The organism is Pseudomonas sp. PONIH3 (assembly GCF_002934345.1).
In the GTDB taxonomy this organism is placed as follows: Bacteria; Pseudomonadota; Gammaproteobacteria; order Pseudomonadales; family Pseudomonadaceae; genus Aquipseudomonas; species Aquipseudomonas soli.
On sequence record NZ_CP026386.1, the window covers coordinates 1,766,973 to 1,878,799 of the forward strand.

General features: G+C 62.5%; 102 protein-coding genes, 5 tRNA genes and 2 pseudogenes (2 of these 109 cut by a window edge). 55 read left to right on the forward strand and 54 right to left on the reverse strand.

Going from position 1 to position 111,827, the window contains the following annotated elements:
- The 4 genes from C3F42_RS07980 to C3F42_RS07995 all read right to left on the reverse strand — a co-directional run.
- On the reverse strand, nt 1-95 hold the beginning of the coding sequence (locus C3F42_RS07980; protein ID WP_070414144.1) for an HlyD family secretion protein. 985 nt of this gene lie to the left of the window's left edge; 95 of the gene's 1,080 nt are visible here — the first part of the coding sequence; it begins with the start codon at nt 93-95; its stop codon lies off the left edge, out of view.
- Between the two features lie 9 nt (nt 96-104).
- Entirely contained in the window at nt 105-1,505 is a 1,401-nt protein-coding gene (locus tag C3F42_RS07985) for an efflux transporter outer membrane subunit (RefSeq protein WP_234452784.1), read from the reverse strand.
- 128 nt (nt 1,506-1,633) lie between these two features.
- Nucleotides 1,634-2,206, reverse strand: coding sequence for a TetR/AcrR family transcriptional regulator (locus tag C3F42_RS07990; protein WP_103272849.1), 573 nt, complete (start codon nt 2,204-2,206; stop codon nt 1,634-1,636).
- A 15-nt stretch (nt 2,207-2,221) separates the two neighbouring features.
- Nucleotides 2,222-3,733: an MFS transporter gene (locus C3F42_RS07995; RefSeq protein WP_233772731.1), complete on the reverse strand. Its 1,512-nt coding sequence runs from the start codon at nt 3,731-3,733 to the stop codon at nt 2,222-2,224.
- 299 nt (nt 3,734-4,032) lie between these two features.
- Between C3F42_RS07995 and C3F42_RS08000 the strand changes: the two genes are divergently transcribed.
- Nucleotides 4,033-4,938 carry a LysR family transcriptional regulator gene (locus C3F42_RS08000; protein WP_103272850.1) on the forward strand — a complete coding sequence of 302 codons (906 nt, stop codon included), beginning with the start codon at nt 4,033-4,035 and terminating at the stop codon, nt 4,936-4,938.
- 300 nt (nt 4,939-5,238) lie between these two features.
- Here the strand turns inward: C3F42_RS08000 and istB are convergent, their stop codons facing one another.
- The 3 genes from istB to C3F42_RS08015 all read right to left on the reverse strand — a co-directional run bounded on the left by istB (nt 5,239) and on the right by C3F42_RS08015 (nt 8,721).
- A complete protein-coding gene (istB, locus tag C3F42_RS08005) occupies nt 5,239-5,979 on the reverse strand; it encodes an IS21-like element helper ATPase IstB (RefSeq protein ID WP_064491510.1) in 741 nt (246 codons plus the stop codon).
- A complete protein-coding gene (gene istA, locus C3F42_RS08010) occupies nt 5,976-7,496 on the reverse strand; it encodes an IS21 family transposase (protein ID WP_081273177.1) in 1,521 nt (506 codons plus the stop codon). The genes istB and istA overlap by 4 nt, the downstream gene beginning before the upstream one ends.
- A 115-nt stretch (nt 7,497-7,611) precedes the next feature.
- Entirely contained in the window at nt 7,612-8,721 is a 1,110-nt protein-coding gene (locus C3F42_RS08015) for an RES family NAD+ phosphorylase (protein ID WP_158659547.1), read from the reverse strand.
- Between the two features lie 227 nt (nt 8,722-8,948).
- On the opposite strand from C3F42_RS08015, the gene C3F42_RS08020 reads away from it, so the two are divergent.
- Complete coding sequence (locus C3F42_RS08020) at nt 8,949-11,333, forward strand: type I restriction enzyme HsdR N-terminal domain-containing protein (protein WP_158659548.1); 2,385 nt, start codon at nt 8,949-8,951, stop codon at nt 11,331-11,333.
- Nucleotides 11,334-11,452: 119 nt separating this feature from the next.
- On the opposite strand, the gene C3F42_RS08025 is transcribed toward C3F42_RS08020, so the two are convergent.
- From C3F42_RS08025 to C3F42_RS08045, 5 genes are all read right to left on the reverse strand, one after another.
- A complete protein-coding gene (locus C3F42_RS08025; RefSeq protein ID WP_175441885.1) occupies nt 11,453-13,384 on the reverse strand; it encodes an integrase arm-type DNA-binding domain-containing protein in 1,932 nt (643 codons plus the stop codon).
- A 226-nt stretch (nt 13,385-13,610) separates the two neighbouring features.
- Nucleotides 13,611-13,686: transfer RNA gene (locus C3F42_RS08030), tRNA-Gly, on the reverse strand.
- Between the two features lie 5 nt (nt 13,687-13,691).
- Nucleotides 13,692-13,767, reverse strand: a tRNA-Glu gene (locus C3F42_RS08035).
- Nucleotides 13,768-13,859: 92 nt separating this feature from the next.
- Nucleotides 13,860-13,935: transfer RNA gene (locus C3F42_RS08040), tRNA-Gly, on the reverse strand.
- A 4-nt stretch (nt 13,936-13,939) separates the two neighbouring features.
- A tRNA-Glu gene (locus tag C3F42_RS08045) sits at nt 13,940-14,015 on the reverse strand.
- A gap of 433 nt (nt 14,016-14,448) precedes the next feature.
- On the opposite strand from C3F42_RS08045, the gene C3F42_RS08050 reads away from it, so the two are divergent.
- A complete protein-coding gene (locus C3F42_RS08050; RefSeq protein ID WP_023628839.1) occupies nt 14,449-15,216 on the forward strand; it encodes a hypothetical protein in 768 nt (255 codons plus the stop codon).
- A gap of 79 nt (nt 15,217-15,295) precedes the next feature.
- On the opposite strand, the gene C3F42_RS08055 is transcribed toward C3F42_RS08050, so the two are convergent.
- Both C3F42_RS08055 and C3F42_RS08060 read right to left on the reverse strand, forming a co-directional pair.
- Nucleotides 15,296-15,778: a GAF domain-containing protein gene (locus C3F42_RS08055; RefSeq protein ID WP_023628840.1), complete on the reverse strand. Its 483-nt coding sequence runs from the start codon at nt 15,776-15,778 to the stop codon at nt 15,296-15,298.
- Nucleotides 15,779-16,666 carry an ATP-binding protein gene (locus tag C3F42_RS08060; protein ID WP_094010661.1) on the reverse strand — a complete coding sequence of 296 codons (888 nt, stop codon included), beginning with the start codon at nt 16,664-16,666 and terminating at the stop codon, nt 15,779-15,781.
- A 103-nt stretch (nt 16,667-16,769) separates the two neighbouring features.
- Between C3F42_RS08060 and C3F42_RS08065 the strand changes: the two genes are divergently transcribed.
- A complete protein-coding gene (locus C3F42_RS08065; protein ID WP_104444260.1) occupies nt 16,770-19,124 on the forward strand; it encodes a response regulator in 2,355 nt (784 codons plus the stop codon).
- On the opposite strand, the gene C3F42_RS08070 is transcribed toward C3F42_RS08065, so the two are convergent.
- Complete coding sequence (locus C3F42_RS08070) at nt 19,114-19,602, reverse strand: glutathione peroxidase (RefSeq protein WP_094010662.1); 489 nt, start codon at nt 19,600-19,602, stop codon at nt 19,114-19,116. The genes C3F42_RS08065 and C3F42_RS08070 overlap by 11 nt on opposite strands.
- A 12-nt stretch (nt 19,603-19,614) precedes the next feature.
- Nucleotides 19,615-20,010, reverse strand: coding sequence for a peptide-methionine (R)-S-oxide reductase MsrB (gene msrB / locus C3F42_RS08075; RefSeq protein ID WP_023631702.1), 396 nt, complete (start codon nt 20,008-20,010; stop codon nt 19,615-19,617).
- 167 nt (nt 20,011-20,177) lie between these two features.
- On the opposite strand from msrB, the gene C3F42_RS08080 reads away from it, so the two are divergent.
- Nucleotides 20,178-21,389, forward strand: a complete 1,212-nt coding sequence (locus C3F42_RS08080; protein WP_038705667.1) for a pyridoxal phosphate-dependent aminotransferase — start codon at nt 20,178-20,180, stop codon at nt 21,387-21,389.
- 228 nt (nt 21,390-21,617) lie between these two features.
- On the forward strand, nt 21,618-22,505 hold the full coding sequence (gene htpX, locus C3F42_RS08085; RefSeq protein WP_038705666.1) for a protease HtpX: 888 nt from the start codon (nt 21,618-21,620) through the stop codon (nt 22,503-22,505).
- Nucleotides 22,506-22,564: 59 nt separating this feature from the next.
- Here htpX and C3F42_RS08090 read toward each other — a convergent pair whose 3' ends face one another.
- Nucleotides 22,565-23,215 carry a thiopurine S-methyltransferase gene (locus C3F42_RS08090; RefSeq protein ID WP_038705665.1) on the reverse strand — a complete coding sequence of 217 codons (651 nt, stop codon included), beginning with the start codon at nt 23,213-23,215 and terminating at the stop codon, nt 22,565-22,567.
- Nucleotides 23,216-23,316: 101 nt separating this feature from the next.
- Between C3F42_RS08090 and C3F42_RS08095 the strand changes: the two genes are divergently transcribed.
- The 3 genes from C3F42_RS08095 to C3F42_RS08105 all read left to right on the forward strand — a co-directional run bounded on the left by C3F42_RS08095 (nt 23,317) and on the right by C3F42_RS08105 (nt 26,582).
- Nucleotides 23,317-24,069, forward strand: a complete 753-nt coding sequence (locus C3F42_RS08095) for a class III extradiol ring-cleavage dioxygenase (protein WP_104444261.1) — start codon at nt 23,317-23,319, stop codon at nt 24,067-24,069.
- Between the two features lie 249 nt (nt 24,070-24,318).
- Nucleotides 24,319-25,518 carry a site-specific integrase gene (locus tag C3F42_RS08100; RefSeq protein WP_004883034.1) on the forward strand — a complete coding sequence of 400 codons (1,200 nt, stop codon included), beginning with the start codon at nt 24,319-24,321 and terminating at the stop codon, nt 25,516-25,518.
- The gene (locus C3F42_RS08105) at nt 25,515-26,582 is read left to right on the forward strand and encodes a YhcG family protein (RefSeq protein ID WP_004883035.1); all 1,068 of its coding nucleotides are present in this window, start codon (nt 25,515-25,517) and stop codon (nt 26,580-26,582) included. Before C3F42_RS08100 ends, C3F42_RS08105 begins: the two co-directional genes overlap by 4 nt.
- Nucleotides 26,583-26,821: 239 nt before the next feature.
- Here C3F42_RS08105 and C3F42_RS08110 read toward each other — a convergent pair whose 3' ends face one another.
- The 5 genes from C3F42_RS08110 to C3F42_RS08130 form a co-directional block, all read right to left on the reverse strand.
- Nucleotides 26,822-28,069: a hypothetical protein gene (locus tag C3F42_RS08110; RefSeq protein ID WP_004883036.1), complete on the reverse strand. Its 1,248-nt coding sequence runs from the start codon at nt 28,067-28,069 to the stop codon at nt 26,822-26,824.
- Between the two features lie 288 nt (nt 28,070-28,357).
- Nucleotides 28,358-30,157, reverse strand: coding sequence for a UvrD-helicase domain-containing protein (locus C3F42_RS08115; protein ID WP_004883039.1), 1,800 nt, complete (start codon nt 30,155-30,157; stop codon nt 28,358-28,360).
- Between the two features lie 2 nt (nt 30,158-30,159).
- On the reverse strand, nt 30,160-32,298 hold the full coding sequence (locus C3F42_RS08120) for an AAA family ATPase (RefSeq protein ID WP_004883041.1): 2,139 nt from the start codon (nt 32,296-32,298) through the stop codon (nt 30,160-30,162).
- Between the two features lie 105 nt (nt 32,299-32,403).
- Nucleotides 32,404-33,813: a Shedu immune nuclease family protein gene (locus C3F42_RS08125; protein ID WP_004883043.1), complete on the reverse strand. Its 1,410-nt coding sequence runs from the start codon at nt 33,811-33,813 to the stop codon at nt 32,404-32,406.
- A gap of 61 nt (nt 33,814-33,874) precedes the next feature.
- Complete coding sequence (locus tag C3F42_RS08130) at nt 33,875-34,066, reverse strand: type II toxin-antitoxin system RelB/DinJ family antitoxin (protein ID WP_004883046.1); 192 nt, start codon at nt 34,064-34,066, stop codon at nt 33,875-33,877.
- A gap of 679 nt (nt 34,067-34,745) precedes the next feature.
- Here C3F42_RS08130 and C3F42_RS08140 point away from each other — a divergent pair.
- The 3 genes from C3F42_RS08140 to C3F42_RS08160 all read left to right on the forward strand — a co-directional run bounded on the left by C3F42_RS08140 (nt 34,746) and on the right by C3F42_RS08160 (nt 38,848).
- On the forward strand, nt 34,746-35,576 hold the full coding sequence (locus tag C3F42_RS08140) for a DUF932 domain-containing protein (protein ID WP_004883049.1): 831 nt from the start codon (nt 34,746-34,748) through the stop codon (nt 35,574-35,576).
- Nucleotides 35,577-35,656: 80 nt separating this feature from the next.
- Complete coding sequence (locus tag C3F42_RS08145; protein WP_004883050.1) at nt 35,657-37,723, forward strand: ParB/RepB/Spo0J family partition protein; 2,067 nt, start codon at nt 35,657-35,659, stop codon at nt 37,721-37,723.
- A gap of 810 nt (nt 37,724-38,533) precedes the next feature.
- Nucleotides 38,534-38,848, forward strand: coding sequence for a DUF736 domain-containing protein (locus C3F42_RS08160; RefSeq protein ID WP_004883051.1), 315 nt, complete (start codon nt 38,534-38,536; stop codon nt 38,846-38,848).
- Between the two features lie 302 nt (nt 38,849-39,150).
- On the opposite strand, the gene C3F42_RS08165 is transcribed toward C3F42_RS08160, so the two are convergent.
- On the reverse strand, nt 39,151-39,444 hold the full coding sequence (locus C3F42_RS08165) for a helix-turn-helix domain-containing protein (protein ID WP_064717570.1): 294 nt from the start codon (nt 39,442-39,444) through the stop codon (nt 39,151-39,153).
- A 319-nt stretch (nt 39,445-39,763) separates the two neighbouring features.
- Between C3F42_RS08165 and C3F42_RS08170 the strand changes: the two genes are divergently transcribed.
- From C3F42_RS08170 to C3F42_RS08220, 9 genes are all read left to right on the forward strand, one after another.
- Complete coding sequence (locus C3F42_RS08170) at nt 39,764-40,114, forward strand: DUF2958 domain-containing protein (RefSeq protein WP_028699139.1); 351 nt, start codon at nt 39,764-39,766, stop codon at nt 40,112-40,114.
- 343 nt (nt 40,115-40,457) lie between these two features.
- A complete protein-coding gene (locus C3F42_RS08175; protein WP_004883055.1) occupies nt 40,458-41,225 on the forward strand; it encodes a DUF2285 domain-containing protein in 768 nt (255 codons plus the stop codon).
- 112 nt (nt 41,226-41,337) lie between these two features.
- Nucleotides 41,338-41,622 (forward strand): AlpA family transcriptional regulator, encoded by a 285-nt coding sequence (locus C3F42_RS08180; RefSeq protein WP_004883058.1) that lies wholly within the window; start codon nt 41,338-41,340, stop codon nt 41,620-41,622.
- A 26-nt stretch (nt 41,623-41,648) separates the two neighbouring features.
- The gene (locus C3F42_RS08185; protein WP_004883059.1) at nt 41,649-42,491 is read left to right on the forward strand and encodes a replication initiator protein A; all 843 of its coding nucleotides are present in this window, start codon (nt 41,649-41,651) and stop codon (nt 42,489-42,491) included.
- A 265-nt stretch (nt 42,492-42,756) separates the two neighbouring features.
- The gene (gene parA, locus C3F42_RS08195; protein ID WP_004883061.1) at nt 42,757-43,395 is read left to right on the forward strand and encodes a ParA family partition ATPase; all 639 of its coding nucleotides are present in this window, start codon (nt 42,757-42,759) and stop codon (nt 43,393-43,395) included.
- Complete coding sequence (locus tag C3F42_RS08200) at nt 43,392-43,667, forward strand: hypothetical protein (protein ID WP_004883063.1); 276 nt, start codon at nt 43,392-43,394, stop codon at nt 43,665-43,667. Before parA ends, C3F42_RS08200 begins: the two co-directional genes overlap by 4 nt.
- Nucleotides 43,664-44,209, forward strand: coding sequence for a DUF2840 domain-containing protein (locus C3F42_RS08205; RefSeq protein ID WP_004883064.1), 546 nt, complete (start codon nt 43,664-43,666; stop codon nt 44,207-44,209). Before C3F42_RS08200 ends, C3F42_RS08205 begins: the two co-directional genes overlap by 4 nt.
- The gene (locus C3F42_RS08210; protein WP_004883067.1) at nt 44,206-44,805 is read left to right on the forward strand and encodes a S26 family signal peptidase; all 600 of its coding nucleotides are present in this window, start codon (nt 44,206-44,208) and stop codon (nt 44,803-44,805) included. Before C3F42_RS08205 ends, C3F42_RS08210 begins: the two co-directional genes overlap by 4 nt.
- Before the next feature lie 436 nt (nt 44,806-45,241).
- A complete protein-coding gene (locus tag C3F42_RS08220; RefSeq protein WP_004883068.1) occupies nt 45,242-47,224 on the forward strand; it encodes a relaxase/mobilization nuclease and DUF3363 domain-containing protein in 1,983 nt (660 codons plus the stop codon).
- Here the strand turns inward: C3F42_RS08220 and C3F42_RS08225 are convergent.
- From C3F42_RS08225 to C3F42_RS08250, 6 genes are all read right to left on the reverse strand, one after another.
- Nucleotides 47,217-48,527: a patatin-like phospholipase family protein gene (locus C3F42_RS08225; protein ID WP_256586280.1), complete on the reverse strand. Its 1,311-nt coding sequence runs from the start codon at nt 48,525-48,527 to the stop codon at nt 47,217-47,219. The two genes, C3F42_RS08220 and C3F42_RS08225, sit on opposite strands and share 8 nt — an antisense overlap.
- Nucleotides 48,528-48,835: 308 nt before the next feature.
- Nucleotides 48,836-49,453, reverse strand: coding sequence for a DUF3313 family protein (locus C3F42_RS08230; RefSeq protein WP_104444262.1), 618 nt, complete (start codon nt 49,451-49,453; stop codon nt 48,836-48,838).
- A gap of 12 nt (nt 49,454-49,465) precedes the next feature.
- Nucleotides 49,466-49,801 (reverse strand): multidrug efflux SMR transporter, encoded by a 336-nt coding sequence (locus tag C3F42_RS08235; protein WP_069455576.1) that lies wholly within the window; start codon nt 49,799-49,801, stop codon nt 49,466-49,468.
- Nucleotides 49,802-49,991: 190 nt separating this feature from the next.
- Nucleotides 49,992-53,108: an efflux RND transporter permease subunit gene (locus C3F42_RS08240; protein WP_004883075.1), complete on the reverse strand. Its 3,117-nt coding sequence runs from the start codon at nt 53,106-53,108 to the stop codon at nt 49,992-49,994.
- Between the two features lie 22 nt (nt 53,109-53,130).
- Nucleotides 53,131-54,297: an efflux RND transporter periplasmic adaptor subunit gene (locus C3F42_RS08245; protein ID WP_023123862.1), complete on the reverse strand. Its 1,167-nt coding sequence runs from the start codon at nt 54,295-54,297 to the stop codon at nt 53,131-53,133.
- Nucleotides 54,297-54,932: a TetR/AcrR family transcriptional regulator gene (locus C3F42_RS08250; protein WP_104444263.1), complete on the reverse strand. Its 636-nt coding sequence runs from the start codon at nt 54,930-54,932 to the stop codon at nt 54,297-54,299. Before C3F42_RS08250 ends, C3F42_RS08245 begins: the two co-directional genes overlap by 1 nt.
- A 109-nt stretch (nt 54,933-55,041) precedes the next feature.
- Between C3F42_RS08250 and C3F42_RS08255 the strand changes: the two genes are divergently transcribed.
- From C3F42_RS08255 to C3F42_RS08330, 16 genes are all read left to right on the forward strand, one after another.
- Entirely contained in the window at nt 55,042-56,466 is a 1,425-nt protein-coding gene (locus C3F42_RS08255; protein ID WP_028699135.1) for an efflux transporter outer membrane subunit, read from the forward strand.
- A gap of 74 nt (nt 56,467-56,540) precedes the next feature.
- Complete coding sequence (locus tag C3F42_RS08260) at nt 56,541-57,485, forward strand: LysR family transcriptional regulator (RefSeq protein WP_004883081.1); 945 nt, start codon at nt 56,541-56,543, stop codon at nt 57,483-57,485.
- Nucleotides 57,482-57,757 carry an EexN family lipoprotein gene (locus tag C3F42_RS08265; RefSeq protein ID WP_004883082.1) on the forward strand — a complete coding sequence of 92 codons (276 nt, stop codon included), beginning with the start codon at nt 57,482-57,484 and terminating at the stop codon, nt 57,755-57,757. Before C3F42_RS08260 ends, C3F42_RS08265 begins: the two co-directional genes overlap by 4 nt.
- A 290-nt stretch (nt 57,758-58,047) precedes the next feature.
- Complete coding sequence (locus tag C3F42_RS08270; RefSeq protein ID WP_004883083.1) at nt 58,048-60,063, forward strand: conjugal transfer protein TraG; 2,016 nt, start codon at nt 58,048-58,050, stop codon at nt 60,061-60,063.
- Nucleotides 60,060-60,524, forward strand: a complete 465-nt coding sequence (locus tag C3F42_RS08275; protein WP_004883086.1) for a ribbon-helix-helix protein, CopG family — start codon at nt 60,060-60,062, stop codon at nt 60,522-60,524. The genes C3F42_RS08270 and C3F42_RS08275 overlap by 4 nt, the downstream gene beginning before the upstream one ends.
- Nucleotides 60,521-61,588: a P-type conjugative transfer ATPase TrbB gene (gene trbB / locus C3F42_RS08280; RefSeq protein WP_004883088.1), complete on the forward strand. Its 1,068-nt coding sequence runs from the start codon at nt 60,521-60,523 to the stop codon at nt 61,586-61,588. The genes C3F42_RS08275 and trbB overlap by 4 nt, the downstream gene beginning before the upstream one ends.
- Entirely contained in the window at nt 61,585-61,968 is a 384-nt protein-coding gene (locus C3F42_RS08285) for a TrbC/VirB2 family protein (RefSeq protein ID WP_004883090.1), read from the forward strand. Before trbB ends, C3F42_RS08285 begins: the two co-directional genes overlap by 4 nt.
- A complete protein-coding gene (locus C3F42_RS08290; RefSeq protein ID WP_004883097.1) occupies nt 61,965-62,237 on the forward strand; it encodes a VirB3 family type IV secretion system protein in 273 nt (90 codons plus the stop codon). The genes C3F42_RS08285 and C3F42_RS08290 overlap by 4 nt, the downstream gene beginning before the upstream one ends.
- An 11-nt stretch (nt 62,238-62,248) precedes the next feature.
- Nucleotides 62,249-64,699 carry a conjugal transfer protein TrbE gene (gene trbE, locus C3F42_RS08295; RefSeq protein ID WP_004883099.1) on the forward strand — a complete coding sequence of 817 codons (2,451 nt, stop codon included), beginning with the start codon at nt 62,249-62,251 and terminating at the stop codon, nt 64,697-64,699.
- Nucleotides 64,696-65,433, forward strand: a complete 738-nt coding sequence (gene trbJ / locus C3F42_RS08300; protein WP_004883101.1) for a P-type conjugative transfer protein TrbJ — start codon at nt 64,696-64,698, stop codon at nt 65,431-65,433. The genes trbE and trbJ overlap by 4 nt, the downstream gene beginning before the upstream one ends.
- Nucleotides 65,434-65,445: 12 nt before the next feature.
- Complete coding sequence (locus C3F42_RS08305) at nt 65,446-65,772, forward strand: hypothetical protein (RefSeq protein ID WP_004883103.1); 327 nt, start codon at nt 65,446-65,448, stop codon at nt 65,770-65,772.
- A complete protein-coding gene (gene trbL, locus C3F42_RS08310) occupies nt 65,769-67,133 on the forward strand; it encodes a P-type conjugative transfer protein TrbL (RefSeq protein ID WP_004883106.1) in 1,365 nt (454 codons plus the stop codon). Before C3F42_RS08305 ends, trbL begins: the two co-directional genes overlap by 4 nt.
- Nucleotides 67,134-67,162: 29 nt before the next feature.
- The gene (gene trbF, locus C3F42_RS08315) at nt 67,163-67,867 is read left to right on the forward strand and encodes a conjugal transfer protein TrbF (protein ID WP_004883108.1); all 705 of its coding nucleotides are present in this window, start codon (nt 67,163-67,165) and stop codon (nt 67,865-67,867) included.
- On the forward strand, nt 67,864-68,856 hold the full coding sequence (trbG, locus tag C3F42_RS08320; RefSeq protein ID WP_004883112.1) for a P-type conjugative transfer protein TrbG: 993 nt from the start codon (nt 67,864-67,866) through the stop codon (nt 68,854-68,856). The genes trbF and trbG overlap by 4 nt, the downstream gene beginning before the upstream one ends.
- Nucleotides 68,857-68,858: 2 nt before the next feature.
- The gene (locus C3F42_RS08325; RefSeq protein ID WP_004883119.1) at nt 68,859-70,139 is read left to right on the forward strand and encodes a TrbI/VirB10 family protein; all 1,281 of its coding nucleotides are present in this window, start codon (nt 68,859-68,861) and stop codon (nt 70,137-70,139) included.
- On the forward strand, nt 70,136-70,378 hold the full coding sequence (locus C3F42_RS08330) for a DUF2274 domain-containing protein (protein ID WP_004883121.1): 243 nt from the start codon (nt 70,136-70,138) through the stop codon (nt 70,376-70,378). Before C3F42_RS08325 ends, C3F42_RS08330 begins: the two co-directional genes overlap by 4 nt.
- 309 nt (nt 70,379-70,687) lie before the next feature.
- Here the strand turns inward: C3F42_RS08330 and C3F42_RS08335 are convergent.
- Nucleotides 70,688-72,404 (reverse strand): annotated as a pseudogene (locus C3F42_RS08335) (DEAD/DEAH box helicase).
- 291 nt (nt 72,405-72,695) lie between these two features.
- Nucleotides 72,696-73,451 carry a spermidine synthase gene (locus C3F42_RS08340; RefSeq protein WP_104444264.1) on the reverse strand — a complete coding sequence of 252 codons (756 nt, stop codon included), beginning with the start codon at nt 73,449-73,451 and terminating at the stop codon, nt 72,696-72,698.
- Between the two features lie 116 nt (nt 73,452-73,567).
- On the opposite strand from C3F42_RS08340, the gene C3F42_RS08345 reads away from it, so the two are divergent.
- Nucleotides 73,568-74,914 carry a class II 3-deoxy-7-phosphoheptulonate synthase gene (locus C3F42_RS08345; RefSeq protein WP_038705662.1) on the forward strand — a complete coding sequence of 449 codons (1,347 nt, stop codon included), beginning with the start codon at nt 73,568-73,570 and terminating at the stop codon, nt 74,912-74,914.
- On the opposite strand, the gene C3F42_RS08350 is transcribed toward C3F42_RS08345, so the two are convergent.
- Together C3F42_RS08350 and C3F42_RS08355 are read right to left on the reverse strand one after the other, a co-directional pair.
- Complete coding sequence (locus C3F42_RS08350; RefSeq protein ID WP_094010665.1) at nt 74,895-76,115, reverse strand: winged helix-turn-helix domain-containing protein; 1,221 nt, start codon at nt 76,113-76,115, stop codon at nt 74,895-74,897. The two genes, C3F42_RS08345 and C3F42_RS08350, sit on opposite strands and share 20 nt — an antisense overlap.
- A 71-nt stretch (nt 76,116-76,186) precedes the next feature.
- Nucleotides 76,187-76,405 carry a DUF1127 domain-containing protein gene (locus C3F42_RS08355; RefSeq protein ID WP_031316004.1) on the reverse strand — a complete coding sequence of 73 codons (219 nt, stop codon included), beginning with the start codon at nt 76,403-76,405 and terminating at the stop codon, nt 76,187-76,189.
- A gap of 96 nt (nt 76,406-76,501) precedes the next feature.
- On the opposite strand from C3F42_RS08355, the gene C3F42_RS08360 reads away from it, so the two are divergent.
- Entirely contained in the window at nt 76,502-77,353 is an 852-nt protein-coding gene (locus tag C3F42_RS08360) for a LysR substrate-binding domain-containing protein (protein WP_031316005.1), read from the forward strand.
- Between the two features lie 76 nt (nt 77,354-77,429).
- Here C3F42_RS08360 and C3F42_RS08365 read toward each other — a convergent pair whose 3' ends face one another.
- Nucleotides 77,430-78,179 carry a sulfite exporter TauE/SafE family protein gene (locus C3F42_RS08365; protein ID WP_094010666.1) on the reverse strand — a complete coding sequence of 250 codons (750 nt, stop codon included), beginning with the start codon at nt 78,177-78,179 and terminating at the stop codon, nt 77,430-77,432.
- 115 nt (nt 78,180-78,294) lie between these two features.
- On the opposite strand from C3F42_RS08365, the gene C3F42_RS08370 reads away from it, so the two are divergent.
- The 3 genes from C3F42_RS08370 (at nt 78,295) to C3F42_RS08380 (ending at nt 80,321) form a co-directional block, all read left to right on the forward strand.
- A complete protein-coding gene (locus C3F42_RS08370) occupies nt 78,295-79,251 on the forward strand; it encodes a LysR family transcriptional regulator (protein ID WP_094010667.1) in 957 nt (318 codons plus the stop codon).
- Nucleotides 79,252-79,306: 55 nt separating this feature from the next.
- On the forward strand, nt 79,307-79,762 hold the full coding sequence (locus tag C3F42_RS08375; protein ID WP_023632624.1) for a MarR family winged helix-turn-helix transcriptional regulator: 456 nt from the start codon (nt 79,307-79,309) through the stop codon (nt 79,760-79,762).
- Between the two features lie 130 nt (nt 79,763-79,892).
- Complete coding sequence (locus C3F42_RS08380; protein ID WP_023632623.1) at nt 79,893-80,321, forward strand: organic hydroperoxide resistance protein; 429 nt, start codon at nt 79,893-79,895, stop codon at nt 80,319-80,321.
- Nucleotides 80,322-80,429: 108 nt separating this feature from the next.
- On the opposite strand, the gene efp is transcribed toward C3F42_RS08380, so the two are convergent.
- On the reverse strand, nt 80,430-80,999 hold the full coding sequence (gene efp / locus C3F42_RS08385) for an elongation factor P (RefSeq protein WP_011532839.1): 570 nt from the start codon (nt 80,997-80,999) through the stop codon (nt 80,430-80,432).
- 48 nt (nt 81,000-81,047) lie between these two features.
- Complete coding sequence (gene earP, locus C3F42_RS08390) at nt 81,048-82,181, reverse strand: elongation factor P maturation arginine rhamnosyltransferase EarP (protein ID WP_104444265.1); 1,134 nt, start codon at nt 82,179-82,181, stop codon at nt 81,048-81,050.
- A gap of 135 nt (nt 82,182-82,316) precedes the next feature.
- Between earP and C3F42_RS08395 the strand changes: the two genes are divergently transcribed.
- Both C3F42_RS08395 and C3F42_RS08400 read left to right on the forward strand, forming a co-directional pair.
- Nucleotides 82,317-82,715, forward strand: a complete 399-nt coding sequence (locus tag C3F42_RS08395; protein WP_094010669.1) for a hypothetical protein — start codon at nt 82,317-82,319, stop codon at nt 82,713-82,715.
- A 2-nt stretch (nt 82,716-82,717) separates the two neighbouring features.
- Entirely contained in the window at nt 82,718-83,200 is a 483-nt protein-coding gene (locus C3F42_RS08400) for a GreA/GreB family elongation factor (protein WP_094010670.1), read from the forward strand.
- A gap of 7 nt (nt 83,201-83,207) precedes the next feature.
- Here C3F42_RS08400 and C3F42_RS08405 read toward each other — a convergent pair whose 3' ends face one another.
- Nucleotides 83,208-84,143 carry a LysR family transcriptional regulator gene (locus C3F42_RS08405; protein WP_094010671.1) on the reverse strand — a complete coding sequence of 312 codons (936 nt, stop codon included), beginning with the start codon at nt 84,141-84,143 and terminating at the stop codon, nt 83,208-83,210.
- Nucleotides 84,144-84,261: 118 nt separating this feature from the next.
- Here C3F42_RS08405 and C3F42_RS08410 point away from each other — a divergent pair, with 118 nt between their 5' ends.
- Nucleotides 84,262-85,011, forward strand: coding sequence for a 3-oxoacyl-ACP reductase family protein (locus C3F42_RS08410; protein WP_094010672.1), 750 nt, complete (start codon nt 84,262-84,264; stop codon nt 85,009-85,011).
- 104 nt (nt 85,012-85,115) lie between these two features.
- On the opposite strand, the gene C3F42_RS08415 is transcribed toward C3F42_RS08410, so the two are convergent.
- Nucleotides 85,116-86,000: a LysR family transcriptional regulator gene (locus C3F42_RS08415; protein ID WP_104444266.1), complete on the reverse strand. Its 885-nt coding sequence runs from the start codon at nt 85,998-86,000 to the stop codon at nt 85,116-85,118.
- Nucleotides 86,001-86,108: 108 nt separating this feature from the next.
- Here C3F42_RS08415 and C3F42_RS08420 point away from each other — a divergent pair, with 108 nt between their 5' ends.
- Nucleotides 86,109-87,296 (forward strand): MFS transporter, encoded by a 1,188-nt coding sequence (locus tag C3F42_RS08420; protein ID WP_104444267.1) that lies wholly within the window; start codon nt 86,109-86,111, stop codon nt 87,294-87,296.
- Nucleotides 87,297-87,370: 74 nt separating this feature from the next.
- Here the strand turns inward: C3F42_RS08420 and C3F42_RS08425 are convergent, their stop codons facing one another.
- From C3F42_RS08425 to C3F42_RS08445, 5 genes are all read right to left on the reverse strand, one after another.
- Entirely contained in the window at nt 87,371-88,723 is a 1,353-nt protein-coding gene (locus C3F42_RS08425; protein WP_038705654.1) for a TolC family outer membrane protein, read from the reverse strand.
- Nucleotides 88,724-88,732: 9 nt separating this feature from the next.
- Complete coding sequence (locus C3F42_RS08430) at nt 88,733-90,025, reverse strand: HlyD family type I secretion periplasmic adaptor subunit (RefSeq protein WP_094010674.1); 1,293 nt, start codon at nt 90,023-90,025, stop codon at nt 88,733-88,735.
- Nucleotides 90,022-91,743, reverse strand: a complete 1,722-nt coding sequence (locus C3F42_RS08435; protein ID WP_038705652.1) for a type I secretion system permease/ATPase — start codon at nt 91,741-91,743, stop codon at nt 90,022-90,024. The genes C3F42_RS08430 and C3F42_RS08435 overlap by 4 nt, the downstream gene beginning before the upstream one ends.
- Before the next feature lie 44 nt (nt 91,744-91,787).
- A complete protein-coding gene (locus C3F42_RS08440; protein ID WP_232888244.1) occupies nt 91,788-92,153 on the reverse strand; it encodes an AprI/Inh family metalloprotease inhibitor in 366 nt (121 codons plus the stop codon).
- A gap of 64 nt (nt 92,154-92,217) precedes the next feature.
- Entirely contained in the window at nt 92,218-93,675 is a 1,458-nt protein-coding gene (locus tag C3F42_RS08445; protein ID WP_023630981.1) for a serralysin family metalloprotease, read from the reverse strand.
- A gap of 439 nt (nt 93,676-94,114) precedes the next feature.
- Here C3F42_RS08445 and C3F42_RS08450 point away from each other — a divergent pair, with 439 nt between their 5' ends.
- A complete protein-coding gene (locus tag C3F42_RS08450) occupies nt 94,115-94,492 on the forward strand; it encodes a hypothetical protein (protein ID WP_038705650.1) in 378 nt (125 codons plus the stop codon).
- Between the two features lie 229 nt (nt 94,493-94,721).
- Nucleotides 94,722-96,851, forward strand: a pseudogene (locus C3F42_RS08455) (TonB-dependent siderophore receptor).
- 159 nt (nt 96,852-97,010) lie between these two features.
- Here C3F42_RS08455 and C3F42_RS08460 read toward each other — a convergent pair.
- Nucleotides 97,011-97,100 (reverse strand) — tRNA-Ser (locus tag C3F42_RS08460).
- Between the two features lie 290 nt (nt 97,101-97,390).
- Between C3F42_RS08460 and C3F42_RS08465 the strand changes: the two genes are divergently transcribed.
- The 3 genes from C3F42_RS08465 to C3F42_RS08475 all read left to right on the forward strand — a co-directional run bounded on the left by C3F42_RS08465 (nt 97,391) and on the right by C3F42_RS08475 (nt 100,037).
- The gene (locus C3F42_RS08465; RefSeq protein WP_038705649.1) at nt 97,391-98,080 is read left to right on the forward strand and encodes a crotonase/enoyl-CoA hydratase family protein; all 690 of its coding nucleotides are present in this window, start codon (nt 97,391-97,393) and stop codon (nt 98,078-98,080) included.
- Nucleotides 98,081-98,263: 183 nt separating this feature from the next.
- Nucleotides 98,264-98,983 carry a 1-acyl-sn-glycerol-3-phosphate acyltransferase gene (locus C3F42_RS08470; protein ID WP_038705648.1) on the forward strand — a complete coding sequence of 240 codons (720 nt, stop codon included), beginning with the start codon at nt 98,264-98,266 and terminating at the stop codon, nt 98,981-98,983.
- Between the two features lie 82 nt (nt 98,984-99,065).
- Complete coding sequence (locus tag C3F42_RS08475; RefSeq protein ID WP_023629727.1) at nt 99,066-100,037, forward strand: magnesium and cobalt transport protein CorA; 972 nt, start codon at nt 99,066-99,068, stop codon at nt 100,035-100,037.
- A 99-nt stretch (nt 100,038-100,136) separates the two neighbouring features.
- On the opposite strand, the gene C3F42_RS08480 is transcribed toward C3F42_RS08475, so the two are convergent.
- Complete coding sequence (locus tag C3F42_RS08480) at nt 100,137-100,862, reverse strand: amidotransferase (RefSeq protein WP_094010677.1); 726 nt, start codon at nt 100,860-100,862, stop codon at nt 100,137-100,139.
- A 527-nt stretch (nt 100,863-101,389) separates the two neighbouring features.
- Between C3F42_RS08480 and C3F42_RS08485 the strand changes: the two genes are divergently transcribed.
- The gene (locus C3F42_RS08485) at nt 101,390-102,193 is read left to right on the forward strand and encodes a cytochrome c (RefSeq protein ID WP_104444268.1); all 804 of its coding nucleotides are present in this window, start codon (nt 101,390-101,392) and stop codon (nt 102,191-102,193) included.
- A gap of 20 nt (nt 102,194-102,213) precedes the next feature.
- Here the strand turns inward: C3F42_RS08485 and C3F42_RS08490 are convergent, their stop codons facing one another.
- The 4 genes from C3F42_RS08490 to C3F42_RS08505 form a co-directional block, all read right to left on the reverse strand.
- Complete coding sequence (locus tag C3F42_RS08490) at nt 102,214-102,546, reverse strand: ribonuclease E inhibitor RraB (protein ID WP_038705647.1); 333 nt, start codon at nt 102,544-102,546, stop codon at nt 102,214-102,216.
- A gap of 185 nt (nt 102,547-102,731) precedes the next feature.
- Nucleotides 102,732-102,968: a hypothetical protein gene (locus C3F42_RS08495; protein WP_023629732.1), complete on the reverse strand. Its 237-nt coding sequence runs from the start codon at nt 102,966-102,968 to the stop codon at nt 102,732-102,734.
- 146 nt (nt 102,969-103,114) lie between these two features.
- Nucleotides 103,115-105,190: an LTA synthase family protein gene (locus C3F42_RS08500; RefSeq protein ID WP_094010679.1), complete on the reverse strand. Its 2,076-nt coding sequence runs from the start codon at nt 105,188-105,190 to the stop codon at nt 103,115-103,117.
- A 186-nt stretch (nt 105,191-105,376) separates the two neighbouring features.
- Nucleotides 105,377-105,568 carry a PLDc N-terminal domain-containing protein gene (locus tag C3F42_RS08505; RefSeq protein WP_023629733.1) on the reverse strand — a complete coding sequence of 64 codons (192 nt, stop codon included), beginning with the start codon at nt 105,566-105,568 and terminating at the stop codon, nt 105,377-105,379.
- A gap of 127 nt (nt 105,569-105,695) precedes the next feature.
- On the opposite strand from C3F42_RS08505, the gene C3F42_RS08510 reads away from it, so the two are divergent.
- Nucleotides 105,696-106,634 (forward strand): ZIP family metal transporter, encoded by a 939-nt coding sequence (locus C3F42_RS08510; RefSeq protein WP_094010680.1) that lies wholly within the window; start codon nt 105,696-105,698, stop codon nt 106,632-106,634.
- A 48-nt stretch (nt 106,635-106,682) separates the two neighbouring features.
- On the opposite strand, the gene C3F42_RS08515 is transcribed toward C3F42_RS08510, so the two are convergent.
- The gene (locus C3F42_RS08515) at nt 106,683-107,213 is read right to left on the reverse strand and encodes a hypothetical protein (protein WP_094010681.1); all 531 of its coding nucleotides are present in this window, start codon (nt 107,211-107,213) and stop codon (nt 106,683-106,685) included.
- 59 nt (nt 107,214-107,272) lie between these two features.
- Nucleotides 107,273-107,794, reverse strand: a complete 522-nt coding sequence (locus C3F42_RS08520) for an ankyrin repeat domain-containing protein (protein ID WP_023632147.1) — start codon at nt 107,792-107,794, stop codon at nt 107,273-107,275.
- 269 nt (nt 107,795-108,063) lie between these two features.
- Here C3F42_RS08520 and C3F42_RS08525 point away from each other — a divergent pair, with 269 nt between their 5' ends.
- Nucleotides 108,064-108,336, forward strand: coding sequence for a DUF3509 domain-containing protein (locus C3F42_RS08525; protein ID WP_023632146.1), 273 nt, complete (start codon nt 108,064-108,066; stop codon nt 108,334-108,336).
- 74 nt (nt 108,337-108,410) lie between these two features.
- Here C3F42_RS08525 and C3F42_RS08530 read toward each other — a convergent pair whose 3' ends face one another.
- From C3F42_RS08530 to aroC, 3 genes are all read right to left on the reverse strand, one after another.
- Nucleotides 108,411-108,947: an oxidase gene (locus C3F42_RS08530; RefSeq protein WP_104444269.1), complete on the reverse strand. Its 537-nt coding sequence runs from the start codon at nt 108,945-108,947 to the stop codon at nt 108,411-108,413.
- Nucleotides 108,947-110,101, reverse strand: coding sequence for an MFS transporter (locus C3F42_RS08535; RefSeq protein WP_104444270.1), 1,155 nt, complete (start codon nt 110,099-110,101; stop codon nt 108,947-108,949). The genes C3F42_RS08530 and C3F42_RS08535 overlap by 1 nt, the downstream gene beginning before the upstream one ends.
- A 133-nt stretch (nt 110,102-110,234) precedes the next feature.
- A complete protein-coding gene (gene aroC, locus C3F42_RS08540; RefSeq protein WP_104444271.1) occupies nt 110,235-111,326 on the reverse strand; it encodes a chorismate synthase in 1,092 nt (363 codons plus the stop codon).
- A gap of 143 nt (nt 111,327-111,469) precedes the next feature.
- Between aroC and C3F42_RS08545 the strand changes: the two genes are divergently transcribed.
- On the forward strand, nt 111,470-111,827 hold the start of the coding sequence (locus tag C3F42_RS08545) for an alpha/beta hydrolase (protein WP_104444272.1). The gene runs 602 nt beyond the window's last position; only the first 358 of its 960 coding nucleotides appear in the window; its start codon is at nt 111,470-111,472; the stop codon falls past the right edge of the window.

Sequence of the window (111,827 nt, forward strand, 5' to 3'; positions counted from 1 at the left end):
GACTGCGATGACCAGTACCACCAGCCAGCTAGAAGCGCGCCTGCTATCAGCACGGCAGGTAAAACTTTGTTTTTCATGGAAATAGACATATTCATGTGCGTTATTCACCGAATGGAGGAAGGTGTCTCTGCCCGTGCGGGATGTACGGGCATGGAGCGAGATTCAAGATCTGCTCCACCACCAAGCGCGGCGTACAACGCCACCTGACTGGATAGGAACGAGCGACGTACCTGGATGAGTGACTGCTGGGAGTCAAGTAGGTCGCGCTGTGCGTCCAACACTTCCAGATAGGCTGCAGAGCCGTTGTCGTAGAGCAGTTGTGCAAGGCGCGCACGTTCCTGCTGAACATCCAAAGAGGTGCGCGCAACACTCAGCTCCTCGGCGAGCCATAGTTGATCGGATAGCGCATCAGCCACTTCTCGGAACGCTGTCTGAACAGTCTGCTCATAGCTGGTGATCGCCATGTCACGCCGGACTTCGGACAACTCGAGACTGGCCCGCCTTTGTCCACCGTCGAAGATGGGCAGGGAAACTGTGGGTACGAATGTCCACGCTCGACTACCTGACTCGAACAGGTCGTTGAGCTGCGAGCTTGCAGTGCCCCAGGTGCCGGTCAAGGCAATACGAGGAAAGAAGGCGGCACGCGCTGCACCGATGTTGGCATTCGCCGCACGCAAGCGATGTTCGGCTGAAAGAACATCCGGGCGGCTCACCAGCAACTCCGACGGAAGCCCGGGCGTCAACTCAACGAAGTCCGCAGGCTCAGGCATTTGTTTTGCCGACCACTGGAGGTCGGTACCGCTGCCAAGCAGTTGCGCCAGGGCGTGGTATTGATTCGCCCGCTGCTTGGCGAGCTGCACCTGCAGAGATTTGGCCTGGTTCAGAAGCGTCTGAACTTGGGTAAGAGCGAGTTTGGAGGTCGATCCAACCTGATATCGGCGTTCGAAAATGCGATAGGACTCTTGGCGACTGGCGACTGTTTGCTGGGCGATCGCGACGCGATCGTCCAGTTCTCGCAGCCCTAGATAGCCATCTGCGACTTGCGTGATCAAGGCGATCCGTACAGCTTGATGCGCAGCATCCGTGGCCAACCAGCTTTCCAGCGCTGACCGATTAAGGCTACGGATTCGCCCCCAGAGATCAAGCTCCCAACTGCTGAGGCCCACCTCAGCTCGGTACTCCCCGCCCACCTGAGGCACACCTGGTGGGTTGAGGTCTGCCGGGACTCTTGACCGTGCTGCTTTCCCTCCAACACCTACCCCTGGGAAACTCTCGGAGCGCTGGATGCGGAAAGCTGCACGAGCTTCTTCGACACGTAGCACCGCGGAGCGCAGATCCTTGTTGTTTTCCAGCGCTGTTGCAATAAGTTGGCGCAGAAGTGGGTCGGCAAAATACTGCTCCCAAGCAAGCTCAGTTGCTTGTCGGCCTTCGCTACCTGTTCGCGTGCTGACGTCCAGCCACGCATTGGGAACAGGCAACGGCGGAGTCGCATCCGGCGGGGCCATCGAGGTGCAGCCGGCAAGCAAACTGATCAAAACCCCAGCGGCAACACTGCCGAGAGGCGTTGCGCCTGGAGACCTCCGAGAGGCGCATAGGCGTGGCGTACTAGCGCCTTGATCGCCAGGCTTGTAAGTCATACGGAGCCCTTCTCGTCTTTGTCGGCGACGGACGCTCCAGGGAGCATGCTCAACAGCTGCGTGCTGATACGTTCACGCAACTCCGCAGGGATGGTTTGGTTCGTGATTGACTCATATGCCCAAAGACCGTCGGCGGCTAAGCGAACAATCCAGTGCATCGCATCATGATCCGGTGTCTCGCCGACAAAGCCTGGTGCCCACCGAGAAATGACGCCCGTCCAAGGGGCCGCCAGCTCAGGACTGGTGGAGCCTTCAAGCATGAACTGCAGCTCTACGCGAGTGGCACTCATTTGGGTGGCCACCTTCACATATGCAGCGAAACGCTCCTGCGCCGTCGCCTCCTCTGCAGTTTTTCCGGCCGCGGCCTCCAGAGCGCTTTCCCATTGCTGGGAAACATATTCGTGAAGCCCCAACAGCAATGCTTCACGCGAAGGGAAGTGATACAACATTCCACCGTGGGTCAGACCGGCTTCGACGGAGATTGACTCATAGGTGAGAGCAGTGATTCCTTCTCGACTGACGACACGAATTGCCGCGTCGAGGATCTTTGTACGATTGCTTGAGCGCATATACCGAAAACTCCATTAATGAATTGAGGACGCAGATGAGCCCGGCCCATACGTACGCAGCATGTGGCGTGCGACGACTGCGCCAATACCCAGTATTGCCCCAACAACCCAGAGCACCACGACGTAGGCATTTGCAAATGCCGATGAAGCGGCTTCAATAATCGTTTGATCCGTGTGCCCCCCTTGCGTGGCGAGCTCAAAAGCCTGCGCGACGCCCGAAGCAGCGATGTCAGGCGTACCTGGCGGAAGCTCCACGCCCGTGGAGTACAGCATTCCCAATAGGCTACCGAGCAGCGCCACAGCGATGAGACCGCCGAACTCGTACGAAACCTCTTCGACTGACGAGGCCATGCCAGCTCGCTCGGGAGGGGCGTTGCCGACGATAGCGGCGGACGCCACGGCCATCACGAGACCGAGCCCAGCACCATTCAAAACCATGCCGGCCACAAGCCAACCGATTCCATAGTGAAGACCTGCAGATGTGGCGACCGCCCCTAGGGCCGCAATGGCCAAGCCGCCGGAAATCAGCATTCGCAAGCCAAGTTTGTGCAGAAATGCTCCGCCCATCAGCGCTGTCGGAATTGTGCCGAGCACGACTACAGACACAAGCAAGCCAGCCTGCAAAGGGGTAAAGCCGGCGACCAACTGGAAATACTGGGTGGTGGCCAACTGGGTACCTCCCACCGAGAACATAGTCATCGCCGCAGCGATGACCCCCGCGGAGAACGCTGGATTGCGGAAGATTGAGAAGTCGAGCAGCGGATGAGGCAATTGAGCTTGCCGACGAACGAAAACGAACCCTGCGGCAACTGCAACCAGCCAAGCAAGGCCACCCCAAAGCCAATCAGGATGCGCCTGCGCAAGATGCTTGATCCCTAGGGTCAGCGCCGACAGGGCGACTAGCGCGAGAACCGAGGAAAACAGATCCCAAGGCTTGCCTCTCTCAATCGAGCCTGACGGCGCAAAGATCACCGTTCCGATGATGGCCAGTACAACCACCGGGACATTGATGAGGAAGACCGACCCCCACCAAAACCGCGCCAGAAGGAGCCCACCAATGATCGGACCTAGTGCAGCACCGACGATGGCAATGCAGCCCCAGATGGAAATCGCAATGTTGCGCTCTCGCTCGTCGGCAAAGGTGATACGGATCAGCGCCAGCGTGGCCGGCATCATTGCCGCCGCACCTACAGCCAAGACAGCGCGGGCACCGATCAAGACGGTAGAGCTTGGGGCGAAGGCGGCAGCTATCGACGCGATGCCAAAAATGACCAGCCCCACAAGGAACATCCGCCGATGGCCAAGCCGATCACCAAGGGTTCCGGCCCCCAACAGCAACCCTGCCATGACCAACGGATAGGCATTGATGATCCACAAGCCCTCCGTCGGCGATGCATGCAGCTCACGCGTGAGGATCGGCAGCGCGGTGTACAGCACCGAATAGTCGACCGTGACCAGCAGCAGGCCCGTCGCAACTGTGACCAGTAGGAGCCATCGTTTTGATGCTGAGAGGGTTGCCATTTCCATTTATCTGTATTCCGGATTGAGCCGACGCAGCACCCTTTTCGAGGCATCTACGGTCCATGCAGGTTGAGACTGTACATTACATCCTGTATAGTTGCAAGCATAAATCATGTGCCGAGTGCTGCTTGTTGCTCCACCACTCGTGGAGCCCCCTGACTGTGCGGCGCCTGACACATGTTTGGTTGCGAAGGGGGCAGCGCAAGTACACAGGCCTGACACGGAGCGACCCTGCAGACGGCGAGCCCCGCCTAGCGGGAAGCACGGTCATGCTCATCAAGCCCAAAAGGGCTCAATGGAGACGAATGGAACTACGACATTTGCGTTGCTTCATGGCATTGGCCGAAGAACTGCACTTTTGCAGGGCTGCAGCGAGGCTTCACATCGAGCAGTCCCCGCTGTCCAGAACCATCAAGGAGCTTGAGGAGCACGTTGGTGCACGCTTGTTTGAACGCAACCGGCGAGGGACGCATCTGACGCCAGCTGGAGAGGCATTCCAGCGAGAAGCGAGGCGGGTCTTCCTCGCGCTGGAAAATGCGATTGAAGAGGCAAAAGCTGCCGCGGCAGGGCAGGCTAACTCTTATCACCTTGCGATTTGCGACGGACTTACCCAGCCGAGACTTGCAGCATTTCTTGCAAATCTAAGAGAGGAGCAACCTGAGATTTCGGTGCGAATATCAGAGGTGACGCTAGCGGAGCAATTGCGTGGACTTCGTGATGGCACCTTTGATATTGGTTTTTCTCGCATGAGCAGCGCCGTGGACGACATCGTTTCAGTGCCTCTATGGCAAGAAAGGCTCGTGCTGGCCATACCTAGACGACATCCATTACTTGCGTACGCAAGAGTGCCACTTGAGGAACTACTTCGATACCCATTAGTAGGGTGCCACCCGGAGGTGTGTGAAGGCTATTTCCATAGCATCGAAAACTTACTGCGTGGATCCAGCGTTCAGCCCACTTTTGTAGAGCAAGCAACATCCTTGAGTATGCTCATGACATTGGTAGCTGCCGGATATGGTGTTGGGTTTGTGACTACCCCTCAATCGGACGCTTGCAAATGCTCCGACGTCGTCACACGCCCAATATCCATGCAAAGCCCAATGCTGACAACATTCCTACTTCGAAAGATGCGTAAGGACACGCCAGAGAGCCTGACGGGATTCGTCGACCGCGCACTTAGGGAGTTGGGCGATGATCTTAGCGACTGCTAAAACAGTTCGATTTGCCAAAACCCTATCATCCATAATGTCGGTCATTGAGTGAAGTGACACTTTCCACGGGATGCGGCTTGCTGTAGTAACGCACGGCAGAAATGTCATGAATAACAATCGAATCCCGCCTCAACGATAGCGCCGGATGTACCGCATGGTGCCCATGCCACGATGCGTTCCGGTCCATGAAATGGATCGAGGGACGAAACCAGCGTCCGGGCCCTTCCTCCTCGTACTCCTGTCAATGGCCATTAATTTTGACCCACTTTTGGCCAATAGAATTGACCCACTTGCTCACCGCTAACCGCCGGTTTTCTGCTTCAAACGATAGCTCTCACCTCCCAGCATAAAGATGTGTGAATGGTGGATCACGCGGTCGATGATGGGCACGGCCACGTTGTCGTCATGGAAGAACTCGCCCCAGCTGGTGAAGTCCTTGTTGGTGGTCAGGATGACCGAGCGGTACTCGTACAGGTTGTTGATTAACTGGAACAGGTTGTACCGGGCTTGGCGCGTCATCGGCAGGTAGCCCAGCTCATCGATGATCAGCACGTCGTATTTGCTCAGCTGATTAAGGCGCTTCTTCAGCTCGCCCTTCATTTCCGCCAGCTCCAGATCCTCGACCAACGCCAGAGCCGTGCGGAACAGCACCTTGTAGCCCGCCTGAACCGCCTTGTGGCCAATCCCAATGGCCAAGTGGGTCTTGCCCACACCCGGTGGTCCGATGAACACCAGGTTGTCGCGGTTGTCGATAAAGCTGAAGTCCAGCAAGGTGCTGACCTGGCGCTTGGTGATGGTGGTCTGGTGCCGGTAATCGAAGGCCTCCAGATGCTTCTCCGAGGGGAACTGCGCCTGCTTGAGGTTGCGGCTTACGCGGCTACTGGAGCGGGCGTTAAGCTCATGCTCGACCAGTGACTGGGCGAAGCTCAGGTAGGACAGTTCATTGGCTTCGGCTCTGGCCAGCAGGGTGGCCAGCTCACCCGCGGTCGCGCTGAGGCGCAGGCTTCGGTACTGCGCGATAGTGCTGTCGAGCAGGCTCATTGGGTCACCCCGTGGCCAGTCGACTGGCCAATGCGGGCATAAGCGTTCAGGTCGGCGTGACTAACCTGGCTACCGGCCTCTGGCGCATAGTCATGGTCGCCGATGATCCGGCCCCGCGCCTTGGCTTGCTGCCATGCTTCGAGGTAGCGCTTGAGCCCGGTGGCGGTCAGTTCACTGCGCTCGCACAACTCGCCGAGCAACGCCGTATCAACCGGCGCATGGGCCATGAGCAGGTCGCGTGCAGCAACCAGCTGATCCTTGTAGATACGCGGCGAAGTACGCTTGAGCAGTTGGCACAGGGTTGCCCCAAGGGCATCGGGCAGGATCGAGTCGATGCCGCGCTCCAGGTCGGTAATGCGCTGGGCATGGTCTCGGTAATGGTTGTTGTTCTTGATCATCCGGCCCTTGGCCTTGCACAGGTCATGGGTGGCTATGAGTTCACCGCTCTCCAGGTCATGGATCAGCAACTGGTTGTCCTGTGCGCTGACACCGACACGGGCTTGCTGCCAGGCCATGGGTACCGAGTACTTGTTGGCCTGCCATGAGATCAAGCCGGTCTTGTCGACCTTGCGGGTCTCCCTTGTCGGCGCCACGTGCAGCAGGTTCTGCGGGACGAGATAGGGCTTGAGCTGACTACGCTCCAGTGCCTCGAAATGCGCTCTTGGATGCTGCCCCGTCGTGCCGTGCACGCGTGCGTTGGCGACAGTCTCGAGCCAATCATTCAGGTGCTGTCGGACGGCGGCCTCGTCCTGGAAGTGCTCGCCGTAGAAGCAGTCACGCTTGACGTACTTGACCCCGGCCTCCACCTTGCCCTTGCTCTCCGGGTCATAGCCCTCGCAGGCATGGATGCGGTACCCGACGGTAGTCGCATACTGGTGGAAGCGCTGGTTCAGCGTCAGCTCACGGTACTGCTCGTTGATCACCACCATCTTGGTCTGATCGTAGATGCACTCCTCGGTGACGCCGCCGAAGTAGCGGAAGGCCTCGTCGTGCATCTGGATAAACCGTTCGGTATCCAGCGGCCGGAAGTTCAGACCGACATACATCAGCCGTGAACAGGACAGCACAAACACCACAAAATGAACGACACGCTCCAGGCCGCCAATCATGACGCCTCGCAGCTCACCGGGGTCGACCTGACACTGCACGCCAGGCACTGACTCAACGACCGGCTCGTAATAGCGCAACTGGCCACTGGCAACCTGCTGCTTGAGCGCTTGCACATAGCGGCGAATGCTCCGGTCTGACACCGCCAGCTCGGTGGTGCGCTCCCTCAGGCGACGGGCCAGCTTGACTGCGCTCAGGGCTGGAAACTGACCCAACTGATTAATCAGATAATCGCGGTGCTCGTCGAGCACCTTGGTGCGTGAAGGGTCAGCAATGGTAGCGCTGATCTGCATCTCATCCAGGTGGAGATACTTGCGTACGGTGTTCCGGGAAATCCCCAGCTCACGACTGATGGCACGGACCGACAGGCCTCGGCCCTGGTCATACAACCCCTTGATCTTGTGAATCACAACCCACTCCTTCAATGATCTGTCCCCGGCCTGTGCATAAGGCGGGTGACGCTACATGGTCGGTGGCCAATGCCACTATGGGTGGGTCAAAATTGTTGGCCAGAGGTGGGTCAGTTTAATTGGCCATTAACAACTCCCATAGCGCGACTTGGGCCGTCGCGCCCTCGCCATCAGAGAGGGTCACATCGCAAGCTTTGCGGAACAACACGACGTTATCGCCTGCCGGCGGCTCATCCGGCTGACGGCTTTGTGCCGATGGATAGATGATGCCGTCGACAGCCAAGTTGCGATGGGCAGCAAGATAGTCAGCAACGGCTTGCGTCACGAGATAGTCTCGATCTTGCTGTTCGGGGACCACAGGCGCCGACAGGCGCTCGCCCAACGTTCTCAGAAAGTCGCGTCTCTGCGCTGCAGCAAGTGTTGCCGGATCGAAGAGGCTTGTACCGGGTGGCAGCTCAACGTTAGCCAGTCGCCGAAGATCCAATAGGCGCAACGGGCGAATCACCTCGAATGCCGCCATAGCAATCCGGCTACCGACTGGCGGGCGTACCTCGGCAATGCAAATATCAGGATCCGTGGCGCCGTAGAACGCAGGCTGGCCCTGCCCGTTCATTCGGCCAGCAGCGCCAAGGCCTGCTGCAGGTGACCCCAGAAAGCGCTCAGGCCAACGAAGCGCGGCCACAAGCGCATCGTCAGTTTGGAACACTCGCCCCCTGTAGAGCGTCTTCAATGATGTATCTGGTCCCGCATCGATAACGACCGGCTGGCCCTCTTTGTCTCGATCATTGATGAGCTCGCCGAAGATCGTGCCGAGCAACGTCAGCGCCTTAGGATTGAAGTAGCGTACGTCAGAGCGCAGACTGTCTTCCATCTCGCGCCAGGCGTGCCCGAGCGGCTCCGCCATCGAAGACCTGAGGACAAACCAGGGGTCATCATCGCCGTAGCGAGACTCTCCCGAGTTAGCGTCGTACCATAGAGTGCCGAGATGTTCGACGACCACCTCGACTGCCTCCTGAGGAATGCCGGTCAGCTCCGAAACCGTGGTCTGCAGGTCATTCCCGGCCGGCGTTCGGCCGAAGTGGATAACCGCCATGGTGTGGCTGGATTCCTCAAAAAACGTATCGATGACTTCCCCGCAGAGTTGAGCCATCTCCCAAAGGTCTGCTGCAGGCGCATCACCATCGCAGTACTCGCAAGAATTCTCAGATGTCGCGGAGTCCAGCACCAGTCGCTGCAGATAAGTCTCGCCAACACAATCAGCACATATAAAACCCATACGGAAGCCCCAAAGCAGTTTGTCAATTCCATCAATTAACAGAACTATGACATGCGCTCGCCAACCTCGGAGAACTTCGACACTTGCCAGGTAGCGATGCGGCGGCGGCGGCCAGCCTCTGGAGTTGGTTGAACGGGCTAATATGGGAAATGAATCCGCGCGCACAAGGGAGCAATATGCCAAGCAAACGAGCGACAACTGAAGAGACGGAAGCCGATCTGGAGGCACGCGTCCGCGCGGCGATCAAAGTGGCATTTCCCTGGATGCCCGACGGCGCCATCAAGCATCAGATCAAATTCACTTTCAAATTCGGACGGCAGACCCTGGAGGTCGATGCAGCGAAGTCTCGCGCCGAGGCTCGGCTCGACATCCTGCTGGAGAAAGACGACAAGCCCCTGGCCATCATAGAGTTGAAGAGACCCGGCATCAAGCTGACTGATGACGATGGCGCGCAAGGGCTGTCATATGCCCGACTGGTCCAGCCTCCGGCACCACTGGTGGTCGTCACGAATGGCGTTGACGTCAGAATCTTGGAAACCTTCACGGGGAATCCTTGGCACCCAGCAACTGCGACAGAAGACGCGTTCCATGATCTCGTCACACAGGCAAGCCGCGTCGCCGGTGCCGATATCCGACATGCCATTGAGACCCTGATGGGGACCACACCGAATGTGTGGATGCAGGCAGTCCGCCTCGTGTCAGCCGAGACGATCACAGAGCTCACGGCGTCCTTGGACGAACCCGCGCTGCCGTTCGCCGCTGACTTCCTTGCTCCACGTGCTGCCACCCATCAGCTGTGGCGACACCTGGTCGCGGGCGAGAAGCTGCTTGTACTGGAGGGGCCTCCTCTCGCCGGCAAGAGCAACGTGCTTCGCGAGCTCTGTGCGCGAACAGAGCGAAGCGAGACCCTCGCCACTCTGTACGTCGAGGCCGGTGTTGGCGGTGGTGCGCTCCAAACGCTGGCCGACGCCATCTCACGATCGCTGAGCTGGCCCGTGTCGCCTCAAGAAGCGCGTGACTGGCTGATTCGTGTGTCACACCACGATGGCGTGCGACTGGTCCTGGCGTTTGATGGTTTGGGTGCCGTCGACGCGGCATCTGTGCGCGAGCTCGAAGACCTCACTTCCAGCGCGTTCGGCCCCTCCCTCTCGGTGGTGGTAGCGATGGACGATGCAGTCGCGCAGAGCGTGTTCAAGGCGCCAAACCATCGTTCTCTTTCCCCATTGGGACGCCGATCCAAGGTGGTAAGCGTGGGACACCTGCGCGACACCGAATTCAAGCTTGCTCGGTCCTTGCTGGGACAGCGCCGTCTGTACCTGATGACAGGCGCCGACATGGCCCCTGAGTATCGAGAGCCGTGGGTGCTGCGAGCGATCAGTGGCTCTGGTCATGCAGCGCTCAAAGGCAAGCCCGAAACGCAAGCGCTTTCACTGCCCTCGTTGCTCGGGCCGCGGTTGCTGGAGCTCGTTCGCAAGCGTTTCGCGCACGACCACGAGCTACGTCGCATGTTCAGGGGCCTGGCGCGCTCGATGATTGCCGATGCGCAGGACCAATCGCGGCCACCCGAGATCGTGCTCCAGCAACTTGAATTGGGAATCATCCGCCGCGATGCGCTCAAGACAGACCTTGAGCCCAACGACCTGCAATGGCTGATCGACCATGGATTCGTGCGTCCTGGCATGCATGACATCGCGGGTGCGACGATCCTGGTCCGGCTGCCGGAGCTACTGGCCAGCGAGATGGCATACGCGCTGGCTGATGAGATCGTGAAGCGCTTAAATGAGGATCTGCATGAAACTGCTGCCTGGATCGCCGGCGCTGCAAGCAATCTTCCTCTTGGCGAGGTGGTGGCAGCGCAGGCCATTGTCGATGCCGCCAAGCGTCTAAATGGGCTGCCTGTCGGCCTCATCAGTGCCCTGGTGGAGATTCCTCCCGAACGCGAGGTACTCGACGCGGGCGGCCACTACGCGATGGTGCTACCCAACGGCACCATGGTAGACATCAAGTTCCAGCCCGATGGCAAGGGCTTCGTGATCATCGATGGGGAGCAGCACGAGATAGACCTCGGTGACGAGGAACAGGTCACCTACAAGAACATTCACCCCTGGCTGATCCTGTCGCATGTGGCGTGCACGCCTTTCGAGGTAATGGGCGAGCATGGGGCAAGAAGAGAAGCCCCGAACCTGCTACTGCAGATCGGGACCTGTCCTGTGCCTCTGCGCGGCAATCGGGGGCCGCAAACGCTGCGGATGCTCCCAACCATGGACATGGCCGGCGGGGTATCGATCGTGCATCCGGAGGCGGGTGTCATAGAGCCAGTCACCCTTGGCATCCTCGACTATCTCTCCGCTGCCGAGGACCAGGCGGATGCCTGGCTAGCGACAGCGGCCGGCTCGGGCTCAGTGGCCTTGCTCTCCCGGGTGCATACGGCACTCGGGGTACTGGCGGCTTTCGAGACGCACACCAGAAGCGAATGGGCGAAGTCCCAACTCAGCGCCGTGATTCTTCCCAAACTAGGTGAAGCCCTTGATGATGCCGGAGAACCATGGCAGCAAAACTGACCCCGCTTGGTCAACTTTCGCAAAGGCGCATAGCCCAGCAGATTGAGAAGATGGCTTACGTATTGAAGATTGCTGGGCGAGGGGCAACGCTGCGTTTTCGCCCCTCGCTCACCACAACCCTACACAGTCTCGAGCACGGCTGCACTGCCCACGAGACGCCTCACGCTTTCGCGAACCGGATCCGGGAACTCAGGCGAGTCATTGAGACCCTCCGGTGCCGGTTGTGCTGCAATCAGCAACGCCTGCACGACCTTGTCCAGGTTGGCCGGCGTCACCACGTCGATGGCTGCGCGATCGTCCAGCCCGGGCTGAGGTTTCGTCAGCAGGTGATACAGCGCCCATGATTCATCGTGAGAGGCGTGCTTCAGCATCACCTGCGCAAGCTTGAGCTTGAGCGGCACCAACTGCCAGTCGGGCACGCGCTGTCCGCGGTTGCCAATGCTGATGGACAACAGCTTGCCCGCCTTCAATTCGCGGTTGACCTGATCCTTGGACTTGCCCGCCAGCTTGGCGAACAGCGGCACGGGCAAACTGCTCGGCGCCTCGTAGATCGCCAACATCTCCTCTCGCTCGCGCTGGATCTCCGACACCTCCGGCTCCTGCGCCACCGGGGCCGGCACGATGGGCACAGGAGATAGGCGCTGGAATGCAACGCCCTGACTCCCCGAGCTGACAACGATGGGCACGCCACCTGCGGATGGCACACCGCCCATTGCCGCAGCAATCGCTGCCTCGGCCAGTTTCTCGTCGTCAGCCATTGCCGGCACGCCTTCGATATGGATCGTCAGGTGCGCACTCGCAGCCTCCACTTGCCCCTGCTCCAGGAGATCCAGGCGGTCGGCCCAGTCCTGCATCATCCGACGCCGTGGCTCCACGTACTTGGCATGGTTGTATGCAGAGCTGACCTTGTTCGGATCGGAATGGGACAACTGGGCGTCCACCCAAATCTTGGGATAACCGACCTCGTTGAGCGCCGTCGACAACGTGCCACGGATGCCATGGCCGGTCAGTTGGTCTTCATAACCCATCCGGCGCAGCGCGCTGTTGAGCGTGTTTTCGCTGATGCGCTTCTTCAGCTCACTGCGATGCGCAAGGAGATGGCGCTGGGCCGGCTTCATTTCGCCAAGGAGATAGCGCACCACCTCAATGGCCTGCAGGGACAGCGGAACGACATAGGGCGGGACGTCCTGGGGCCGCTTGCCAGCCTTGCGCATCTCGTCCTGCAATTGCTTGACGAACTCGGGTGGGATGATCCACAGGCCACGATCCAGGTCGAACTGGTCGGGAGTCGCCAGGCGCAGCTCGCCGGTGCGCACGCCTGTCAGAAACAGAAGGCGGATGCCCAACTGCGTCTGCAGGCCCCGCCGACGGTAGTCGCGCAGCTTCAGGAGCATCTCGGGCAGTTCATGCAGACGCAGGTAGGGGTTATGGGCCGTCGGGGGCTTGGGGGCCGCAACCACGTCAAGATCCGAGGCCGGATTGACCTCCATTCCTTCGGCGATCACCAAGGCATAGCGGAACATCTGCCGGAACCACGTCCGAACCTTCTCCGCTGTAGTGAAAGCCTTGCGTTCCTCGATCTTTGCCAAGACCCCCAGAAGCTGAGGCCGCCGGATGTCAAAGATCGACATCTTGCCAAGGCTGGGCAGCACATCGCGATCAAAGATACGCAGGATCTGCGAAAGCGTGCTCTGACGACCTTCCTTCAGTTCCTTGCGGCGATGCTCCACCCAGGCGTCGAAAACTGCCTTGAAGGTGTGCTCCGCGGCGAGCTGGATGGCGTGCCGCTTTTGCTTGCGATCGGTGTGAGGGTTGATGCCCTTGGCCAGCAGGGCCCTGGCTTCGTCGCGCAGGATGCGGGCATCGCGCAAGCCGATCTCGGGATAGTTCCCCAGTGAGATGCGCTTTTGCTTGCCGAGCCAGTAGTAGCGGAAGTGCCACGACTTGCCGCCGACCGGTGAGACCACCAGGCCGAGGCCATCAAGATCGGGGAGGTTGTAGAGTTTGCCAGCGGTCTTGGCCTGGCGGACGATCAGATCAGAGAGTGCCATCATCGAGCTCCTAAGTTGAGACTTAGGCTCAATGCTCGTCACGGCTCCACTCCTGGCCCAGCAACAATCCGGTTCCGGATCCACCCGCATTCTTTGGCCTCAATTCTGGCCTTAAAAACGCTGGCTGTCGGTGGATTTCGGTGGACGGCCCTGGAATGAAAAAAGGGGCCGAAGCCCCTGTTTTCAACAACTTACAGACGTCAGTGGATGTCTGTAGATCGTAAATTGGAGCGGGAAACGAGACTCGAACTCGCGACCCCGACCTTGGCAAGGTCGTGCTCTACCAACTGAGCTATTCCCGCAAATATGGCGTCCCCTAGGGGACTCGAACCCCTGTTACCGCCGTGAAAGGGCGGTGTCCTAGGCCACTAGACGAAGGGGACTAAGCCGACGCTTTTCAGCGCACCAGAACATGAACCTCACGATTCAGCCTGGATTTTCTTTTCCTGCCCTGCCGAAGCAGTGCCGGAGAAACTGGAGCGGGAAACGAGACTCGAACTCGCGACCCCGACCTTGGCAAGGTCGTGCTCTACCAACTGAGCTATTCCCGCAATGTGGCGTCCCCTAGGGGACTCGAACCCCTGTTACCGCCGTGAAAGGGCGGTGTCCTAGGCCACTAGACGAAGGGGACACGCTGCTCGCATTACCTATTAAAGTACTGCTTGCTTTCACTCCCTGCCGCGTTTCGCTGTGTGCTTTACGCTGCAAGTGGCGCGCATTCTATGGATGCCTCGCAGGGTCGTCAACCCCTTTGTAGAAATTTATTTAAATCAATGACTTCCCGTCGTCATGGGCAGTGATGCAGGATGTGTCCGGGGATTGGCGTTGCTTTTCTGACGCCGGCTCGGCAAGCTCGTAGCGATGTGCCAGCATCTGTAGGTTTTGGATTACGGGCCGATACATATAGGCAAGGCTTGAGGGCCTGATCGCGGGGCAAGCCGGCTCCCATGAATCCGCCACAGATTCAATGGAGCGCAGGCTGTTCCGCCGGGCTGCACTGTTCGCTTTCGGGCGGACTCACTACACTCTCGATAGATGCAAAACTTCTTCATGAGGCGTTAACGGTGACACCACTTCTGATCACCCTGCTTATCGTTGCAGGTATCGCGCTGCTGATCGTGATCGGCTACCTGAACAATGTGGTCGAGAACGGCAAGCTCGAGCGTGCACGGCTCAAGGTCGAGCTGGCCGACCGCCTGCGCCGTTGCGGCGAGATCACCGAGACCTTCCCCGGGCAATTCATGACGCCCGCGCTCAAACTGCTGCTGACCCGCCTCGAACTGAACCTCAACCAGCGCCAGCTGGCCCTGGACAAGCACAGTGGCGACCTCAAGGCGCGCATCGCCGAGCTGGAAGGGCTGATCGCCCAAGGCGAGAGGATACCGGTCAGTAACCCGCCCTCGCCCATCCAGACCGAGGTAAAGGCCAAGGACGTGCGCTTTTTGCTGGAACTGCTGCACAACCAGATCGTGCGTGCCACTCAGGAAGGCTTCCTGGCGACCAACGAAGGCAAGTATTGGGTCAAGGAGATCCGCCATATCCTGGTGCTGCTGCATATCGAGTTCTTCAACAACCTCGGCCAGCAGGCCCTGCAGCAGAACCAGCCGGGCCAGGCGCGCCTGGCCTTCGAGCGCGGCGTGCAGTACCTGCGCAAGCAGCCGGAGCCCAAGCAGTATGAAGAGCAGCTGACCTACATGGAGAAATTGCTGAACCGGGCCAACGCCCAGGTGCTGGACCAGATGGAGCCGGCAGAGAACGACCAGAACGCGCTGACCCAGGGGCTCAAAACCGATGAGGACGAGACCTGGAAGAAGAAGGTGATCTACGACTGACAGTACCGGCCCTGTCGCGGGCAAGCCCGTTTCCACGCCGTAACAAGAACAAGGGGCCTTCGCAGGCCCCTTGTTCATTTCAGCAGTCGGTCAACTCGAGGAACACCTCGACCAGGCGCTCCAGCCCCGCCTGGTCAGCCGCGCTGAAGCGCGCCAGCTTCGGGCTGTCCAGGTCGAGCACGCCGATCAGCCTGCCCGCCTTGACCAGCGGAATCACCAGCTCGCTGTTCGAGGCACTGTCGCAGGCGATATGCCCGGGGAAGGCATGCACGTCCTCCACTCGCTGGGTGCTGCGGGTGGCAGCGGCGGCGCCGCATACACCCCGGCTGAACGGAATGCGCACGCAGGCTACCTGGCCCTGGAACGGGCCGAGCACCAGCTCTTCGTTGCGGTTGATATAGAAGCCCGCCCAATTCAGGTCGTCCATCTGGTTGTACAAAAAGGCCGAGAACTGCGCGGCGTTGGCGATGAAGTCGCGCTCGTCGGCGAACAGCGCCTGCACTTGCGCGGCCAGCAGGTCGTAGCCGTCGAGGCCTTGGCCACTGGCGTTGAGGTCGATCATTTATTTCTGCTCCAGCAATTGCAGCCCGACCCAGTAGCGGGCGAACTGATAGGCACAACGGCCATTACGGTTGCCGCGGCCGGTGGCCCAGCGCACGGCGAGGATGTCGAGCGCTTCGCTGCGCTGCCACTGCAGCCCGGCCGGGCGCGCCAGCTGGCCGATCCAGTGCTCGACCACGTTGAGGAAATGCTCCTGGCTGAACGGGTAGAACGACAGCCACAGGCCGAAGCGGTCGGACAGGGCGATCTTGTCCTCCACCGCTTCGTTGGGGTGCAGCTCGCCGTCGACCATCTTCCAGTTTTCGTTGTCGCTCTGCTTCTCCGGCACCAGGTGGCGGCGGTTGGAGGTGGCGTACAGCAGCACGTTGTCCGGGGCCTGCTCCAGCGAGCCGTCGAGCACGCTCTTGAGTACCCGGTAGTCGCCCTCTCCGGCCTCGAACGAGAGGTCGTCGCAGAACAGGATGAAGCGCTGCTTGAGCTTGTGCAGTTGCTCGACCACCCGCGGCAGGTCGGCCAGGTGGTCGCGCTCGATCTCAATCAGGCGCAGGCCCTGGCCTGCGTGCTCGGCCAACAGCGCGCGCACCAGCGACGACTTGCCAGTGCCGCGCGAGCCCCACAGCAGGGCGTGGTTGGCCGGCAGGCCGTTGATGAACTGGTGGGTGTTGCGGCCCAACTGCTCGCGCTGCTGGTCGACGCCAATCAGGTCGGACAGGCGGATATCGAGGCTGACCTCCAGCGGCATCAGGTAGCCGCTGCGGCCATCGCGCTGCCAGCGGGCGGCGAGGGTGCGGGTCCAGTCGATGTCCGGGCGCGGGGCCGGCAGCAGGGGTTCGAGGCGGGCGAGGACTAATTCGGCGCGGTCGAGAAAAGCGGTAAGGCGGGCGTCCATGGCGACTCCTATTGATTTCAGTTTTTGGGGCGCGCAGCGGCCCTTAATCGACGCTCAACTGAAATGAACAGACAGACCCGCCAGCAGCCAGGGCTGATCGGCTATGCTTGCGCAGCGCACGGAGCAAGTAACCGGCTTGGGACCCATGGATATCAAGTTCACCAATCGCCTGTCATACAAGCAAGCCCGGTTGACAGTCCTGGTCGGCTTCATCCTGGGAACATTGCTCAGTCTCATCCAGATCGGCATCGATTATGCCAGCGAAGACGCGTCCATCAACCGTGAAATTCAGGCGCTGCTGAAGATCAGCCACGACACGGCCTCGCGCATCGCCTACAACATCGACACCGAGCTTGCCCAGGAGCTGACCGGCGGGCTGTTGAAATCCCCGGCGCTGATCCGTGCGCGGTTGATCGACAACAACGACACGGTGCTGGCCGACGTGCAGCGACCGCGCATGGAAAGCCGCTACCGGCCGTTGTCGGACTTCCTGTTCGGCGAGCAGCGGGTGTTTCAGGACCGGCTGTTCCTCGCCCATATGCCCGAGGAATACCTCGGCACCCTGTACCTGGACGTCGACACCTACGCCTTCGGCGGGCGCTTCCTCGACCGCGCCGGGGTCACCTTGGTCAACGGCTTTGCCCGCAGCCTGGTGCTCACCGGTATTCTCCTGGCGCTGTTCTACCTGATGCTGACCAAACCGCTGGTGACGGTAATCGGCGCGCTCAGCGGCAACGATGCGCGCACGCCCAGGCAGAACCGCGTGGACTGCCCCAAGGGCCACGAGAACGACGAGATCGGCGTGCTGGTACGGGTCGCCAACCAGCAGTTCGTCAGCATGGCCACCGAGATCCAGCAGCGGCGCACCGCCGAGAACCGCCTGACCCAGTACCTCAACGAGCTGGAAGATATCGTCTCGGCTCGCACCAACGAGCTCAAGGCCAGCAACAGCCGCCTGAGCCTGTCCAACCAGGAGCTGGACGAAGCGCGCCAGCGCGCCCTGGACATGGCCCAGGCCCGCGCCGCCTTCCTGGCCAACATGAGCCACGAGATCCGCACGCCGCTCAACGGCATGCTGGGCATGATCGCGCTGGCGCTGGACAGCGGCCTGGCCGCCGAGCAGCGCCAGCAACTGTCGATTGCCCACGACTCAGGCAAGGTGCTGGTGGAGCTGCTCAACGATATCCTCGACCTGTCGAAGTTCGACGCCGGCCAGCTGGAGCTCGAGCGCATCCCGTTCGACCTCGGTGCGATGGTCGAGGACACCGCCAACCTGCTGTCGCAGAATGCCGCGCCCAGTGTCGAACTTACCTGCCTGATCGCTCCGGATTTTCCCAGCACGGTGCTGGGCGACCCGACGCGAGTACGGCAAATCGTCAGCAACCTGTTGTCCAACGCGCTCAAGTTCACCCGCTTCGGGCGTGTCGATGTGCGCCTGAGCAGCATCGTCGGCGGCGTGCGACTGGAAGTCAGCGACACCGGCATCGGCATCCCCGAGGAGGCCCAGGCACGGATCTTCCAGCCGTTTACCCAGGCCGGCGCGGGTATCACCCGCCAATACGGCGGCACCGGGCTGGGCCTGGCCCTGACCCGCAACCTGTGCAAGGCCATGCAGGGACATCTGCATATTCATTCCGAGACCGGTTTCGGCAGCCGTTTCAGCGCCGACCTGCCACTACCGGCGCACACCGAGGCTATCCCGCCAGCGGCAATAAGCGGACGCGTGGTGGCCCTGGGCAACCCCGGCAGCGGCCTGGCCGAGCTGCTGCAAGGGCTGCTGCCGCGTTGGGGGCTGGATTACACGCGCCATGAAGACGCCAGCGCACTGGCTGGCCTGCCGGTCGACCTGCTGATCACCGACGACCTGGAACACGTGCTCGACCTGCGCCCGGCCATCGCGGCGCCGATCCTGCTGGTGACCGCCTACGGCAACTTCCTGCCTGCCGAACAGGCCGAGCAACTGCAACCCTTGCAGCAGTTGGCCCGGCCCCTGGCGCGCAATGCCCTGTACCAGACGCTGCGCCGCACCCTGCATGGGGAACCCAACGCGCCGCTGCCCCACGAAGTGCCGGCAATGCGGGAGCTCAGGGCACGCATCCTGCTGGTGGAGGACAACCCAGTGAACCAGCTGGTCGCCAAGGGCATGCTGGGTAAACTCGGCTGCCAGGTGCAGGTGGCTGCCCATGGTCAGGAGGCTCTGGACTGCCTTGAACGAGATACCTTCGACCTGGTGCTGATGGACTGCAACATGCCGGTGATGGACGGCTACGAGGCCAGCCGACGCATCCGCCAGAGCAGCCGCTGGCCAGAGCTGCCAATCGTCGCACTGACCGCCAACGCCATGCCCGAGGAGCGCGAACGCTGCCGCGCCGCGGGCATGAACGACTACCTGGCCAAGCCGTTCCGGCGCGAGGAACTGCTGGCGCTTATCGAGCACTGGGTGCCGGTCAGCGGTTGAGCAGCGGCTCTATCGCCGTTTTCAGCGCCTCGGGCTTGGTGGTCGGGGCAAAGCGGGTGACCTTGCCGCTGCGCGGGTCGACCAGGAACTTGGTGAAGTTCCACTTGATCTTCTGCGAGCCCAGCAGGCCCGGGGCGCGGCGCTTGAGCTCGGCGAACAGCGGGTGGGCGCCGGGGCCGTTGACTTCGATCTTGCGAAACAGCGGGAAGCTCACGCCGAAGTTGAGCTCGCAGAACTGCGCGATCTCCCGGGCGTCGCCCGGCTCTTGCTTGCCGAACTGGTTGCAGGGGAAGCCCAGCACCACCAGGCCCTGGTCGCGGTAGTCCTGCCACAGGCGCTCAAGGCCCTTGTACTGCGGGGTGAAACCGCACTGGCTGGCGGTGTTGACCACCAGCAGCGCCTTGCCGGCGAAGTCGCCCAGCACTTTCTGTTCGCCACCGAGGGTGACGCAGGGGATGTCCAGCAGCGCATCGGCCATGTTCGCTCTCCGTCAATCGCGTGGCTTGAGGTCCAGGCACACCGAGTTGATGCAGTAGCGTAGCCCGGTCGGCGGCGGGCCGTCGGGAAATACATGGCCCAGGTGGGCGTCGCACTGGGCGCAGGTGACTTCGGTGCGGATCATGCCGTGGGAGGTGTCGCGGATCTCGATCATCGCGGCCTCCTCGATCGGCGCGTAGAAGCTCGGCCAGCCGCAGCCGGAATCGAACTTGGTCTTGGCGTCGAACAGCGGCAGGTCACAGCAGATGCAGTGGTAGACGCCGTCGCGGCGCTCGCTGTTGTACTTGCCGCTGAACGGCCGCTCGGTGCCTTTCAGGCGGCACACCTGGTACTGGGCCGGATCGAGCATGGCGCGCCATTCGTCCAGGGTTTTGTCGATCTTTTGCATGGTGGGACCTCGGCAGGCTGAATTTCACCTCGCACCGGCTTTTCCCTGGCGCGGGTGGCACGTATATTAGTTGGCTTCGTGTGCAAGGCAGTCAGTCTGGCACCCGGTTCCCGCCCTTTCAAACCTTTCGAAAGCAGGCGGCGCGTATTCTCACTCGGGATCTCATCATGCAGTTCAGCAAATCGAACAAGCTCGCCAATGTCTGCTACGACATTCGCGGCCCAGTGCTCAAGCACGCCAAACGCCTGGAAGAGGAAGGCCATCGCATCCTCAAGCTGAACATCGGCAACCCGGCGCCGTTTGGTTTCGAGGCGCCGGACGAGATCCTCCAGGACGTCATCCGCAACCTGCCCACCGCCCAGGGCTACAGCGACTCCAAGGGCCTGTTCAGCGCGCGCAAGGCGGTGATGCAGTACTGCCAGCAAAAGGAAATCGAAGGCGTCACCATCGAGGACATCTACCTCGGCAACGGCGTGTCCGAGCTGATCGTCATGTCCATGCAGGCGCTGCTCAACAACGGCGACGAAGTGCTGATCCCGGCGCCCGACTACCCGCTGTGGACCGCCGCGGTGAGCCTGGCCGGCGGCAAGCCGGTGCACTACCTGTGCGACGAGCAGGCCGACTGGTTCCCGGACCTTGACGACATCAAGGCCAAGATCACCCCGAACACCAAGGCATTGGTGATCATCAACCCGAACAACCCGACCGGCGCGGTGTACTCCAAGGAGCTGCTGCTGGGCATGCTGGAGCTGGCGCGCCAGCACAACCTGGTGGTGTTCTCCGACGAGATCTACGACAAGATCCTCTACGACGAGGCCGTGCACATCAGCACCGCGTCGCTGGCCCCGGACCTGCTGTGCCTGACCTTCAACGGCCTGTCCAAGTCGTACCGGGTGGCGGGCTTCCGCTCCGGCTGGCTGATCATCTCCGGGCCCAAGCATCACGCCACGAGCTACATCGAAGGCATCGACATGCTGGCCAACATGCGCCTGTGCGCCAACGTGCCGGCCCAGCACGCCATCCAGACCGCCCTGGGCGGCTACCAGAGCATCAACGACCTGGTGCTGCCACCGGGCCGCCTGCTGGAGCAGCGCAACCGCACCTACGAGCTGCTCAACGACATCCCCGGGGTCAGTTGCGTCAAGCCGATGGGCGCGCTGTACGCCTTCCCACGCATCGATCCGAAGGTCTGCCCGATCCTCAACGACGAGAAATTCGCCCTCGACCTGCTGCTGTCGGAGAAGCTGCTGATCGTCCAGGGCACGGCGTTCAACTGGCCGTGGCCGGACCACTTCCGCGTGGTGACCTTGCCGCGGGTGGACGACCTGGAACAGGCGATCGGGCGTATCGGCAACTTCCTACGTACCTATTCGCAGTAAGCCATATCGCCATCGCGAGGCAAGTCGCATCGGTACGCCGATGCGACTTGCCTCGCGATGCTTTTGCCTTACATCCTGCAACGCTCTACCCCACAGCCCTCACGCCATCCTCTGCCATACTCCTCGCGTACACAGTTTGAAATAGTCGCCCGGTTGAATAGCAGCGCCCTCCCCCTTATATACCCCGCAGTACGCAACAAACTCATCCGTCAGGAGAACGTAACAACCATGATGCGCATTCTGTTGTTTGTAGCCACCAACCTCGCGGTGGTGCTGGTTGCAAGCATTACCCTGAGCCTGTTCGGCTTCAACGGGTTCATGGCCGCCAACGGGGTTGACCTCAACCTCGGCCAGCTGCTGGTCTTCTGCGCCGTGTTCGGTTTTGCTGGCTCGCTCGTCTCGCTGTTCATCTCCAAGTGGATGGCGAAGATGACCACCGGCACCCAGATCATCACCCAGCCCCGCACCCGTCACGAGCAGTGGCTGTTGCAGACCGTCGAGGAGCTGTCCCGCGAGGCCGGCATCAAGATGCCCGAGGTAGGCATCTTCCCGGCCTACGAGGCCAACGCCTTCGCCACCGGCTGGAACCGCAACGACGCGCTGGTGGCGGTGTCCCAGGGCCTGCTGGAGCGCTTCTCGCCCGATGAAGTGCGCGCGGTGCTGGCCCACGAGATCGGTCACGTGGCCAACGGCGACATGGTCACCATGGCGCTGGTGCAGGGCGTGGTGAACACCTTCGTGATGTTCTTCGCCCGCATCATCGGCAACTTCGTCGACCGGGTGATCTTCAAGAACGAAGAAGGCCACGGTATCGCCTACTTCATCGCGACCATCGTCGCCGAGCTGGTGCTGGGCATCCTCGCCAGCATCATCGTCATGTGGTACTCGCGCCGCCGCGAGTTCCGCGCCGACGAGGCCGGCGCCCACCTGGCCGGCACCGGCGCGATGATCGGCGCGCTGCAGCGCCTGCGCTCCGAGCAGGGCCTGCCGGTGCACATGCCCGACACGATGAAGGCCTTCGGCATCAACGGCGGTCTCAAGCATGGCCTGGCCGGCCTGCTGATGAGCCACCCGCCGCTGGAAGACCGCATCGACGCCCTGCGCCGTCGCGGCTGATCCAGACAGCAACAAGAAAGGGCGACTTCGGTCGCCCTTTTCATTGCCCCGCGATAGCTTCAACGCCGAACGCTGTAGACTCGCTCAACCAAACTTTCGACACCAGCTTTGAGAAACTTCGGACTCTCGTCGAGAATCTCCCCCGCCTCGACCTCATCGACCCGCCACCCGGCAAACCCCGCCCGCACCTCGGCGTCCGGCACCGAGAACGGCGGCCCGTCGATCACGGCCTGGTCGTAGTCGAGGGTCACCAGCAGGCCGCGGCAGGCCGCTGGCAACTGCTCGCCCAACAATGCCATGTAGCGCTCGCGCATCGGCTCAGGCAAGGCGATCAACGCCGCCCGGTCGTACACCCCCGCGCAATCAGCCAGATCCTCGGCACGCAGGGCGAACACATCGCCGCACCACAGCTCCACCTCGTCGCTGCGCCACACTTCGAAGCCCCCGTGCCGCGTCACCTGCGCCAACAGCCCGTGCTCGGCGAAGAAATCCTCCACCGCCCGCCGCGACAGCTCCACACCCAGCACCCGATACCCTTGCGCGGCCAGCCAGAGCATGTCCAGGCTCTTGCCACACAGCGGTACCAGCACCCGTGCGCCCGGGGCCAGCCCCAACGCCGGCCAGTGCGCCTGCAGGTACGGGTTCACCTGAGCCTGGTGAAAGCCGATCTGGTTGTCCGCCCACCGCTTGTGCCAGAACGCTGGCTCCATGATCCCTCCCGGTTTTTCGATAAAAGCCTGTGAAAACTTATATTGGATCTCGATCGAAGGCTGATCGAAGATGGCAGCATCTTACCTGCCAGGACCCCGTCATGCTGCCCAGCCTGTTCATTTCCCATGGCTCACCCATGCTCGCCCTGCAACCCGGCGCCAGCGGCCCGGCCCTGGCCGCGCTGGCCCGCGCCCTGCCCCGCCCGAAGGCGATCGTGGTGGTGTCGGCGCACTGGGAGAGCCGCGAGCTGTTGGTGATGGGCAACGCCCAGCCGCCGACCTGGCATGACTTCCATGGTTTTCCGCCAGCGCTGTATGCAGTGCAGTACCCGGCGCCCGGCGAACCGGCGCTGGCCAAGCGGCTGTCCGAACTTCTCGGGGCCAGGCTGGATGCGCAGCGGCCCTTCGACCATGGTGCCTGGGTGCCGCTGTCGCTGATGTATCCCGAGGCAGATGTTCCGGTGGTTCAGGTGTCGCTGCCCAGCCAGGCCGGTCCTGATCTGCAACTGAAGGTTGGCCAGGCGCTGTCGGCACTGCGTGAGGAAGGTATCCTGCTGATCGGCTCGGGCAGCATCACCCATAACCTGGGTGAACTGGACTCGCACGCCGGGCCGGATGCGGTCGAGCCCTGGGCGCTGGCGTTTCGCGACTGGGTGGTGAAGCAGCTGAAGGCGGGAGACGAGGCGGCGCTTGTGGACTATCGGCGCCAGGCACCGTTTGCAGTGCGCAATCATCCCAGTGACGAGCACCTGCTGCCGCTGTTCTTCGCCATGGGCGCTGGCGAGCGGTTTGGCATCGTTCACCAGGGATTCACGCTGGGGGCGCTGGGGATGGATATCTATCGGTTCGACTGACGCTCCCATGCACATGGTTACATGTGCTGGACACAGGCAAAAAAAATCCCCGACCTAGGCCGGGGATTTTTTATTTCACCATGACTCCAGCACCGAAATTCGCTGGACTACGCTACAGCCCGATACAGCAGGTTTATCAATGACTTAAGCGAGTTCAACATATGCCGGTGCTTTCCGAAACCTGACCTGACTTCCGACCGCCTGACTCCTATCCGGCCCTTGGAATCCAGGTCTTTCCAAGGAGTCATCATGGCTAAGATCAAACTCACTAAGTCCGCTGTCGATGCGGCGCAACCCCAGGCAGAGGCCGTCGAACTCCGGGACACGCTGGTCCCCGGCTTCCTGTGCAAGATTACCCCGGCGGGTCGCAAGGTGTTCATGCTCCAGTACCGGACGAACGCTGGCGAGCGCCGCAAGCCCTCGCTAGGACTGTACGGGGAGCTGACCGTCGAACAGGCGCGGTCGCTGGCGCAGGAATGGCTGGCCCAAGTCCGCCGAGGCGGAGATCCCGCCGCAGAGAAGGCGGAGGCGCGCCAGGCACCTACGGTCAAGGAGCTATGCACGAAGTTCATGGAGGACTACTCCAAGAAGCGCAACAAGCTCAGCACCCAAGCCGGCTATCAGGCTGTCATCAATCGCAACATTATTCCGCTGCTGGGACGCAAGAAAGTTCAGGACGTGAAGCGTCCTGAAATCGCCGGACTGATGGAAAAGCTTTCGTACAAGCAGACCGAGGCGAACAAGGTATTCAGCGTCTTGCGCAAGATGTTCAACATGGCCGAGGTATGGGGCTATCGGCCCGACGGTACCAACCCTTGCCGTCACGTCCCGATGTTCCCTGCCGGCAAATCGACTCACCTCATCAGCGACGAAGAAATGGGCAACCTGTTCCGACAGCTCGACAAGATCGAGTCGGAGGGGCTGGAGAACTACGTCATCCCTTTGGGAATCCGCCTGCAGTTCGAGTTCGCCGGCCGCCGCTCGGAAATCATCGCGCTGGAATGGAACTGGGTTGACTTGCAGAACCGGCGCGTCGTCTGGCCTGACAGCAAGACAGGCGGCATGTCTAAGCCCATGAGCGAGGAAGCCTATCGGCTACTCTCGACGGCACCCCGGCAGGAGGGTAGCCGCTATGTGCTGCCTTCTCCTAGCCACGCTGGCAAGCATCTAACCACGGGCGAGTATTACGGTGGCTGGAGCCGTGCGCTCAAGGCGGCTGGCGCTACGCACGTGGGCACGCACGGCATCCGCCACCGTTCGGCGACCGACATTGCCAATTCGGGCATCCCGGTCAAGGTCGGCATGGCGCTAACGGCGCACAAGACCGTCGTCATGTTCATGCGCTACGTCCACACCGAGGATAAGCCGGTGCGAGAGGCGGCCGAACTGGTGGCGAATCGGCGTAAGACGATCACCGGGATGCAGGGAGCCAAGGAGGTGGCCGCATGACCCGGCGCAAGGCATCCGTCTCAGCGCCAGCAGCGCCGCCCGCGCTGCTGGGCGACATCCGGGCACTGATCGAAGCGTCGCGCCAGCGCGTCGCCTCGGCGGTCAATGCCGAGCTGACATTGCTGTTCTGGCGCATTGGCCAGCGCATCCATACGGAAGTGCTTGCCGGGCAGCGGGCCGGGTACGGCGACGAAATCCTGCCGACCCTGGCGGCGCAGCTTGTCCGCGACTACGGACGTAGCTTCGCGGACAAGAACCTGCGCCGGATGGTGCAGTTCGCCGCCACCTTCTCGGACGAGCCAATTGTCGTGACGCTGTCACGACAATTGAGCTGGTCGCATTTCGTGGCGCTGCTGCCGCTAAAAGACCCGCTCCAGCGGGACTACTACGTGCAAATGGCCAGCGCCGAACGCTGGAGCGTGCGGACGCTACGCGAGCGCATCGACTCGATGCTATACGAGCGCACGGCGCTGTCCAAGAAGCCGGACGAGACGATCACGCAAGAGCTGGCGGCGATGCGCGATGCGCAGCGCATGTCGCCGGCGCTGGTCATGCGCGACCCGTACATCCTCGACTTCCTGGGCCTGCGCGATACCTGGCAGGAAGGCGACCTGGAAGCCGCGATCATCCGCGAAATGGAGTCTTTTTTGCTGGAGTTGGGCGCGGGCTTCTCTTTCCTAGCCCGGCAGAAACGCATCCAGATCGACGACGAGGATTTCCACCTGGACCTGCTGTTCTATAACCGCAAGCTGCGGCGGCTGGTGGCGGTGGAGTTGAAGATCGGCGAGTTCAAGGCAGCATACAAGGGGCAGATGGAGCTTTATTTGCGTTGGCTCGACAAGCACGAACGCGAACCGGAGGAAGCCTCGCCGCTGGGCATCATTCTTTGTACCGGCAAGAAGTCAGAGCAGATCGAGTTGCTGGAGCTGGACAAGTCGGGCATCCACGTAGCCGAATACCTGACGACCCTGCCGCCGCGTGCGGTGCTGGGGGAGCGGTTGCAGCAGGCGACCGAACGGGCGCGGTTGCAGATCGAGCAGCGGCAGCCTGGCGAGAAGTCCTGACAGCAGCATCTGTCCAACCGTACACCCAAACCACAGCACGAGCATGTGGCAACGGATCTCTTGCTCTATCGAGGCTCCATGCTAGTGTGGAATCGCCATAGGCCGATAAGGAACTGGCCTGCGGCTCAAGGATGCGCTGGGGCTAGTGGGCGCGAGCGCCCAATCACATGATTATCGCGGGCAGCAGCGCCATGTTCTATGCCGATCGCTGTTTTAATTAAATATCTCAAACTATAAAGTCAGTTAATTTTTTCAAAATATTCACGAATCAAGTCATCATTTTTTAAATACGAATCGAGAACCTGAAACAGAAAAAGATCCCCGCTAATATTTATATCAAACGGGATCATTGAGTTATCTATTTTGAATGTCTTTATTTTTCTATGCCCCTTGATGTTGGCATTGCTCAATCTTTCTTGATAGCTATCCAACGTATATACGATAAATTCGTGATCCAAGTGAGTTATAAAAAAATCATCGCCTTTTGAACTGTATTCAAGATGGATGACTTGCGTTACGACGTCGTCGCCTGCCACCTCAAAGTCCTCCATCAATTCTTCAAAAGTCAAACTTAGCTTCTCTGCGTCATGGTGAATCCATAGATTGTTCTCATATTTATCGGTGGAGTAGAACTTTGACAATCTAGGAAGGGAAGATATTTTCAATCGCAACGGAGCGCCAAACTCCATCTCCTCCATTGCAGGGACATAATCGGAGACGTAATCAATCCTGAATGCTATTTCGGACAGCATTCCTTTTTCAATGAGTTCCTCGATAGAGGTAAGCAGCTTCCTCGGAACTTTTATCCAGAAGTGTCGCCCTATGCGTTCATCGCGTATTGTCTGACTATCCTTGTCGTTGAATATCTGAATATTCTCGTTCAGGCTGACAAGACTATATTTAGAGAACTGAGCATCTTCCTTTCTTATGTCAATTCCAATTTTCTCGTACTCACGTTCAACTACCTTGGAATATTTTAGCTCCAGCATCTCAGCCCTCCCCATGATTGATTGGTGCTTGGAATAAAAAATGCAGCCAATGCGATAATTTGCGTAATTTTCTTTTATGTACGAAACACCATCTTCGTCATGGATATGCTTGTAGGAATTGTTGAGAATTTCTAGCGATCCCGGATACTCGTTGAGATAATTATTTAAGTAGTCCATTAAATGCTGGATTGTCTTTATAGCCAATCGCTTGTCCACTAGATCAAGCTGTGGCCCATAAAACTTGGCTGCGTTTGGATGGTCGCGTTTGGCTTCAAATTCTTTCAGAATGGCCGCCTTTTCATTCATGCAGCCCTCCGTATAAGCACGCATTACGTCTGCCTGAAAGCTCTCATTTGCCAGAGAGGTTTGGATGAGGGGAAGCAATTTCTTGACAAAGATCGGGTCTTTATTAAGAAAGACGTAGCAAAATTTCCCAAAGCTGAATAACGCGATTTTTTCCGAAGAAAATTCATTGATTTCTTCAAAGATATTTTTCATATTTTTTACTCAACTCGCCGTAGTCCAAATAGTAAGCGACGGAACCTTGAGCGTCTCCACTTTGTGGATCGCGCTGCTCCACGTTCGCTATTCGCTCATCCCTGACGGGACTGGCATTCGCCAGCCCTCCACGGCCCGACACTGTGATCCGGGCCTGCGCGCTCCGCTTGCATGTTGAGCTGGCGACAGCAGGGCATGCAGAGCGAGCCGCGCGCAGATGATTCAGCCAAACGCTAAACAAAGCTGTAGGGCATCCCATAGAGAGCGCGGTTGCGCTACTCGTGATTTCTATGGAATTTGATCGTATCCAAAACTGCATGAGGCAAGCTTGCGAGTTACTTGATACTCTTCGCCAGAATACTGGCGAACTCGACCTCGTTCCGAAACAAGGTGCAGGTTCTTCCTTGCCCGCGAACCAATGACATACAGCAATTTCATCGCGCTTTCTTGACCGTTCGGATCATTGAAATGCGGCACCATATCTTCTAATAATGCATAAGCGATCACTGCATCGAACTCGGCTCCCTTGACGCCGTGTATCGTCGAGATGGTGATTCCAGTCCTATGCTGAAATACCTTCCTGAATGTCTCAATATCGCCTATAAATTCGCTACCTTCACTCTTCAATCGATTTACCCGGGCTTGCGAACTATCGAAGAAGGCAACGTGATGCTCTTGAAGCAGCGTGAAAAGGCGAAAGTCGATTGCTAAGTTTGCAAACAGACGCTCGAAAAATGCGCTCAAGTAGGTAAGACCATCTGTTTCATCGATCTTAATTGCATTGCACTCCCTCAACAAGGACCTCCGCGTGAGCTTCGACACGCTAGCCCCGGCCGCCTCTAGGTCATTCAGAATCTCCCCGGCCCACCGCAGTCTGCGCACATACATTCCCGGCGATGCCTGAGTAAGTGCAATCTTAGAAAGCCTGTACCAGAAATTCTCTGTGTCCCGTGCAAAGGGAACCATACCGGGGCCATCGAATGAGTACTCCGGCATGCTGGCGACCAAACGACGTGTCATGCTTGCAAGATGCGTCCACTGTGGCGCGAGAATGCACACCTCGTGAGGTGAGATGCCCATAGTCTCAATGTTGAAACGGATGAGCCGGATGAGCTCAGCGTCCAGATCATTTTTGCTCACTGTGTCGTCGAATGAAATAAGGCTTGGGTACGCCTTGTCCTCGGATGCGGCTTCGATGCGTGTGTTGTGAACGTTGTAGTTTCCGAAGTACTCAATGATGCGCTCAGAAGAACGGTAGTTCCGCGACAGTTCGAGTTCGTCCAAATCGATATTGGCCATCGCCTTGAAATCCTCGAAGGCAATCGGATATCCGCCAAGCGATTGATAAATCGCCTGGTTAGGATCTCCGACAATAAAGGCCTTGGTCGCACCTTGACCAGCTTTCAGAATGGCGGTGATGATCGAATACTGAATTCGTTTGGTGTCCTGATACTCGTCGATCAGCACGAAAGAGAACAACTGTGCCAGAAGAGTGCTGATCGCAGGATGACGTGCGATCAGTTGGTACGCATAGTAAAGAATGAGCTCAAAGTCTAGCTGCCGACTTTCGTGCAGAATCTCAAAATACTTGCCCAATATGACGTGAAGACCCGAATGCTTCCAATCTTGTGGGCAGGAGAGCACATATCCAGTTTCGGTGTAATAAAACTCACAATCCCAGAATGTTATTTTTGGCTTCTGGTAAGGCTTGCACAATGCCTCCAGGATTTTCTCGCGCTCATGCTGATCGATCACACGGAAGCCTCGATCCAACGCTTCGTGATAGATGCCGTACGGTTTCAATATCCATTCAAGACAGAACGAATGTATCGTTCCTATCCATAATCGGGATGTATCCACCCCAAGGCTCTCAATGCGCTCGTGGATTTCGTCGGCGGCACGGTGCGTATAAGTGATGGCAACGACAAACTGCTTGTTCGATTTCAGCCTGGACAACTCATAGGCGATTTTGTAGGTGAGCGTGCGCGTTTTCCCGCTGCCCGGGCAAGCGATGAGAAAGACGCTCCCTGGCTTCAGAATGGCTGCTTCCTGCTCGGGATTCAGATCATCTTTGTTCCACATGAACATGATCAGAACACCGCGAGTACATCGTTGATGCGATCATCTGGGAACGTGGCAAGCATCTCGTTTCGGATGCCGACGAAGTCGATGTCTCCATTTCGGAAGGCCAGCAGCTTGGCCCTAAAGTCGTCGAATACGGCAGACGCAGTGAAGATATCTTCTGCATCGATGTAGTTCACGCGGTAGCTCAGCACGTTAAACCAGACTTCCTTAGTGACCACCGGATGCGCAAAAGCGATGGCGTCCAAGATGTACTTCGGAATGGCGGTCTGCGGATCGATCTTCTTTCCCAGCAAGATGGCAAACCATCCCTTGCCGTAGTTGTCCGCCATGGTCAATGCGCGCTGACCGAACAACGCGATGTCCGCTGATTCGAGCTCCGCCTTGGCCGTCGCGATGGTTGGTGCATCCTTGTAGACATCAGGAAGGATGCCGACCACCTTACGCGCATTGCCGGCGGCAATGAAGTCGACCTCGAAGGTATGGGGGGCAAAGAATGGAGAAACCCACCCGTTATCTTTGAAGGTGTCTTCCAATAACGCTTTCCTGGCGACCCCTTTTTCCTGGGATGCCTGATACTTGCCCTTGCGCCGGAGCAGCCCTTCGGAGTCTCCCGCCGCCGGCGTTGTGTCAATGATGGACTTGTCAAGGTCGGTGACGATGCTGCACCGCTTCCGGATTCGGGCATCATCGAAAAGAACCGCGACGTTCTGAAATCCAGTGCTGCGGATATTAATTAAACTGATGCCGAGTTCATCAAGGCTGACGCCTAGCACGTTCTTGATCAGGATCGGAACGAGAATTTCTTCTGCATCGCCCTCCACTAAGAGGACGCTCTTGGCAAACAACAAGTTGCTACGGACAGCATCCAGGTAGCGTTGAATGTTGCCGATCTCTTCTGGGTTTAGGCCAATTGCAGGCTGGTATGCCTCGCAACGATCACCTTCTCTGCCGAGGATGTTCACGTTCTGAACATTGCTGACCTCAGAGATGTGCGTCGAATGGGTCGAATAAATGATCTGTGTGTCGTCGTATTTGAGCTTGTCGAACAGTGTTTTCTGGATATGTGTGTGAATGTGAGCTTCCGGCTCTTCGATAAGCAGAAAGTTGGCGATCGACTGTTTAGCCTTTTGATACTTGAATTCAAGCAGTTTCAACGTGAGGAATATCAGGTTTGCTCCACCAAGGCTCAGCTCGTGGATCGGTCCTTCGTGGCTCTCCCCCGATTCGCCAACGAACAGCTTGAGCGACTGGAACAACTTGTCAGCTTCGTCTGGCAGATCCGACTTGATAGAAAGAGAAGACGGCGAATACGCCTCACCCGCCGCATCCTTGATGGTGTCTCTGATATCCGTCCGGACGACCTGCACGTCTGGCAACGCTTCGATGGAGTCATTCAATGCCTTTACCCCGTCGGTGATAGCCTGGAACGCCACGGGGTCGATATCGCCGCTCTTGCCCTTCAGAAGCGAAAAGAGCGGATTTGTCCGGTTGTTGTGAAATTCGGAGACGACGTCCCGTAGCGCCTGGACGAAAGTGAACGAAATTTCTTTGGAGACGGACAGCACGTTCGGAATCTTCGCGCCGATAACACGAAATTCAACCTCTTCATTGAATCGAACATTCGCGAAGTCGCCGACCACATCCTTATAGAAGGCCTCGTCGTTGAAGTCGGCTTCACTCCGACCTGTGAAAATCGTTTCATAGTCGTCGATGGTGACCGGGTTCAGGATGGCGTCGAGGCCTGCCTGATCACCATCGTTCAATTGAGAAAGTCGCAGCCTGATTTCCTTCTTCGGACGAAAGATCAGGTTGTAAGTGGCCTTGCCGTTCGCCTCTTCCTCAATTACGCCCGTCCCATGTCGGAAGAGCGCCTGCACTGATTCATCCGCAGAGATTTCCTCAAACTCAAGACTGATGATGATCCAATGTCCCTGCCAGCGCCCTAGGCCGCGATGAAAGTCGGTATGCTCCAGCCGGTAGGCAGAGCGAATCATGTTGTCATCAAGCAGCAATCTGATTGCGCGAAAGAGATTGGTTTTGCCAGATCCATTTTCGCCGATGACAGTGTTGATACCCTTCTGGAACAGCAGCTTCGTGTTGGGAAAGTTCCGGTAGTTGACCAGGCTGAGCTTGGATATATGCATTTGATTCAATCTTGTTGTTGAAATCCACATGCCGATCGGCCGATGGATTGGTTGAACACTGCAGCCATTGATCCCAACTACGGAATGGCCAACTGTCAGTTGGTTTTAGAACGGCACCGTGTCTAAGGTAGGAATCGGTTGGAGCGCATTTTTAATCTCGGTTAGCCTTGCAAGTAGTTCATCGAAAGTCACGATCACGATCTCTGCGAACGCATTTCGAACGAGCTCGAATGACTTTCTTTGCTGATGCTCTTGTGGCGTCATGCCAGCGACAACTATGCAGCGAACCGCATAGCTGTGGAGGTCGTATCGGTTCATGTTATTTTTTATGACGGGTAGTTCACTCTGCAATTTGAAACGCTGATCTAGAATTTGAGCAATCGCTCCACCCAATTCTGTCGATGGGCCAAAAACATCATCTCCACGATAGGGAGATTTTCCTAGCAGTTCGGTTTGCGGCTTTTTTATCTCAATGAGGCCAAGATTGCCCGTGGAAGCGGATGCGTATAGAAAATCTGAAAATTTTCCGCCGGACCCGTTAAGTCGCTTGCCACCTGCATAAGCTTGCCCCTGAACCAGCATGGCTGGAACGGCAAATGCAAGACTAAGTATGAAAGGATTTTCCAGAAAGAAGCTTTGCCACTTGCTTTCCGTCAGTCCTTTTCCAAGCATTTCCTGGTATCGCTCAATCAGTTGATTCAGTGTGATGAGCTCAATATCATTCTTTAATGCCAGCAGCGAGCGCGGCTCAGATTCCGCCAGTGCTTCTATATTGTCTTGAACCATGCGAACAGCGGCGCGCCGATCACGCTTGGAAAGCGTCACATGCTGCCGCCCACCATCGGTCATTTCCGTTAGTGCATCAGGTCTTACGCTCTTCTTTAGAGCGGGAAATTGTGCTGAATCGGCAGCATGTAATAAGGTCTGGTAGACATGAAATTGCTTGTCCTTGCGCGCGTCTCTCTGGTGGCGAGAGGCTATGCGATTTAATTCTTTTCTTAATTCATGAAATCTTCTTATTCCGAGAATAAAGAATGGCGAATCAATTTTCGCGTCATTTCCTTTGTGGACAATGAGTATGCTTACGTTTTCTAAGCTGGCGGCTGTTTCGCAAATTTGCCGATATTCCCACAGAAGCCCCAAACCGAATCGAAAATCTTTGGCAAACCCATCCGGCAACTGCTCAAGAAGCCCAACGACATCGTCAGTAGTCTCTGGCAGTATGTAGGGCTCGATAACAGGCCGAGCGACGACGATGCGTTCAAGGGTGCCGTATTTAGGTTGCAGGTAATCGTCGCGATCTTCTCGAATATTAAGAGGCCAAATGGTCAATCTGTCTGGACACACATTGAGCAGTCTCGCTATTGGCGAATCCGGCTTGCGCTCCGCTGCGGGAATATCAGTGAAGAAAACGTTAATGCCTTCCTCTTCCGGTTCGGCTGCTTCAATGACAAGGAAGGGGCCGCCGTCCAAACGCTCACGTTGATTGAATGCTGAAGGTCTGATAGATGCCATGAACTATTCTTGATCCCTACTGTTCAGAGAAACGATTTGCGGGCCTTGCCTCAGCGCAACCTTATGGTGCCTTCCGATCAGAATCGGACGACACACGATTGATGTCAAAGGGGAGTGCCTTATCTGCCGCGATTCGGGTCAGCAGCATCCGAATCGCATCCGAAATTGATAACCCCATTTCAGCCAGAACAACAGTTGCGGCTTCTTTAATCTGCCCGTCAATCCGGGCACGAACGACGTCGTTACTTGCCATTGTTGCGCTCACAATAGATGTAGCTACATTGTGGCTCATAAGTACTATTGCGTCACTTACATTTTGTTGTGAACAGTAGAGCATCCCGGCGTGCCGCCGTCGGGCTCGCGGGCGTTGCCCCGCGCCTCGTGCCGAGTCGCGGCCATGCGGCTTTGATCCCTGATGCCTCCGGCCGTCTCTTCGCTCCTGGCCTGCGCGCGGCGCTTGCCCTCCAGGGGATCGGCTGGACAGCCCATCCCCGCCGCGCCTTGCTTGGCGCCCCTCGCATGCACCGAACAGGTTGCACCTGATCGACCAACAGCCATCCAGCTAGGCGTGCCGCTGGCACGCAGGGGCGCTCGCCGCGCGGCGTTGGTTTCAGCGCACCCCCTGGCCCATTGGCCGCTGTTCGTCTTTCCCCAAGTTCATCGCTTTTTCCCGCGACCGTAGCCCGCGGTGCCTGGCCGTCAAGGCGCGCAGGGCCGAGTCCTCGCTGCGCTGCGGGCCGCACCAACCCTGCGCTTCTCCCTTGACGGCCAGTCCCTCGCTGGCCCGGTTTTTCGCGGGCGATGAACTCAGGAAAGACGGCGGCAAACAGGACCGGCCCAGGTCTCTGCGCCGAACCAACCGAAGCCACAACGGGCTCCGAATCTTGGAATCCGGTCAGCTTTGAAACCACAGCAACTCATTGGAGAAAACCATGCAACTCGCATCTCGATTCGCTTCCCATTCCCCGACGCTGCGCAGTGACTACCCGCTGTCCGACGACCAAATCCGCCGCGTAGCCCCGTCCATCTTCGCGGAGGCCCCGCACGATAGCCGCTCCGAACGGTACGCCTACATTCCCACCGCCGCCGTGCTGGCGGAACTGCGCAAGGAAGGGTTTGAACCCTTCATGGCAGCGCAAACCCGCGTGCGGCACGACGACCGCCGCGACTACACCAAACACATGATTCGCCTGCGCCATGCCAGTCAGATCAACGGCGCGGAAGCCAATGAAATCGTGCTGCTGAACTCGCACGACGGCACCAGCAGCTATCAGATGCTGGCCGGAATGTTCCGGTTCGTTTGCAGCAATGGCCTTGTGTGCGGCGATACCGTGGCCGATGTGCGCGTGCCGCACAAGGGCGACGTGGCCGGTTCTGTCATCGAAGGCGCTTTCGAGGTGTTGAGCGGCTTCGAACGCGTGAAGGAATCCCGCGACCTGATGCGCGCTATCACGCTGGACGAAGGCGAAGCCGAAGTGTTCGCCCGTTCCGCGCTGGCCCTCAAGTACGACCCCACCGATAACAAGCCCGCGCCCATCACGGAAAGCCAAATCCTGATGCCGCGCCGGTTCGACGACCGCCGCCCGGACTTGTGGAGCGTGTTCAACCGCACCCAAGAAAACCTGACCAAAGGCGGATTGCATGGCCGCAGCGCCAACGGACGCCGCCAGCAGACCCGCCCCGTGCAGGGCATTGATTCCGATGTGCGCCTCAATCGCGCCCTCTGGATGTTGGCCGATGGCCTGCGCCAGTTGAAGGCCTGATTCCCCACGCGGCAGGGGCAGGCAGCAGCCCTTGCCGCTTTCTTCGCTGCTGCATCCCTGAACCGATAGGAGTTATCACCATGAACGCCATTACCCAAACCGAAGCCCGCGCCCTCAACACCGCCGCCGCTATCCCGCTGGAAGCCGCCGACCCGACCAAGAACCTGATTTTGGTTCCGCTGTCGCGGCTGGTGTCGCGTCCTGCTGGCCGCAACGTGCGCAAGACCCCGCGCATGTCCATTCCCGAACTCGCCGCGAGCATTCAGCGTGTCGGCCTGCTGCAAAACCTCATCGTCATTGCCGCCGCCGATGGCGAGCATTACGAAGTCGTGGCCGGTGGCCGCAGGCTGGCCGCGTTGAAGCTGCTGGCGAAGAAGCGCCGCATCAGCAAGGAATGGGAAGTGCCTTGCCTGTTGGTGGCCGATGGCACCGCCCGCACGGCCAGCCTCACCGAGAACGTGCAGCGCGAAGCCATGCACCCCGCCGACCAGTTCGAGGCATTCGCCGCGCTGGTGGCCGAAGGCCGACCCATCGAGGACATAGCCGCCGATTTCAGCGTCACGCCGCTGGTGGTGCAGCGCCGCTTGAAGCTGGCGAACGTCTCGCCCCGGCTGCTGGCCGACTACCGCGCCGAAGCCGTGACGCTCGATCAGTTGATGGCCCTTGCCATCACCGACGACCACGCCGCGCAGGAAACCGCGTTCTACGACGCGCCGACGTGGCAGCGCAACCCTTCCCAATTGCGCGACCGCCTCACCGAGCGCGAGATTGACGCATACCGGCATCCGCTGGTGCGTTTCGTGGGGCTGGATACCTACGGAGCCGCAGGCGGTGGTGTGCGCCGTGACCTGTTCGCGGAAGGTGACGCGGGCGTGTATCTGACCGATGCCGCGCTGCTGGAACGGCTGGCGCAAGACAAGCTGGCAGGTATCGCCGCCGAGGTGAAGGACGAAGGCTGGGCGTGGGTGGATGCCACCCCCGCCGTGACCCATGCCGACCTGCACGCCTTCCAGCGTGCGCCGAGGGAGCGCCGCGAACCGAACAAGCGCGAAGCGCAGCGCATCGAGAAGCTGCAAACCAAGATGCACGAACTGGCCGCCGCCGTGGATGACGCGCTTGATACCGAGGACGAGGAAAAGGCCGATGCCTTGCAGGAAGAAGGCGAAGCCGTGGGCGAGCAGTTGCAGGCGCTGGAAGATGGCTTGCAGGACTACGGCACGACCGTGAAGGCCGCAGCCGGTGCCATCGTCACCATCGACCGCAACGGGCAGGCAGTGATTCATCGCGGGTTGATGCGCGAGGCCGAGGCCAAGGCGCTGCGCACACTGGAACGCCTGCGCCAAGGTTTCGGCAGCGAAAGCGAAGCCGGGAACGACGACGAAGGCGAGGACGACGAGCAGCCCAAGACCGCCGCCATGTCCGACAAGCTGGCGCAGCGGTTGAGCGCCCACCGCACCGCCGCGCTGCAAATCGAAGTCGCCCGGCATCCGCAAGTGGCGCTGGCCGCGCTGGTGCATGGCATGGTGCAGACCGTCTTGCAGGGCAGCCACTACGGCCACGACTTGCCGCTGGGCGTGAGCCTGAAAGCGCAAGACCGGCTGGAAGGCATCGCCCCGGATATACCGGATTCGCCCGCCGCCGTGGCGCTGCGCGAGTTGCAGCAGGTAGCAGGCGAAGGCTTGCCGGAGGACAGCGCCGAACTGTTCGCCGTGCTGCTAGCGAAGTCGCAAGATGAACTGGTGCGGCTGCTGGCGATATCCGTGGCCGTCACGGTGGACGTGGTGACACCCCGCGCCACGCCGCAGCAACCGGGCGCGGAACTGGCGCAGGCTGTCGGCTTGGACATGGCCGCATGGTGGAAGCCCACCAATGAGGGTTATTTCCGGCATGTGCCGAAGGCCGCGATTCTGGAAGCCGTGGAGCAGTACGCCCCGGCGCACGTCACCCGGCTGGCGAAGTTGAAGAAGGCCGACATTGCCAGCGAAGCCGAGCGGCTGGCCGATGGCACCGGCTGGATGCCTGCCATCTTCAAGGCCGAAGGCACCGACGACACCACGGCGCAGGATGCGCCGCAGGCGGTGACGAACGACGAGCCGGAAGCCATCGACAACGACGACGAGCAGCAGGCCCACGCACTCGCCGCCTGACCTTCACCACCACCGAGCGCCCCGGTTTCGGCCGGGGCGCTTCGCTGTTCCATCAGCATCGGCCCCAGGCCGTTCCGCCCTGGTGCCGATGGTCAAAAATCCGGGCGCGGCGGTGGCCGCGCCCGGTTTCCAAGCCCAAAGCCAGAACGCCCCTTCGCCGCCTTCGGGCGGACGGCGAAGGGGCGGCGCACAAGTGACCTTGTGCGCGGGAAACCCTCGAAGCCCATAAGTGCGTCGGCGCACAGCGCCGACGACATTCCGAACGCGCCCCACCGCAATGGACGGGCGTGTGGGGCTACGCCCCGGCTTGCTGCCGCAGGTTGCACGAAAGCGTGCCGTCCTCGACGCTGGCGGTTCGTCGCCTGTACGTCACGAAGGACGGTTCACCGACACGCCGCCCGGCCTTGCAATGGAGCTTCCACGCCACGCCTCACGCAAAGGGCCGCAAGCAGCAGTAGGGACGCTTTCACCTTGTCGCTGGGCATTGTCCTTGCCCGTGTCAGGGCGCAGGCCGGTGAAGCCGTCGCGCGGGGATGCCGAGTCGGCCATGCCTCCATTCGGGAGCGGGCGGCCAGTACGTCCTTGTGTTGTTGTGAATCCTGGCGGTGGCTGGGCTTCATGGCCGCAACCTTCCAGCGAAAACAATTCCCCCTGCGCTGCGCGCATTCCTCGCGGGACAAATTCTTTTCGCTTCCAGGTTCTCCACGGTGTTGCGACCGCTGCGCGGTGCGGCCAGCCCATCCCCCGCCGGACGGATCACAACAAGGACGCACTGGCGCGACCTTGTTCAACCCGAAAGGAGAAATCATCATGGCTAACATCGGCACCTTCACCGCAGAGAAAGACGGCTTCACCGGCCAGCTCCGCACCCTGACCCTCAACTTCAAGGTCAAGCTGGTTCCCAACGACAAGGGCGAGAACGAAAGCGCCCCGGACTTCCGCCTGCAAGCGGCCGGCCACGACTTCGGCGCGGCGTGGAAGAAAACCAGCGAGGCCGGGCGGGATTACCTGTCGGTGGCCATCGACGATCCTTCATTCCCGGCGACGGTCTATGCCCGCCTGATCGAAGGCGAGAATGACACGCACGACCTCATCTGGTCGCGCAGCAAGCCCAAGGCGGCCTGACGGCCGCCCACCGCGCCCCGCCCATTGCGGCGGGGCGCGGTGCTGCTGATCGCAGCATCGCACGCACAGGGTTTCGGCAGTTGCCCCATGTCCCGCATGTCCAAGGCCAGCATTGCATTGGTGATGGTCGAATGGCTCGAAGCCCGTGGCAGTAGGAACAGCATGGCGTGTCGGCGCATTGCGCCGCCGGGCTTTCGGGCTGCGCCCCATGCCGCCAATGGCGTCATGTCCATTCGGCTTCAATCCCTCACGCCTTCGCGCCTGGCGGCGCTGCGCGCTCCGCTTGCGGGCATTCAGACGCGCTAGGGCGCGTCGCGCTCTTTCAGCACGGCCTCGAACTCCTGGCGCACCCGCGCCAGCAGTTCGTCGGCCTTGTGCGTGTCGTCGCCGGCGTAGGCCAGCGTCAACAGCGTCAGCGGATGCACTTCCATGACCTCGCACAGCTCGGTCAGCTTGTGCAGGGTCGGACTTTTCAAGTCGCGCTCCAGCGTACTCATATAGGTGCGGCTGGACACGTCGGAGAACGCTTCCTGGCTCAAGCCTCGCGCCTTCCTGACTGTCCGTATTGCCGTTGCCAATGAGTGTTTCGCTGTCACTAACTTGGTTTCCCCATAAAAACCAAGATGACAGCCCATTGCGCCCTATAGGGCTACAATCTATAGTGTTCATTCATGGCTGAAAGGCCCGCTTTCGTGCTTTTACGGAAATCCGCAGATGCGGATTCCGACAGAACCGGGGAATCGCATCCGTGTCTTTCCGGCTTCCGACAATTCCGCTTCGGCGCTTCTGTTCTTCTACGGATGCGATGGCTTGCACATCGGTGCTTCCACACGAATGCACGGATGCGTTTCGGCAGTTCTGCGCTTCGGCACCAAAGCGCATTCGCGCATCGTCGGTTTCGTGGAGAAGCTGCCCATGACCCTGCCGCTTGTCACCGCTGATGAACGCGCCCGGCTGCTGGCCCACGGCGCGGCGCTCGCCGCTGGTCAGCGGCTCGACCCGCTGCCCGTGGTGCGCTTGTTCACCCCGGACGCGCATGTGACCTGGCTGCTGGTGTCGCTCGACCCGGCGGATGGCGACACGGCCTACGGCCTGATCGACCTCGGTATCGGTATGCCTGAGCTCGGGATGGTCAAGCTGTCCGACCTGGCGGGCATCGTCGGGCCGCGCAAGCTGCCGGTGCGGCGGGATCGGTATTTCCAGGCGGTGCGCCCGTTATCGGAGTACGTCCGGCTGGCGCAGGAGAACGGCGCGATCACGGACTGATGAAAACCAGCGCGGCCTAGCCAGCCGGGGCGCATCGTGACTATTTCAATCTTGATCAAGACCGTGCAGGTCTGAATCCGCATTCTTGCACCGAAGTGGTGCGATCCTGTTGAAAACAGTCCTGATCTTGGGCGCGGGCTGCGGCACGGTGTTCGGTGCTGCGCGTCATTTTCCTGAAGGCGTAGCCGTCGCATTCAGACGATTTCCGCAACACGCAGAGCCAAATGGTCTTGACACCGACAGTTACAGCCTAACCAATTTTGATGACGACCTGATGGCATTTCGATAGTTCCCGCATCGCGGAAATCGTGGCGACGCATCCCAAACAGAGGGAGGTTTCGCCATGACTGATCGCAGCGCCGAACACTGGTATCCGACAGCGGCCTATCTCTACGTTCTGCACCTTGACGGCCCTGCGCTGGCGTGGGAATACCTGCGCCGAAATCCCGACTACCGCCGCGACTGGCTGCGCCGCCGCCGCCGGCCGGACACGGCGCAGGCGTGGGGCCTGCGCCTGCTGGAAGACCCAGCCCTGGATGCGCGCGACGCGCATCCGGCCTGGTTTCCCGATCACGATGCCGTCGTGCAGGTTTACCCGGACGATGACCCGCCACCCGAAGCCCATGCCTTCGAGTTCTGGCGCGTCCCTGGCCGCAAGCAACTGATCCACGACGGCAAGCGCCTGGTGCTGGTGTCGCATTGGCCCGGCTGCTGCCTGCGGCTCGCGCTCGCGCCGGGCCTGGAAGACGGCATGGCCTACCTCTACGCCACCCGCGCCTGCGCCACGCCCTGCGCGCGCTATCGCACGCTCGCGTCCGAGCTGGACGCATTGGCCGTGGCCACGGTTGCCACGCCTGCGGCGGCGGCCCGTTCCAGGCCCACGACGGCCGCGGTGCTGGAACTGCACACCTTGCAGACGCTCGACGCGACCCTGGCGGGCGCGTCATTGCGCGAAGTGGCCGAAGGGCTGTTCGGCGCCGATGCCGTCGCCGCCGACTGGCACAAGGACAGCGCCTTACGTGCCCGCGTGCGGCGGCTGGTACGTCGTGGCGATGCGCTGATGCGTGGCGGCTATCGCCGCCTGGCACAGCTTCCGCCGCCGTTGCAGTAGGGGGGGACGTTTCGCGTCCCCCGTAGATCGTCCCTTAGCAAGCAGCCTCGCTTTCTTGAAAGTGCCTCTAACCGGCCGCGTGGTGTGGCCGGGCTTGATGGAGGTACATCCCATGCGACCCGCTCCCTTGCGGCCTGCCGCCGCTGCTGTCGCTGCGCCTGCGCAGCCCCAACGCTACCTGACCAACGACGAAGCCGCCGAGTACCTGCGCCTGTCGCCACGCACGCTGGAGAAACAGCGCGTGATCGGCGGCGGCCCGAAGTTCCGCAAGTTCGGCCGCCGCGTCATGTACGCGGTGTCCGACCTCGATGCCTGGGCCGACCAGCGCAGCTACGAGGCGACTTCCGACCCGGAATATGCCGAACGCCACGCGGGCGATTACCGTGATGGCCGCTGATCGCTGGCGCGTGGGTGGCCGTCGCCATGTCCAGCCCGCCAGGGCAAGCCTTGCAGCGCGAACAGCTCGACCTGTTCCGCGCGCTGCCGGGCGACATGGCACCCCGCGACAGCCAGGACTTGATGGCCTTTCCGTTCTTCTCGCTGGCGAAGTCGCGGCGTACCGCGCCGATCGACTTCCGCGCCGGCGGCATCACCATCCGCGTGGAGGGTACGCAGGAGCACGGCATCGCAACGATATGGGATGCCGACCTGCTGATTTGGGCCGCCTCGCAGATCGTGGAGGCGCGCGACGCGGGCTTGCGCCCGTCGCGCTGGATACGCGCCACTCCCTACGAGATCCTGCGCTTCATCGGGCGCGGCACGTCTCTCAACGACTACCTGCGCCTGAAAGCCGCGCTCGACCGGCTGCAATCGACCACGGTGGCCACGTCCATCCGCGAAACCACGGGAAGGCGATTGCATCGCTTCTCGTGGATCAACGAGTGGAAGGAACTGGCCGATGCCAGCGGCGTGCCGCTGGGCATCGAACTGATCCTGCCGGACTGGTTCTATGCGGGCGTGCTCGATGCCGCCTTGGTGCTGACCATCGACCCAGCCTATTTCCGCTTGAAGGGCGGGATCGAGCGCTGGCTGTACCGCCTGGTGCGCAAGCACGGCGGCAAGCAGCCGGGCGGCTGGCAATTCGACTTCCGGCACCTGCACCGCAAGTCGGGCAGCGCTGCGCGCTTCTCCGACTTCGCTTACGACCTGCGCGTCCTGGTGGCGCGGCAGTCGCTGCCCGGCTACGTCCTGGGCATCGAGCGAATGCCGGACGACGGACAAGAACTGCTGACCTTCCGGCCCGTGCTGCACACGGCACGGGGATAACTCGTGGAAAAGGTGTGGACGGCCTCGTGCTATCAGGAGTACCGGGTATCGTGCTATCGGGAGTACGCCTATCGTGCTATCAGGAGTACGAAAACGCCGGAAAGCCAATAACGGCGCGGGTTTGCGGCCCCTCTAACTTCCCTAACAAGAAATACATAACTTTTAGTAGAAGCGCGCCGTTTCGGTGGACAACCGAGAAACGGCACGGCGAACAGCGTTTTGCACGGCAGGTAAAGCCCGGCTTTCCAGCAGGGAGGGCCGCGCCATGATCCTCGCTCTGCTCAACCAGAAAGGCGGTGTCGGCAAGACCACGCTCGCCACGCACATCGCGGGCGAACTGGCGATGCGCGGCCAGCATGTCGTCCTGCTCGATGCCGACCCGCAGGGTTCATCCCTGGACTGGACGCAGCGCAGAAGCCAGCAAGGCTTGCCACGGCTGTTCAGCGCCGTGGGCCTCGCACGCGAAACGCTGCATCAGGAAGCGCCAGAACTCGCCAGGCGGGCCGATCACGTCATCATCGACGGGCCGCCGCGCATCGCCGCCTTGGCGCGCTCCGCGCTGCTGGCGGCCGAGCGCGTGCTGATCCCGGTGCAGCCCAGCCCCTACGACCTCTGGGCCAGCTCGGAAATGGTTTCGCTGATCCGCGAGGCGCAGGTGTTCCGGCCGCTGCTCCGCGCGGCCTTCGTCATCAACCGGCGCGTCAGCACCACCATCATCGGGCGCGAGGCGCGGCAATCGCTCGCCGAACAGCCGCTGCCCGCGCTGCGCTCGGAGGTGCATCAGCGCATCGTCTTCGCCGACAGCGTGGCCGCTGGCCGGCTCGCACGCGAGACAGCGCCCGACAGTGCCGCCGCCCGCGAAATCACCGCCCTGGTGGACGAACTGCTGCGGTGGCCGACATGACAGCGCAGCAGCCACCCAACAGCAAACGCACGGGCAAGCGCGTCGGCATCGGCGCACGTCCGCCCGCGAATCCGCACGCCGAGGCGTGGATTCGTCAGGGCGATGCCGACGCGCTGGGCAAAGGCGACCTCTACACGGCCCGCCTCACGCTCGACATCACGCCCGCCATGCGGGCGCGCATCAAGGTGTCGGCCTTCACGCAAGGCGTGACCGTGGCCGACCTGCTGCGCGGCCTGCTGGAGCGGGAGTTTCCGCCGGAGAACACACCATGAACGCATTCGCTTGGCCTGCCGCGAACGCGGCACCGGCTGCGCCGCTGCCTGCGCTTTCGGCACTCGCCGGACAGGCCGGCAATGTGCCGCTGACGCGCGTTTCGCTGGCCTACCTCGAACATCGCTTCAAGCTCTACCTGCGCTTCGGCGAACCGGCGCGCACGCTTCAGCTCGACCGCTGGCGGCGCTGCGCGGTGTTCCTGCCGGGCGCGATGCTCTGCCGCATCCGCTGGCAGGCCAACGACTACGGCACGATCCGCTGGCAACTCATGGTGATGCAGGCTTGCACACCGCTGGACGCGGCGCAGCGCATCCCCGGTGTTCAGCCGGGCGCGCGCTTGCTCCTACACACCGAAGGCGATGCCAACGTGCGCGCCGTGCTGGAGCGCATCGACGGCATCGAGGCGCTGGGCATCGCTGCCATCGACGTGTCGCCGGCGTACTGGCGCACGCTGGGCAACCGTCTTGCGGCTCGCCTTGCGCTGCCCGAATACACCACCGAGCGGCATACCGCCTGGCTGGCCGGGAAGGTGCTGCCATGACCGCCCCGACCACCACACCCAACGCGCCCGACGTGGCGCCGCGTCCTCGCTCACGCCTGCGCGCTCGCATCGTGCTGGCGACACTGGCCGCCATCGGCTTCGCTGCGCTGGCCTGGGCGGCTTTCGTGTCGCCGCTGCCGCGTCTGACCTACAACCCGTCCGACAGCGTGGCGGTCGGCTGGTATCGCATTGACCCGTTCGACCCGCGCACCGCCTCGCTGCCACGTCCGTTGTCCGTGGACAGCATCGTGCTGGTGCCGCTTCCGGCCACGGCTGCCGCGCTCGCTGCGCAGCGCGGCTACCTGCCGACGCGCGTTCCGCTGCTCAAACGTGTGGGCGCGGTCGCGCCGCAACACGTCTGCATCGTCGCCGGTCAGGTACGCATCGACGGCGTGCCTTCGGCCGCCGTACTGCCCGCCGACCGGCTGGGCCGGGCGCTGCCGTCCTTGCAGCTTTGCCGCCGCCTTGAACCGGGCGAACTGCTCCTGTTGAGCGTGACGAATCCAGCATCGTTCGACAGCCGCTATTTCGGCCCGGTCAGCGCATCCGCCGTGATCGGCGTTGCGCATCCGGTGTGGCCGGAGATACGCCCATGATGGCCGCCGATTCGCTGCGCTCTGACGTGCCATCGGGCATGTCGTTCTGCTGGCTGCTTCAGTGTCGCTGCGCCTGTCGTGCCGGTGCATTCGCACCGCACGTCGCGCAGCATCCGGCGCAGCCGTCCAACGTTCAGGCGTCTTGCCTCGAACGCGCCCGGCCTGCGGCCATTGGCGCTTTCGCCGGCGCGCTGTCTGTTCACGCAGCAGCGCCGCCGGGCCGCCGTTGCCTGGAGCGACAGCGAAGGGCAAAGGCGGAAGGCAAGACAAAAGGACGCGGCACCTGGCCGCGTCGAAAGCCAGTCAGCACATGGGGGGAACGCGGCACGGAGCGGCTTCGCCACCGTGCCGCGTTTGGCGCGAGGGTCGCGCCAATGCTGGCATGTCCGCGTGCTTCGCACGACAGGACACGCCCAAGCTTGCGGGGAGCGCAGCCATGACCGACAGCCGCGACGACGACTTTCGCGTGCGCCCCAGCGCCCCGAAGAACCGGGGCAAGGGCCAGGGGCAGAGCTTCGTTTCCAAGGTGCTCAAGCAGGCCGGCAAAGCCAGCAGCGGCAAGTCGGCAGTACGCCGTCCTGGCGCGGCTGGCACCGGCCAGCGGCCCGGCTCTCGGCTCGGACGTGGCCACACGGCGGCGCGCTTCGCCGGGGCGAAGCTAATGCCCATGTCGCGGCGCGTGACCATCAAGACCTTGCTGGTCAATCACCAGCGGGCCAGCCCGCAATCGCTCGCCAAGCACCTGCGCTACATCGAGCGCGACGGCGCGGGTCGCGATGGCGAACCGGGCCGGGGCTACGGGCCACAGGCCGACGAAGCCGATCTGGACGCCTTCAAGGAACGCTGCGCCGACGACCGGCACCATTTCCGCTTCATCGTCTCGCCCGAGGACGGGGCCGAGCTGGACGACCTGCGCACCTACACCCGGCATCTGGTGAGCCGCATGGAAGCCGACCTGGGCACGCGGCTGGATTGGGTGGCGGTGGATCACTGGAACACCGACAACCCGCACACCCACCTGATCGTGCGCGGGCGCGACGACACCGGCAAAGACCTCATCATCGCGGGTGACTACATCGCCCACGGCTTCCGCCATCGCGCCGCCGAGCTGGCGACCGAGTGGCTGGGGCCGCGCACCGAACTGGAGATTCAGCAGACCTTGAGGCGCGAGGTGGAACAGGAGCGGTGGACGAGCCTGGATCGCACCTTGCAGCGCGAGACCGGCGAGGATGGCCGGGTGCATGTCGAACGGCTCAACGAGCCGAGGTTGCAACGCCAGCGCCTGCTGCTGATCGGCCGCCTGCAACGCTTGCAGCGCCTGGGCCTAGCCGACGAGGTGCAGCCCGGCACCTGGGCCATTCATGCCGATGCCGAGAAGACCTTGCGTGCCCTGGGTGAGCGTGGCGACATCATCCGAACGATGCAGCGGGCCATGAGCGGCCAGCCGCGTGAGCTGGCGGTGTTCGAGCCGGGCGACGATGGTCGCAGCCTCATCGGCCGCGTGGCCGCGAAGGGGCTTGCCGATGAGTTGCACGACCGAGGCTATCTGATCATCGACGGCACGGACGGTAAGGCCCACTACGTTGCACTGAACGCCCGCGACGAACTGGCGAACTATCCCACGGGCGCTGTGGTAGAGGTGAAGGGTTCGACTGAGGTGCGCACGGCCGACAAGAACATCGCCTCGCTGGCGAGCGATGGCCTGTACCGCACCGATCATCACCTGGTAATCGAGCAGGGCCGGGCTACGCCCGGACGCGACCCGCAGGAAGTCGTCGCCGCTCATGTCCGGCGGCTGGAAGCCCTGCGCCGGGCTTGCATCGTGGAGCGCGTGGCCGAAGGGCTATGGAAGGTACCGGACGACCTGGCCGAGCGTGGCCGCCAATACGACGCGCAACGGCTGGGCGATGTAGCCGTAGAGCTGAAATCACACCTTCCTATTGAACGGCAGGCCCGCGTCATCGGCGCGACTTGGCTTGACCAGCAACTGATCGGCGGTGGCCGTGGGCTGGGCAACTTGGGCTTTGGCGGTGATACCAAGCAGGCCATACAGCAGCGAGCCGATTTCCTCGAAGAACAGGGGCTGGCACAGCGCCGCGGGCAGCGCGTCATCCTCGCGCGCAACCTGCTGGGCACGCTACGCAATCGGGAACTAGTGCAGGCCGCGAAAGACATTGCGGCGGAAACCGGCCTAGAGCATCGCCCGGTGGCCGACGGGCAGCGCGTAGCCGGTATCTACCGGCGTTCCATTATGCTCGCCAGCGGGCGCTACGCGATGCTCGATGACGGCATGGGGTTCAGCCTTGTGCCGTGGCGGCCGGTAATTGAGCCGCGACTGGGACAACAGCTTGCCGCAAAGGTTATCGGCGGAAGTGCCTCTTGGGAACTTGGACGAAAGCCCAGTATCGGTATCAGTTAGATATCAAGGGAAGCTGAGTACCAGGCGCAGTCTGCTTGGCTGCTGTGATTCTTCTTAGAGATTCAATCAATGCCATAAACTCCTTGGATTGCCTCAGTGCTTCGCTTCCCGCAGTTTGCAGGTCCAAGACATCCTTGGCCTCGATTGTGAAGGCTGTGGGCACGCGTAGCAGCGAGTGCCGGATCTTGTCGTCCGGCACGTCGTTCAGACTTACGCTTACTACATGGATTTCTGCGTCGGCCGCAAAGGGGCTGTCCGCTTGGCCACGGGTGCGAGCAATCTCGGAACGCCAGTGCTGCAGGTCGTCGTTAAGCATGGCCAGCGTCACCTGGGTCTCGCGAGCGCCTGCACCGAAGATCAGCGACTCAAGTACTTGCGTCGTACTGGGGACTCGGTCGCTACTGTCCACGCGCTCGCTCAGGCCGCGTTCGGAGTTCACAGTCACCAACACGAGTCGGCGCAGGCTTCCGGGCTTGACGTCCGAGAAGTTGGCGCTCATTGAGCCCGAGGCTACTAGCCGGTCTAGCATCAGACGTACGCCGAGGTTGTCGGAGACACCACCGTCTACGAGGTGGATAAAGGGCCGATCCTGCGCATTGCGGTAGCTGTCTATGCTGCTTTGCAGGATGCGTGATCTGAAATCTTGCCCACGGATAGGCAAAGATCGAAGAGGCGGCGGACAAGTATTCGCGTTGTTTCGTACCGTTACGGGCGACAGCAGCAGCGGCACTGCCGACGAGGCCGCCACCGCGAAAGACAGCGGCGTGGCATCGAGGTCGGAACAGATTAGCCGGAACTGCTCGGTAGTGAAATCGAAAGGGGCACCGGTAGTGAGGTCGGTTGCCGTGATCATCAGATCGGGCGCGCCCGGTCGTCGACGCACGTCACCAAAGGTGCGACCTTCGAAAAGTTCGTCCAGGCGTTGAGCCAAGATCTGGCTGCGTCCAAACCAAGGTGAAGTTAGTCGATAGAGACGCGCAGGCCAGAGAGCTTCACGTACGAGTCGCGCCTCAAAGGGTACAAGCAGAAAATCCGGTTCGAAACGAGTCAGCGTGGCATCGCCGAATGCCGCGAAATGCGCGGCAAGGATGCTGCCCCCCGACACGCCGCTGACCAAAGACACCTGGTCCAGCAGAGTTGTCTCCTGGCCCTCTAGAGCGAAGCGTGTGGCCTTGAGTTCGCGCAGCACGCCCAGGCCAAAGGCCGCCGCCCGCGCGCCTCCACCTGACAGTGTTACCGCGACAACGACCGGTTGGTTGACCTCTGGCGGCCGGATGCGTTGGTCGCCCTCGGCGGAAGCCACTAAGGTGGCCTCGGAAAGTGGTGGGTTGATCCAAGGACGGTAGGTGGAGCACCCTGTCAGAACTACCATCGCCATCGCGCAGGCCAAACCCAACCGCGTGGATCTACACGCCTCCAGTCGCTTTACCCCCGCAAATAGCATCGCGCAACCTCTCGAATAGAAAAGAACGAAAGGCCACGGCAATTTTGCGGTGGAACCGAGCGAATTCAGAATGATGCTGGCGATCCAAGAAAGGCACCCCACCAACCCTCTTAATGGGGTTTCTCGCACTTTGCTTGTGGCGCGCGCAGGTATGGAATAAATGCTATTCACGAGTCAGCACTTCTCCAAGCGCTATTGATCTGTTCAAGGCAGGTGGAGATTGCAGACTTTGCATGTCCGAGCAGTGTATAGGACCCTTTGAAATCAGCGAGAGCGTTGCCGTGCCCGAAGCAGCTAGCAGCAGCAACTCGACGACCTGTTTGTTCATCTACTGCCTCGAACTCCAAACTGGCTCCGCCGGTTGTCACTGGCCCAACAAGCAACGTCGTTAGGGTATTGACTGCTCGATTAGGTGTCTCAATGGTCGTAATTGCCACACGCACACGTATGCGGCCTGACGAGGAGGGAGCTTCGGACTTGGTTTGGAGGTGTCGCAGTTCACTGTTGACATGATCGAGAAGCTCACGCACTTGCTCCGAGTCAAGACCATCAATGCGTCCAGTTCCCGTCACTATCTGAGCACCCTCGACTACTATTTCCCGGTAATGACGGGGCTCAGAGCCAGGCGCTTTAAAGAGTAAAACGTTCTCGTACTTCGTTTTTTCCAATGCATCGTAATTACCAAGAAACGCAGATCTCGTCATTCCGTTTGATGCACAGCCAGACAAGGTCGCAGCAAGGCTTAGCACCAGAAGGAGCCGGGCCGGTGAAATAGAGGTATTCATAGAAAGTTTCGCTTATCCCATTTTCAAACAGACAATTCCGGAGACAACAAGCGCAATGCCGGCCCAACGTATCAAGGAAGCCGTGTCACCGAACACATACACACCCACAAGAAATGCACCTAGTGAACCGATGCCGGTCCAGACCGCATAGGCTGTTCCCATGGGAATATGCTTGAGTGATAGCCATAGGAAAAATCCACTGGCTGCCATACAGGCAACTGCAATCGCCGGCCCCACGTAGCGCATCGCTGCATTGGCCGCACCCATCTTGAGGCCTAGTGGCCAACCGATTTCGAACAGGCCGGCAATCAGTATAACCAACCATGGATTCCATGACAACGGGTTCATATATTTCTCCAAATCTATTCAGTGAAAATTGATTATCAAAGCATCAAAGCATCAAAGAATAGGCAGTAGGCGGTCAATTCGCTCTGCTTCTGATTTCTTCTTAAACTCTCTGATGGCGAGAATCTGTCTCCCCGATCTCTCCGGCCACGAGAGAGATCGGGGGAAGCGTGTGGACAGTTACGCTGAGGGATCAGACCGGTTGCACTGGTTGTTGTACCGCCTCGTGACTCCGTTTGCTGCCCGGCCACTTCATTCCGAACAGCACCTCGTAGAGCAACGGAATCAGGCCAAGCGTCACGAGCGTGCCAAGTGCGAGACCACCGATCATGCCGATGGCCATGCCCTTCCACAGCGGCCCCGCAAACAACATCAGGGGCACGAGACCCGCGATACAGGTCACCTTGGTCATCACGATTGGACGCAGCCGCTGCATCGCAGCTCCCACCAGGGCTTCATGTCGGGCGAGACCTTCCGAGAGGCCGTGTTCAATTTGTTCGAGCAGAAGAACGGCGTTGTTGACGATGATTCCGAACAGCGCAAGCACCCCGAATGTCGCCATGAAGCTGAAAGGAGTGCCTGTTGCCTTCAGTGCAATCACGACCCCAATCAACGTGAAGGGAATCGTTGCGAGAATCACGATCAGCTTGCGGAAGGAGTTGAACTGCCAGATGAATAGCAGCAACATCGCCAGAAGAGCGAACGGCATGTAGTGCGTGAGCGATGCATTCGATTCAGCCGATTCCTCAATTTCTCCACCAAGCTCTATGGCATAGCCTGCAGGTAGTTCAATTGCGGCGATCCGAGGTGCGAGGTGATCCACGATCTCTTGCGCGGTGTATGCGGTGTTCTGCCCCTGAACTGTGACTGTACGAATGAGATTGCGGCGCTGGATCACAGACGGCTCGCTAGCGAGCGTGACATCGGCCACTTGCGCCAGGGAAACCGGCTGGCCACCCGACGCTGGATAGATGGTCGTCGAACCAACGTCCGCAGTGCTGCGCCGATCATTGGACGTCCCGCGCATCACGATTGGCACGCTGGTATCGCCATCTCGGATCACAGAGATCGACTGGCCGATGTAGCGGGTGCCAAGCCAGGCAGCTATGTCGTCGGTGGTGACGCCAGCACGTCGCGCACGATCTTGATCGACCCGAACATCGAGACGGCCGACACGGGTATCCCAGTTGTTCTTGATGTTGGCCGTACCTGGCAGCTCCCGTAGCGCGGACTCAATTTTCGCCGCCGCATTCATCAGCACCTCATGATCCGGCCCACTGACCCGGTAGACGGCTGTGCCGGCTTCGGTAGTGCCTAGCGAGAACCGCTGAGGCTCTGCGCGTACATCTCCATGATGCTGCGCGAAGTAAGCCCGAGTTCGGGCAATCACGACGTCAATGTTGGTGCCTGCCTTGACCGTCACGACAAAGTACGCGATGTTCGATGCTGGCAATGGGGGATTGAGCCCAAGGATGAAGCGCGGCCCACCGTCAGCGACGTAGCCAATGTGATCCGTGATTTCGGGGTTGATTTCTTGATCACCGAGCCAGCCGCTCACTTCCTTCACTTTGGCAAGAGTGAGCCGTGAATCCGTTCCAGGGGCGAGCTGCACCGGTATTTGGAATTGAACTCGGTCGGACTTCGGCAAGAAGTCGTATGGCAGTGTCGTGAATCCGTACAGAGCTACGGCCAATGCACCCGTCATCACACCAACGTAGATCGCCTTGTGGTCAAGCACCCACTCAAGCAACTTGCGATAGCCGCGATAGAAGCGTGTGTTGTAGGTTTGCGCGTCATTCGCCGGTTGATGATGCACTTTGGTGAAGTGGTAGCACAGCAGTGGAGTGACGGTCAGACACAACAGCCAAGATCCGAGTAACGTGAGCGCGAGGACAATGACGAGAGAGCGCAGATACTCACTCGTCGCACTCTGGCCGAAGAAGAACGGGGAGAAGGCGATGACGATAACCAATGAGGACGTCAGCAGCGGCAGTGCGAGGGTACGACCCGCTTCGAGACAAGCCTGTTTGCGGTCTTCACCGGCTGCCAAGCGCCGTTCAATGTCTTCGGCAATCACGATGCCGTTGTCTACCAAGAGCCCCAAAGCGATGATGATGGCTGCCATCGAAACACTTTGCAGCTCGATGTTCAGCGCGCGCATCACGATCAGTGCCCCCAGAATGGTAAGCGGCACGATCATCCCGACGATGAATCCTGTGCGCCATCCCAGGAAAAGGACGACGACGCCGAGCACGATGACAATCGTTTCGATCATCACCTGGTTCATCTTGCCCATTTCACGTTTGACGACGTCTGCCTGGAATGTCACATAGGAGAGCTCGAAACCTGCGGGCAGAAGTTTCTCAAGCTCGGCCACACGGGATTTGAGGGCTACGCCGAATTGCTCCACGTTCTGGCCCGAGGTCATGGACACTGCCATCACTACGGCAGGCTGGCCCTTATAGACTGCAGCAGACTCGGGAGGATCTGCAGGTTGTACCTGCACGCGCGCAAGCTCTCCCAGTGAGATTGAAGGAGCAGGCGAAGCACCGCGCGCACCCTGAGCTTGCGCCATCATGATCGGCAACGCGCGCAGCGAAGCGGCGTCGCGAACCTCTCCACTAACAGCCAGCGAAGCGTTGATGCCACCGATGGCGATTTGCCCGCCTGAAAGCACGACGTTTTGTTTAACGAGTTGATCGATCACCCCTTGTGGGGTCAATCCAAGCTGGGCTAGTTTTGGTCGATCAAATTCGAGATAGACGCGCTCTTCCTGCAAGCCGTAGAAGCTGATGCGATCAACGCCGGGAAGCGCGTATAGGCGATCGCGCATCTCTTTCAACGACACACGCATTTCGCCCATGGAGTAGCCCGGCGCGGTCACCGCAATGGAGGCCACGGCAACACGGCCGAAGTCGTCGTTGACAAATGGCCCCAACGTACCCTGTGGAAGCAGAGGCTGAGCATCGGCAACCTTCGCGCGAACGCGCTGCCATATGGGGGCTAGGTCGGTGTACCGCTCCCAGATCGTGACCTGTATGACGGCCCCGCCCGCGCGAACGGTTGTGGTTACACGCTTGACCTCGGCCAGCTCCCGCAAACGCTCCTCGATCGGACGCGCGATCAACTGCTCAACACGTTCGGCTGGCATGCCAGGGTTCAGAACGGCAACAACCGCATCTCGAATCGTGACCGATGGCTCTTCCTGCGAAGGGAAATTGAGAAACGTGGCAATGCCGGCAACAAGAATGATGACCGCGGCAAGGTAGGTGAGTCTGCTGGCGCGCAGCGCCATTTCTGTGATCTTCATAGCGAAGTCTTCCTGTAGCGGGTCAGCGTCCGGCCAATTGGGTCGTGGCCTTGAGTGGGGTGACTTGTTGCTCGTTCGTCAGCCAACTCGCGCCAGCCGCGACTACCATCTCGCCGCGCTTCAGGCCGCCCACAACGCGAACGTTGTCGCCGCCTGGCTCGCTCTGGAATTGCACTTCCCGGCGGTGCACCTTCTTTCCGGTCACGTCATATACAAACACTGCGGCTTGTCCTGCTTTCTCACTGAGCACCAGTGCCGAATAGGGAAGCATCAGACGATCTGGTGAGGCATCCTTCGCTTCCGGTGCCTTCAGCAATACTTGAACGGCAGACCCGGGTCGAAGACTGCGCGCAAGAGTAGCATCTTGAGGAACGAGCACGACAGGTAAAAGTGAGCCATTTTCAGCACGCAAGCCGATGCGTTGTACCGAAGCACGAACGGGACTTGCTGACTCGCTCAGGCGCAGTTCGGCGACCTGCCCAATTTTGATATTTGCCGCCTGGGTCGTCGATGCAGTCGCAAGGACTTCTACGCCGCTGCGTAGTCCATCCACTTGAAGCACCGGCGCTCCGGCTGCAATATCTGTGAACGGCAGAGCGAGTTTCTCCGCGACGACGCCGTCGAATGGCGCATGAATGGCGGCCCCCCTTCGCGCACGCTCGGCAAGGCCGAATGCGGCCTTTGCATTGCGCACCTGGCCTTCAGCTGCAACCAACTGTGCTTTCACACTCTCGAATGCAGCCGGGGAGATTACGTTGCCCTCAAGCAGCCCCCTTTGCTGCGTTGTCTGCACGATTCTGTCTGCCAATGCGGCTTCCGCAGCAGCGAGTGTCGCCCGAGCCTGTTCTAGGCGGAGTTGCTCGGGCTGAACATCCAACTCAGCCAGAAGCTGTCCGCGAGAGAAGCGATCTCCCACGTCCACATGAAGCTTGCTGATACGCCCGCCAGTCTCGAACCCCAAGGTACTCCGCTCACTGGAGCGAGCTAGACCACTCAATTCAATGCGATTGGCCACAGAACCTACATCCCCCACCGTGAGCAGCTTGACCGCTCGCGGTGGATCGGAAGCAGGCTCCTTCTGACTACCACAGCCGGCAAGCGATGCGAGCAGAACAAACGCGAGGCCGACTTTCTGCATTTGCCAGGACTGGGATTTAAAGGGAGTGCAAGACACGGGAAGGCCTTTCATCAGCGTTTATCAATAGGGGTGAGTTCCAGTTCGCCGCGGGCGAGCGCCTGGAGGGTGTGCATGAGTCGAGAAAGGTCTTCGGCAGCAAACGTCGGAAAACCCATCATTTCGGCGAGGAAGACTCCGTCCAAGGCAAATAGAACGATTCCGGCGATATCGGTGCCGCGTGGAGATTTGCTCGCGTTCTCGTACTGCCTGCGGTACCAGCCGCGCACAGGCTCAAGCAGCGTGGGGTCTTCAGCCACGGCCGCCAGCAATGCAGCGCTCATCTTTTGCATCCCGCCGTCAGGCATAGCCGAGACCTGGCTGGATAGCCAAGGGTCTGGATCGCCGACGAATGGCAGCTCTCGCTCTTCCTGCCCGCCATCAAACGCCGAGACCTGGTCATCAATCATCGTGAGGAGCAGATCGCGCTTGGTCTTGAAGTGGTACAGGAACGCACCTTTGCCCATTCCTGCCCGTGCAACGACCGCGTCAAGCGTTAGGTGCCCGGCACCTCCCTCCATGACTACGTCACGCGCAGCTTGAAGGATGCGCTCCCGTGTTTGTTGCGCTTTCTTAGAGATGGAGGGGGCTTCAGCGCCGTTGTCCGCCGAATGCGACTCCTCTGGGCTTGATTTCATACGAGTTGCCATGGTGAAACTCCAAAGATGCTTGATTTTTGAACCGTCTGGACGGTATAGTACACGCCATGAACTATGCCCGTCAAGACGGCCTCCTCAATTCACAACCTAGTGGCTCAACATGTCCGATCCCTACGCCCGCCGCGGCCTTACTGCTGTTGCATTCCTATCGATCACGCTTCTCGCCGCGTGCAGCCACTCGCCTCACAGGGTGGAGACATCACGCGTTGAGGTTCCGGCCAAATTCATGAACGAAGCGGGTCTGGCTGTGCAGCAGGTGCCAGCACAAGCACTCCCGGCCGAGTGGTGGACGGCGTACGGTGATCCGCTGATTGACGCGCTGGTGCGCAACGCGCTGGAGCACAACACCGATCTCGCTATTGCAAGAGCGCGGATTGATGAAGCTGTGGCGATCACCCGACGTACACGCGCTTCAATGTTCCCTAGCTTGGCGCTCACGCCCCAAGCAACGCGCGCGCGCGACTTTTCTTTGGCACCGACCATCAGCAGCGATGCCAGGCTTCCGCTGTCGGCTTCATGGGAAGTTGATCTAGCGGGCCGCCTCTCGCATGCCGCTGATGGCGCACGGATGGACGCAGTTGCTGTCGAACAGAACTGGTTCGCGACACGTTGGCAGATCGCCTTTGAGACAGTGTCCGCTGCACTGCAGCAGCGGCAGGCGGCAGAGCTGGAAGATCTGGCAAAAGAGCGACTTCAAGTCGCCGAGCGCCTTGAGCGTCTGACAGAGCAGAAGTTCAAGGCAGGTCAAGCTACGGGCTTTGACATTGAACGCACGCGTTCCGAGGTCATCGCCCTCCGGGTGGAGCAAGAGCAGTTGCGACGCGTACGCGGCGAAGCAACGCATGCCTTGGATGTGCTCGTTGGCCGGATTCCGGGGGCGCTTGGCAGCGGTCCTGCGCTTGCCTCTCTCACCATGCCCGATTGGACTCCCAGAAGCGTGCCAGGCGAATTGCTGCAGCAGCGCCCCGACGTCAGAGCCGCGCAGGCGCGTCTTGCAGCGGCGACGGCGCGATGGAACGCAGCAGAAGGCGAGCGGTTCCCCAAACTTGTGCTCGATTTGAGTGGTGGGCGCCAACGCTTCGAGAACAACGGAACACGTGTGGCAGGGAACATTTTCTCTCTGGGCTTGGGTGTGACGCTTCCGATCTTTGACGGTGGAGCAATACAAGCGGGAATCGACGAGGGCTCAGCACGCAGTCGCGGCGCACAGGCTGACCTGGAACGCACGGTTTTGCTTGCGCTTCAGGATGTGGAGAACGCTTATCTGGGCTGGCAGACCCAGCGGACTTCTCTGCAGCATCAGGTCGATGGTCTTGTCGTCGCTGATCGACTCCTTGACCGCAGTCGACGCCTCTTTGAGGCGGGACAGGTGGATGCGACCGTTGTTGCAGAAGCGGAGCGTGGCACCTTGTCCCAGCGAGCGGCTCTGGTCCGTGCTCGCGCCGACGCAGCCGTGCAATGGGGTGTTCTCGCTAAAGCGCTTTCTGGTTCGCCAGAGCATGTGAATCTGCAATCTTCACCCTGAGTCCTTGAGTTGGAAGAACGCAGCATGGCAGCGAGTTTTAAATACTGAATAGATCGACGATTAGTAGGGGACGCATGGAAATTCGACATCTACGTTGTTTTATGGCGCTCGCCGAGGAACTTCACTTCGCTCGCGCCGCTGCGAAACTGCATATTGAGCAGTCCCCACTGTCTCGCACGATCAAAGAACTCGAAGAGGAGTTAGGAGCACAGCTCTTTATTCGGAACACGAGAAGCACGCGTTTGACACGAGCTGGGTTGATGCTCATGGAGCACGCACCTCGGGTGTTCGCATCCTTGCAACAGGCGCGGGACTGCGTGAAGGCAGCAAAAAATGGCTTTCATGGACAACTCCGCGTCGCCTTGTCAGACGGCGCAACACTACTGTGCTTACCAGCCCTATTGGCGTTGTGTCGCGAGGAGGAGCCCGAGGTTGAGATTCGCTTTTTTGAGGTGCCACTATCCCAACAAATCAAAGGATTGCACGACGACCTGTATGACGTCGGCTTTGCACAGTCCGACGACGTAGGTGATGGAATCGTCGCACTTCCCGCGTGGACTGACACGCTTATGGTGGCGCTGCCAGCTCGGCATCCGTTGCTGGCTCTTAAGCGAATTCCATTGGATGAACTGCTGCGCTACCCGCTAGTGCTATCTGATCCTCAAGTGTGCGAGGGCCACGCCAAGCACATTGAGCGAGTACTTAGCCGGGCTGAAATGCAGCCTCTAGTTGCCGAGCGGGTTACCACTTTCGACCTGATGATGGCGTTGGTATCTGCCGGTTTTGCACTCGGACTTACAGGGGCTGCACACATTGCAGCCTCCCGAGAGCCAGGAGTCGTGGCGAGGCCGCTTTCGACACGCGTACCACCTTTGACGACCTATCTACTCAGACTTGAAGGCGATCCGTTTGACGAGCTTGCGCGCTTCATTCAGCGAGTACAGGCCATCGAATTGCCAGAGTTTCTCAGGTCAACAAAAAGCCGAAATCCCGATCTTCCGGAGGAATTGATGCCATGAGACTCGCCATCACGCTCGTCGCTGCAATGCTAGTCGCATGCGGTCAATCTGATAAACCGCACAAAGCCACTAGTGCAGAAAAGAAAACCCCGACAGTAGAAGAGCTGGTGGCAGACCCGGAACAGCTCAAGAAGTTGCGCCAGCAATGCAAGACGGATCGGCCTACTTTGGGCGAACTGCTTTGCAACCGGGTAGCGGAGGCAACACGTAAGCGGTTCTACGGTGACGGAAAAACGCCATACACACCGCCCAAAGAATCCCCCAAATTCTGAAATTCAGCAATTCAGCAATTCAGCAATTCAGCAATTCAGCAATTCAGCAATTCAGCAATTCAGCAATTCGCTAGTCTGCCTGAATCTTCTGTTCGGCACGCTGATATTCGCCGGCGCTTACGGAGTCACTCCCTGGCTAGACACAGCGCGAATTCATTCTTTCTTATCGACCTTTCTGCCCCAAACGGTCTTTGACCGGCACTAAGCCAGCACCGATCCTGACGCCTGCGGCACATTTCTAAGCCGCGTTTCCCAAGGGAATCAGCGTAGGAGAGATTGGAGGCGGGGCTATGCAAGGTACGAATGTGCTGTTCGGTCAGATAGCCGTGGTATTCGGCATCGTGATCGCGGGTGTGTGGGGCGCCACACAATGGACGGCAGCAGCCCTTGGCTATCAGGTACGCCTTGGCTCCCCCTGGTTTGATTTCCTCGGCACACCGATCTACCTCCCGTGGAAGCTGTTTGAGTGGTGGTTCTTCTTCGATGCCTACGCGCCACGCGTTTTCGACACGGGCGGTGCCATAGCGGGTGGCAGTGGCTTGCTGGCGGTGGTGGTCGCAGTCTGCATGTCGATCTGGCGCTCTCGTCAATCACGCCTAGTCACGACCTATGGCTCGGCACGCTGGGCAAGTACGGAGGACATTCGCAAAGCCGGCCTTACGCAGCCGATCGGCGTGTTCCTCGGTCAGCACGATGGCAAGTACCTTCGGCATGAAGGCCCGGAACACATCCTCACTTTCGCGCCCACGCGCTCAGGCAAAGGCGTCGGCCTTGTGGTGCCGACGCTGCTTTCTTGGCCTGCATCCGCCGTAGTCCACGACATCAAGGGCGAGAATTGGCAGATCACCGCAGGTTGGCGCTCACGCTACTCACACTGCCTGCTGTTCAATCCGACCGATGCGAAGTCGGCGGCCTACAACCCGCTGCTAGAAGTTCGGCGCGGCGCACATGAAGTGCGTGACGTACAGAACATAGCCGACATTCTGGTCGATCCAGAAGGCGCGCTTGAGAAGCGCAACCATTGGGAGAAGACTTCGCACGCGCTGCTGGTCGGGGCCATCCTGCATGTGCTCTACGCGGGCGAGGACAAGACGCTGCGCGGCGTCGCCAATTTCCTCTCCGATCCGGCCAGCCCCTTCGAGCTGACCTTGCACCGGATGATGACCACACAGCACCTCGTGAACGTGGAAGGTGGTGGCCCGCATCCAGTCGTCGCTTCGGCGGCGCGCGAAGTGCTCAACAAGTCGGACAACGAGCGTTCCGGCGTGTTGAGCACCGCCATGTCGTTCCTGGGCCTCTACCGCGACCCCACGGTGGCCGAAGTCACCTCGCGCTGCGACTGGCGTATCGCCGACCTGATCGCGTCCGAGCATCCGGTGTCGCTTTATCTGGTAGTGCCACCTTCGGATATTTCGCGGACGAAACCGCTCATTCGCCTGATCCTCAACCAGATCGGCCGACGGCTCACCGAATCGCTCGACGGCAGCGACGGCATCGAACGCCGCCACAAGCTGCTGCTGATGCTCGATGAGTTCCCGGCGCTGGGCCGCCTGGACTTCTTCGAGACGGCGCTTGCCTTCATGGCGGGCTACGGAATCCGCAGTTTTCTTATCGCCCAATCGCTCAACCAGATCGACAAAGCCTACGGCCAGAACCATTCGATTCTGGATAACTGCCATGTCCGCGTGACGTTCGCCACCAACGATGAACGCACTGCGAAACGGATCTCCGAAACGCTTGGCACCGCTACCGAACTGCGCGCGCAGCGCAACTATGCCGGGCACAGATTGGCACCGTGGCTGGGGCACCTCATGGTGTCGCGGCAGGAGACGGCCCGCCCGCTACTGACGCCCGGTGAAGTGATGCAGCTTCCGACTGAGGAAGCTGTGGTGATGGTGTCCAGCGTGGCACCGATCAAGGCCAAGAAGCTGCGCTACTACGCCGACGCGAATTTCAAGAACCGCGTTTTACCGCCGCCTGTGCTCGCGGCCGGGCAATACGCGGACGCGCCACCGGCCCGGCCCGACGACTGGAGCGGCCTATCGATCCCAGCCGTGTCAACGGTCCGGGCTGCGGGCCTGTCCGGCGATGGCACAGGCACCGCCGATGACGGCGGCCCACGCCGACAGCCGGAGCTATCCGAAGTCAGCGAATACAGCCCCGAACCGCTGCTCGCCGGCCATGACCTGACTCTGCTCGATGACGACGACGACCTGCCGCTGCCGCTTCCCGGCCAGCTCGACCCGGCCATGCAGCGCACGGCCCGGCTGGCTTCCCTCGACCCCAACGACGGAATCGACTTATGAGCCAATACCGCCTCAATCTGTTCATTCAGCCCGAGCACGCCAAGCGTCTCGAAGAACTGGCCGCCAAGAAAGGCGTGTCCAAGTCGTCCATTGTCGCGGCGGCGCTCGCGTCGTGGCTATCGCCCGATGCTGGCGACCAGCGCGAGGCGGCCATCGCCAAGCGGCTCGATCGCCTGTCGCGGCAGGCCGAGCGCATGGAGCGCGACCAGAACATCCAGATCGAAACACTGGCGCTGTTCATCCGCTACTTCCTGACCGTCAGCACCCCGATTCCCGAAGCCCATCAGGACGCAGCTCGCGCCCAAGGCAAAGCGCGTTTCGAGCAATTCGTGGAGCGGCTCGGCCGCCACCTGCTGCGTGGCCGCAGCCTGGTGCGCGACGTTGTGGAAGAACTGCACCCAGACCCGGCGCGAATGGATGACGCGGAGGCACTGGCTGAAGCGCAGGAGCGTGCCTCATGAGCGCCATTCCGCAAACCCCGCCCGAACTCTCATCCGCCGCAACCTCTCTGGATCGCCGTATCCAGATGCTGCGCACGGCAATGGGGCCAGTCATCGCCGCTGCGCTGGCCGACCCCGACGTGGTGGAAATCATGCTCAACCCCGACCGCACCCTATGGGTGGATCGGTTGTCATCGGGCCGCATGCCGCTGGGCGTGGAGCTGTCCCAAGACGATGGCGAACGCATCATCCGGCTGGTGGCTGCGCACGTCGGCGCAGAGGTGCATCGCGGGCGGCCGCTGCTGACCGCCGAGCTGCCCGAAACCGGCGAGCGGTTCGAGGGCATCTTGCCGCCCGCAGCGCCCGGCCCAGCCTTCGCGCTGCGCAAGCGCGCCGTGAGCATCATCGGGCTGGATCGCTATGTGGCCGACGGCATCTTGACCACAGGCCAGGCCGAGTTCCTGCGCCGCGCCGTGCGTGAGCGCCAGAACATCCTGATCGCCGGGGCGACGAGCAGCGGCAAAACCACACTCGCCAATGCCTTGCTTGCGGAGATCGCCGCCACGGGCGACCGCGTGCTTGTGCTCGAAGACACCATCGAGCTGCAATGCGCAGCCCGCGACCATGTGCCGCTGCGCACCCGCGCTGGCGTCGTGTCTATGACCGAGCTGGTGCGGGCCACGATGCGCCTGCGCCCCGACCGCGTGATCGTCGGCGAGGTACGCGGCGGCGAAGCCCTGGACTTGGTTAAGGTGTGGGGCACCGGCCACCCCGGCGGCATCGCCACCATCCACGCCGGTTCCGCGCTGGGCGCGCTGCTGCGCCTCGAACAGTTGATTCTTGAAGTGGCGGTGAACCCACCGCGTGCGCTGATCGCCGAGGCGGTCAACGTCGTGATCCACATCGCCGGGCGTGGCCGCAAGCGCCGCGTCGAAAGCATCGCCCGTGTCGTCGGTTTCGACGGCACCGGCTATCGCCTGGCGGACGCGCTGGAAACACCGTTTCCCGAGCTGATGCCGGTTCCTCTCGCAGCCGATGCCGCTGCGCCTTCCTCGTCCCTTGACCTACCTGGAGAACTGCCATGACGCAGATGCACGTTCACGCTTTCCGTAATTCCGTAAATCCGGTTTCAACCATCGCACGCCTGCGGCGGCTGGCCGGCCCCGCGCACCACGGCCTGCTGCTGGCCGCAGTCATGCTGATGACGGCGGGCACGGCGAAGGCATCCGGCTCCTCGATGCCGTGGGAAGGCCCGCTGCAATCCATTCTGGAGTCGATTCAGGGGCCGGTGGCACGCATCGTCGCGGTCATCATCATCATCGCCACGGGCCTCGCGCTCGCCTTCGGCGACACGTCGGGCGGCTTTCGCAAGCTGATCCAGATCGTGTTCGGTTTGAGCATCGCGTTCGCCGCGTCCTCGTTCTTCCTGTCGTTCTTCAGCTTCTCCGGCGGGGCTGTCGTATGAGTGGCCCGGATAGCTTCGCGGCCGGCTTCGAGGTGCCGCTACATCGCTCGCTGACCGAGCCGCTCTTGATGGGCGGCGCACCGCGCACGGTGGCGATTGCCAACGGCACGCTAGCCGCTGCCGTCGGGCTGGGCCTGCAACTCTGGATTCCTGGCGTAGTGCTCTGGATCGTCGGTCACTCGCTGGCCGTGTGGGGCGCGAGGGTCGATCCGCAGTTCATGCAGGTCTTCGCCCGGCACATCAAGCACAAGCCGCTGCTGGACGTGTAGGAGACGCCGCCATGCTTAACCTTGCCGAATACCGCCAGCGGCCCGCCTTGCTGGCCGACTGGCTTCCCTGGGCTGGGCTGATCGCGCCGGGCGTGGTGCTGAACAAGGATGGCTCGTTTCAGCGCACGGCGCGCTTTCGCGGGCCTGATCTGGACAGCGCCACGCAGGGCGAATTGATCGCCACGACGGCACGGCTAAACAACGCGTTGCGCCGGCTGGGTTCGGGCTGGGCGCTGTTCGTGGAAGCCGAGCGCCAGTCGGCCGCGGACTATCCGCATTCCGACTTTCCCGAACCGCTGTCCTGGCTGGTGGACGAAGAACGCCGCGCTGCCTTTGAGGAATCGGGGAACCACTACGAAAGCAGCTATCACCTGACGCTAGCCTATCTGCCGCCGGAGGAATCCCGCGCTCGTGCAGCCAAGCTGCTCTACGAGCACGCGCCGGGCGATGGTGTGGACTGGCGCGGTCGGCTTGACGCCTTCCTGGCAGAAACGGATCGGGTTTTCGACCTGCTCGATGGCGTGATGCCAGAAATCGTCTGGTTGGACGATGCCGCGACGCTGACTTATCTTCACGCCACGGTGTCCACGCGGCGCTACCGGCTGGCCGTGCCCGAGGTGCCTTTCCACCTCGACGCACTGCTGGCCGATTCCGCCCTAGTCGGCGGCCTTGCGCCCATGCTGGGTGACCAGCATCTGCGCGTGGTGTCGGTGCGGGGCTTTCCGACCTCGACCTGGCCGGGCCTGCTGGACGACCTCAATCGCCTGGGCTTTGCCTATCGCTGGAGTACCCGGTTTCTCTGCCTCGATAAAGCCGAGGCGGAAAAGGAGCTGGGCCGCCTGCGTCGCCAGTGGTTTGCGAAACGGAAGAATGTCATTGCGCTACTGCGCGAAACCATCTTCCAGCAGGAATCGCCGCTGGTGGACACGGATGCCAGCAACAAGGCGGCCGACGCGGATGCCGCCTTGCAAGAGCTTGGCAGCGATCAAGTCGCCTTCGGCTACCTCACCGCCACGGTGACGGTGTTCGATGACGACCCTGCCGTAGCCGACGAAAAGCTGCGCATGGTGGAACGTGTCATCCAAGGACGTGGCTTCGTCACCATCCCCGAAACCTTAAATGCAGTCGATGCGTGGCTGTCGTCCATACCAGGCAATGCCTATGCCAACGTGCGCCAGCCCATCGTCTCGACGCTGAATCTGGCGCACATGATGCCGGTGTCCGCCGTGTGGGCTGGGCCGGAGAAAAACGCCCATCTCGACGGCCCGCCGCTGATCGTCACGCGCACGGATGGCGCGACGCCGTTCCGGCTGGTGACGCACATCGGCGACGTGGGGCATACGCTGGTCGCGGGGCCGACGGGCATGGGAAAATCTGTCCTGCTGGCGATGCTCGCCTTGCAGTTCCGCCGCTATGGCGGCTCGCGCATCTTCGCCTTCGACATGGGGCGATCCATGCGGGCGACGGTGCTGGGCCTGGGCGGCGAACACTACGACCTCGGCGCGGACGGCGCCATTGCCTTTCAGCCCTTGGCCCGTATCGACAGCGAAGGCTATCGCACCTGGGCCGCCGAGTGGATCGAAGGCCGCCTGCTGCATGAAGGCGTGACCGTCGGCCCCGACGAGAAAGCCGCCATTTGGTCGGCGCTCGGCAGCCTCGCTGGTGCGCCGGTGGAGCAGCGCACGATGACCGGGCTTTCGGTGCTGCTGCAATCGAACGCGCTGCGGCAGGCATTGTCGCCGTATGTGCTGGGCGGCGCGCACGGCAAGCTACTGGATGCCGACCGCGACCGGCTCGGCAGCGGCGACGTGCAGGGCTTTGAGATGGAAGAGCTAATGCACAGCCCCGCCGCCGTGCAAGCGGTGCTGCGCTACTTGTTCGCCCGCTTCGATGCACGTTTCGACGGTGCTCCCACGCTGCTGATTCTCGATGAAGCCTGGCTATTCCTTGATGAACCGTCCTTCGCGGCACGCATCCGGCAATGGTTGAAAACTCTGCGCAAGAAAAACGTGTCGGTGATCTTCGCCACGCAGTCGCTTGCCGACATCAAGGATTCGACCATCGCGCCCGCGATCATCGAAAGCTGCGCGAGCCGGATTTTCTTGCCCAACCCGCAGGCGACCGAGCCGCAGATTCGCACGGTCTACGAGGGCTTTGGCCTCAACAGTCGGCAAATCGAAATCGTCGCCACCGCGCAGCCCAAGCGCGACTACTACTACCAATCGCGCCTGGGCAATCGTCTGTTCGACCTCGACCTGGGGCCAGCCGCGCTCGCCTTCTCGGGCGCATCCACACCGCAAGACCAACGCGACATTGACCGAGTGCTGACGCAGGCCGGCGCTCCCGGCTTCGCCGGTGCGTGGCTACGCCATCGCGGCCTCGATTGGGCCGCCGACCTGCTGCCGTCCTCGCCGTCGGCGGCTTCTTTCCTCGCTACTCAACCCCTGGAGATTTCGCCATGAAGACCCGTGTACTTTCCGTTTCGCTCGCCGCCGCGCTGGCCGGCTCGCTGATGCTCGCTCAGCCAGCGGCGGCGCTCACTTTCGTTGATCCCGTCAACTTGGTGCAGAACACGCTGACTGCCATCCGCACGCTGGAGCAGATCAACAACCAGATCAACCAGCTCCAGAACGAAGCGCAGATGTTGATGAACCAGGCGCGCAACCTGGCGAATCTCGACTTCAACATCGTCAACCGGCTGCGCTCGACGCTCGCCACGACTGAACGCCTGATTGCCGAGGCGCAAGGGCTGGCCTACGACGTGCAGAGCATGGATGCCACGTTCTCGCGCCTGTACCCGGAGCAGTACGCCGCCACCATCAGCGGCGACCGCATGGCACAGGACGCACGCGAACGCTGGAAGAACACGCTCGACGGCCTGCACACCGCGATGCGGATGCAGGCGCAGGTGTCGCAGAACCTGACGCAAGACGAAAGCGCGCTGGCCGACCTCGTGAGCCAAAGCCAATCGGCCACGGGTGCGCTGCAAGCGATGCAGGCAACGAACCAGCTTCTCGCCTTGCAGGCCAAGCAGTCCATCCAGGCCCAGCAGCTCCAGATCACACAAGACAGGGCGGCCTCGCTGGAGCTGGCGCGGCAGGCAGCGGCCACCGAGCGCGCCCGCGAAGTGCGGCGGCGCTTCCTGGGCACCGGCACGCCGTACACACCGCAGTCCGTCAACTTCTACAACAACTGACGGGAGGCGGCCATGCGATGCGTTCCTGTCCTGCTGGCCGTGCTGCTGACCGCATGCGGCCAGCAGCCGGCTGAAGACCTGACCGCCACCTTGGCCGCCGATCCCGTGCGGCTCAAGGCGCTGCGCGCCCAATGCGCAGCCGACCGGCAAACCGCAGGCGAAGACACCTGTCGCGCCGCTGCCGAAGCCTTCCGGCGGCGCTTCTTCACCGGCCAGACTGGGCCGGACGAATACCGGACGCTGGCAGAACTGCCGCCGATTCCGGCGAGTTTCGACACGCCAACCGACGACGCGCCGGAAGGTGATGCGTCGCTCGCCGCTGCGGAGGACACGCCATGAACGACGTAACGATCATCGACAGATTCCTCGATACCTTCTCGCGCTACATCGACTCCGGTTTCGGTCTGCTGCAAGGCGAAGTCGCGTTCCTGACGGCCACTCTCATTGTCATCGACATGACCATTGCCGGTCTGTATTGGGCCATGAGCCATGCGACCGGCCAGGGCGAGGACGTGATCGCCAAGCTGCTGCGCAAGGTGCTTTACGTCGGTGCCTTCGCCTACATCATCGGTAACTTCAATTGGCTGTCGAGCATCGTGTTCCGCTCGTTCGCCGGGCTAGGCATCACCGCCACTGGCTCGGCCATAACGATGGAGAACTTCTTGCAGCCGGGTCGGCTTGCCAAGACCGGCATCGACGCCGCTGCGCCGATCCTCGACCAGATCGGTGACATGGCCGGCTTCCCCGAAGTGTTCGTGAACCTCGACCCCATCGTGGTGCTGTTCATCGCTTGGCTGGTGGTGATCCTCTGTTTCTTCGTGCTCGCGGTTCAGCTTTTCATCACGTTGATCGAGTTCAAGCTGACCACGCTTGCCGGCTTCGTCTTGATCCCGTTTGCGCTCTGGAACAAAACCTCGTTCCTCGCGGAAAAGGTGCTCGGCAATGTGGTTTCGTCAGGCATCAAGGTCTTGGTGCTGGCGGTAATCGTCGGCATCGGCTCGGGCCTGTTCGCGGAGTTCCAGGTTCATCCCGACGAGCCTTCCATCGACCATGCGCTTGTCGTGATGCTGGCTTCGCTTGCCTTGCTGGCGCTGGGCATCTTCGGCCCCGGCATCGCCACGGGCCTTGTGTCCGGTGCGCCGCAGCTCGGCGCGGGTGCGATGGCGGGCGCTGCCGTCGGCGCGGTAGGCACGGGTGTTGCCATCGGTGCCGCCGCGACCGGCGTGGGCGGTGCCGTCATGGCGGGCGCACGCATGGCCCCGGCCGCCGCAAAGCTGGCCGGGAGCGGCGCACGCGCCGCCACGTCGGCGGCCAGCAGCGCCAAGTCCGCATTCCAGGCCGGTTCCGCCGCTGCGGGCGGCGGGGCTAAAGGCGCGGCTGCGGGCCTCGGCAATGTCGCCAAGACCGGCGCGCAAGCGGCAGGCCGCCGAGCTGCATCGGGCGCTTCCGCTGCCGGTCAGAAGGTGGCCGACTCCTTCCGGGCAGGATGGAACGGTGCGGATGTCGGCGCTGCCGGTTCCGGCCAGGCCGCCGCAGGCGAAGGCGCAGCCAGCGCGCCGAAGCAAGAGCAACCCGCCTGGGCAAAGCGGATGCACCGCCGCCAGCAGATCACCCATGCCGCAACCACCGCAGCCCACACGCTGCGCAGTGGCGACGGCGGCGGCTCAGGGCAAGGCCCAAGCCTGCGCCCCGATGCGTGACCCGATACCTGACCACCAAGGAGAACCCTATGCGATTCAAACGCCCGCAGGTGCGCTATGCCGACACGCCGCAGCCTGCCACCCCGTACCAATCCGCCGCGCAGGTGTGGGACGAGCGCATCGGCTCGGCCCGCGTCCAGGCCAAGAACTGGCGTTTTATGGCCTTCGGCTGCCTCACGCTTGCGCTGCTGATGGCCGGTGGCCTGGTGTGGCGCTCGGCGCAGTCCATCGTCACCCCTTACGTCATCGAGGTCGATCAGTCGGGGCAGGTGCGCGCCGTCGGCGAAGCCGCCACGCCGTACCGGCCCGCCGATGCGCAGATCGCGCACCACCTGGCGCGCTTCGTGACGCTGGTGCGCTCGCTGTCTATCGATCCCATCGTGGTGCGGCAAAACTGGCTGGACGCCTACGACTACACCACCGACAAAGGCGCGGCGGTGCTCAACGACTACGCCAGCAAGAACGATCCTTTCGCCCGTGTTGGCCGCGAGTCGGTGACGGTGCAGATCACCAGCGTGGTACGCGCCAGCGATGCCTCGTTCAACGTCCGTTGGACGGAGCAACGGTTCATCAACGGTGCCCCCGCCGGGACCGAGCGATGGAACGCGGTGCTTTCCACCGTCCTGCAAACCCCGCGCACCGAACAGCGCCTGCGCAAGAACCCGCTGGGTATCTACGTCAACGGCCTGTCGTGGAGCCGCGAACTGGATTCTTCTGAAGGAGCCAAGCCATGAACCTGTCTTTCCGCTTATACGCTTTCGCGCTGACCGTGGTGGCCCTGTCGGGCTGCGCTTCGCAGGGCAAGCCGCCTCCGTCCATTTCGCTCGATGAGCCGGTGCAGGCACAGCCGCTGCCGGAGCCGCCTGCTCCAGTGGAAGTCGTCGCCATGCCCGAGCCGCTGGCGCTGCCAGCGCAGTTGAAGCCGCTGCACGAGTTGGACGCGGCCCCGGCTAAGCCGGAGCCGGCCGATGAGAAGGTGCGCGTTTCCCGTGCCAATGCCGAGGCGCGCATCGCGCCCACGCGCGAGGGCTACGTCAATGCGATTCAGGTGTGGCCCTTCACCGATGGTGCGCTCTACCAAGTCTATGCCGCGCCGGGACGCGTGACCGTGGTTTCCTTGCAGCCGGGCGAGGAACTAGTGACGGTCGCAGCCGGCGATACCGTGCGCTGGATCGTCGGTGACACGTCCAGCGGCAGCGGCGACGCGATGCGCATCAATGTGCTGGTCAAGCCCATCCGCTCAGGCCTCAAGACGAATTTGGTCATCACCACCAGTCGCAGAACATACCTGCTGGAACTGACCTCGACGGAAAAGGCATGGATGGCGTCGGTGTCCTGGGACTACCCAAAAGACCGGATGTTGGCCTTGCAGCGCCAGTCGCAGGCGGCTAGCGCCGCCGCACCGGTCGATACCGGACTGTCGCTGGAGAAGATCCGCTTCCGATATTCCGTCTCAGGCAGCAATCCGCCGTGGAAGCCGCTGCGCGCCTTCGACGATGGCGAGAAGGTCTATATCCAGTTCCCGCCGGGAATCGCCCAAGGCGAGCTGCCACCGCTGTTCGTCATCGGCGCGCAGGGCGACGGACAACTGGTGAATTACCGTTTTCGCTCGCCTTACTACATCGTGGATCGGCTGTTCGGCGCGGCCGAACTGCGCCTGGGCGGCGACAAGGGTGACGTGGTGCGTATCGAACGCACGGATGGCTTGGCGCGGAGGAACTGACCATGAGCCAGGACGACACTCCCGACCTCGCCACGCCGCATGCGGGCAAGGTGGCACCCGAGGCAGTTGCGCTGCGCGCCCAACCGCGCCCGGTCACGCGCCTGAACCGGCGCACGCTGGCCATCCTCGTCGGCGGTCTCTCGGTCGCTGTGCTCGGCGCGCTGATGTGGTCGCTGCAACCGCAGCGGCGCGGTGCAGGCGAGCAGACCGAGCTTTACAACGTCGATCGCGTCTCGAAGTCCGAAGGGTTGGACGCGCTGCCGGCGGACTACTCGAAGCTGCCGCCCCCCTTGGCGGCATCCGTGCCGGAGTTGGGGCCGCCGCTGCCAGGCGATCTTGGCCCGGCCATTGTGAAGTCGCAGCAGCCGGTGACGGCCGCCTACGCGGCCCCCGGCAACGACCCCAACGACGCGTTGCGCAAGGAAGCCGAAGCAGCAGCGGCATCGGCGGTGTTCTTCCGCTCTGGTTCGCAGAAGGCCGCGCCGGTGGCGCAGACACAGGTAGCCGCTGCGCCGGGCTTCACCGCCAATGCGGCCTTCGACCCGCTGGCGGCCGGGCCTGCGTCGACGGCGGCCCAGCCCGCCGACCCGACCGCCGTGCAGAACCGGCAAGACCAGAAAGAGGCATTCCAGAAAGCCGGAACCACGGAAGCCCGTGATTCCGGCAACCTGACGCTGCCGGCGTCGCCGTATCAGGTCATGGCCGGAACGGTGGTCGCCGGGGCGCTGGTGACGGGCATCAAGTCGGACTTGCCGGGCGATGTGATCGCCACAGTGACGGAGCCGGTCTATGACACGGCTACCGGCAAGTTCCTGCTGATCCCGCAGGGGTCACGCATCCTGGGCAAATACAACAGCCAGGTCAGCTACGGGCAGAGCCGCGTGCAAGTGGTGTGGAACCGGATCATCCTGCCCGACACGTCTTCGCTCAAGCTCGACAACTTGGCCGGCACCGATCCGGCCGGCTACGCCGGCTTGGAAGATGATGTGGATTGGCATTGGGATCGCGTCTTTGCCGGTGCGGCACTGACGACGCTACTGGGCATCGGTGCCGAACTGGCTGCGCCGGAGAACCGGCAGGACGGTGATCGCGTCATCATCGCCGGCCGCGATAGCGCCCAGGACAGCATCAATCAGGTCGGTCAGGAGATGACCCGGCGCAACCTCAACATCCAGCCCACCTTGACGGAGCGCCCCGGCTTGCCGGTTCGCATCATCGTCAACCGCGATCTGGTGCTGCGGCCGTACCAGCCACTTTTCTTCAACAGGGGGACTTCGCGATGACGACGCGCAAGCTACGGCTCGGGCCGCTGCCGAAAACGGAATCCACGAAGCTGACTTTTGCTTGCCCGGCCAGCCTGAAAGCCGACCTCGACCGCTACGCTACGCTGCACGCGCAGACCTACGGCGAGGCGGTCGATGCCACGGTGCTAATTCCGCACATGCTAGAAGCCTTCATGGTCGGAGATCGGGGATTCAGGAAGGGAGGCGCGGGCAAGGCCGCGCCGCCGAAGCCAAGCTGATGATGCCGGTTTCCGCTGGCGGCCATCCCTCAAACGCGCAGCCCAAGGCTGCGCGTTCTTCATTCTGGAGGACGGCGACCGATTGGGCTATGAAGACCAAACGCGGCTACCGCCTGCAGGCAACCGCCCCCGATGCAGCACGCTCGGGCTTTCTACCGCGAAGCTCCTATGTGGCTCCCAGCCCACAACGCCACAGCCCCGCAAGGCGGCCCGAAGTAGAGCCAAACCCGCACCCCATATAGACTTCCGGCCATCAGGCTGATTTCAACAATCGCTTGACTGCGGACATTTTTTATTGCAGCGCCAGGATCAGTCCTCGCGGTAGCGACGCAGCTTCAGCTGCTTGCCGGCTACGCGGGTGTCCTTGAGCTTGGTCAGCAGGCGCTCGAGGCCGTCTTCCGGCAGCTCGATCAGGCTGAAGCTGTCACGCACCTGGATACGACCGATGGCATCACGCGCCAGGCCACCCTCGTTGAGGATAGCGCCCAGCAGGTTCTTGGCGGCGATGCCGTCACGGGCACCCAGGGCGGTACGGCAACGCACGCGGCCTTCAGCCAGCGGCATCGGCGCGCGACGCTCGCGGTCACCACGGTCGCTGCGCTCACCACGCTCGGTACGCTCGCCAGTGCTGCGCTCACGCGGAGTGTGGGTCGGCACCAACGGCTGCTCGCGCTCGACCGAAGCCAGGTCCAGCGCCTGGCCATTGGTGGCCTTGCGCAGCAGGGCCGAAGCCAGGGCACGGGCACTGCAACCCAGGTCGGCGGTCAGGCGGTCGAACAGCTCGCCATGGCTGGCCTCGGACTCGGCCACCAGTGGCGCCAGGCTCTTGGTCAGCTTCTTGATGCGTGCGTCCAGCACGGCCTGCGGGTTAGGCAGGCGGGCTTCGGCAACCTTCTGCCCGGTGACACGCTCGATCACCTGCAGCATGCGGCGCTCACGCGGGGTGACCAGCAGCAGCGCACGGCCATCGCGACCGGCACGGCCAGTACGGCCGATACGGTGCACGTAGGACTCCGGGTCGTACGGCATGTCGACGTTGAACACGTGGGTGATGCGCGGCACGTCCAGACCACGGGCAGCGACGTCGGTGGCGACGACGATGTCCAGGCGGCCATCCTTGAGCGAGTCGATCACGCGCTCACGCTGGTTCTGGGCGATGTCGCCGTTCAGCGCGGCAGCCTTGTAGCCTTTGGCTTCCAGGGCGGCAGCCAGGTCCAGGGTGGCTTGCTTGGTACGCACGAAGGCGATCAGCGCGTCGAACTCTTCCACTTCCAGCAGGCGCAGCACGGCCGGGATCTTCTGGTCGGCGTGGACCATCAGGTGGGCCTGCTCGATCGCGGTCACGGTCTGGGTCTTGCTCTGGATCTTGACGTGCTTCGGCTCGCGCAGGTGGCGCTCGGCGATGGCACGGATCGAGGCCGGCAGGGTGGCGGAGAACAGTACGGTCTGGCGGGTTGCAGGGATGGCGTCGAAGATCACTTCGAGGTCGTCCATGAAGCCCAGCTTGAGCATTTCGTCGGCTTCGTCGAGTACCAGGTACTGAACGGTGGACAGGACTTTCTCGTCGCGGCGCAGGTGGTCGCACAGGCGGCCAGGGGTGGCCACGACGATTTGCGCGCCGTTACGAATGGCACGCAGTTGTGGGCCCATCGGGGCACCACCGTAAACAGCCACCACGTTAACGCCCGGCATCTGCTTGGCGTAGGTTTCGAAAGCGGTGGCTACTTGCAGCGCCAACTCACGGGTTGGCGCCAGGATCAGGGCTTGCGGTTCGCGCTTGCTCACGTCGATCTTGTTGAGGATCGGCAGGGCGAAGGCAGCGGTCTTGCCGGTGCCAGTCTGCGCCTGGCCGATCATGTCGTGACCGGCGAGGATGATCGGGATCGACTGATGCTGAATAGCCGAAGGCTCTTCGTAGCCGGTGGCCAGAACAGCAGCAACGATATTCGGATTGAGATCGAGAGCGGCGAATCCGCCGGTTTCCTGGGTCATGGGTCTGCCTCTAGGTGCATCCGCAAAGACCCATGCTCCAAAACTGCACATGCCTTGAAAGACCAAGCGGTCACCCAGGCAGTTTTGGCGGCGGGGATTTGCGAAAACGATTGAAAAAGGAACATCTTGGGAAGGTCCGACTAGCGGACGCGCAGCCGAAGCTGGGTTCGGAGGATTTGCACCACCTGATTCGAGGTCCGCTAAAAGACCGGCGCGTACTATACCCGAATCCGCCATGAACTGTGAGAAATATTTCTAGGATCAAGGCCAGGATTGGATCCAGGCTGAATCGTTTCCCCGCAGCCTCGGCGCTGCCCTCATCCATTCAGGTCGCCGGACGGATGGCCTTGATCAAATATTCCAGCGAATACCCCAGTTGCGGCGCCAGCGCTGCGGCCCGCGCCCGCACGGCATCGATATCCAGCGTCTGCTCCAGGTCCTCCGGCACCAGCAGGATCACGTTACCCTCCTTCACCGGCAGTTCCCAGTAATGGCGATGGTACAGCCCACGCAACAAGGCCGCGCCCAGTGGCTTGCCATCGTCCCCGGCCCACTGGTTGATCACCAGCCACCCCCCTGGGTTGAGCTGCTTCTGGCAGTTTTCCAGGAACCCCCAGGCCAGATGCCCGACGCCGGGGCCATAGTCGGTATACAGGTCGACGAACAGCAGATCGGCCTTTTCGGCGCTGGGCAGCAGCTCGAGGGCGTCGCCTACCCGCACGTACAGCCGCGGATCGTCGTCCAGGCCCATGAACTCCATGGCCAGGCGCGGCACGTCCGGGCGCAGTTCGATGGCCTCGACGTCCTCCAGCGGCAGGAACTTCAGGCACGCCTGGGTCAGGGTGCCGGCGCCAAGGCCGAGGAACAACGCGCTTTCCGGCTGTTCGTGGCACAGCGCGCCAACCAGCATGGCGCGGGTGTAGTCGTACTCCAGCCAGCTGGGGTCGGCGGTGAAGGTGCAGCTCTGCTCGATGGCGTCGCCGAACTCGAGGAAGCGATAGTCATCCACCTCGTACACGCTGATGACGCCAAAGGCATCCTCGACCCGTGCCAGCAGCCGCTCTTCCCGCTCCGTCGCCATCCCTACCACCTGCCCGCGCAAAACCGCCATTGTCCGCCAATGCCGGTGGTGCAACAAGCACGCGCGGGCGTACCATGGCTGGCAGGCCTTAACGACACTTATGGATAGAGCTTGCAATGACCCGACAATGGACCCCTGACAGCTGGCGCACACTGCCGATCCAGCAGCAACCGATCTACCCCGACGCCGCGCACCTGCTGAAGGTCGAGCAGACCCTGGCCAGCTACCCGCCGCTGGTGTTTGCCGGCGAAGCCCGCGAGCTGCGCCGGCAGTTCGCCGAGGTGACCCAGGGCCGGGCGTTCCTGCTGCAGGGTGGCGACTGCGCCGAGAGCTTCGCCGAGTTCTCCGCGGCGAAGATCCGCGACACCTTCAAGGTGCTGCTGCAGATGGCCATTGTCATGACCTTCGCCGCCGGCTGCCCGGTGGTCAAGGTCGGGCGCATGGCCGGGCAGTTCGCCAAGCCACGCTCGGCCAACGACGAAACCATCGGCGACGTCACCCTGCCCGCCTACCGTGGCGACATCGTAAACGGCATCGGCTTCGACGCGAAAAGCCGCATTCCCGACCCCGAGCGCCTGTTACAGGCCTACCACCAGGCCACCGCCAGCCTCAACCTGCTGCGCGCCTTCGCCCAGGGTGGCTTTGCCGACCTGCACCAGGTGCACAAGTGGAACCTCGATTTCATCGCCAACTCGGCGCTGGCCGACAAGTATCACCAGTTGGCCAACCGCATCGACGAAACCCTGGCCTTCATGCGCGCCTGCGGCCTGGACACGGCGCCGCAACTGCGCGAAACCAGCTTCTTCACCGCCCACGAAGCGCTGCTGCTCAACTATGAAGAAGCCTTCGTGCGCAGCGACAGCCTGACCGGCGACTACTACGACTGCTCGGCGCACATGCTGTGGATCGGCGACCGCACCCGCCAGCTCGACGGCGCCCACGTCGAGTTCCTGCGCGGCGTGCACAACCCGATCGGGGTCAAGGTCGGCCCGAGCATGAACCCCGAGGAGCTGATCCGCCTGATCGACGTGCTCAACCCGGACAACGACCCGGGCCGCCTGAACCTGATCGTGCGCATGGGCGCCGGCAAGGTCGGCGACCACCTGCCGGGGCTGATCCGCACCGTGCAGCGCGAGGGCCGCCAGGTGCTGTGGAGCTCGGACCCGATGCATGGCAATACCATCAAGGCCAGCAGCGGCTACAAGACCCGCGACTTCGCGCAGATCCTCGATGAGGTCAAGCAGTTCTTCCAGGTGCACCAGGCCGAGGGCAGCCACGCCGGTGGCATCCATATCGAGATGACCGGGCAGAACGTCACCGAGTGCATCGGCGGCGCCCGGCCGATCACCGAGGACGCGCTCTCCGACCGCTACCACACCCACTGCGACCCGCGCATGAACGCCGACCAGTCGCTGGAACTGGCCTTCCTGATCGCCGAAACCCTCAAGCAGGTACGCCGCTGAGCAATGCCTGACGCAGCCGGCTGCCCTCGGCGCGGGGGCAGTTGAGCTGCACCTGCGCCAGGCCCAGCCAGTTGGCCAGCTTCTGCAGGCTGAGCGCCAACGCCTGGTAGCCCGCCTCGTCCAGCCCCATCGCCTCTTCGTGCACCGCATGCACCGCCAGGCGTCCGTGGGCGCGTTCGGCACGCAGGTCCAGGCGCGCGGCGATGCGCCCGTCGTGCAGGAACGGCAGCACGTAGTAGCCGTACACCCGCTTGTGCGCGGGGGTGTAGATCTCCAGGCGATAGCGGAAATCGAACAGGCGCTCGGTGCGATCCCGCGCCCAGACCAATGAATCGAACGGCGACAACAAGGCGCTGGCTTCGATGCGTCGGGGAATCCGTGGCACGCCCGCGACATACGCCGGCTGTTTCCAGCCCTGCACGGCGCAGGCCTGCAGGCGCCCGTCCTCGACCAGCACAGCCAGGGCGGCCTTGCTCTGTTGCGGCGAGAGGCGAAAGTAATCACGCAGGTCCTGTTCGGTGGCCACGCCCAGGGCGCCGGCCGCGTGCAGCAGCAAGCCCTGGTGCGCTTCAGCCTCGCTGGGCTGGGCCTGATCGAGGATTTCCACTGGTAGCACCCGCTCGGGCAGGTCGTACAGGCGCTCGAAACCGCGACGCCCGGCCACGGTGACCTCGCCAGCGGCGAACAGCCATTCCAGCGCGTGCTTTTCTTCGCTCCAGTCCCACCAAGGGCCGGCGCGCTCCTCGCGGGTCGACAGGCTGCCTGCACCCAACGCGCCGCGCTCGCGCACGGCAGCCAGTACCCGCTCGATGACCTCGCGCCGCTCACGGCCAAAGGTCGCCAGTTGTCGGTAGATGCCCTTGCCGTCGGCGGCGTGGGCCATGCGCCAGCGCATCAGCGGGTAGAGCTCCAACGGCAGCAGCGAGGCCTCATGCCCCCAATATTCGAATAGCCGCCGCTGGCGGCGCTTGCCCCAGGCGAGCTGGTCCAGCTGGTCGGCTGGATAGTCGCCAAGGCGCGAGAACAACGGCAGGTAATGGGAGCGCACCAGCGCGTTGACCGAGTCGATCTGCACCACGCCCAGGCGCTGGAGCATGCGTTTGAGATTGGCGAGGGTCGGCGGCTGCGCGGGCGACTTGCCAAAGCCCTGGGCGGACAAGGCCAGGCGGCGGGCCTGGGCGAGGGACAGGCTAAAGGACATGAGGTGGCTCCGTCTGGTGTCCAGACAGTAAAGACGCAATCGCGGGGCAAGCCCCGCGATTGTAACCACCTTCATTTACGCAACGGGTCCTCCCAGAAATGCCGGTCGGCCTCCTGCTGGATATCCGCCCGCGACAACCCCAGGTCGTGCAGCGTGGCATCGCTCAGACGCGCCAGCTCGTCACGCTGGCGGTGCAGTTCGAACCAGCGCAGCACCAGCCCGCTGGCGTCGTGCCACAGATGGCCCAGGGATGCGGCCGGTTGGTGAGCTACGTTGAAATGACCTTTCATCATGACGCCCTCCTTGTGGATGGCTCCAGTCTCGTCCCAGGCCTAAGATCAATCCAACGAATGTTTCTGATGCCATGCATCTCGGAGATTGATGCCATGTCCCAGTATCAGAGTCTCGACGCCGAGGTGCTGCGCACCTTCGTCGCCATTGCCGAGCAAGGCGGCTTCACCCGCGCCGGCGAAGTGGTCAACCGCACCCAGTCGGCGGTGAGCATGCAGATGAAGCGCCTGGAAGAAGACATCCTGCAGCGCCAGCTGTTCGAGCGCGATGGCCGCCAGGTGCGCCTGACCGCCGAGGGCCAGGTGCTGCTGGGCTATGCCCGACGCATCCTCAAGCTGCATGGCGAGGTATTCAACACGCTGCGCATGCCGCACATGGTCGGGGTGGTGCGCATCGGCACCCCGGACGACTACGCCATGCGCTACCTGCCGGGCATCCTCACCCGCTTCGCCCAGGCCTACCCGCTGATCCATGTCGAGGTGCATTGCGATTCGTCAAAGCAGCTGATGCTGCGCCAGGACCTGGACCTGACCATCGTCACCCGCGAGCCCGGCAACGAAGTCGGCCAGTTGCTGCGCCAGGAGCGCCTGGTGTGGGCCGCGGCCAAGGGCTTCTGCCCGCAGGAGCAGCGGCCCATGCCACTGGCGTTGTTCAACACCGACTGCTTTTGCCGCGCCTGGACCTGCAATGCCCTGGAGCGCCACGGCATCGAGTACCGTATTGCCTACACCAGCCCGAGCCTGGCGGCGATCTTCGCCATCGTGCAGGCGGGGCTGGCGGTGACCGCGCAGTTGCACAGCCTGGTTGGCGGCGAACTGCGCATCCTCGGCGAGGACGATGGCCTGCCGCAGTTGCACATGGCCAATGTGATGCTGCTGCGCAATGACCAGCAGCATTCGCCAATTACCGACTGCATGGCCGAGTACATCGTCGAAGGGTTCAAGTAAGCCGAGGACGCTTCGCGCCCTTTTCGCCGGCAAGCCGGCTCCTACAGAGGGCGATGGGCTCTGCAGCCCCTTGCGCTCAGAGCTCGAGCCCGAGCATCACCGCGCACACCACCAGAAACACACAGAACATCGAGCGCAGGACCTTTTCCGGCAACGCGTGGGCCAGCTTCACCCCCCAGCTGATGCTCAGCAACCCGCCCACCGCCAACGGCACCCCGATGCTCCAGTCCACGCTCTGGTGCAGACCATAGGTCAGCAGGGTCACCGCAGTGCTCGGCGCCGCCAATGCCAGCGACAACCCCTGGGCCACCACCTGGGTGGTGCCGAACACAGAAGTCAATATCGGCGTGGCCACCACCGCGCCGCCCACGCCGAACAGCCCGCCCATGGTCCCGGCAAAGCTGCCCAGCACGCCCAGCCATGGCCAGGGAAAGCGCAGCTGGTTGCTCGGCGGCTTCACCGGCAGGAACATGCGCGCCACGTTCCACAACGCCAGGGCCACCAGAAAACCAACGAAATACAGGCGCATCGACTGGGCATCGATGCCCACTGCCCAGATCGACCCCAGCCAGGCGAACAACAAGCTGCACAACGACAGCGGCACGGCATGGCGTAACTCGATGCGGTTGCGCTGGTGATAGCGCCACAGCGCAAGCAGCACGTTGGGCACCACCATCACCAGGGCGGTGCCCTGGGCCAGTTGCTGGTCAAGGCCGAACAGCACCCCCAGCGCCGGGATCGCGATCAGCCCGCCACCAATCCCGAACAAGCCACCCAAGGTGCCCAGGGCTGCGCCCAAAACGATGTACATCAACCACTCGATCATTCGCGCCTCATCCGCCTGCTCTCAGAGAATGCCGGCATGCTACCCAGTCCCGGCTGGCGGGGAAACGCACAGCAACGCACAATGGCTTTGCGCAATCCGCACAAGCAGAGCCGTCATGAGCCCCGATATCCTCACCGAACAACTGAGTCTTTTTCTCGATGTGCTGGAGACCGGCAGTTTTTCCGCCGCCGCCCGTCGCCATCCGCTTACGCCTTCGGCGGTGGCCAGGCGCATCGACAGCCTGGAAAACGCGGTAGGCAGCCGCCTGTTCTCGCGCAGCACCCACGCGGTGCGCGCCACACCCGCTGGCAATGCGTTTGCCGAACGGGCCCGGCGCATCATCGAGGAACTGCGCCTGGCCCGGGCCGAGGCGGTATCCCTGAGCAACGCCCCCGATGGGCTGATCCGCATCGACGCCCCGGCCGCGTTCGGCCGTCGCCACCTTGCTCCGGCCATCGCCGACTTCCTGGTGGCCTACCCCGGGCTCGACGTGCAGCTGCGCCTGATCGACAGTTTCGTCGACCTGCACGGCAGCCACCTGGGCGAAGTCGACCTGGTGCTGCGCGCAGGCCCCCTGGCCGACACCCGCCTGGTGGCCACGCCACTGGCGTACATGGTGCGGATCGCCTGCGCCAGCCCGGCGTACCTGGCCAATCGCGGCGTACCAGCCTGCCCGAGCGAGTTGCCTGGGCATGACGGCCTCGACTGGGACGGCCTGGCACCACCGTTCGCCTGGCGCTTCGAGGTCGGTGGCCAGACCCGCCTGTACCGCCCGACGCGCATGCGCATGGCCGCCAACAATGCCGAGACGCTGCTGTTCGGTGCCTTGGCCGGGCTGGGCATCGCCCACCTGCCGACCTGGCTGGTCAGCGACTACCTGCTGCGCGGCGAACTGCTCCCCCTGTTCTGCGACAACGGCCTGCCGCCCCCCGAAACCAGCGGGATTTATGCACTGCGCCTTGAACATGAAACGAACTCTCGCAGCCGCTTGCTGCTCGAATTCCTCAAGAGCCGTTTCAGCCCGGTGCCGCCCTGGGACCTGGCGCTGAGAAGCGAGCTGCGCTGGCAATGAGCGCACCAAGCTTTGGCGTGCTAGATTTTATTACTCACCGATTCCAAGGACCTGCATGAACGCCGACACCCAAGCCCCCTGCGACGCGCTGCTGCTGGACAACCAGGTCTGCTTCGCCCTGCACTCGACCTCGTTGTTGATGACCAAGGTCTACAAGCCCCTGCTGCAGGCCCTGGGCCTGACCTACCCGCAGTACCTGGCCATGCTCGTGCTGTGGGAGCAGGACGGCCTGACCGTGGGCGAGATCAGCCAGCGCCTGCTCACCGACCCCGGCTCCCTGACCCCGCTGCTCAAGCGCCTGGAAAGCGAAGGCCTGCTCAAGCGCAGCCGCAGCCGTGAGGACGAACGGGTGGTACTGGTGCAGCTGACCGACAAGGGCCGCGCCCTGCAGGCCGAAGCCCAGCGCGTGCCGCAATGCATCCTGCAGGCCAGCGGCCACAGCGCCGAGCAGCTGCGCAAACTGCAGGCCGACCTGCTCGTCCTGCGCGCGCAGCTGCAAGAAAACCTCTGACGTCTAAGCTGTGAGATGGCTGTTCGGATGAATGGTCGAATATTTAACTTGCGCACTAAATAATTGCGCGCTAAGTTAATCCCATACCCACTCAGCGCCGACGGCGCACAGCACCCAAGCGAGGCTCAAGATGCAAAAGGTCACTCCGCTGTACATCGCAGAAGCCACTTCCACCGGTGGTCGTGATGGCAAATCCCGCTCCAGCGACGGCAAGCTGGAAGTCAAGCTGAGCACCCCGAAAGAGCTGGGCGGTGCCGGGGGTGATGGCACCAACCCCGAGCAGATGTTCGCCGCAGGTTACTCGGCCTGTTTCATCGGCGCGCTGAAGTTCGTCGCCGGCCAGGAGAAAAAAGCCCTGCCAGCTGACGCCTCGATCACCGCCAAGGTCGGCATCGGCCAGATCCCCGGTGGTTTCGGCCTGGACATCGACCTGCACATCAACCTGCCTGGCCTGGCCCAGGCCGACGCAGAAGGGCTGGTGGAGAAGGCGCACAAGGTCTGCCCGTACTCCAACGCCACCCGCGGCAATGTGGATGTGCGCCTGCATGTGACGGTGTGAATGCCTTCGCGGGGCGACCCGACTTGCCCCGCGATAAAGGCGACACGGTTTCACGAGCACAAAAAAACCCGGCCAAGGCCGGGTTTTTCGTGCTCATCGCAAGAAGGATTACTTCTTGGAACGGCCCTTGAAGCTGTTGTCGCGAGTGTCGATGTCGATCCACTCGTCGATCTGGATGAAGTCGGCAACCTGGATCTCGGTACCGTTCTTCAGCTTGGCAGGCTTCATGACCTTGCCCGAGGTGTCGCCACGTGCGGCGTTCTCGGTGTAGGTAACCTGGCGGCTGATGGTGGTCGGCAGTTCTACCGATACCAGGCGGCCTTCGAAGAAGACGGCTTCGCAGATGTCTTCCATGCCTTCTTCGATGTACGGCAGAACGGCGTCGATGTCTTCGGCGTTCAGCTCGTACATGGTGTAGTCGGTGGTGTCCATGAAGGTGTACGAGTCACCGCTGATGAACGACAGGGTCGCTTCTTTGCGATCCAGGATCACGTCGTCCAGCTTGTCGTCCGCACCGTATACGGTTTCGGTCTTGTAGCCGGTCAGCAGGTTCTTCAGCTTGGTCTTCATGATCGCGCTGTTACGGCCCGACTTGGTGAACTCAGCTTTCTGAACCAGCCACGGGTCGTTGTCGATCCGCAGTACGGTACCGGGTTTCAGTTCTTTACCAGTTTTCATTACGAAGTATCCGAATCTGGATGGATTTATAAAAATCGAGGCCGCGTATCATAGCGAATTTCGGTAAAACTGTACCAGCCTCGTGGCAAGGTCCGGCCGAGCGGCCTGCGTGGCCTGCCACTGGCGGGCATGTTCGCGCACTTCCTGCCAGTGCGGCTGCAGCGCCTGCCAGGCCTGCCCCATCGGGCGGTCCATGTTCCAGGCCCGCCACAATTCGCCCAACGCCTGCCCGGCGGCGGCCGACAGCCCATGGCAATAAAGGGCTAGGAATGCTTCGAGCTTTTCCCAGTGGGCGTTCTCTTCCTGGATGTAGATGTGCCACAGCATCGGCACGCCGGCCCATTGCGCCCGCACGAACGAATCCTCGCCGCGCACGGCGTTGAAATCGCAGCTCCACAGCAACCGGTCGTAGTCGTCCTGGCTGACGAAAGGCAGCACCTGGACCGTCAAGGCGCCGCGCCGATGCAGCGCCCCCACGGCCAGGTCCGCCTCGCCCAGCCAGTGGCCGAGGTCGCCCAGGATGCGCCCTTGCGGTACCAGCAGGTGGCTGGGGTGCGCGCCTTCGGCCAGTACGTCGAGCCAGTTGCCCAACTGTGGATTCTCGTAGGCGAACAGCGAGATCAGCCGCGCCCCGGCCTCGGGGTGGACGCCCAGCCCTGCCAGGAACCTCGCCCGCTCATTCGGCGCCTGGCGGAACGCCTGGCAACGGGGCAGCAAGGCAGCTTCGCGCAACAGGCCACCGGTCTTCTCGGTGAAACCCGGGAAGAAAAAGAACTTGCGCAACCCATTGGCCTGGGGCGACGGCAAGCCATGGCAGCCATCCACCCAGTCTTCGGCACTGAGGTAGTCCAAGTTCAGCCACAAGGGCGGCTTGGCCTGCTCGCCCATGGCCTCGACATAGGCCTGCGGCAGCTGGCAGGCGAAGGCGCCCACCACCACCTGCGCCGGCTCCGCGCCTTGCCACGTGGCCGGCCAGTGGCGTACCTCGACCCCCTGCCGCCACTGCTGCTCGGCTTGGCTGTCGGCCTCTGGGCACAGGGGCACGAAGGCTTGCAGGTCATCCACCCACAGGCGCACGGCCAGGTCATGCTCGCTCGCCAGCTGGCGCGCCAGGCGCCAGGTGACGCCGATGTCGCCATAGTTGTCGACGACCGTGCAGAAGATGTCCCAGGTGATTTTCATCGCCACGTTCCGTTACCTGCGGAAAAAAGACCGCGGATTTTGCTGAAAAATGCCGGCCAACAAAAGCGCGGCGCTGAAAATACCTGCCGCGGCATGCGAGAATGGCGCCCTCGCCCCGCCTGCCAGGAGGCCACCATGCCCCGCCCCCGCGAATTGAAGATCACCCTGAAACCGGTGCAACTGGTGCTGTGCGTCGCCCTCGGCCTGTGGCTCGGCGCATTGGCGATCGCCGTGAGCCTGTGGCTGGCCCTGCACTTGTGGCCACAGCAGGTGCAACCGCTGGTCGAGGCCACCGCCCCCGCGCAGGTCCTGCCTGCGCCAACCGCTCCTCCAGCGCCACCGGCCGATGCCCAGGCGCAGATGTTCGAACATTACAAGGACATCCTGCACAAGCAGGAATTGCAGCATGCCGCCGAGGCCGCCCAGGGCAACCCGCGCAACCTCAACAGCCCCAAGTGCCAGTTCTGGCTGCAGCAGAACCGTACCGCGCCGACCGACAAGAGCCAGGCCAACGTATTGGAGTTCTGCTACTGACCATGGACAAGGCCACCCTGCTGCAGCGCATCGTCACCACCCTCGAGCACGACATGGAGGTGCTGCGCCGCGCCGCCCAGACCGCCTACGAGGCCGCCACCGCCGAAGAGAATATCGCCGAGAACAAGTACGACACCTTGGGGCTCGAGGCTTCGTACCTGGCCACCGGACAGGCTCGGCGCACCGCTGAGATCCGCCAGGCGCTGCAGACCTACCAGCAACTGGTACCGCGCGACTATGACCCGGCGCGGGGGATCCAGGTCGGCTGCCTGGTGACCCTGGAGGATGAACAGGGCCTACGCCGCAGGCTGTTCCTCGGCCCCGAGGGCGCCGGCTTGAAGATTGGCGAGGGAGAGGCGCTGGTGACGGTAATCACACCTCGCGCACCGCTAGGCCAGCAACTGCTTGGCAAGCGCGTGGATGACGAAGTACGCCTGGTGCTGGCAGGGGTGGTGCAGGTGCAGTTCATCATCGATATTGTCTGATCGGGCGTTATCGCTGCAAGGCGTCGAAACGCTGTGCCAGCCCCTGCTCGGCAAACTCCTGCACCACGAAATCAATGAAGGCGCGGGTCTTGCCCGGCAACAGCTTGCGCTCGGCGTAGTACAGGCTGATATGCCCATCGTCGACGTACCAATCCGGCAACACCCTGCACAGGCGGCCTGAGGTCAGGTAAGGCAAGGCGAACGGCAGGCTGACCAGGGCGATGCCCAGGCCCTGCTCGGCCACCGCGCAGGCAGCATCCGAATCGCTCATGGTCATGTGTTGCGGCAGCCGCAAGGGTTGTTGCTCCTGCCAGCGGCTGGTCAGCGGCCAGCTGCGCACCCTGCCGGTCTGCGGCGAGCGGATGAGGATGCCGGTGCAAGCCTGTAACTGTTCCGGCCGATCGATCGGCCCGTGCTGCCGCACATAGCCCGGCGAGGCCACCAGCACTCGATGCGCGGGCGTCAGCTTGCGTGCCACCACCCCGGGCGGAAGGTCGAACCCACCGCCGAGAGCAGCATCGAAACCCTGGCCGATCAGGTCGACCTGGCGGTTGTCGAAATGCCAGTCCGGCGAGATCGCCGGGTAACGGCGCAGGAACTCGCCCAACAGCGGCACAACGTACAAGCGCCCGAACACCGTGCCCATGCTCACCCGCAGCAGCCCCGCCGGTTGCCCCTCGGCGCTGGCCAGGTTGGCCATGGCATATTGGATGGTACGCAGGCTGTCGCCGACCTCGCCCAGGAAGCGCTGCCCGGCCTCGGTCAATGTGAGCTTGCGCGTGCTGCGCTGGAACAACCGCACCCCCAGGCGCGCCTCCAGTTGGGCGACGTTCTTGCCCACCGCCGCCGGGGTCAATGACAAACGCCGGGCCGCCTCGGCGAAACTGCCGACCTCGGCACTGCGCACGAAGCATTCCAGGCTACTGAACGATTCCATACTCATGATTAACAACCAAAGGTTTACTCTGTATATCGCGATTACCATCTTATCAGCATGCAATCCACGTTCGATACTGTGTCTATCCAAGGCATCCGGCCTTGCTTGAACGCAGGAGATCAGCATGTCCCAAGCACTTCCTCTCACCGGCAAGGTGGCCCTGGTCCAGGGCGGTTCCCGTGGTATCGGCGCGGCCATCGTCCGCCGCCTGGCCCGCGAAGGCGCCAAGGTCGCCTTCACCTATGTCAGCTCGAGCGCCAGCGCCGAGGCCCTGGCAGGCGAGATCAACAGCGGCGGCGGCCAGGCCCTGGCCCTGCGTGCCGACAGCGCCGACACCCAGGCCGTGCAGCAAGCCGTGGCCGATACCGCGAAGGCCTTCGGCGGCCTGGACATCCTGGTCAACAACGCCGGTGTGCTGGCGGTGGCGCCGGTCGCCGAGTTCGACCTGGCCGACTTCGACCGACTGCTGGCGGTCAATGTGCGCAGCGTGTTCGTGGCCACCCAGGCGGCAGTGAAGTACATGGGCCAGGGCGGACGGGTCATCAACATCGGCAGCACCAACGCCGAGCGCATGCCGTTCGCCGGCGGCGCGCCCTATGCCATGAGCAAGTCGGCGCTGGTCGGCCTGACCAAGGGCCTGGCCCGTGACCTCGGGCCGCAGGGGATCACCATCAACAATGTGCAGCCAGGGCCGGTGGACACCGACATGAATCCGGCCAGTGGCGAGTTCGCCGAGAGCCTGATCCCGCTGATGGCCATCGGGCGCTATGGCCAGGCAGACGAGATCGCCAGCTTCGTCGCCTACCTGGCGGGGCCTGAGGCCGGCTACATCACCGGCGCGAGCCTGCTGGCCGATGGTGGTTTCGCGGCCTGATTTGTAATTGCCTGCGCGGGCCTCATCGCCGGCAAGCCGGCTCCCACAGGTACAGCGCCGCGTTCAAGATCCGCGCCGCACCTGTAGGAGTCGGCGGTCAAGGGTTATCCATCGGCCGCCAGCAGTTTTTCTTCAAGTACGTCCAGAAACGCCCGCGCCGCCGGCGTGGGGCTGGGCGACCACACCGCGTACAGATGCCGCACCGGCGCATCTACCAGGGGCACCATCGCGACCTGCGTGAAACCCCGAGCGATCCGCTCGGGGACCAGGCCCACGGCCATGCTCCGCTGCACGAACTTTTCCACCAGGCGGATATGACCGATCTCGAACTGCACCCGATGCCGCAACCCTGCCGCCTGGAACGCCTCGTCGGTCTGTCGACGCGCCCCGGTGCCCTCGGGAAAGTCCACCAGCACCTCGTCGGCCAGCTCGGCCAGGGCCAGCTGAACCCTTCCCGCCAACCGATGGCCAGGCGGCAGTACCGCCACCAGTTCCTCCCGCGCCAGCAGGCGATGCTGCACGCCGTGCAGCGCCTCGCCCTGCCACAGGCCGATGAAGCCCACGTCAAGACGCCGCTCGCAGACGTCCGTCACCAGCAACTCGCTCTTGGCGGTCAACCAGCGCACGTCCACATCAGGGTAGCGCTCATGAAACACTGCCAGCAGATCGACCAGGTCCAGCGCGGTGAGCGAGCTGATCTCGCCGATCGACAAACGTCCACGCACCTGCCCGCAGGCGGCGGCAACATCCTCGGCCACCCGCTGCGCCGCCGCCACTGCCGGCCGGGCACTGAGCACGAAGGCCTCGCCGGCCGGGGTCAGGCGCACCCGCCGCGAACTGCGCTCGAACAGGCTTACCCCCAACTGTGCCTCCAGCCGTGCCACCTGATGGCTGAGGGCCGATTGCACCACGTGGCAGCGTTCGGCGGCGCGGGTGAAACTGCCGGTGTCAGCCACGGCCAAGGCGTATTCGAGCTGCTTCAGGTTCATGGATCTATCTGTTTTAGAGATGGATAAGTTGATAACTATACATTGGCGTCATGAAGGACACTTCCTGATACTTGTCGCCACACAACCTTGCCTGCAACGAGACTGCCCATGAATTCCCCGACCCTGAGTCGCGCCCTTATCCTGCTGATGGCCACCGCCACCGGCCTGGCCGTGGCCAGCAACTACTACGCCCAGCCCCTGCTGCACAGCATCGCCGAGCAGTTCGGCCTGAGCACCGCCAGCGCCGGCACCATCGTCATCGCCGCCCAGCTCAGCTACGGCGCCGGGCTGCTGTTGCTCGCGCCACTGGGCGATCTGTTCGAGCAGCGGCGGCTGATCGTCACCATGGTGCTGATCGCCACCGCCGGGCTGGTGATCAGCGCCTGCGCGCCAAGCCTGCCGTGGCTGTTGTTCGGCACGGCGCTGACCGGACTGTTCTCGGTGGTGGCCCAGGTGCTGGTACCCATGGCCGCCGCGCTCAGTGCTCCGGATCAACGCGGCCGCGCCGTGGGCACGCTGATGAGCGGCCTGTTGCTGGGCATCCTGCTGGCGCGCACCGCCGCAGGCTTCATGGCCGAGCTGGGCGGCTGGCGCAGCATCTACGTGCTGGCCGCGGTGCTGATGGCCGTCAGTGCCCTCGCCCTGTACCGCAGCCTGCCGCAACACCACAGCCACGCCGGCTTGAAATACCCGGCGCTGATCGGCTCGGTATTCCGCCTGTTCGTCGAGGAACCGGTGCTGCGCCTGCGCTCGCTGCTGGGTTTGCTGGCGTTCAGCCTGTTCGCGCTGTTCTGGACTCCGCTGGCGTTCCTGTTGAGCGAGGCGCCCTACCATTACTCCGACGCGGTGATCGGCCTGTTCGGCCTGGCCGGAGCGGTTGGCGCACTGGCGGCGAACTGGGCCGGGCGCCTGGCCGACCGCGGCAAAGGCTCGCTGGGCACCACCGTGGGGCTGGTGGCGCTATTGTTGTCGTGGGTGCCGCTGGGGTTCGCGCAGAGCTCGCTGGTGGCGTTGCTGGTGGGCGTGCTGTTGCTCGACCTGGCGGTGCAACTGGTCCACGTGAGCAACCAGAACGCGGTGATCGTGCTCCGCCCCGAGGCGCGTACGCGGCTCAATGCCGGGTATATCACCTGCTACTTCATCGGCGGAGCGCTGGGGTCGCTGCTGGGCACGCAACTGTTCGAGGTGCATGGCTGGGATGGGATCGTGGTGGCCGGGCTGGTGATCGGTGCCCTGGCGCTGCTGGTGTGGGGGCTGGCTGAGGGCAGGCGGAGAAAGGCAGCGGTGTCAGCCTGAATGCTTTTCAGTGACTCGCCTACCAGCGTGGGAGCGGCGAACCGCCTCTCCCACGCTGGTAGGCGAACAGAGCATCAACCGGATTTGCCCTCAATGAACGCTTCGTCCACCCGCGCCAGCTGGGTCTCGCTCAACACCCCGGCCTGGTAATGCAACTTGATCCACGCCAGCAGGTAGTCGTAGCGCGCCTGGGCCAGGTCGCGGCGGGTGGTGGCCAACTGCTGTTCGGCGTTGAGCACGTCCAGGTTGACCCGCTCGCCGCCTTGCACGCTCTTGCGCGTGGACACCACCAGCGCCTCGGCCGCCACCAGCGCCCGCTGGTAGGCACGCAGCTGGCTGGCGCCGGACTGGCAGGCGTTGTACTGCTTGCGCAGTTCGATCAAGGCGCTGCGCGTGTTGCCGTCGAGCTCATACTCGGCCTGCTCCAGGTGCCGGCTGGCCTGGCGGGTCGAAGCCAGCACCCCGCCCCCGGCGAAGATCGGCACGCTGACTTCGATGCCCACGGTATTGGTGTCGTAGCGCTGGTTGTAGGTGTTGCCGCTGTCCGACTCCTGGCGCCGCGAAGTAGCGAACGCGGTGACCTTGGGCAGGTGCCCGGCACGATTGCGCTCGACCTCGTAGCGCGCCACTTCCAGGGCCTGGCGCGATGACGCCAGTTGCGGGTTGTTGGCCAGGGCCCGCTCCTGCCAGGCCTCGTAGCCGCTGGGGTCGACCACCGGCAGGGCGAAGCCCAGGCGCAGCGGCGCCAGGTCCTCGACCCGCACCGCCGGCTCGCCGATCAGCGCGCCCAGTTCGCGCAGCGCGGCATCCTGTTCGTTGCGCGCCTTGATCTCCTCGGCATCGGCCAGCTCGTAGCGGGCCTGAGCCTCGAGAATATCGGTGCGCGTGCCCTCGCCGGCGTCGAACAGACGCTGGTTCTGCTGGAACTGCTGGCGGTAGGCCTGCTTGCTGGCGACGCTGATGGCGATCTGGTCCTGGGCGAACAGCGCCTGGGTGTAGCTGGTCATCACCCGCACCAGCAGTTGCTGGCTCTGGTCACGGAAGCTCTCATCGGCGAACAGCGCCTGGGCCACGCCCTTGCGATAGCTCGAATAGGCTTCATAGTCGAACAGCGGCTGCTGGAGGATGAAGGTCGAGCCCATGCTGTTGTAGGTGCGGTCTTCCTTTTGCCGGCGCGAATCGCCGAGGTAGCGCACCTCGGAATCGTTGCGGCCCTTGTTGTAGCTGTACGACAGGCTGGGCAGCAGGCCGGCGCGGCCGATGGCGCGGTATTCCTGGCCGGCTTCGCGGGCCTTGAATGCCGCGAGGTAGGTCGGGTCGCGGCGCAGGGCCTGCTCGTATACCTGGAACGGCCCCATGGCGGCCTGGGCGGCGGTCGGCAGCCAGGCGCAGGCCAGCAGCAGCCCGATCAGTGGGAACTTCTTCACTGGCAGTCCTTATTGTTCGGTCAAGGCGGTGCCTGCACGGTCGAGCAGGGGTTTGAACAGGTAGTTGAGCAGCGAGCGCTCGCCGGTGCGCACGAACAGCTCGGCGGGCATGCCCGGGCGTATGGCCAGCCCCTGCAGACGCGCCAGCGCTTCTTCGCTGACCGTGCTGCGCAGCACGTAGTACGGCTGGCCGCTGCGCTCGTCGATCAGTTGGTCGGCCGACACCAGCGCCACTTCCCCGGTAACCCGTGGCGTGCGGTTCTGGTTGAAGGCGGTAAACAGGATGTCCACCGGCAACTGCGGTGCCACCTTGTCCACCAGGTTCACCGGCAGGCGCCCTTCCACTTCCAGCGCGGTGCCCTGGGGCACGATCTCCAGCAGGGTATCGCCGGCCCGCACCACGGCGCCTTCGGTGTGCACGCCAAGGTTCACCGCGATGCCGTCGGCCGGTGCGATGATCTCGCTGTGCTGTAGCTCGAAGTGCGCGGAGTTGAGCTGCTGCTCCAGAGTCGCGGCCTTGACCTGGGCTTCGGCCAGCTGGCTGCGCACCTCTTTCTGATATTCCTCGCGGCGCTGCTGCAAGTTGAGCCGGGCTTCGACGATCACCTGCTCCAGGCGCGCGCTTTCGCCGGCGTTCTGCGCCAGGTCGCGCTGCACCTGTGACAGTTGGCGCTGGTATTCCAGCACGCGGTTACGCGGGATATAGCCCTCGCCGGCCAGCGGGCGCAGGCTGTCGAGCTGCTCGCGCAACGAGTCGGCCTGGGCCTGCAGGTCGCCGCGCGCCCGGCGCATGCCGGTCAGCTGGGCCTGGGAGCCGTCGATGCTGGCGGCCAGGGCGCCCTGCTCGCGGGCCTGGGCCTGGCGGCGGCTGTCGAACAGCTGGCGCTGGCCTTCGAGGATCAGCGCCAGGCGGGCGTCGGCGTCTTCGAGCAGCTCTGCGGGAAACTGCACCTGGCCTAGGTTGTCACGCTCGCTCTGCCAGCGTGCCAGGGCGGCGCGGGTCATGCGGTACTGGGCCTGCAGCGCATCGACGTCGGCCTGCACCTGGGTGCGGTCGAGGCGGAACAGCGGCTCGCCCTGGCGCACCAGCTGGCCTTCGCTGACCAGGATGCGGCTGACCACGCCCGCGCCCATGGACTGCACCGCCTTGCGCTTGCCCGACACCACCACGGTGCCTTGCACCGGCACGCCCTGGTCGAGCGGGGCGAAGCTGGCCCAGGCCATGAAGCCGCCGAAACCGACCAGGGTCAGCCACCACCCCAGACGAACATGGAAACGTGCATCACGGGTTTGCTGGCTCATGCGCCACCTCCGGCTTGCAGGGGTCGTTGCGCCGGGGCCTGGCCCATGGCGTGGAGGATGTCGCGGGCCGGGCCGAAGCCCTGCATGCGCCCTTCGTTCATCACCAGCAGCTTGTCGGCCTGGGCCAGCGCCGCGCTGCGGTGGGTCACCAGCACCACGGTGCGACCCTGAGCCTTGAGCTGGACGATGGCGTTGGCCAGGGCGGCTTCGCCGTGGCTGTCGAGGTTGGAGTTGGGTTCGTCGAGCACGATCAGCCGGGCATCGCCGTACAGGGCGCGGGCCAGGGCGATGCGCTGCTTCTGACCGCCGGAGAGATCCACCCCCTCCTCGCCCAGGCGCGTGTCATAGCCCTGGGGCAGGCGCAGGATCAGGTCATGCACGCCCGCCAGGCGCGCCGCCTCGACCACCTTGATGCCGTCCAGTTCGCCAAAGCGGGCGATGTTCTCGGCGATGCTGCCGCGCAGCAATTCGATGTTCTGCGGCAGATAGCCAATGTGCGGGCCCAACGCGTCGCGGTCCCATTGGCTGAGCTCGGCGCCATCAAGGCGCACATGGCCGCCGAGGGTCGGCCAGACGCCGACCAGCACCTTGGCCAGGGTCGACTTGCCCGAACCCGAAGCCCCCAGCACGCCGAGCAGTTCACCCGGCGCCAGGGCGAAGTGCACCTGCTGCAGGGTGGCCAGGTTGCGCCCGGGCGGGCCAGCGCTGACCTGCTCCACCGCCAGTTGCCCGGTAGGCACCGGCAGGGGCATCGGCGTCGGCGTCTCGGGGTGTTCGCGCAGCAGCCCGTCCAGGCGCTGGTAGGCCAGCTGCGCGCCGCTCCACTGTTTCCACACCGCAATCAACTGGTCGATCGGCGCCAGCACCCGGCCCATGAGGATGGAGCCGGCGATCATCATGCCCGGGGTCATCTGCCCTTCGATCACCAGCAGCGCGCCCAACCCCAGCACCAGCGATTGCAGGCACAGGCGCAGGCCCTTGCTGGTGGCGGTGATCACCGCCGAGGTGTCGCTGGCCTTGTTCTGCAGGTCGAGGAAACGTCCATGCAGGCTGAACCAGCGCTGGCGCAGCGCGCCAAGCATACCCATGGCCTGGATGCTCTCGGCGCTCTGCAACTGGCTGCCGGCCAGTTGCGTCGACTGCTGCTGGAAGCCACTGGCCTCGGCCAGGGTGGCATGGGTAAGGCGCTCGTTGAGGATCGCCAGGGCGATCAGCAGCAGCGCGCCGACCGTGGCCATGACGCCCAGCCAGACGTTGAAGGCGAAGATCACCGCCAGGTAGATGGGGAACCAGGGGGCATCGAAGAAGGCGAACAGCGCGGGGCCAGTGATGAACTGGCGCAGCTGGGTCAGGTCGCCCAGGGCCTGGCCGGCGGCGCCGTCGCGCTGGCGCAGATTGCGTTCGAAGGCGGCGCGATAGACCTTCAGGTTGAACGTCTTTTCCAACTGGTTGCCGACCCGAATGACAATGAAACTGCGTACGGCCTCGAGCCCGCCGATATAAACGAAGAAGCCGACAACCATCAATGTCAGCACCCACAAAGTTGTCGTGCTCTGTGAACTCAGTACACGGTCGTACACTTGAAGCATATATATCGACGGCACCAGCATGAGCAAGTTGATCAATGCCGTGAAACAGCCAACGCTGATCAACGTCGACTTATGTTCGCCGAGTGCCGCCCACAAAGGCGCCCCGGGCTTTTTGCTCGGTAGTTTCATGTTTCGCCCTTGCTTGCCTGAAACTTTTAAGTTTCAGGCCGGGTTTATTTGTCCAGGTGCTGGAGCACCAGTTGGGTACCGTCCGGCCGGGTCCAGGCGTAACGCTTGGCCCCCTCGCGGCTGAAGTGCACCACGCTGCTGCCGTCGCCGCCCACCAGGGCCAAGGTGTCAGGAGTCACCAGCCAGCTGCCGGGGCGCAGGCCCAGCAGGTCCCTGGCGCAATCCAGGTCGCCTTCGATTTCGCCTTCGTTGGCGCCCAGGTGCAGGTTGCAGGCTTGCACCTGCTGCTGTTCGGGGTAAAGCGTCCAATCACCGGCCATTTGCGCGGCGTTGGGGAGTAACAGGCTGCTCGCCATACCTACCTCGGTCATCGACATCAGGGTAATCGCGGCCAGCGCGATCGTTCGCAAGCTTGCTTTCATTCGTCTGCCTCGCCGACAAAAGGGCGACGCGCGAGCGCCGCCCCCTGTTACATCAGACCACGATGTCGGTGACAGCGGCCTGGCCAACGGTGGTCACCAGGAAATCAGCCGACGCGTTTCCGGTGAAGTCGATGGACAGGCTGCCCAGGTTGGTGGCCTGGTCGTAGGTCAGCAGCGCCTCGCCGGCATGGCCGGTGAAGGCATTGACGAACTGCAGCGGCAGCTTGTTCACGGCGAACGCGGAGATGGCCGACAGGTCGATCTTGTCCACGCCCGAGGTGAAGTCCATGATGCGGTCCGGCGCCGCCTTGGTGGAGTCGCTGACAGCCGCGAACACGAAGGTGTCCGAGCCGCTGCCGCCCCACAGCTGGTCGGCGCCGCCGCCGCCGTAGATGATGTCGTTGCCGGCACCACCCTTGAGCACGTTGGCCAGCGCATTGCCGATCAGCAGGTCGTTGCCCGAGCCGCCGATGGCGTTCTCGATGGTCACGCCCTTGGCGATGGACACGTTGCCAACCATGCCGCCGACATCGGAGAACGACGCTTCGTTGAGGTTGATCTTCTGGTTCTGGGTGAAGCCCGAGAAGTCGAAGGTGTCGTTGCCGCCACCGTCCCACACCGAGAACACCAGTTTCGACGAGGCCGAGGTGGCCGAGTAGAAGTCGCGATCAGCGGTGGAGTTGAAGCCGTAGGTGGTGTCGCCGGCACGGGTGGCGTAGTTGGCGCCGTAGAGCTTCTGGATCGCCAGGATGTCGTCCATCAGCGGGGCCGAGGCGTAGTACTGCCCGCCGCCCTTGATGAAGTTCTGCCCGTTGTTGCTTTCGCTCCAGTAGCTCATGACGCTGTAGCCACGAGTGTCCTGGGCGTAGTCGGCGTCACGGTAGGTCGGGTTGCCTTCGCCGGCGTTGTAGTCGCCGGGGTGGGACAGGCCGAGCACGTGGCCGATCTCGTGGGTCAGGGTCTGGCGACCATAGTTGCCGGTGCCCGGGGTGATGTTGACCTGATAGCCGCTGTTGATCAGGTACCAGGACTCGCCCTTGTGCGAACCCGGGCCGTCGAACGGCAGGTAGGCGAACGCCGCGCCGCCGTTGCTGGCGCTGAAGTTGCCGAAGGTCATGTGGCCGTCACCGCCCGAGCCTGCCTCGGTGAAGGTGACCTTGGCCACGTCCGCCCAGGACTGCATGGAGAGCTTGGCCTGTTGTTTCTGCAGGTCGCTGAACTGGCTGAACGAGCCCAGTCCGCGGCTGTAGAAGTCAGACGGTGCCTTGGTCAGGAAGGTATAAGTAAGGCTGATCGTGCCGTCCTTGTTCAGGTCCTTCCAGGCTGCGCCATCACGCAGGAGGTGGTCGGCGGCCTGGTCGACCGTGAAGGACTTTTTGCCATTGATGTTCGCGCCGCCGCGATCGTACTGGTGGGCAAAGCTATCGATCAGGCCAAAGGACGAACTAGGTCCCTTCGGCTGCAGTGCGGAAACGGCCGAAACAATAGCGTTTTCTTTGACTTTCGACATGCAGGTTACTTCCTTGTTTACAAAAAAGCAGTTGATGTCAGACAGGATTTCCCACCTGGCGAGAACTTCCTGTCACTCGCCTTTATGAGGCGCAAAAAAACTGACACACAATGAAACTTGATGTCCAGCGTTTTTTGACGCCATTTTTTCGTTTTCGAAAACTCAACTGTGTCTCCTAATTTGCGCAAACTGCGATGGATCAATGTCGGCAGCGACAAGCATTAGTTCCAATCATGTCTCCAGGACTTTATAGACAACGATTCGAAGTTTACTTTCGAAAATGCGACGAGTGCCTGTTGTTTGCCCTCAACGCTTCGTTTAGGCGCTTTACTACGCGACAACCTGCCGCACGACCCTCCGTCGCCTCGGCGTTGACTTGCCAGCGTGTGGAGCGCTCAGTAGGCGTTGGTCGAAGACCCCTTCCTGACAGGACGACACAATGACAAGGCTCACGGTGCAATCCGGCGATTTCTTGCAAGGTGAAGGCGAGTATCGCAATGGAGCGCTCACACTCAAGACCCCGCGCAGCCCTTCGCCCGGCGAGCGCATTTCGCTGGCGCGGATTACGGATCTGAAACTGGCCAACCTCGAATCGACCCGCAGCTTGGGCACCGCCCTGGGCTGGGGAGTGGCCGGCGCCCTGGTGGCCGGCCCGGTCGGCCTGCTCGCCGGCCTGCTGCTGGGCGGCAAGGAAGAGGAAGTCACCTTCCTTGCCACCTTCAAGGATGGCCGCAAGCTGCTGGCCATCACCGACGGCAAGACCTGGTCGAAGATCGACGACAACTGGCGCCGTTACCAGCGCCCGGCGGCGGCCTGAATCGCGCCCCGCTTCGTTCGTATTGACTGTACTGGCGTCATCGCCGGCAAGCCGGCTCCCGCAGGAAACGCGCATGCCTAAGCCTTGTGCGGTATCGGTGGGAGCACAGGCGCGCCGGATCCCACGTCTGCATCCCTGAAAGCCTCGGCAGCCTGCTACCATGGCGCCCTTTTGCCTGCCCGACAGCTGCCGAGCGATAACGGCGCGTCTGCTTTTCAAGGAGCCTTGCATGACCCCGCTTCGCCCCCGCCTGCCCTTGGGCCTGCTCGGCCTGGGCCTTGCCCTGCACAGTGGCCATGGCCTTGCCGACGACAGTGTGGCCCTGGCCCCCGTGCGCATTTCGGATGTTCAGGACAGCGGCTACCAGGCACGCGAAGCCCAGGTCGGCGGCCTGCACAGCGCGTCGCTGCTCGACACCCCGGCAGCGGTCAGCGTGTTCAGCCGCCAGCTGCTGGACGACCGCCAGGTGCGCAAGCTAAGCGAGGTGCTGCAGAGCGATGCCTCGGTGGGCGAAAGCTATGCGCCGATCGGCTATTACGAGAACTTCAACGTGCGCGGCTTCGAGCTCAACGCCGCCAGCAGCTACCGGGTCAACGGCCAGACCATCGCCGGCGAGCAGAACGTGGCGCTGGAGAACAAGCAGCAGGTGGAGCTGCTCAAGGGACTGTCCGGGTTGCAGAGCGGCGTGTCAGAGCCCGGCGGGCTGGTCAACTACGTGACCAAGCGCCCGGAGGATGTGCGCAGCATGAGCGTGTCGAGCAACGAACAGGGCGAGCGCTACCTGGCCACCGACCTGGGCGGCTGGTTCGGCGCCGAGCGCCAGCTGGGCCTGCGGGCCAACCTCGCCCACGAGGACATTCGCTCCTATGTCGATCATGCCGACGGCAAGCGCGACTTCGCCTCCGTGGCGCTTGACTGGCAGATCAACCCGAATGCCGTCCTGGAGCTGGATGCCGAGTACCAGCACCGCGAGCAGTATTCGGTACCCGGCTATCAACTGCTTGGCGGCAACCAGCTGCCCCATGGCGTCGACCCCAAGGATCACCTGGCCTGGCAGTCCTGGGCCAAGCCCGTGCAGAACGACTCGCTGAACCTGGGCGGGCGCTTCAAATACCAGTTCAACGACAACTGGAACGGTACCCTCAGCGCCTCGCGCAGCAAGGTAGTAATTGATGACTACAGCGCATTCGCCTGGGGTTCGAGCGAAGGGTCCTACTTCGGCAGCAATGGCGACTACGACATCTACGATTTCCGCAGCCCTGACGATACCCGCCGCATCGACGAAGCCCAGGCCATGCTCGACGGGCGCTTCGATGCCTTGGGCGTGAGCCATGAGCTGACCGTCGGCACCAGTGCGCAACGCCGCACGCTCGACCAGCGACCGGGCTACAACGAGTGGCGAGGCACGGGCAACATCCATACCGGTGCGCCAGCGGTGGAGCCGTCGGACAAGCCCATTGGCAGTAGTGAACGCCGCCTGGACAGCCGCCAGTACGGCCTGTTCTTCAGCGACCGCATCACCTTCAACGACAATTGGCAGACCGTGATCGGTGCCCGGGAAGTGCGCCTGGATGAAAAGACCTGGGACCAGAATGGCGTCGCCGGGCGCCACACCCGACAGTACCAACTGCTGCCCAACGCAGCTTTGATCTACAAGCCGCAGCCGGACACCACCTTGTAAGCCAGCTATGCGAAAGGCTTGTCCTCGGGTGGCACCGCCCCCTGGTATGCCAGCAACGCGTTCGAAATCCTCGCCCCGACCCTGTCGCGCCAGCTCGAAGTCGGCATCAAGCGTGACTGGCAGGGCATGAGTTTCAGCGCGGCCCTGTTCCAGATCCGCCAGGCGTACCAGTATGCCCGCCCCGACGGAACTCCGGCGCCGACCTACGTGCAGTCGGGCCAGCAGAAAAACACCGGCCTGGAACTCGGCGCCAGCGGCTGGGCAACCTCCAACCTGCAGATCCAGGCCAGCGCCGCAGTGATCCGCGCCCGGGTGCAAAACAGCGACACCGCCGCCTACGAAGGCCACCAGGCAATCAACGTGCCGCGCCTGCGCGCCGCGCTGCAGGCCGACTACGCCCTGCCCGTCCCCGGCCTGGCCCTGCTCGGCGGTGCACGCTACAGCGCCAGCAAGTACGCAAGCTCAGCAGGCAATGTCGAAGTCGGCGGCTACACCGTATTCAACATCGGCAGCCGCTATCGCACGAACATCGGCGGCTACGACACCGTGCTGCGCCTGACCGTGGACAACGTCTTGGACAAGCGCTACTGGCGCGACGTGGGCGACTACCTGGGCGACAACTACCTGTTCCAGGGCGCGCCGCGCACGGCACGACTGTCGGCCTCAGTAAGTTTCTAAAGGGGCTGCTTCGCAGCCCATCGCCGGCAAGCCGGCTCCCACAGGAGATCGCATTACCTTGTGGGAGCCGGCTTGCCGGCGATGCGATCGCACAGGTAAAAACAAACCGACAAACAAAAAGCCCCCGAACCTTTCGATTCGGGGGCTTCTCGTAGAATGTGGCGGTGAAGAAGGGATTTGAACCCTTGATACGATTTCTCGTATACACACTTTCCAGGCGTGCTCCTTCGACCACTCGGACACTTCACCGTTTTCTCTTCAAGCTATTCAGCCTGTCGAGGCGCGCTAATTTAGTAGAAGAGCTTTTACTTGGCAAGCATTTTTTTCAGAATTTTCATGTGCTTAAGGCGATTGGCCGAAAACTCCGGCCGATCAGGGCAATGCTGCCAATGTGCCCAGCGCTTTTTCCTGCCCGCCAAGCGCTGCCCAGAGGGCGCAAGGCACAGCGGCGCGACACTGACTGATCAGTCAGTCTTGGCACTTTACCTGGCCGGCGCCGCTGGGTAACGTCGTCGCCACGCCATCCAAAGGACTCTGCCATGAGCGAGCTGATTACCTACCACGCCGAAGACGGCATCGCCACCCTGACCCTGAACAACGGTAAGGTTAACGCCATCTCCCCGGATGTCATCAAGGCCTTCAACGCCGCGCTCGATCGCGCCGTCGAGGAACGCGCGGTGGTGATCATCACCGGCCAGCCGGGCATCCTCTCCGGCGGCTACGACCTCAAAGTGATGACCGCCGGCCCCAAGGAGGCCGTTGGCCTGGTAACCGCCGGCTCCACCCTGGCCCGGCGCCTGCTGTCGCACCCCTTCCCGGTGATCGTCGCCTGCCCCGGCAATGCCGTGGCCAAGGGCGCCTTCCTGCTGCTGTCGGGCGACTACCGCATCGGTGTCGAAGGCCCTTACAAGATCTGCCTGAACGAAGTGCAGATCGGCATGACCATGCACCACGCCGGTATCGAGCTGGCCCGTGATCGCCTGGGCCGTGCGGCATTCCAGCGCTCGGTGAACAATGCCGAGGTGTTCGACCCGCAGGGTGCCCGGGAAGCCGGCTTCCTCGACAAGGTGGTGCCCGCCGAGCAGCTGCACGAGACCGCCCTGGCCGCCGCGCGCGAAATGAAGAAGCTGAACATGCTGGCGCACAAGAACACCAAGCTGAAGGTGCGCAAGGCCCTGCTGGAGGCGCTGGACGAGGCGATCCTGGCGGACCAGAACCACCTGGGCTGAGTCCGTCCAGGGATTTTCCTCACAGGACTTCGTGGGAGCGGGATTGCCCGGCGATGCGATCACCCAGGGTGAGGCCATCGCCGGGAAAGCCCGCTCCCGCATGATCTCCAGCGCTCAGCAACGTTTGCCCCCACCAGTGCACACCCGTACACTGCGCCGCGACTGTCCGGTGTGAGTCGTACCATGCTTTATATGCTCCGCATGCTCCTGTTGGCGCTGCACTTTCTGCTCGTGGGTGTCGTCGGCCTGGTGATTGGCCTGCTGCGCCCGTTCAACCCCGACAACAGCCGCCTGTTCGCCCGCCTGTACAGCGTGCCGGCCGCCTGGTTGCTGCGGATCAAGGTCAAGGCCGAGGTCGGCCCGCTGTGGGACCAGCCCCCCGGTTGCGTGATCATCGCCAACCACCAGTCCAACTATGACCTGTTCATCCTCGGCCAGGTGGTGCCCCGGCGTACCGTGGCCATCGGCAAGAAGAGCCTGGGCTGGATCCCGCTGTTCGGGCAGTTGTTCTGGCTGGGCGGCAATGTGCTGATCGACCGCAAGAACGCCTATCAGGCACGCAAGGCCATGCAGACCACCACCCGAACCCTGCGCGACGATACTTCGATCTGGATCTTCCCCGAGGGCACGCGCAACCCCGGCGAACAGTTGCTGGCGTTCAAGAAAGGCGCTTTCCACATGGCGATCGAGGCCGGCGTGCCGATCGTGCCGGTATGCGTCAGCCGCTACACCAGGCGCCTGAGCCTGAACAGCTGGCGCCAGCGCACGGTGATAATTCGCTCGCTGGCCCCGATCGCCACTGCTGGCCTGACCCAACAGGACCTGCCAACGCTGATCGAGCAATGCCGAATCCAGATGCAGCATTGCATCGACCATATGGAAAGCGAGCTTATCGCGCCCTGACCCGCCACCTCTCGCCGGACTTGCTCCGTGCCGCGACACGGCCCAAGCTGTATCGCGTGTTCAATCGAATAAGCGGACAACCATGGGTCGAGTCGTCGCGGCAGCGGTGTACAGCGCCGGCAGGAAGGTCACCAATATCAGCCTCGACGAAGGCGCCGTATGGGCCAGCAAGCCCGGACACTTCGTGTGGATAGGCCTGGAAGAGCCCAATGCCGAGGAATTGGCCAACCTGCAGCGCCAGTTTGGCCTGCACGAACTGGCCATTGAGGATGCCCTGGAGAAACACAGCCGGCCAAAGCTGGAAACCTTCGGCGACGCGCTGTTCATCGTCACTTACTCCCCAGTGCGCCACGAAGGGAAGCTTGAGTTCATCGAGACCCACATTTTCGCCGGCAATGGCTACATCATCACCTGCCGCAACGGCCACTCGAAGTCCTACGCCCTGGTGCGCCAACGCTGCGAGGCGCGGCCGTTGCTGCTCGAGCACGGCGAAGACTTCGTGCTCTACGCTCTGCTGGACTTCGTCACCGAGAACTACCAGCCGGTCAGCGAGGCCATTCACGGTGAAATCGAAGAGCTGGAGCACAGCGTGCTCAGCAATTCACTCAAGGAAGAAGACATTCAGCGCCTGCACAGCCTGCGCCGCGACATCCTGCGCCTGCGCCGCTACGTGGCTCCGATGGTGGAAGTCAGCGAAGAGCTGCAGCGCTTGAGCTTCCCGTTCATCGACAAGAACATGCGCCCGTATTTTCGCGACGTGCAGATCCACGTGACTCGGCAGATGGAAGATTTGGCCGGCATCCGCGACATCGCCAGCCAGACCATCGAGATCGGCATGCTGCTGGAGTCATCACGGCAAAGCATCACCCAGCGCAAGTTCGCGGCCTGGGCGGCGATCCTGGCGTTTCCCACGGCAATTGCCGGGATCTACGGGATGAATTTCCAGAACATGCCTGAGCTGGGCTGGCACTACGGCTACTTTACCGTGCTGGGGGTGATCGGCCTTGGGTGTTCGGGGCTGTACTTCAGTTTCAAGCGGTCGGGCTGGTTGTAACGCCAAGAGCGTGGGAGCGGCGGTTCGCCGCTGCGACTTGGCCCGCGATTACCGGCGAAGCCGGTGCCATCTCCCACGCGACCCCAGTCAACATGGATCTCAGATCACGCGACTACCGGGCTGCTGGACGAAGCGCAGCATCCACTCGCCCACCAGATCCCCCTGGTGCTCGGTGGCAAGGCTGGCCACCGCCTTGGCATAGACTTCGTCGCCCAACGAGGCCTGGCGCGCGTCGAGCAGCGCCCGGGAATAGTCGTGGACGAACTCCGGGTGACCCTGGAAGCACAGCACCTGGTCACGGATATGGTAGGCGGCGTTGGGGCAGAAATCGCTCGAGGCGATCACCGTGGCCCCTTCGGGCAGCTTGGTGACCTGGTCCTGGTGACTGATCAGCAAGGTCAGCTCGGATACCTGCGGGTCCATCCACGGCGCATGGGCCGCCAAGCTGTAGCGGTGGATGCCCACGCCCCAGCCCTTGTCGGCGCGCTCGGCCTTGCCGCCGAGAGTCAACGCCAACAATTGGTGACCGAAACACACCCCCAGCAGCTTCTCGCCCCGCTCATACAACTTGAGCAGGTAGGCCTTGAGCGTCTGGATCCACGGATCGTCGCCGAACGAGTCGGCCTTGCTGCCGGTCACCAGGTAGGCATCGAAGGTTCGCTCGGCCGGCGGATAATCGCCATTCATCACGTTGTACACATCAAACTCGGCGGCGATCGGCTGGCGTGAAAACAGCTGCTCGAACATCCTTCCGTAGCCCTGGTACTGCGCGATCAACTCCGGCCGCAGGACATCGGTTTCAAGGATGCAGATGCGTAACGACATAGCGGTAGTCCTGAACGACATGTGGGTGGGATTTGCTGTAAAGACTGACGCGAAAGGGGCGTACAAGCAAGTAGGATGTCCAGACGAACGGTAGGCCCTGTAACCCTTGGTAACCCTTGCCGCGCACTCGTCTAGCGTCAGCGTGCCAGCGGGGTGGCCAGTGGCCTTAAAGCCATGAGGAAGCGAAATGATTTTTTTTAGAGCAAAGGGTTCTGAAACAGGGATGACGCGGGCCCTAGTGTTGGTTGTATATCCAGAAACACGCGGCAAGCAGTGAGGACGTTCGATCACGCCACTGCGATCGACCCGAAGCCAGACAAGGAAGCCAAGGGTTATTCAGGAATAACAACAAGAAGGCGGTCCGCCATGTTCAGACAATCCAAAGTACGCCAAGCCGGGCTCATACTCTTCGCCACGACCCTGCTGCTGATCCTGCCCAACCTTACCCGGTTGTTCGGTTGACCCAGCACTGGCCTTTTCCAAGCGTGCGTGGGTAACCTGCCGACCTTGAAGGTTGGAGATTGCCCATGCGCCTGTGCCTTACCCTGCTCTGCTTGCTGATTCCCCTGCCAGCGCTGGCCGCGCAACTGACCCTCGATCTGGGTGACGGCAGCCGGCACTGGCAGAGCGAGCAACTGCTCACCCATCCCCTGGCGCGGGACGTCACTATTGAACAGGACGTTGCCTACAAGCGCACCATGCATTACCGCGCCGTACCGCTGGCAGCACTGCTCGAGGGTGTGAAACCGAGCGACCACCTGCAGGCGGTGGCCCTCGACGGTTTCGCTGCAGAAATGCCCGCCGGCCCGCTGTTGCAGCCAGGCCCGGCACAAGCCTGGCTGGCCATCGAGGACAACGCCCGGCCTTGGCCGCCACTCGGCCAGGGCAAGGCGGGAGCCGGGCCGTTCTATCTGGTATGGACCCAGCCCCAGGCGAGCGGCATCCGCCCGGAACAATGGCCGTTCCAGATCGCCAGCATTCGCAGCCTGGCAGCGGTCGAGGTGCGCTTCCCCGCCCTGTTGCCAGACCCAGCGCTGCCTGACGCGGATCCAGTGCGCCAGGGCTTTGCCCTGTTCCAGCAGAATTGCCTGGCCTGCCACCGCCTCAATGGCGCTGGCGATGCGCACCTGGGCCCTGACCTGAACCTGCCGCACAACCCTACCGAATACTTTCAGCCGGCATTCCTGCGCCAATACATTCGCGATCCGCAGAGCCTGAGGCACTGGCCGCAGGCCAAGATGCCCGGGTTCTCCACCCAGGTGCTGAGCGACCAGGAACTCGATGGATTGCTGGCATACCTGAAGCATATGGCCGGGCGCAAACCACGGTAGAACGCACGGGGCCGCGTTACCTAGGCAATCGGCCGTTCCTGCTTGACGCCCCAACCCTCGACCTCGCCGCCATGGGGCGACACGAGCCGTTCGAAGGCCTGCTCGAAAGCGCCGATGCCGCCATGGGTGGCGTACATCACCTTGCTCAGTTCCAGATGCCAGGCACCGTCGTCGCGCTCGCTCACCTGGGCGCTGAGCGACTCGCCACGGAACTGCACGGCCGCCCGGCGCGCGGCGGCCTCGTCGGGAAACACGGCATAGAACTCGATGGGATGAATACGGGTGAAATCGAAACCGCCAGCTTTCATCTGGCGCAGGACACTGCTGCTGATGTCGTCGTATTGGCTGCTCATGAAACGTCCTCCTGCAAAGCAATGGATAGACTTTCAGTGCACAAAGCACCTGCCTGGCAAGCGTGCCATGCCTGGCAATTCGAGCTGATGCAAGACGCGAGTGGAATCGACGCGGACCCGCAGATTTGGCCGGCGCCTGTCTCCAGCGTAGTGCCTGTGCAGGCACTGCGCCAGAGCGTAGCGGCTCAGGGTAGCTGGCGAATGGTGGTGATGGTCACGCCGCTCTGCTCCTTGAGCCAGCGTGCCGTGGGGGAAAAGCTGCGATCCTGGAAGTCATTGAGGTCAAGTTCATCCATTAGCGGGAACAAACGCGAACGGATGGCGCGTGCGGCGTCCTCCTCGCTGGGGCATTGCTCGGCATTGAGCAGCAGTGTCTGCGGCTCGCCCTTCTGGTCGGCAAAGCTGACTTCCCATGCTTTCATCGATCAGCCCTCGCTGGCACAACAGTGAATGGAACTGCGTACTAGCTTGACCATGACACAGCGGCAAATGTTCAGCCGCGTGCATGACAACCACATGAAAAAAGCCCGCCGGTCAACGGCGGGCTTCCTGAGGCCACTAGGCGCTACTACTTCGGCGTGCCGTGGACGACGCCGGCGGTGTTGTCCAGCAGGCTCTTGGTAGCCGTCTGGATGTAGGCCTCGAGCTTCTGGAGCATCTCCGGCTGGTCGGGGCTTTCGATCAGCTCGGCCTTGAACTCCCGGCCCAACTGGTAGCGATACATCCGCGGGGTCATGTCCTTGGACTCGATGAGGATGCGGTCGCCCTGCACCAGGCCAACGATCTGCTCGCTGCCAGACGGCTTGATCATGCCCACGCCCTGGTCGCCCTCAGGCAGGTTGAGCAGATCGCGGCCCCAGCACTGGTGGCGGGCCTGGCCACCGAGACGGCCCATGATGGTCGGCACGATGTCGACCTGGGTACCCACGGTATGGTTGACAGCGCCAAACTTCTCCTGGATACCTGGGGCGATCAGCAGCAGCGGCACGTTGAAGCGGCCAAGGTCCAACTCGGTGACCTGCTGGTGGTTGCCAAAGCCGTGGTCGCCGACGATGACGAACAGCGTGTCCTTGAAATACGGCTCCTTGCGTGCCTTCTCGAAGAACTGGCCCAGCGCCCAGTCGGAGTAGCGCATGGCGGTCAGGTGCTCGTCCAGGCGGCCCTGCCCGGTGACCTTCTCCACCGGCAGGTCCTTGGGCAAGGCATACGGGGTGTGGTTGGAGAGGGTCTGCAGCAGCGCGTAGATCGGCTTCTTGCCGTCATGCTTGGCCAGCTCTTCGTTGCCACGGTCGAACATGTCCTGGTCGGACACGCCCCAGGTCGGGTCGGAGAACACCGGATTGACGAAGTCGTTGCGGCCAATGAAGGTGGTCATGCCCTGGTTGCCGAAGAAACCGGACTGGTTGTCCCAGGCGAAGTCACCGTTGTAGACGTAGACGTCGTCATAGTCGCGGGCGCTGAGCAGCGCTGGCAGGCCGGACAGCTTGTGGCCGCCTTCCGGGGTCTGCATCAGGTATTCGAAGCCCGGCAGGTTGGGGAAGCAGGCCATGGTGGCGAACATGCCCTGGTGGGTATGGGTGCCGTTGGAGAAGAAGCGGTCGAACAGCAAACCCTCCTTGGCCAGCTTGTCGAAGTACGGGGTGATGTTGTTCGGGCTGCCCAGCGCGCCGACCGAGTGACCGGCGAAGCTTTCCATGAGGATCACCACGACGTTCTTGACCCCCAGCGTGTTCGCCGCAGGCGGCACGAAGTCACGGCGGATCGCGGCCTCGTCGGCATCGACCAGGGTGTCGTTGGCGGTCAGCAGCTGCTCGCGCACGGTCTGTGTGGCCAGCGGCTGGTCCAGCACGGGCTTCCAGATATTGCCGCGGTCTTCGCCAAAGCGGCTCTTTGCGGCATCGATCAGGGTCAGGGTGCCGTTCAGGCCCAACTGGTTGACGAAGTTGGAGTCGGTGGTGAAGGCATCACCCCAGCGCATCGGCGGTCCCTGGCGCAGGGTGCCACGGGCGGCGACCACGGCCACCAGCAGGACCACCATGAACACCGCCAGGCGCCCGTACCAGGGCGCCAGCTTGGCGCTGCCCAAAGCCTGGGCACTGCCGTTGCGGCGGGTCAAGCGATCGATGCCCTTGAACAGCAGGCTCAGCAGCCAGGTGCCGACCAGCCAGGCCAACAGGTAGCGGACCACCGGGAAGCCGTACCAGAGCATGCTCATGACGGTCTTGGGGTCTTCCTTGATGTACTGGAACACCAGGCCGTTCAGGCGCTGGTGGAACTCGCGGTAGAAGTCCATCTCCATCAGGCCGAGGAACATCACCACGCTAGATGCAATGGTCAGCCAGAAGCGGAACAGGCCACGGCGGGCCATCAGCCAGGGGCTGAGCAGCGCCAGCAGCAACGGGATGCTGATGTACACCACCACGCGCAGGTCGAAGCGCAGGCCGTTGAAGAAGCCCTCGGCAACGGTCGAGTATGGCGTGTCGCCGATCATGTCGCTGTTGTAGACCAGCAGCGCCAGGCGCACCAGGCTGAGCATCAGCATGATCACCAGGCCACTGAGCAACGTGTAGGCCAGGTGGGATTTCAGGGTCGGCGAGAACGAGCCTCGCACACCCTGTTGCTTCAAGGCGTCCGTGTTAGCCATGAATGGAGAGGTCCTAGGATTGCGGTTTGCGGGAAGGCGAAAGCGCCAATAGCCTGGTGGTCTGGCCCTTGTGGGCAAGGTGAGACCAAGGCCGCATTGTGCGGCGCGGATTTTCAAAAATCGAGTGTGAAAATTTTGTCGAGAGCAGCCTGTCCTTACAAAGTTACACAGTTGCGAGGTGAGGCCTCAGATCCGCACATTGCCCCGTGGCCCGGCGATCGCCCAGATGATCAGCCCCAGCACCGGCAGCAGCAGGATCAGCAGGATCCAGAGCACCTTGATCCCCACCTCGGCGCCGCTCTTGAGCACATTGAGAATGGCCCAGATGTCCAGGGCCAGGATGATCAAGCCAACCAGGCTGTTGAAGGTGGAACCCATGATGCTGCTCCCGCACGGTGTGTGTGCTGCAGAGCATAGCTGGCTATGGCCCCGATAGAAGGGAATCCTTGGTCGGGAATGCCGGTCAGTGGATAGACTGCTGATATCCACTGCTCTCGAGGTTCGCATGCCCCCTGCCCACACTCAAAGCGCCAGCTCTGACTCCATCCTCAGCGCCTGGCGGCACCAGGCCGTGCAGGCTCCCTGGCTCAGCGCCGGCCTGGTGCTGAGCCTGCTGGCCATCGGCGCATTGCTGCTGGCGAGCATCTGGAACGCGGTCAACGGCGATCATGCCGACCACCTGCACCTGGCACTGCTCGGCGGCCTGTCCGGCTTCGGCGCCACCGCCCTGGGCGCGGTGCTGGCGGTGATCCTGCGCGACGTCAGCGCGCGCACGCAGGACGTCATGCTCGGTTTTGCCGCTGGCATGATGCTCGCCGCCAGTTCGTTCTCGCTGATCCTGCCGGGGCTGGATGCTGCCCGCGAGATCACCGGCAACGGCCCGGCGGCGGCCTTCACCGTGGTGCTGGGCATGGGCCTTGGGGTGCTGCTGATGCTGGGCCTGGACCGCTTCACCCCACATGAGCATGAAAGCACCGGCCCCTGCGGCCCGCAGGCCGAGCGGGTGAGCCGGGTTTGGCTGTTCGTGTTGGCAATCACCCTGCACAACCTGCCCGAGGGCATGGCCATCGGTGTGAGTTTCGCCAACGGCGACATGGCCATCGGCCTGCCGCTGACCAGCGCCATCGCCATCCAGGACATCCCCGAAGGCCTGGCCGTGGCCCTGGCACTGCGCGCCACGGGGCTGTCGAACTTCAAGGCTGCGCTGGTGGCGATTGGCTCCGGGCTGATGGAACCGCTGGGCGCGGTGATCGGCCTGGGCATCTCCACCGGCTTCGCCCTGGCCTACCCGATCAGCATGGGCCTGGCAGCCGGGGCAATGATCTTCGTGGTGTCCCACGAGGTGATCCCGGAAACCCACCGCAATGGGCACCAGACCGCGGCAACACTGGGGTTGATGGGCGGTTTCGCGGTGATGATGTTCCTCGATACCGCGCTGGGTTGACAGGCCGGTCGCGGAGCCCGCTCCCAGGGGCTGCGCGGCGGCTACGGCTCAGATATGCACTGCCACCTTCAGCGCTTCCAGCGCCGGCTCCACCTTGATACCAACGGCCTCGCCCAGCTCCAGCACACGGGCCAGGTCGTGCTGCCCGACCATGATCATCTGCAGCTCATCGTCGAGTAATTGGCTGAAGTTCAGCAGCACGTAGCCACCGGCTTCCTTGTTCAGCGCACCCATCTGCACCTGGATGCGGTTGAGCGCGGTGAGCGCCTCGGTGCGCGCCAGCTGCTTGGGCTTGAGGGTGAAGGGCACGCTCTTGTCGAACGAGTCGCTGATCTGCTGGAACAGGTCCTGGTAGTTGTCGGCCTGGAACAACACGGTATCGGGCAGGCTGCCGACCACCACCCATTCACCCAGCGGGAAGGGAAAGGTGTCGTCGTAGTTGATGTCCGGATTGGCGGCGAGGAAGGCGGCGGGGTCGGCGTAGGCCTCGGCGGCCTCGGCGGCGATGCGCTCGATATCTTCATCGCGCATGCAGCCGGCGCCGATGAGACTGATGAATTCGAGCAACTGGTCTTTCATGGGGGGCCTGCGGGTTGGCGTGAAAGGCGCCAAGGATAGCCGCAAAAGCCCCCAGGGAGTTAGCCGGCCAATGCTTCGAGACGTGCCGCGCTATCCATCGCCCCCATGGTGCGGGCCGCCATCAGCGCAGTGGCGCCGGCGGCATCGCGGTGCGCGGGGTCGGCACCCTGGGCCAACAGATAGTCGATGATCTCCAGGCGGTTGAACATTGCCGCCAGCATCAATGCGCTACGACCGTCAGCGGCGGCGGCATCCACCGGCACGCCGTGTTCCAGCAGCAGGCGGATCATCGCGAGATCACCCTTGAAGGCGGCGCCGGCTATGGGCAACTGGCCGTTGTCATTGGCGATCAGCGGGTCGGCACCATGGGCCAGCAGCACCTGCACGGCGTCATGGTGACCGTGGTAGCTGGCCAGCATCAGCAAGGTGTCGCCCTTGTGGTTGCGCAGGTTGGCGGGCAGGCCGTTATCGAGCAGGCGGCCGAGCATTGTCGCGTCGCCGCGGCGGGCGCGCTCGAAAACCTCCTCGGCGAAGGCTGCGGCTTCTTCTGTGGTCATGGTGGCGGGCTGGTGATCGAACATCGAGAACCTCCTGGCATCTGGCAATGGGCCCAAGTGTCCATCAGGCAGCAACGACAGGTCCAAGGTTCAGATTCTATCGGCGACAGAGAGCCAGGCTATGACCGTGCAAAATGCACTGTGCAAAATGCACGGGCGTGCAGAATGCAATGCAGGCATCTGCAAAATCAAACATAACATATTGATTTTAAAAGACTTTATTTTAACAAAAGGCTGGCACGGTCACTGCAATCATCAACTCAAGTCTGCCAGTACAACAGTCAGGAGTTGATATGGACCTCATCCAGCAAAAATTCGCCTCGCTCTTCACCGCCTATCAGGTTGCTACTCAGCCGCGACCCGACGGCGGCGTGTTGCTGACCCTGCGCGCCAGCGACGGCGTGGTGACTCGCCGGGTGCTGTCCTATGCGCAACTGCACAGCGCCGAGCAACTGTCGTGGGCGATCAGCGCCATCCGCCGCGACCTTGCCGAACAAGCGAGCGAGCTGCCGGTGATTTCCATGCTGCAGAGCCAGCAACGCTTCGCCCTGCCCACCTACCGCTAAGCGCGCAACCCGTTCGCGGGGCAGCTTCTGCTCACCCTTGGAGGGTGTGAGCAGAAGCTGCCCCGCGAGTTCATTCAGAGTTCGTCGAAACCTACAAATTGCCGCGCCATTGCATCCCCGGTGAAGCGTGGCTGCACACCCTGCTCGCTGCCGAACAGGCGTAGCGCCAGGCAGAATGGGCTGGCCCCCAGGTCCAGCCAGCGATGCGTGCCGGCCGGCACCAGCAGCACGTCATCTTTCTCGCACAGCACGGCATACACCGCGCCGCCCAGGCGCAGGCTGACCTGTGCACGCCCGCTGATCATCGCGAACACTTCATCGCTGTCATGCACATGTTCATCACGCAGGTCGGCCTGGCTCAGGTCGGCGCCATCGCGGCTGACCACGCCAACTACCACGCTGCCGTGCTCGGTCATCAGTTGGTCGAGCGGCCCACGGCACGCCGCGACCACTTCATCCTGGCTGCTGCCCGGGCGCAGGCGCGCGCCGGACTGCCAGCGGCCGAAGCGCACGCCCTGCTCGGCCAGGGTCGCGGCGATGTCGTCGTGGTGGGTCAGCACCTTGTGCGGCAGGTCCGGACTGGACAGGTCGAATACGCTGAGGATGCTCATCAGGGGTGGTTCCTGCTTTCTTTGAGTCGGAAGGCAATGATAACGGCTGCCGCGAGCGCCGCGACGCTAGCCATACCAAAGGTGAAGTGTGGGCCCAGCAGTTTCCAGCTGTAGCCCGAGTACAGTGCGCCCAGGGCACCGCCGGTGCCTGACAGCGCCGCATACAGCGCCTGGCCCTGGCCCTGTTGGCGAGCGCCGAAGGTGGCCTGGACAAAGGCGATGGCCGCGGCATGGAAACAACCGAACGTGGCCGCGTGCAGTACCTGGGCGAACACCAGCACCGCCGGGATATCCGCCAGGTTGCCAAGCAACAACCAGCGCAGCGCCGCCAGCAGGAAGCTGGCCAACAGCACCTTGCGCACCGAGCAGCGGGCGAAGATCCGGCTCATGACCATGAACACCAACACTTCGGCCACCACGCCAAGCGCCCACAGCAAGCCGATGGCACCGCGGCTGTAGCCCAGGTGCTCCAGGTGCAGGGTAAGGAAGGTGTAGTACGGCCCGTGGCTGAGCTGCATGAGGGCCACGCACACATAGAAGGCCAGTACCCCAGGCGCCCGCACCTGCCTGAGAAAGCCCCCTGCCCCGCGCTGCTCGGCCTGCTCGACGGGTTGCGCATTGGGCACCCAGAGGCTGGCGACGACGATACCGGCCATGATCGCCACCAGCGCCAGCGGGTAGATGTCCAGGCTCAGCCATTCGAACAGGCGCCCGAGGCCCACCACGGCGAGGATGAAGCCGATCGAGCCCCATAGCCGAACCTGGCTGTAACGCGAGGTCTGGCCATGCAGGTGGGCCAGGGTGATCACTTCGAACTGCGGCAGCACCGCGTGCCAGAAGAAGGCGTGCAACGCCATGACCAGCGCCAGCCAGGCGTAGCTCTTGCCGAAGAAGATCAGCGAGAAGGTCGCCAGGGTCGACAGCGCGCCCAGGCGCACGATCAACAGGCGTTGGCCGCTGCGGTCACCGAGCCAGCCCCACAGGTTGGGAGCAATGCAGCGCATGAGCATGGGGATGGCCACCAGTTCGCCGATGCGCGCCGGGGAGAAGCCCAGGTGGTCGAAGTACAGGGCCAGGAACGGCGCGGTGGAGCCGAGCAGGGCGAAGTAGAAGAGGTAGAAGCTGGAGAGACGCCAGTAGGGGATGGAGGACATCGTTCGGCCCTTGGTGATGACCTGTTCCTGCCCTATCGCCGGCAAGCCGGCTCCCACAGGTCCGCTGCAGGACTCAAGCCTGCGGTATTCCTGTGGGAGCCGGCTTGCCGGCGATAGGGCCAGCGCAGGCGGATCAGAGCTGGCCCAGTACCGGGGTGCCCACCCTCACTTCGGCATTCTGCGCCCGGTGGCGCAGCAGGTGATCCATCAAGGCGATGGCCATCATCGCCTCGGCGATCGGCGTGGCGCGGATGCCGACGCAAGGGTCGTGGCGGCCTTTGGTGATCACCTCCACCGGGTTGCCATCGACGTCGATGGAACGGCCCGGGGTGGTGATGCTCGAGGTCGGCTTGAGCGCCAGGTGGGCGACGATCGGCTGGCCCGAGGAAATGCCGCCGAGGATGCCGCCGGCGTTGTTGCTGAGGAAGCCCTCGGGCGTCATCTCGTCACGGTGTTCGGTGCCGCGCTGGGCGACACTGGCGAAACCGGCGCCGATCTCCACGCCCTTGACCGCATTGATGCTCATCAAGGCATGGGCCAACTCGGCGTCGAGGCGGTCGAAGATTGGCTCGCCCAGGCCCGGCATCACGCCTTCGGCGACCACGGTGATCTTCGCCCCCACCGAATCCTGGTCGCGGCGCAGCTGGTCCATGTAGGCCTCGAGCTCCGGCACCTTGTCCGGGTCGGGGCTGAAGAAGGCGTTTTGCTCCACCGACTCCCAGGTCTTGAACGGGATCTCGATCGGCCCGAGCTGGCTCATGTAGCCGCGCACGCGGATGCCCTGGGTGGCCAGGTACTTCTTGGCGATGGCGCCGGCCGCCACGCGCATGGCGGTTTCGCGCGCCGAGCTGCGGCCACCGCCACGGTAGTCGCGGGTGCCGTACTTGTGGTGGTAGGTGTAATCGGCGTGGGCCGGGCGGAACAGGTCCTTGATCGCCGAATAGTCCTTGGACTTCTGGTCGGTGTTGCGAATCAGCAGGCCGATCGAGCAACCGGTGGTACGGCCTTCGAACACGCCGGAGAGGATCTCCACTTCGTCCGGCTCCTGGCGCTGGGTGGTGTGCCGGCTGGTGCCGGGCTTGCGCCGGTCGAGGTCGTACTGCAGGTCGGCAAGGGAGATTTCCAGACCTGGCGGGCAGCCGTCGACAATGGCGACCAACGCCGGGCCATGGCTTTCGCCAGCGGTGGTGACAGTGAACAGCTTGCCGTAGGTATTGCCGGACATGGACGCTCCGCGAATCAGCCTGAAGTGAACGAAAGCGGCAGTATACGGAAAACCGCGTGGCTGTGGTTGCCCAGCGATGGGGCCCGCGAACCTTCACGATGACCCAAGGTCGAATCAGCAACGTCCCACGTAGTACCCCGCCCATGAAGTCGCGCCTCGCCGCCCTGCTCCTGCTGTTCTGCACCTGCCTCGCCCAGGCCGCCCCCACCGTGCTGCAACGCCCCATCGATCTGGACACCGGCCAGGGCGTGCTGCATGGCAGCCTGCTGTTGCCGCAGCAGGCCACGCCGCCCCCGGTGGTGCTGATCATCGCCGGCTCCGGCCCTACCGACCGCGATGGCAACAACCCTGCCGCCGGGCGCATCGACAACCTCAAGCGCCTGGCCCTGCTGCTGGCCAGCGAACACATTGCCAGCGTGCGCTTCGACAAGCGCGGCGTGGCCGCCAGCCAGCCGGCCACCCCCGACGAACGTGACCTCAGCGTCGAGCGCTATGTCGCCG

What these genes read in the sequence shown, in the direction of transcription:
- C3F42_RS08145 (WP_004883050.1), top strand. Translation starts at nt 35,657, where the DNA reads ATGAACGCCATTACCCAAACCGAAGCCCGCGCCCTCAACACCGCCGCC.
- C3F42_RS08130 (WP_004883046.1), bottom strand. Translation starts at nt 34,066, where the DNA reads ATGGCAAGTAACGACGTCGTTCGTGCCCGGATTGACGGGCAGATTAAA.
- C3F42_RS08000 (WP_103272850.1), top strand. Translation starts at nt 4,033, where the DNA reads ATGGAACTACGACATTTGCGTTGCTTCATGGCATTGGCCGAAGAACTG.
- C3F42_RS08060 (WP_094010661.1), bottom strand. Translation starts at nt 16,666, where the DNA reads ATGGACGCCCGCCTTACCGCTTTTCTCGACCGCGCCGAATTAGTCCTC.
- C3F42_RS08120 (WP_004883041.1), bottom strand. Translation starts at nt 32,298, where the DNA reads ATGCATATATCCAAGCTCAGCCTGGTCAACTACCGGAACTTTCCCAAC.
- C3F42_RS08405 (WP_094010671.1), bottom strand. Translation starts at nt 84,143, where the DNA reads ATGAGTATGGAATCGTTCAGTAGCCTGGAATGCTTCGTGCGCAGTGCC.
- C3F42_RS08415 (WP_104444266.1), bottom strand. Translation starts at nt 86,000, where the DNA reads ATGAACCTGAAGCAGCTCGAATACGCCTTGGCCGTGGCTGACACCGGC.
- C3F42_RS08125 (WP_004883043.1), bottom strand. Translation starts at nt 33,813, where the DNA reads ATGGCATCTATCAGACCTTCAGCATTCAATCAACGTGAGCGTTTGGAC.
- C3F42_RS08325 (WP_004883119.1), top strand. Translation starts at nt 68,859, where the DNA reads ATGAGCCAGGACGACACTCCCGACCTCGCCACGCCGCATGCGGGCAAG.
- C3F42_RS08510 (WP_094010680.1), top strand. Translation starts at nt 105,696, where the DNA reads ATGCCCCCTGCCCACACTCAAAGCGCCAGCTCTGACTCCATCCTCAGC.
- trbJ (WP_004883101.1), top strand. Translation starts at nt 64,696, where the DNA reads ATGAAGACCCGTGTACTTTCCGTTTCGCTCGCCGCCGCGCTGGCCGGC.
- C3F42_RS08450 (WP_038705650.1), top strand. Translation starts at nt 94,115, where the DNA reads ATGACAAGGCTCACGGTGCAATCCGGCGATTTCTTGCAAGGTGAAGGC.
- C3F42_RS08380 (WP_023632623.1), top strand. Translation starts at nt 79,893, where the DNA reads ATGCAAAAGGTCACTCCGCTGTACATCGCAGAAGCCACTTCCACCGGT.
- C3F42_RS08105 (WP_004883035.1), top strand. Translation starts at nt 25,515, where the DNA reads ATGACCCGGCGCAAGGCATCCGTCTCAGCGCCAGCAGCGCCGCCCGCG.
- C3F42_RS08090 (WP_038705665.1), bottom strand. Translation starts at nt 23,215, where the DNA reads ATGGAGCCAGCGTTCTGGCACAAGCGGTGGGCGGACAACCAGATCGGC.
- trbF (WP_004883108.1), top strand. Translation starts at nt 67,163, where the DNA reads ATGCGATTCAAACGCCCGCAGGTGCGCTATGCCGACACGCCGCAGCCT.
- C3F42_RS08330 (WP_004883121.1), top strand. Translation starts at nt 70,136, where the DNA reads ATGACGACGCGCAAGCTACGGCTCGGGCCGCTGCCGAAAACGGAATCC.
- C3F42_RS08160 (WP_004883051.1), top strand. Translation starts at nt 38,534, where the DNA reads ATGGCTAACATCGGCACCTTCACCGCAGAGAAAGACGGCTTCACCGGC.
- C3F42_RS08375 (WP_023632624.1), top strand. Translation starts at nt 79,307, where the DNA reads ATGAACGCCGACACCCAAGCCCCCTGCGACGCGCTGCTGCTGGACAAC.
- C3F42_RS08275 (WP_004883086.1), top strand. Translation starts at nt 60,060, where the DNA reads ATGAGCCAATACCGCCTCAATCTGTTCATTCAGCCCGAGCACGCCAAG.
- earP (WP_104444265.1), bottom strand. Translation starts at nt 82,181, where the DNA reads ATGAAAATCACCTGGGACATCTTCTGCACGGTCGTCGACAACTATGGC.
- C3F42_RS08175 (WP_004883055.1), top strand. Translation starts at nt 40,458, where the DNA reads ATGACTGATCGCAGCGCCGAACACTGGTATCCGACAGCGGCCTATCTC.
- C3F42_RS08500 (WP_094010679.1), bottom strand. Translation starts at nt 105,190, where the DNA reads ATGGCTAACACGGACGCCTTGAAGCAACAGGGTGTGCGAGGCTCGTTC.
- C3F42_RS08055 (WP_023628840.1), bottom strand. Translation starts at nt 15,778, where the DNA reads ATGATCGACCTCAACGCCAGTGGCCAAGGCCTCGACGGCTACGACCTG.
- istB (WP_064491510.1), bottom strand. Translation starts at nt 5,979, where the DNA reads ATGAGCCTGCTCGACAGCACTATCGCGCAGTACCGAAGCCTGCGCCTC.
- C3F42_RS08340 (WP_104444264.1), bottom strand. Translation starts at nt 73,451, where the DNA reads ATGGCGACGGAGCGGGAAGAGCGGCTGCTGGCACGGGTCGAGGATGCC.
- C3F42_RS07990 (WP_103272849.1), bottom strand. Translation starts at nt 2,206, where the DNA reads ATGCGCTCAAGCAATCGTACAAAGATCCTCGACGCGGCAATTCGTGTC.
- C3F42_RS08400 (WP_094010670.1), top strand. Translation starts at nt 82,718, where the DNA reads ATGGACAAGGCCACCCTGCTGCAGCGCATCGTCACCACCCTCGAGCAC.
- C3F42_RS08250 (WP_104444263.1), bottom strand. Translation starts at nt 54,932, where the DNA reads ATGGCAACTCGTATGAAATCAAGCCCAGAGGAGTCGCATTCGGCGGAC.
- C3F42_RS08485 (WP_104444268.1), top strand. Translation starts at nt 101,390, where the DNA reads ATGCGCCTGTGCCTTACCCTGCTCTGCTTGCTGATTCCCCTGCCAGCG.
- C3F42_RS08265 (WP_004883082.1), top strand. Translation starts at nt 57,482, where the DNA reads ATGAGACTCGCCATCACGCTCGTCGCTGCAATGCTAGTCGCATGCGGT.
- C3F42_RS08495 (WP_023629732.1), bottom strand. Translation starts at nt 102,968, where the DNA reads ATGAAAGCATGGGAAGTCAGCTTTGCCGACCAGAAGGGCGAGCCGCAG.
- C3F42_RS08505 (WP_023629733.1), bottom strand. Translation starts at nt 105,568, where the DNA reads ATGGGTTCCACCTTCAACAGCCTGGTTGGCTTGATCATCCTGGCCCTG.
- C3F42_RS08080 (WP_038705667.1), top strand. Translation starts at nt 20,178, where the DNA reads ATGCAGTTCAGCAAATCGAACAAGCTCGCCAATGTCTGCTACGACATT.
- trbE (WP_004883099.1), top strand. Translation starts at nt 62,249, where the DNA reads ATGCTTAACCTTGCCGAATACCGCCAGCGGCCCGCCTTGCTGGCCGAC.
- C3F42_RS08490 (WP_038705647.1), bottom strand. Translation starts at nt 102,546, where the DNA reads ATGAGCAGCCAATACGACGACATCAGCAGCAGTGTCCTGCGCCAGATG.
- C3F42_RS08065 (WP_104444260.1), top strand. Translation starts at nt 16,770, where the DNA reads ATGCTTGCGCAGCGCACGGAGCAAGTAACCGGCTTGGGACCCATGGAT.
- C3F42_RS08305 (WP_004883103.1), top strand. Translation starts at nt 65,446, where the DNA reads ATGCGATGCGTTCCTGTCCTGCTGGCCGTGCTGCTGACCGCATGCGGC.
- C3F42_RS08475 (WP_023629727.1), top strand. Translation starts at nt 99,066, where the DNA reads ATGGGTCGAGTCGTCGCGGCAGCGGTGTACAGCGCCGGCAGGAAGGTC.
- C3F42_RS08395 (WP_094010669.1), top strand. Translation starts at nt 82,317, where the DNA reads ATGCCCCGCCCCCGCGAATTGAAGATCACCCTGAAACCGGTGCAACTG.
- C3F42_RS08465 (WP_038705649.1), top strand. Translation starts at nt 97,391, where the DNA reads ATGAGCGAGCTGATTACCTACCACGCCGAAGACGGCATCGCCACCCTG.
- C3F42_RS08520 (WP_023632147.1), bottom strand. Translation starts at nt 107,794, where the DNA reads ATGTTCGATCACCAGCCCGCCACCATGACCACAGAAGAAGCCGCAGCC.
- C3F42_RS08515 (WP_094010681.1), bottom strand. Translation starts at nt 107,213, where the DNA reads ATGAAAGACCAGTTGCTCGAATTCATCAGTCTCATCGGCGCCGGCTGC.
- C3F42_RS08470 (WP_038705648.1), top strand. Translation starts at nt 98,264, where the DNA reads ATGCTTTATATGCTCCGCATGCTCCTGTTGGCGCTGCACTTTCTGCTC.
- C3F42_RS08185 (WP_004883059.1), top strand. Translation starts at nt 41,649, where the DNA reads ATGTCCAGCCCGCCAGGGCAAGCCTTGCAGCGCGAACAGCTCGACCTG.
- C3F42_RS08220 (WP_004883068.1), top strand. Translation starts at nt 45,242, where the DNA reads ATGACCGACAGCCGCGACGACGACTTTCGCGTGCGCCCCAGCGCCCCG.
- C3F42_RS08115 (WP_004883039.1), bottom strand. Translation starts at nt 30,157, where the DNA reads ATGTTCATGTGGAACAAAGATGATCTGAATCCCGAGCAGGAAGCAGCC.
- C3F42_RS08530 (WP_104444269.1), bottom strand. Translation starts at nt 108,947, where the DNA reads ATGAGCATCCTCAGCGTATTCGACCTGTCCAGTCCGGACCTGCCGCAC.
- C3F42_RS08170 (WP_028699139.1), top strand. Translation starts at nt 39,764, where the DNA reads ATGACCCTGCCGCTTGTCACCGCTGATGAACGCGCCCGGCTGCTGGCC.
- C3F42_RS08260 (WP_004883081.1), top strand. Translation starts at nt 56,541, where the DNA reads ATGGAAATTCGACATCTACGTTGTTTTATGGCGCTCGCCGAGGAACTT.
- C3F42_RS08205 (WP_004883064.1), top strand. Translation starts at nt 43,664, where the DNA reads ATGAACGCATTCGCTTGGCCTGCCGCGAACGCGGCACCGGCTGCGCCG.
- C3F42_RS08360 (WP_031316005.1), top strand. Translation starts at nt 76,502, where the DNA reads ATGTCCCAGTATCAGAGTCTCGACGCCGAGGTGCTGCGCACCTTCGTC.
- C3F42_RS08355 (WP_031316004.1), bottom strand. Translation starts at nt 76,405, where the DNA reads ATGAAAGGTCATTTCAACGTAGCTCACCAACCGGCCGCATCCCTGGGC.
- trbB (WP_004883088.1), top strand. Translation starts at nt 60,521, where the DNA reads ATGAGCGCCATTCCGCAAACCCCGCCCGAACTCTCATCCGCCGCAACC.
- C3F42_RS08140 (WP_004883049.1), top strand. Translation starts at nt 34,746, where the DNA reads ATGCAACTCGCATCTCGATTCGCTTCCCATTCCCCGACGCTGCGCAGT.
- C3F42_RS08110 (WP_004883036.1), bottom strand. Translation starts at nt 28,069, where the DNA reads ATGAAAAATATCTTTGAAGAAATCAATGAATTTTCTTCGGAAAAAATC.
- C3F42_RS08025 (WP_175441885.1), bottom strand. Translation starts at nt 13,384, where the DNA reads ATGGCACTCTCTGATCTGATCGTCCGCCAGGCCAAGACCGCTGGCAAA.
- C3F42_RS08370 (WP_094010667.1), top strand. Translation starts at nt 78,295, where the DNA reads ATGAGCCCCGATATCCTCACCGAACAACTGAGTCTTTTTCTCGATGTG.
- trbG (WP_004883112.1), top strand. Translation starts at nt 67,864, where the DNA reads ATGAACCTGTCTTTCCGCTTATACGCTTTCGCGCTGACCGTGGTGGCC.
- parA (WP_004883061.1), top strand. Translation starts at nt 42,757, where the DNA reads ATGATCCTCGCTCTGCTCAACCAGAAAGGCGGTGTCGGCAAGACCACG.
- C3F42_RS08535 (WP_104444270.1), bottom strand. Translation starts at nt 110,101, where the DNA reads ATGTCCTCCATCCCCTACTGGCGTCTCTCCAGCTTCTACCTCTTCTAC.
- C3F42_RS08020 (WP_158659548.1), top strand. Translation starts at nt 8,949, where the DNA reads ATGCCAAGCAAACGAGCGACAACTGAAGAGACGGAAGCCGATCTGGAG.
- C3F42_RS08420 (WP_104444267.1), top strand. Translation starts at nt 86,109, where the DNA reads ATGAATTCCCCGACCCTGAGTCGCGCCCTTATCCTGCTGATGGCCACC.
- C3F42_RS07985 (WP_234452784.1), bottom strand. Translation starts at nt 1,505, where the DNA reads ATGGCCCCGCCGGATGCGACTCCGCCGTTGCCTGTTCCCAATGCGTGG.
- C3F42_RS08290 (WP_004883097.1), top strand. Translation starts at nt 61,965, where the DNA reads ATGAGTGGCCCGGATAGCTTCGCGGCCGGCTTCGAGGTGCCGCTACAT.
- aroC (WP_104444271.1), bottom strand. Translation starts at nt 111,326, where the DNA reads ATGTCCGGCAATACCTACGGCAAGCTGTTCACTGTCACCACCGCTGGC.
- C3F42_RS08410 (WP_094010672.1), top strand. Translation starts at nt 84,262, where the DNA reads ATGTCCCAAGCACTTCCTCTCACCGGCAAGGTGGCCCTGGTCCAGGGC.
- C3F42_RS08235 (WP_069455576.1), bottom strand. Translation starts at nt 49,801, where the DNA reads ATGAACCCGTTGTCATGGAATCCATGGTTGGTTATACTGATTGCCGGC.
- C3F42_RS08445 (WP_023630981.1), bottom strand. Translation starts at nt 93,675, where the DNA reads ATGTCGAAAGTCAAAGAAAACGCTATTGTTTCGGCCGTTTCCGCACTG.
- htpX (WP_038705666.1), top strand. Translation starts at nt 21,618, where the DNA reads ATGATGCGCATTCTGTTGTTTGTAGCCACCAACCTCGCGGTGGTGCTG.
- C3F42_RS08240 (WP_004883075.1), bottom strand. Translation starts at nt 53,108, where the DNA reads ATGAAGATCACAGAAATGGCGCTGCGCGCCAGCAGACTCACCTACCTT.
- C3F42_RS08270 (WP_004883083.1), top strand. Translation starts at nt 58,048, where the DNA reads ATGCAAGGTACGAATGTGCTGTTCGGTCAGATAGCCGTGGTATTCGGC.
- trbL (WP_004883106.1), top strand. Translation starts at nt 65,769, where the DNA reads ATGAACGACGTAACGATCATCGACAGATTCCTCGATACCTTCTCGCGC.
- C3F42_RS08365 (WP_094010666.1), bottom strand. Translation starts at nt 78,179, where the DNA reads ATGATCGAGTGGTTGATGTACATCGTTTTGGGCGCAGCCCTGGGCACC.
- C3F42_RS08245 (WP_023123862.1), bottom strand. Translation starts at nt 54,297, where the DNA reads ATGAAAGGCCTTCCCGTGTCTTGCACTCCCTTTAAATCCCAGTCCTGG.
- C3F42_RS08345 (WP_038705662.1), top strand. Translation starts at nt 73,568, where the DNA reads ATGACCCGACAATGGACCCCTGACAGCTGGCGCACACTGCCGATCCAG.
- C3F42_RS07995 (WP_233772731.1), bottom strand. Translation starts at nt 3,733, where the DNA reads ATGGAAATGGCAACCCTCTCAGCATCAAAACGATGGCTCCTACTGGTC.
- C3F42_RS08255 (WP_028699135.1), top strand. Translation starts at nt 55,042, where the DNA reads ATGTCCGATCCCTACGCCCGCCGCGGCCTTACTGCTGTTGCATTCCTA.
- C3F42_RS08200 (WP_004883063.1), top strand. Translation starts at nt 43,392, where the DNA reads ATGACAGCGCAGCAGCCACCCAACAGCAAACGCACGGGCAAGCGCGTC.
- C3F42_RS08435 (WP_038705652.1), bottom strand. Translation starts at nt 91,743, where the DNA reads ATGAAACTACCGAGCAAAAAGCCCGGGGCGCCTTTGTGGGCGGCACTC.
- C3F42_RS08070 (WP_094010662.1), bottom strand. Translation starts at nt 19,602, where the DNA reads ATGGCCGATGCGCTGCTGGACATCCCCTGCGTCACCCTCGGTGGCGAA.
- C3F42_RS08525 (WP_023632146.1), top strand. Translation starts at nt 108,064, where the DNA reads ATGGACCTCATCCAGCAAAAATTCGCCTCGCTCTTCACCGCCTATCAG.
- msrB (WP_023631702.1), bottom strand. Translation starts at nt 20,010, where the DNA reads ATGCAAAAGATCGACAAAACCCTGGACGAATGGCGCGCCATGCTCGAT.
- C3F42_RS08180 (WP_004883058.1), top strand. Translation starts at nt 41,338, where the DNA reads ATGCGACCCGCTCCCTTGCGGCCTGCCGCCGCTGCTGTCGCTGCGCCT.
- efp (WP_011532839.1), bottom strand. Translation starts at nt 80,999, where the DNA reads ATGAAAACTGGTAAAGAACTGAAACCCGGTACCGTACTGCGGATCGAC.
- C3F42_RS08480 (WP_094010677.1), bottom strand. Translation starts at nt 100,862, where the DNA reads ATGTCGTTACGCATCTGCATCCTTGAAACCGATGTCCTGCGGCCGGAG.
- C3F42_RS08230 (WP_104444262.1), bottom strand. Translation starts at nt 49,453, where the DNA reads ATGAATACCTCTATTTCACCGGCCCGGCTCCTTCTGGTGCTAAGCCTT.
- C3F42_RS08285 (WP_004883090.1), top strand. Translation starts at nt 61,585, where the DNA reads ATGACGCAGATGCACGTTCACGCTTTCCGTAATTCCGTAAATCCGGTT.
- C3F42_RS08430 (WP_094010674.1), bottom strand. Translation starts at nt 90,025, where the DNA reads ATGAGCCAGCAAACCCGTGATGCACGTTTCCATGTTCGTCTGGGGTGG.
- C3F42_RS08095 (WP_104444261.1), top strand. Translation starts at nt 23,317, where the DNA reads ATGCTGCCCAGCCTGTTCATTTCCCATGGCTCACCCATGCTCGCCCTG.
- C3F42_RS08350 (WP_094010665.1), bottom strand. Translation starts at nt 76,115, where the DNA reads ATGTCCTTTAGCCTGTCCCTCGCCCAGGCCCGCCGCCTGGCCTTGTCC.
- C3F42_RS08100 (WP_004883034.1), top strand. Translation starts at nt 24,319, where the DNA reads ATGGCTAAGATCAAACTCACTAAGTCCGCTGTCGATGCGGCGCAACCC.
- C3F42_RS08210 (WP_004883067.1), top strand. Translation starts at nt 44,206, where the DNA reads ATGACCGCCCCGACCACCACACCCAACGCGCCCGACGTGGCGCCGCGT.